Origin of the sequence: Microbacterium sp. NPDC088619 (assembly GCF_044752825.1) — a bacterium.
Taxonomy (GTDB): Bacteria; Actinomycetota; Actinomycetes; order Actinomycetales; family Microbacteriaceae; genus Microbacterium.
In genome coordinates this window covers 1915262-2025985 of the sequence record NZ_JBIVLZ010000001.1, presented here as the reverse complement: position 1 = coordinate 2025985, position 110724 = coordinate 1915262, and the positions used below count along the sequence as shown (strand labels likewise).

The following is a 110724-nucleotide window of genomic DNA, read 5'->3' as shown; positions in this document are numbered from 1 at the left end:
AGCACCGCTCGCCGCGAAGTGACCTTCGGCGTCACCTTCGCGCACTGAGTTCCCGTGACCGCTGTCACCCTTCCCATGCCGGGCACCGCAGACCTGCGGCGCCCGGCATGGGCGCGCTCGCTCTGGCTGCTCGTCGGTCTCGGAGTGCTGCTCGTGCTCTGCATCCTGTCGATCTGCTTCGGTGTGCGCTCCGTGAGCATCGACGACATCTTCGCCGCCCTCGCAGGGCAGGATGACACCCTCGCCCAGGCCGCGATCATCAAGCGCCTTCCGCGCACGGTGCTCGCGATCCTCGTGGGCGCTGCCCTCGCGCTCTCCGGTGCGACGATGCAGGCGGTCACCCGCAACCCGATCGCCGACCCCGGCATCCTCGGCGTCTCGAACGGCGCATCGCTGGCCGTGGTCTTCGGCCTCGCCTTCCTCGGCCTCACCAATGCCTACAGCCAGATGGCCCTCGCGATCATCGGGGCAGCCCTCGCCGCGGCGTTCGTCTACACCGTCGGCTCGCTCGGCCGCGGTGGCGCCACTCCTCTCAAGCTCGCCCTCGCGGGGGCCGCGACCTCGGCGGCATTCGCCTCGCTGATCAGCGCCGTCATGCTGCCCCGCGTCGACCTGCTGCAGGCCTTCCAGTCCTGGCAGATCGGCGGAGTGGGCGGCGCCGAGTGGCCGCGCATCGCGATCACCGCTCCCGTGCTCGCGCTCGGCGCCCTGATCTGCTTCGCCAGTGCGCGCGGCATGAACTCCCTCGCCCTCGGCGACGACATGGCGAAGGGGCTCGGCGAGCACGTGTTCCGCACGCGGCTCATGTCGGCGCTCGGTGCCGTGATCCTCGCCGGTGCCGCCACCGCGATCGCGGGCCCGATCGGCTTCGTCGGACTCGTCATCCCGCACGTCTGTCGGATGCTGATCGGCACCGACCACCGCTGGTTGCTGCCGTTCTCCGCCATGGCCGGTGCCGCGCTGCTGCTCGCCAGCGACATCGTCGGCCGCGTCATCGCCCCGACCTCGGAGGAGATCCAGGTCGGCATCATCACCGCCATCATCGGCGCCCCGTTCTTCATCTGGATCGTCCGTCGTCAGAAGGTGCGTGAACTGTGAGCACCATCGACCGGGCCGCCGCCCAGACTCCCGCCGCATCCGACCGCGCTCGCGACGAGGTCGCCGCCCTCATCGCCGGACGCCGTTCGCGCCACCGCCGTCACGCCGTGGCCACGATCGTGCTCGGCGCGATGCTGCTGGTGCTGTTCGCCGTGGCGCTGATGATCGGCAACACCTTCTATCCGCTTGACGAGGTGATCCGCGTCATCCTCGGCGAGACCGTGCCGGGCGCGTCGTTCACGGTCGGAGAGCTGCGACTGCCCCGAGCGGTGCTGGCGATCCTCGCCGGGTTCGCGTTCGGCATCGCCGGCGTCTCATTCCAGACGCTGTTGCGCAATCCGCTCGCGTCGCCCGACATCATCGGCATCTCGAACGGCGCCGGCGCCGCCGCGGTGTTCGGCATCATCGTGCTGTCGCTCAACGGACCGATCGTCTCGCTGCTCGCTCTGGGCGGGGCGATCGTCACAGCGGGGATCATCTACCTGCTGTCGATCAAGAACGGCTTCGCCGGCACCCGACTGATCCTGATCGGCATCGGCGTCGCGGCGATGCTGCAGAGCATCATCTCCTACATGCTGTCGCGGGCGGCGAACTGGGACATCCAGACCGCGATGCAGTGGCTCACCGGCAGCCTGAACAACGCCTCATGGGAGCGTGTGATGCCGCTCGCGATCGCTGCGGTGATCATCGTGCCGCTCCTGCTTCTGCAGGGCAGGGCGCTGGGTGCGATGCAGCTCGGCGACGACTCGGCATCCGGCCTCGGAGTGCGGGTCAACACCACGCGCCTGCTCTTCATCCTCGGTGCCGTCGCCCTGCTCGCGTTCGCCACCGCCGCCACCGGCCCCATCGCGTTCGTGGCATTCATGGCGGGCCCGATCGCGGCCCGCATCACCGGGCCCGGTGCGAATCTGCTCGTGCCCAGCGCTTTCATCGGAGCCGTGCTCGTGCTCGGTGGCGACCTCCTCGGTCAGTTCGCGTTCGGTGAGCGCTACCCGGTCGGCGTGATCACCGGCGTGCTCGGCGCTCCGTATCTCATCTATCTGCTCATCCGCACCAACCGCTCGGGAGGCTCTCTGTGACCGAGGCGCACACTCTGACGGCGGAGTCCGTCACCCTCGCCTACGGCGACCGCACGATCATCGATGGCCTCGACCTGGCGATCGCCCCCGGCAAGATCACGACGATCGTCGGCGCGAACGGATGCGGAAAGTCGACGCTGCTGCGTTCGCTCGCGCGCCTGCTCTCGCCGACGGCCGGTCAGGTCGTGCTCGACGGCAAGTCGGTGCACGCGCGTCCGACCAAGGAGGTCGCCCGCATCCTCGGCCTCCTGCCGCAGTCGCCTGTCGCGCCCGAGGGCATCGCCGTCGCCGACCTGGTCGGTCGTGGCCGGCATCCGCACCAGAAGATGCTGGCGCGCTGGAGCACCCACGACTACGAGGTCGTGGCGGATGCTCTCGCCGCGACCGGCACCACCGACCTCGCCGACCGCAGCGTCGACGAGCTGTCGGGCGGTCAGCGCCAGCGCGTGTGGATCGCGATGGCGCTCGCGCAGGAGACCGACATCCTGCTGCTCGACGAGCCGACCACGTTCCTCGACGTCGCGCACCAGGTCGAGGTCCTCGATCTGCTCACCGACCTGAGCGTCTCGCGCGGCACCACGATCGTCATGGTGCTGCACGACCTCAACCTCGCCGCGAGGTATTCCGACGAGCTCGTCGCGATGAAGGAGGGCAGGGTGCATGCCACCGGCGCTCCCCAGGATGTCGTGACCGCCCAGCTCGTCGAAGAGGTCTTCGACCTCGCGAACCAGATCACCATCGACCCGGTCTCCGGCAAGCCGATGGTCACCCCGATCGGAAGGCATCATGTCCGCTGAGACCACCACCGAACGCCCCACCTACGTGCTCGCTCGCGCCGAGGTGCGCGCGGTCGAACGGGTGTCGCCGAACTTCGTGCGGGTCACCTTCGGCGGCGACGATCTGTTCGAGTTCGGCACGCCGGGTGACGTCTTCGACTCCCGGATCAAGCTCGTGTTCCCGCCGGCATCCGGCATCCTCCCCGATCTCGATCGGCAGACCGACGACTGGTGGGGATCCTTCCTCGCCGTTCCCGAGGAGGAGCGTGGATCGATGCGCACCTACTCGGTGCGTGAGCTGCGGGTGTCGGATGCCGGCACCGAGCTCGATGTCGATTTCGTGCTGCACCTCGCGCCGGGACTCACCGGCCCGGCATCGAGGTGGGCCGACGCGGCTGCCGTCGGCAAGGAACTGTTCATCGTCGGGCCGCGACGGGGTGTCCCCGCATCCGCTCATGGTGGTGCCGAGTACGAGCCGGGCACGGCGACGTCGGTGGTGCTCGCCGGCGACGAGACCGCGGCCCCGGCGATCGCACGCATCCTCGAGGACGCTCCCAGCGACCTGCGGGGCTGCGCGTTCATCGAGGTTCCGTCTCCCGCCGACATCCTGCGCATCGACGCCCCTGTCGGCGTCGAGGTGCACTGGCTTCCTCGCGACGCGGGCGAGCCTCACGGCGTGCGGCTCATTCCTGCCGTGCTCGCCTACCTGGGCGATGCGGATGCCGCCGATGAGATCGACGTGAAGGACATCGACACCGAAGACCTGCTCTGGGAGACCCCCGACTACTCGGGTCTCGGAGAGGAGATCGCGGCGGCGGATGCTCCGGCTGAGCGCTACTTCTGGATCGCCGGGGAGAGCGGCGTCGTCACGACGCTGCGGCGCCACCTGGTGAAGGATCTCGGCATCGACCGCTCGCAGGTCGCCTTCATGGGCTACTGGCGTCGCGGCGTCGCCATGCGCGGCTGAGTCGCCGAGAGGCAGAAGAGTGCTAGACACGGGGACATGAACGACTACCCGGTCACCCATGAACTCGGTCGCATCGACGTCGTCACGCTCGTCGACACCTCTGCGCTCAGCCGCGACGTCTCTCTCGATGTCGATACCGTGCAGGCGGCGTGGCCGGCGTTCGAGGGGGCATTCGACTCGCTGCAAGGGCGCAGGATGCTGGGGCTCGTCTACGGAGGCACTTCGGTGTACCGCCTCTCGTGCGTGCGCCTCGAGCGAGACCGTGAGAACGCGCTGGGCCTGGACGAGACGACGATCCCCGGCGGAGACTACCTGCGGCTGCGACTGCGCGGGGAGGCGCCCGACGTCTACGGGCAGATCTCGGATGCGTTCGACGTGCTGTTCGCGCTCGCGAACCACGACGCCGATAGACCGCACATCGAGTCCTACCGCCGCGAGGGTGAAGTCGACTGCCTCGTGCCGATCAGAAGCGCTCGGTCTGCCTTTCACGTTTGACTGATCAGGACGTCGCGCTTTGAGTCCTGGAGATCCGTCGCGACAGAGGTCAGACTGGGCGGATGGAGTACGCCGGAGTAGTGCCGATGGACGCCCCTGATCCGAGTGCCGGGTTCGAAGCTCGCGTGCGCGGGCTCTCCTACCCGGTGTTCCAGCTGCGACCGCAGCCGTCGCTCACGCGCATCCCGGGTGCATCCTTCATGGAGATGGGGGCGTCGGCGGCAGCGGGCGCGCCGATGGGACTGGCGGAGTCGTCGGTGTCGCTCAACTACACGCTGTGGAGGAATCCCGACGATCATTCCGACCCGCGCAACGAGGTCGAGTTGGACCCCGGCATCCGACGCTCGATCGAGGAGGAACCGCCGTGGGGCCGCCCAGCGTGGCTGATCGAGCGGGCTCAGCTGCTCAAGTACCCGATGCTCTGGGAGGCGGTGCGGTCCAGCTGGCAGGCGTCACCCGACCGCGAACGGCATTCGCTCGCTCAGCAGCTGGTCGACCACACCAATCACATACTGCGCAACAGATTCCGTGAGGAGCTCGGACTCCCCGACCTGCCGAGCGAGGGCGACGGCGGCTGGGAGGCGAGGACATCGGCGGCGAGGGATGCCGTCGTCGCGGTCGACGGTCAGGATCGCCCCGCCGTGCAGATCGACACCGACCCGTTCGTCTACGCGGTCGGGTTCCGCGTCGATGAGAACGTGGTCTGCACCACCGTCGTTCCCCGAGACAGCCTGCCGATGATCGACCTCGCCATCACGACCTTCAAGTGAGTCGACCGATCTTCGGCCGCTGTCATAGCGCGCCGACGCTTCTCAGAATCCGCTCCACGTGAGCGGTCACCCATTCCGCATCGAACGGTCGGCTGCGAAGCAGCCAGCGGTGAAAGATCGGCCCGACGAAGAGTTCTGCGACATCGTCCGCGAAAGACACGTCCGCCTGACGCAGCCGCTCGGAGATCGCGCTCATCTGCGGCCCGAGCAAGAGTTCGCGGAAATGAGTGGCGAGCTCTTCGTCGGACTGCAGCTCGGCGGTGACTGCTCTCAGCAGCTGCTCCTGGGTCGGGTCGGTCAGTTCGTCGATCATGCCGGTCGCCAGCTCCGTGAGGTCGACAGAGAGATCACCCGAGTTCGGCACGGTGACTCTGCCGTTCTCATCGGTGCTGCGGGCGAGGAGTGCGTCGAAGAGGATCTCACCCGTCGATGACCACGACCGATAGAGAGTCTGTTTGCTGACCTGCGCGCGGGCGGCGATCCCCTCCATCGTGATCGCCCCCACCTGGCGCTCGCTGGCCAGAGAAAGCGCAGCCGCGTGCACCTTGGTGCGGGTTCGCTCACGGGCCATGTCGACAACGATACCCGAGCAAACGAGACGGTGCGTCCAGTTCGCGATACGATCTCGGCATGACTTCACCGCAGACATGGATGATCACCGGCAGCAGTCGAGGCCTGGGTCGAGCGCTCACCCACGCCGCCCTCGACGCGGGGCACGCTGTCGTGGCGACGGTCAGAGGCGATCACACGCTGCCTGACCACGAGCGGCTGACCGTGATGCAGCTCGACGTCCGTGACCGCGCGGCGGCGCATGAGACCGTCCAGCGAACCGCCGATCTCCTCGGCGGAATCGATGTGCTCGTCAACAACGCCGGCTACGGCGTGATCGGGGCCGTCGAAGAGGCGTCAGAAGACGATGCCCGTGCCATCGTGGATACGAATCTGCTCGGCCCTCTGTGGCTGAGTCAGGCTGTCATCCCGATCATGCGCCGCCAGGGTGGCGGACACATCGTGCAGATCTCGACAGTCGGAGCCGTCGGGACGATGCCGATGCTCGGTCTCTACAACTCGACCAAATGGGGCCTCGAAGCATTCAGTGAGGCGATGGCGGCGGAGGTCGAACGATTCGGCATCCGCGTCTCCCTGATCGAGCCGGGCTCGCTAGACACGGACTGGGCCGGCGCGAGCATGCATTTCAGTGCGCCCCTGCGTGATTACGACGAGCAGCGAGTCGAGATGTTCGGCACCGCGGAGGTGCCGTGGCCCGCGGGCGAGTCGGGCGGCGGGGTGACACCCGAGGATGCCGCAACGGCGATCCTCGCCCGAGTCGCGGACGCCCGTGACCCCCGCCTCCGGGTGCTCGTCGGCGACGACGCCCCCGCGCAGGTCGCAGCGGCGCTCGAGCTGCGGCGTCAGGACTACGCTCTCGATCCGAGGTTCCTGACCGCCTGACGCGCTGCTTCTCGTCCGTCGCGAGCGCTCGCTCGCTCGCTCGCGAAGCGGTGGCGCCCGGGGGTGCCGCGTCGTAGCATCCCAGTGGAATCGTTCGACGATGAGGAGGCCGTCCATGACGCAGCACACGCTCGAGCTACCGGAGGTTGACCTCGTCTATGACGTGCACGGGCCGCTTCCGACGGCAGATGGTCGTCCTCCGCTGATGATGATCGGCCAGCCGATGGACGCGAGCGGATTCCAGGCCCAGGTGAAGCTCTTCGACGATCGCACCGTCGTGACCTACGACCCGCGAGGGTTGGGCCGGAGCGCGCGCAAGGACGGCGGCGTGACCAACGAGCCGGAGACCCAGGCCGAGGATGTCCACGCGATCATCGAGGCGCTCGGCGTCGGCCCGGTCGACATGCTCGCGAGCAGCGGCGGAGCCGTGAGTGCACTCGCTCTGGTCACCGCGCACCCGCAGGATGTCGCGACTCTGGTCGCCCACGAGCCCCCGATCGACAGCGTGCTGCCGGATGCCGACGCTGTGCATCGTGCGCGGGTGGCCTATACGCGGGCGTATCAGGACAAGGGCTGGGGAGCCGGAATGGCGGCGTTCATCGCGATGACCTCGTGGGAGGGCGAAGTCACCGATGATTACCTCGCTCAGCCCGCACCTGATCCCGCGGCATTCGGGATGCCGACCGATGACGATGGCAAGCGAGACGACCCGTTGCTGTCCGAACTCTCCTGGGCGGTTCCTCTCTACGTTCCGGATATCGAGGCTCTGAAGGCGGCACCGACCCGGATCGTGGTCGCTGTCGGGGAGGAGTCGCTGAAGGTCTACACCGGCCGCACCGCGATCGCCCTGGCCGAGCAGCTCGGCCAGCAGGCGACGGTCTTCCCCAGTCACCACGGCGGCTTCATGGGTGGCGAGTTCGGCTACGCCGGCCAGCCCGAGGCCTTCGCCGCCAAGCTCCGCGAGGTGCTCGACCGAGGATAGGTGCTCCTACGCGCTGTCGCGCACCACGAGCTCGGTGTCGAGGATGACCGAACGTGGGGATGCCCCGGCGATGACCTCGAGCAGCACGGCGACCATCTTCGCGCTGATCTGATCCCAGGGCTGGCGCATGGTCGTGATCGGCGGCTCGTGGGTGGCGGCGAGGCCCGAGTCGTCGAACCCCGCGATCGCGATGTCCTCGGGCACGCGGCGTCCGGCACGGCGGGCGGCGGCGATCGCTCCGGCCGCCATCCGGTCGGATGCCGCGAACACGGCGTCGACATCGTGCTCGAGCATCCTGGTCATGGCCGCCTGCCCGGATTCGTACGAGTAGTCCCCCACCTCGACCAGGCTCTCGTCGTACAGTTCGCCGAGCTCTTCGCGGAATCCGACCAGGCGGTAGCGCCCACCGGGGGTGTCGTCGGGGCCGGTGATCATGCCGATGCGACGGTGTCCCTGCGCCACGAGGTGCGCGGCCATGGTGCGGGCTGAGGCGACCTCGTCGACGGAGATCGTCGAGAGCTCGCGTTCGTGCCCGAGGGGCAGGCCGCAGCAGACGGTGGGGATGCCGACCTCGATCAGCTGGTCGAGCAGCGGGTCGGACTCGTGCGACGAGATGAGCATGACGCCGTCAACGTGTCCGGCGCTAAGAAACTGTGCGACGCTCTCGCGCTCGGCGGGTGTTCCGGCGACGAGGAGCACCAGGGTCATGGCCCGTTGGGCGAGAGCCTCGGCTGCTCCGCGCAGCAGCAGTGCGAACGTCGGATCGTCGAACAGCAGCTGCTGCGGCTCGGTGAGGAGGAAGGCCAGGGAGCCCGCTCGACCGGTCGCGAGGCTGCGAGCGTGATGGTTGGCGGTGTAGCCGGTCGCGAGGATCGCCTCTTCGACGGCCTGCCTGGCATCGGGGGACACCCAGTGCCCGCCGTTGATCACGCGCGAGACCGTGCTGCGGGAGACCCCCGCCTGCGCCGCGATCTGGCGGATCGTCGGCTTGCGCTTCGCGCTGACATCACTCATCGCCTGTGACTCTACCCACAGCATCCCGTCCAGCGGTAGTCCAACCTGGGACCGGTCTCAGTTCGATAACGGCGGTTGTGGTCGCTGATGAACCTGGGGTAGAACTGAGACCGGTCCCAGTCACGTTCTCGTGGCAACCTGAGACCGGTCCCAGTCGAAAGAGCGACAGCACGCCGGGACACGCACCACGACCGCACCGACCCGATGGAGTGCCGATGACCTCCCCCCACGCCTGGCCCGCTCTGAGCGGAATCGCCTATGGCGGCGACTACAACCCCGAGCAGTGGTCGCCCGAGACGTGGCGCGAAGACGTCATCCTGATGCGCGAGGCAGGCGTGAACCTGGTCAGCGTCGGAATCTTCTCGTGGGCGCTCATCGAGGTCGCCGAGGGCGAGTTCGACTTCGCCTGGCTCGACGAGCTGCTCGACCTGCTGCACGCGAACGACATCAAGGTCGACCTCGGCACGCCCACGGCATCCCCGCCGGCCTGGTTCTTCGCGAACCACCCCGACGCCCACGTGATCGACCGGGAGGGCCGCACCATGGGCTTCGGCTCGCGCGGCATGGCCTCGCACTCGTCGCCCGCCTACCGCGAGGCGATCGTGCGGATCGCGGATGCTCTCGCGGCGCGCTATGCGCAGCATCCGGCCGTCGTGCTGTGGCACGTGCACAACGAGTACGGCGTTCCCGTCGGCGAGGACTACTCGCCGAACGCGGTCGCCGCCTTCAGGCTCTGGCTCCAGGAGAAGTACGGCTCGCTCGACGCGTTGAACAGCGCGTGGGGCACCGCCTTCTGGAGTCAGCACTACTCGGCGTGGGAGCACGTCGGCGCCCCCGCGATCGCCCCGAGCGTCGTGAATCCGGCGCAGCGACTCGACTTCGCGCGCTTCACCGACTACCAGCTGCGCGCGTGCTTCATCGCCGAGCGCGATGCGATCCGCGTGCACGCCGACCAGCCGGTCACGACGAACTTCATGGCCAACCAGAGCTGGACCACCGATCTGTGGGCCTGGGGCCGCGAGGTCGACATCGTCTCGGACGATCACTATCTGTGGGCCGCCGACGAGGACGCGCACATCGGCCTGGCCATCGCGGCCGACCTCAGCCGCTCGGTCGGCGGGGGCAAGCCGTGGATCCTCATGGAGCACTCCACCTCGGCCGTCAACTGGCAGCCCCGCAACATCGCCAAGCGTCGCGGCGAGATGAAGCGCAACTCCTTCACTCACCTCGGTCGCGGGGCCGACGGCATCCTGTTCTTCCAGTGGCGCGCGGGCCGCTCGGGTGCCGAGAAGTTCCACTCCGCGATGCTGCCGCATGCCGGCACCGACTCGCGTGTGTTCCGTGAGGTCGTCGACCTCGGCGCAGCACTCGGCCGCCTCGACGAGGTGCAGGGCTCCACGGTCAAGGCCGACGTCGCGATCCTCTGGGACTTCGAGTCGTTCTGGGCGCAGGACCTCGAGTGGCGCCCCTCCGAAGACGTCACGCACGCGGCCCAGGTGCGCCGCTTCTACGAGCAGCTCTGGCGCGACGGCGTCACGGTCGACTTCGCTCTGCCCGGTCAGGACCTCTCGGGCTACCGCCTCGTGGTCGCTCCGGCGCAGTATCTGCTCAGCACCGCGGATGCCGCGAACCTCACGTCCTACGTGAACGACGGCGGAACGCTGCTCGTGTCGTTCTTCTCGGCGATCGTCGACGAGAACGACGCCGTGCACGCGGGAGGCTTCGTCGCCCCGCTGCGGGACGCGCTCGGCCTCACGGTCGAGGAGTTCCTGCCGCTGCGCGAGGGCGAGAGCCACGGGCTCGACTGGGTCGATCACGAGGGCATCGTCGCCGACGTCTGGCAGGAGGACATCGCGCTCGAAGGAGCCGAGGTCGTCGCGAACTTCTCGGGCGGACCAGGAGAGGGCGAGCCGGCCATCACGCGTCACCGCCACGGGGCGGGCACCGGCTGGTACGTCGGAACCCGGCTGGATGCGGCGGGGATGCGCGCACTCCTGCACGAGGTCTACGCGGATGCCGACGTCACGCCGTCGGGCGTCGCCGAAGGCCTCGAGGTCATCACCCGTCACAGCGCCGACGCGGTCTACCGCATCGCGGTGAACCACCGTGACGACGACGTCGAGCTCGAGGCCACAGGCGTCGAGCTCCTCAGCGGTGCCGAGATCTCGGGCGCCCTGACGATCGCGGCGGGCGGCGTCGCCGTCATCCGCACCTCCCACTGACAGCACGACCCGCACGACCTGCACCACCTCGAACCACATAGCAACACCCACCCCGGTCGCGATGACGCGCAGCGCATCGTCGGCCACGACAGATAGGAAAACGCATGCGCAAGCACATCGGAGTCGGCGCACTCGCTCTGGCCGCGGCCGTGGTCCTCGCGGGCTGCTCCGCCGGCGCACCCGAGGGCGGCGACGACGCCGCATCCGGCGACGGCGCTGAACTCGTCATCTGGACGGATGCCGAGCGCGAAGCCGCGATCACCGCAGCCGCCGAGGCGTTCGAGGAGGAGACCGGAGCCAAGGTCACCCTCGTGCAGAAGAACTTCGAAGACCTCCGCAATGACTTCATCGCGCAGGTCCCGACCGGCGAGGGCCCCGACATCACGGTCGGCGCGCACGACTGGCTGGGCGCACTGGTCGCCGCAGGCGTCGTGGACACGATCGACCTCGGCGACAAGGCGTCGGAGTTCGAGCAGGTCGCCCTCGACGCCATGACCTACGACGGTCAGCTGTACGCGATGCCGTACTCGCTCGAGACCATCGCCCTCGTGCAGAACGTCGACCTCGTCGGCGCCGAGGCCCCGGCCACCTGGGACGACATGATCGCGAAGGGTGTCTCGGCAGGCACCGAGCGTCCGTTCGTCATCAACACCGGTGGCGAGACCGGCGACGGCTACACGATGTACGGCCTGCAGACCTCGTTCGGCGCGCCCGTCTTCGTGCAGGACGGCACCGGTTCGTACACGAGCGAGGTCGGCATGGGCGGAGCGCCCGGCGAGGCATTCGCCAGCTGGCTCGGCGCCAACGGCTCGAGCGGCACCGGCTACATCTCGACCACCGTCGACTACGACATCAACAACGAGCTGTTCGCATCGGGCAAGGCCCCCTACACGATCCAGGGTCCGTGGGCGATCAGCGCGTTCGAGGGAGTCAACGTCGCCGTCAACCCGATCCCGTCTGCGGGTGGCGAGCCCGCCGCGCCCTTCGTCGGCGTGCAGGGCTTCTACCTCTCCAGCAAGAGCAAGAACGCTCTGCTCGCCCAGGAGTTCCTCGTGAACTACCTCGGCACCGAAGACGCGCAGCGCGCGCTCTACGAGGCCGACCCGCGCATCCCCGCCTGGTCGACTCTCGCCGAAGAGGTCTCGTCCGACCCGATCACGGCCGGCTTCGTGGCCTCCGCGCAGTCCGGTGTCCCGATGCCGTCGATCCCCGAGATGGGTTCGGTCTGGGACCTGTGGAACGCCGCGCAGGCGCAGATCATCAACGGCGCCGACCCCGTGTCGACGTGGAACACCATGGTCGCCGACCTCGAGACGACTCTCGCCGGCTGACCCCGCCGGATGGGGAGGGGCCCGAACCCCTCCCCGTCCTGCGGTCCTCAGACAGGACGCACACATGACGATCCAGGCACCTCCGGCCGAGGCCCCCACCCCCGTGGTGAAGCCCTCGCGCGAGTCCCACGCCCGCCGCTTCCGCGGCCTGGGCTGGGGCTTCCTCATCAAGCTCGCCCTGATGGCGTTGGTCAACGCCTTCGGCATCATGACCGCGATCTCGGCGTGGAGCGCCGAGTCGTGGATCGTTCTCGGCGTGGTCGTGCTGCTGGTGATCATCGCCGACTGGGTGTACTTCACCCGCAAGGCGCTGCCGCTGAAGTACCTGCTGCCCGGGCTGATCTTCCTGCTCGTCTTCCAGGTCTTCATCTTCGGCTACACGGCCTACATCGCCTTCACGAACTACGGCACCGGCCACGTCGGCACGCAGGGGCAGGCGGTCGAGGCCGCGCTGATCCAGGGCGAGCGTCGCATCGAGGGCTCCTCCGACTACCCGCTCTCGATCGTGCAGCGCGGCGAGGAGCTCGGCTTCGCGATCGTCGACGACGACGGTGACGTGCAGGTCGGATCCGCGACCGAGCCGCTGACCACCGCATCCGACGCCGAGATCGGCACCACGGGCGCACCGAGCGAGGTGCCTGGATGGACGGTCGTCCCTCGGGCGACGGTGCTGACCGACCCGACACTCGGCGCGACGATCAAGGACCTCAGGGTTCCGGTCTCGGACGACCCGAACGACGGCTCGATCCGCACCCGCGAGGGATCGACCGGCTCGGTCTACGAGCCGACGCTGGTGTGGGATGCCGAAGCGCAGACCATCACCGACACGCAGTCCGGCACGGTCTACACGGCTACGGATCTCGGCGCGTTCGTGGCCGAAGACGGCACGGCCCTGCCGACGGGCTGGTCGGTGAACGTCGGATTCGCCAACTTCCTGAAGCTCTTCACCGACGCGAACCTCGCCGGCACCCTGCTGAGCGTCACCGTGTGGACCTTCGCGTTCGCGATCCTCTCGGTCGTGCTGAGCTTCGCCGTCGGACTCGGCCTCGCGATCGTCTACAACGACCCGCGCGTCAAGGGCCGCCGGTTCCTGCGGGCGCTGTTCATCCTGCCCTACGCGTTCCCCGCGTTCATGGCCGCGCTGCTGTTCCGTGGCATGTTCAACGCCGAGTTCGGCGTGATCAACGACCTGTTCTTCTTCGGCTCGCAGATCAACTGGCTCGGCGACCCGTGGCTGACCCGGGCCGCGGTGATCTTCGTGAACGTGTGGCTGAGCTACCCCTACTGGTTCCTCGTGTGCACGGGCGCGCTGCAGTCGCTGCCCGGCGAGACCCTCGAAGCGGCCGAGATCGACGGTGCCAACAAGCTGCAGCGCTTCCGCGCGATCGTGCTGCCGCTGCTGCTCGTGTCGACCGCCCCTCTGCTGATCGCCTCGTTCGCCGTCGCGTTCAACAACTTCACCGTGATCTACACCTTCAACAACGGCGGGCCGGCCATCGCCGGAGCCCCGTATGCACTGGGCTCGACCGACATCCTCGTCTCGGCCATCTACGACGTCTCCGGCGTCTCGGGTGGTGCGGCCGACTACGGCCTCGCGAGTGCGCTGTCGATCATCGCCTTCATCGTGGTCGGTCTCATCTCAGCGCTGAGCTTCCGACAGACCCGCAAGCTCGAGGAGTACCAGTGATGAGTGAGACCAGAGTCATCGTGACCGGTTCATCGAAGGGTGCGGATGCTGCACGCGCAGGCGCACGACGGCGTCGCTGGTGGGGCGAGGTCGGCTGGAAGTACATCCTCGCCGCAGGCGTGCTGTTCTTCGCCGCGTTCCCGCTCGTCTACGTGCTGTCGGCGTCGCTCAACCCGAACGGCAGCCTCGCGGCATCCAGCGCCCTGTTCAGTGCGTTCGACCCCGCGAACTACATCGCCCTCGGCGAATCCCGCTACTGGGTGTGGTTCGGCAACACCCTGCTGATCGGCGGCGTGACCGCGGTCGGCTCGGTGCTCATGGGCGCCTGCGGCGCCTACGCGTTCTCGCGCTTCCGCTTCAGCGGGCGGCGCGCGAGCCTCACCACCCTGCTCGTGCTGCAGATGTTCCCGCAGGCGCTCGCGTTCATCGCGATCTTCCTGATGCTGCAGACGCTCGGCGACGTGGTGCCGGCCCTCGGCATCAACTCCAAGATCGCCCTGATCTGCGTCTACCTCGGCGGCGCACTCGGCGCGAACACCTTCCTGATGTACGGCTTCTTCAACACGATCCCCGTCGAGATCGACGAGTCGGCGAAGATCGACGGCGCCAGCCATGCGCAGATCTTCTGGCGGCTCATCATGCCGCTGGTGGTGCCGATCCTCGCGGTCGTCGCGCTGCTCGCGTTCCTCGCGGCCTTCGGCGACTTCATCCTGTCGAAGATCATCCTCACGTCCGAGGACAACTGGACCCTCGCCGTCGGCATGTACCAGTGGGTCTCGAACCAGCTGACCTCGCGCTGGGGGCTCTTCGCCGCCGGTGTCGTGGTCGCCGCCGTGCCCGTGCTCGCGCTGTTCTTCTCGCTGCAGAAGTACATCGTCGGCGGGCTCACCCAGGGATCCGTCAAGGGCTGATCCCCTCTTCCGCACTGCTCGAAAGGCCGTCATGCACCGTCGCACGCGTTCCCTTCTCTCCACCGCCCTGGCAACGGTCACCGCCGTCGCCCTGATCGGCGTCGCGCTGCCGGCATCCGCCGCGTCATCCGCGCCCGTCTTCTCCGCTTCGGTCTCGGCCGCTGCGGTCGACCCCGTGGATGCCACCATCACCGTCCCCCGGGTCGAGAACCTGCCCGCTGACTTCATCGGCGGCGTCGACGTGTCGTCGGTGCTGTCACTCGAGGCGTCAGGCGTGGTCTTCCGCGACTCCGCGGGCACGCCGGGTGACCTGTTCGAGATCCTCGCCGACGCCGGGGTCACCGACGTGCGGGTGCGCGTGTGGAACGACCCGTTCGACGCGAACGGCAACGGCTACGGCGGCGGTGACGTCGACGTCGAGCGGGCGATCGAGATCTCGCAGCGCGCGACGGATGCCGGACTCGGCGTGCTCGTCGACTTCCACTACTCGGACTTCTGGGCTGACCCCGCCAAGCAGCAGGTGCCCAAGGCCTGGGAGGGGATGACGGCCGACCAGGTCGCGGCGGAGGTGGGCGTCTTCACGCGCGATGCCGTGCGGCGGCTCGTCGCGGCCGGGGTCGACCTGCGCATGGTGCAGGTCGGCAATGAGACGAATGGCGGAGTCGCCGGGGTGCGCGGCTGGGACGACATGGCCAAGGTGTTCTCCGCAGGCTCAGCCGCGGTGCGCGCCGAGGCGCCGGACACTCTCGTCGCGGTGCACTTCACGAACCCCGAGCGCGCCGGCTTCTATGCCGACGTCGCCGCCCAGCTCGACCGCCGAGACGTCGACTACGACGTGTTCGCGTCGTCGTACTATCCGTTCTGGCACGGGACCCCCGAGAACCTCACGGCCGTGCTCTCGCACGTCGCCGAGACCTACGGCAAGAAGGTCATGGTCGCCGAGACCTCGTGGGCGTTCACCCTCGACGACGGAGACGGCCACGGCAACGTCGTCGACCTGCCGTCCGAGGCTACGCAGTACCCGGTGAGCGTGCAGGGGCAGGCCGATGCGGTGCGCGCGGTCGTGCAGGCCGTCGCCGACGTGGGGGAGGCAGGAATCGGGGTCTACTACTGGGAGCCGGCCTGGCTGCCGGTCGGGCCTCCGGCGCAGCTCGAGCAGAACAAGACGCTGTGGGAGCGCGACGGATCGGGATGGGCGTCGAGCTTCGCGGGCGAGTACGAGCCCGAGGATGCGGGGCACTGGTTCGGTGGATCCGCGTGGGACAACCAGGCGCTCTTCGGCTTCGACGGCACCGCATCCGACGCGCTGAACATCTTCTCGTACGTGCGCACCGGGGCTCAGGCTCCGCGCGCGGTCGAGTCGGTGCAGCCGGTGGCGCTGCAGCTGACCGAGGGCGATGCTGTCGAGCTGCCGGGCGAGGTCACCGTGCTCTACAACGACGGCTCGTCGGAGCAGGAGGCGGTCACCTGGTCGTCGGCCGCGGAATTCATCGAGGGCATCGGCGAATACACGATCGCGGGAGTGACGGATGCCGGCCTCGCGGCCTCAGCCACCGTCACCGTCTCGGCACGCAACTTCTTGCGCAACCCCGGGTTCGAGGATGCGGACACGAGCATGTGGAGTGCGACCGGATCGGGGCTGACTCTGCGTGCGTGGGACGACCCGCGGAGCGGCACGCATTCGGCGCACTTCTACGCGGCATCCGCGTATTCGTTCGAGCTGTCGCAGACCGTGACCGGGCTGCCCGCCGGGTCGTATGTCGCACGGGCGTCGTTGCAGGGTGATGGCGAAGGCTCGGACGGCAAGGTCGCGCTGTCTCTGTCTACTGCTGCGGTGGCGGGCGCGCCTGCGGCCTTCGGACTCGACGGTTGGAGGGTGTGGTCGACGCCGACCACCGAGGCGCTGCAGGTCGGAGCCGAGGGCGTGGCGACCGTGCGCGTGTCTGCGGCGCTTCCGGCGGGGGCCTGGGGCACGCTCGACGACCTGGAACTCGTGCGCGAGCCGGTTGCCGGTGCCGACACGATTGCGCTGCGGGAGCGACGGGATGCTGCTGCAGCACTCGACCTCGCTGCGTACGTCGAGTCGTCGACGGCTGCTGTGCCCGGCGCGATCGCGCGGGCTGACATCGTGCTGGCGGCGACGAGCCCGAGCGCATCTGCTGTCGCGGGTGCGCTGGACGCGCTGGATGCCGCGGTCGACGCCCTCGTGGTGAAAGACTCGGCGACGGCCGCGCCGGCGCGGGGAGTGCTCTCGCACGACAACGGCCACGACACCGGGCTGCTCGACGGCGACTTCACCCTCACCATGAACCTGTGGTGGGGGCAGAACGCCACGAAGCTGCGGGTGTTCGAGAACGGCGTGCTGATCAAGACGGTGCCGCTGACGTTCGGAGGCACCGGTGCGCAGACGGCACAGGTCGCCGTGACCGGCAAGGCGAATGGCAGCTACGTCTACACCGGCGAACTGGTCAACTCACGTGGCGTGACGTCGGTGAAGCCCGTGACGGTGAAGGTGAAGGATGCGGCTCCCGGCACGCCCGTGCTGTCGGCCGACAACTGGGACGGCGACGGGTCGTACACGCTCACCGCCGACATGTGGTGGGGCACGAACGCGACCTCGTACCGCCTGTACGAAGACGGTGTGCTGATCTCCGAGGGCGACATGGTCGCGAGCAGCCCCGCCGCGCAGAGTGCGACGGTGCCGGTGTCGGGGCGGTCGGTGGGAAAGCACACCTACCGTGTGGAGTTCGTGAACGCCGCGGGCAGTACTGAGAGCAAGACGCTCACGGTGACGGTCAAGCGCTGACGGCATCCGGCTGCCTGCCAACGGCATCCTTCTGCTGACACTGCGCACAACAGGACGACCGCCCCGGATCAGGAGAATCTGCGCGATTCTGTCCTGACCTGGAGCGGTCGTCCTGATTTCGTTCGGCGCCGAGTGCTGCAAGAGGAGCACCGCGGCATCCGGTTCGGCAAGGGATGCCGCGGTTCGCGGATTACTTGCTGAGGAAGTCCTTCAGTGCGGCGTTGACCTCGTCGGCGTGGGTCCAGAGCAGGCCGTGCGGGGCGCCCTCGACCTCGACGTAGGTCGCGGCGGGCACTGCCTGGTGGAACCGGCGGGCCGTGGCGTCGATCGGCAGGATGTTGTCCTTCGTGCCGTGCAGGATCAGGGTGGGCTTGCCGGCGTCGCGCACGGCGTCGACGTCACCGCGGAAGTCCTCGATCCACGACGAGACGACGGCGTAGGCGGCGACGGGTGCGCTGCCGATCGCGACGTTCCAGCTGCCGGTGACGGCCTCCTGGCTGATGCGCGATCCGAGGTTCTCGTCGAGGTTGTAGAAGTTCTTGTAGAAGTCGGTGAACCAGGCGAAGCGGTCGCCCTTGGCTGCGGCCTCGATGCCGTCGAAGACGTCCTGCGGCACACCCTCGGGGTTGTCGTCGCGCTGCACGAGGAAGGGCTCGAGCGAGGCGAGGAAGGCGAGCTTGGCGACGCGCTCGTGGCCGTACTTGGCGACGTAGCGGGCGAGCTCGCCGGTGCCCATCGAGAATCCGACGAGCACGACGTCGCGCAGGTCGAGGGTCTCGAGCACCGTGTTGAGGTCGGCGGCGAACGTGTCGTAGTCATAGCCGGTGTTGACCTTCGACGACTGACCGAATCCGCGGCGGTCGTAGGTGATGACGCGGTAGCCCTGAGCGAGCAGCTCGCGGGTCTGGCGCTCCCAGCTGTGGCCGTCGAGCGGGTAGCCGTGGATCAGGACGACGGGCTGGCCCGATCCCTGGTCTTCGTAGTAGAGCTCGATCGAGGTGCTGTTCTCGTTTCCGACGGTGATGTAGCCCATGATCCTGATCCTTTTCGGTCCGGTGAGAACGGTCGTTCTCGCTGATGTTCCCCACTGTAGAGAACGTTCGTTCTCATGTCAAGTACACTGGGAGCATGACGGAGGAAACGGTGCGTGAACAGATCCTTGCGGCGGCGGACGAGCTCTACTACCGCAAGGGATACGCGGCTGTCGGCATGGACGAGCTGAGGGCCGCGGCCGGCGTGTCGCTGCGCCGCCTCTATGCGCTGTTCCCGTCGAAGACCGACATCGTCACGGCGGTTCTCGCGCGCAAGCACGCGGAGTGGGAATCGGGGCTGACCGGGGCTGTCGCCGATGCCGGAGCCGACCCGCGCGACCGGCTGCTCGCCGTCTACGGATACCTCGAGGACTGGTTCTGCGCCGACGACTTCCGCGGCTGCGCCTTCATCAACGCGTTCGGCGAACTCGGCGGCACGAACCCGGAGGTCGCGAAGATCGTCCGCGACCACAAGGCCTCGTTCCAGGCCTACATGTCGGGTCTCGTGATGGACGCCGGCGCACCGGCGTCGCTCGCCGCCCAGCTGTCGATCCTCGCGGAGGGTGCGCAGAGCACCGCGGCGATCGCCGCCGACCCTCAGGTCGCCGTGCAGGCCCGCAATGCGGCGCAGGTGCTGATCGACGACGCCGTCGCCGCCTGACTTCGTGTCTGCTTCAGGGATTTAGCTAGCCTGGCTAGCCTTTCGGGTGGTCGGTGTCAAGGCTGGTGCGCTCCGCCGCAGACCCGCGTAGGTTTCCAGCATGGAATCCCGGACGCAGGACATCGCTCGCCAGTCGATCATCATCGCCTCGGCCACGTTCATGCTGATAGCCGCGGCCGTGGGCTCCGGCGCCTTCGGCGGCACTTCGGTCAGTGAGCTGCAGGATGGAGCCCTGTCGGCGCAAGGGTCGTACTTGGCCCCGGCCGGTCCCGCCTTCTCGATCTGGTCGCTGATCTACCTCGGCCTCATCGCCTATACGGTGTGGCAGGCGCTTCCGCCGCAGCGGGCGGATGAACGTCAGCGCGCGGTCGGCGGATGGATCGCCGCGTCCATGATCCTCAATGGGCTCTGGCTCGTGACGGCGCAGTTCCTGTCGCTTCCGCTGACGGTGCTCGTGATCGCGCTGCTGCTCGCCACCCTCGCCCGGGTCATCGTGATCCTCGGGCGCAGCCGCGCTCGCACCTGGCCGGAGCGCATCGTGGTCGACGGCGCGAACGGCCTGCACTTCGGCTGGGTCACCATCGCGACCGTGGCGAACACGACGGCCTGGTTCACGCAGATCGCACCCTCAGCATGGGCCGACCAGGCCGAGATCTGGGCGGTCGCCGTGCTCGCGGTCGTGCTCGTGATCGGTGTCGCCACCGCCCTCGTGACCAGGCGTGCCGCCCCGGCACTCGCAACCGCGTGGGGCCTCGGCTGGCTCGCCGTCGGCCGTCTGACCGGAGAACCCGAGAGCACCATCACCGCCATCGCCGCGATCATCGTCGCGGTCGCCCTCGTCGCTGCCGGTGCATGGGGCGTGCTGCGTCGCCCGCGGGCCGACATCGCCCTCTGATTCTCGGGACCGGCAGAGGGCTCAGAGGACGAGCCGATACCCCATGCCGGATTCGGTGAGCAGGTGTGCCGGCGTGCTGGGCTCGGCCTCGAGCTTCTTGCGCAGCTGAGACATGTACAGCCGCAGGTATCCGGAGTCGGAGACCTGCTCGCTGCCCCAGATCTCCTTCAGCAGGTCCTGCCGGGTGACGAGAGCTCCGGGATGCCGGGCGAGATGCTCGAGCATGCGCCACTCGGTGGGCGTGAGATGAACCCGCGTGCCCGCCCTGGTGACGGTCTTCGTCGCGAGGTCGACGACGACGTCGCCGAATCCGACGGTCGATTCGCCGCCAGCGGGCACCGACCGACGTGACAGCGCGCGCAGCCGCGCGAGGAGCTCGTCGACCTGGAACGGCTTGGTGACGAAGTCGTCTGCTCCGGCATCCAGCGCTTCGACCTTGTCGGCTGAGCCGGTGCGACCCGAGACGACGATGATCGGCACGGTCGTCCACCCACGCAGCGCCTGGATCACCTCGATGCCGTCGAGCCGCGGCATCCCGAGGTCGAGCATGATCAGGTCGGGGTGGGTCTGGGCGGCGGCCGCCACCGCAGCGGCGCCGTCCGGTGCGACGACCACCTCGTATCCGTGGGCGGCGAGCGTGATTCGCAGCGCGCGCACCATCTGCGGGTCGTCGTCGGCGATGAGGAGCTTCACTCCGTCTCCTCCTGCGTGAGTTCGGGCTCTGCGGCCAGCGGCAGCGAGATGACCATGGTGAGTCCACCGCCGGGGGTGTCCTCGGGTGTCAGGGTACCGCCCATGCCCTCGGCGAATCCGCGCGACAGGGCGAGTCCGAGGCCGAGGCCGGCGGTGTTGTCGGTGTCGCCGAGGCGCTGGAACGGCTGGAAGATCTGGTCGCGCTTCTCCGCCGGCACGCCTTTGCCCCGGTCGATGACGCGGATCTCGGCGCGCTCGCCGAGGGTGCTCGTCGACACGATCACCCGGCTCTCTGCGGGCGAGTGGCGGTGCGCGTTGGCGATCACGTTCACGAGCACGCGCTGCAGCAGCACCGGATCGGCCGACACAGCGGGAAGCCCGGCATCCATCGCCAGGTCGACGTCAGACGGGCCCAGGCCCAGCTCGTCGACGGCCGCGAGCACGGGGCCCGCCACGTCGAGACGCATGGTCGAGACGGCGAGCACTCCTGCCTGCACGCGACTGACGTCGAGCAGGTCGGTCACGAGCGACGACAGGGTCGCGAGGCTCTCGTCCGCCGTGGCCAGCAGCTCTTCCCGGTCGGATGCCGACAGGACGTGCGCCCCGCGGAGTCCGCCGATCGCGGCGACGGCCGAGGCGAGCGGCCGACGCAGATCGTGGCTCACGGCCGACAGAAGGGCACTGCGCACCTGGTCCGTCTCGGCCAGCGCCGCGACTTCCCGCGCCGTGGCACGCAGATCGGTGTGCTCGATGGCCGCCGCCAGCTGGGCGACGATGGCGTCGAGCAGGCGTCGAGCCGGGGTGTCGAGCGGTTCGCCGTGCAGTTCGAGCACGGCGGGTGCCGAGCCGCCGGCACCGACCGGAACGGTCGTGGCGCGTCCGTCGGGAACGGGTTCGCCGTCGGTGGCCAGCACCTCGCCGTCGGCGGTGAGCAGCCGCACGCCGGTGAGCCCGAACGCCTCGCGCGTGCGGCTGACGAGGGCGAGTACGGCGTTGTCGCCTCGGAGCACGTTGCCTGCGACTGCCGCGAGCAGTTCGGCCTCGGCGGCTGCGCGCTGCGCGGTGCGCGCTCGGCGAGCGGCCTGATCGACGATGATGCTGACGAGGATGGCGATGGTCACGTACAGCGCGAGGGCGAGCACGTGCAGCGGATGCGCGATCGTGATGGTGAAGAGCGGAGCGACGAACAGGAAGTCGAGCGTGATGCCTGACAGCACCGCCGCGAAGACGGCGGGGCGCACCCCGCCGACCAGGGCCACGATCACGACGAGCAGCTGGAAGGCCAGCACCTCGACCGTGATCGACTCGGGGCTGCGGAACGCGAACATCGCCCACGACAGCAGAGGCCCGAAGACGAGTGCCACCGCGAACCCGAGCACCTGACGACGCCACCCCAGCGCACCGCCGGTGATGCGGGGGAGAGCGACGCGACCGCCCGCGGCGGCATGCGTCACGATGTGCACGTCGATGTCTCCGGAGCGGCGGATGACCTCCGACCCGATGCCGGGTCCGGTCAATGCCGCCGCGAGGCGCCCGCGGCGACTGACGCCGATCACGAGCTGTGTGGCGTCGGCCCCGTGCGCGAACTCGACGAGCGTGCCGGGGATGTCGTCGCCGATGATCTGGTGGAAGCTGCCGCCGAGCGACTCTACGAGCGAGCGCTGCGCAGCAAGGGCACCGGGGGTCTCATCGCGGAGGCCGTCCTGCGCGGCGATGTGCACCGCAAGCAGCTCGCCACCGGCCGAGCGGGCGGCGATTCTGGCTCCTCGACGCAGCAGGGTCTCGCCCTCGGGGCCACCGGTGAGGGCGACGACCACGCGCTCGCGCGCCTGCCAGGTGCCCTCGATGCCATGGTCGGCGCGATAGCTGCGCAGCGCGCTGTCCACCTCGTCGGCCAGCCACAGCAGCGCGAGTTCGCGCAGCGCCGTGAGGTTGCCGAGCCGGAAGTAGTTCGAGAGTGCGGCGTCGATCCGCTCAGCGGGATAGACGAGTCCGGCGGTCAGCCGGTCGCGCAGCGTCTGCGGCGCCAGGTCGACGACCTCGATCTCATCGGCCGCGCGCACCACGGCATCCGGAATCGTCTCCTGCTGTGCGATGCCGGTGATCTTCTCGACGACGGCGTTCAGCGAGTCGATGTGCTGCACGTTCACCGTCGTGACGACGTCGATGCCCGCATCGAGCAGAGCGCTGACGTCCTCCCACCGCTTCGCATTCTGCGAGCCGGGGGTGTTGGTGTGGGCGAGCTCATCGACGAGGGCGATCTCGGGATGCCGGGCGAGAACCGCCTCCAGGTCCATCTCGCTCAGCGGCACGCCCCGGTGCAGGTCCGTGCGGCGGGGCACCTCGGGGATGCCGATGGTCTGCGCTGCCGTCGCTGCGCGCTCATGCGTCTCGACGATCGCGATCACGACGTCCCGGCCCTCGTCGAGCAGCCGGCGACCTTCGACGAGCATCTCGAAGGTCTTGCCGACACCCGGGGCTGCGCCGAGCAGCACGCGGAGTCGGCCGCGCCGCGGCATCCGCTCTGCCGTCATCAGCCCTCCTGCTCATCGAGCGCGAGATTGAGTTCGGCGACGTTGATGCGTTCCTCGCCGAGGAATCCCAGATCCCGCCCTTGAATCCTAGACTCCACCAGGTCGCGCACCTGCTGCTCGGGCAGGCCGCGCTCCTCGGCCACGCGGGGCACCTGCAAGAGGGCGTAGGCGACGCTGATGTGCGGGTCGAGGCCCGAGCCGGATGCCGTCACGGCGTCGGCCGGCACAGCAGCCGGGCTCACGCCCTCGCGCTCGGCGATGGCTGCCTGGCGCTCGCCGATCGACGCGACGAGGTCGGCGTTCTCCGGGCCCAGGTTGCTGCCGCTGGACGCGGCTCCGTCGTAGCCGTCACCGGCGGCCGACGGACGCGACTGGAAGTACTCGGGCAGCGCCTCGCCGTCGGCATCCGTGAAGGACTGACCGATCAGCGAGCTGCCCTTGTCGTCGCCCAGCGGCGAGCCGTTCGCCTGGAAGGGCAGCAGCAGCTGGCCGATGCCGGTGACGACGAGCGTGTAGCCGACGCCGAGCACGAGGGTGAGCACGAGCATCGCGCGGATCGCGACGCCGGTTGTGCGGGCCACGGTGCGGGAGGAGGACATGAGAGGCCTTTCGAAGCGAGAGGAGGAGCGAGACGGATGCGGTCAGAAACCGGGGATGAGGGTGATGACGAGGTCGATCAGCTTGATGCCGATGAACGGCGCGATCACGCCGCCCAGACCGTAGACGAGCAGGTTGCGCTGCAGGATCTGCGAGGCGCTCGCCGGCCGGTACTTGACCCCTCGGAGCGCGAGCGGGATGAGGAAGACGATCACGATCGCGTTGAAGATGATCGCGCTGGTCACGGCGGATGCCGGCGAGTGCAGCTGCATGATGTTGAGTGCCGCGAGCCCGGGGAAGACGCCCATGAACATCGCCGGGATGATGGCGAAGTACTTGGCGATGTCGTTCGCGAGCGAGAACGTCGTGAGGGCTCCTCGCGTGATGAGCAGCTGCTTGCCGATGCGCACGATGTCGATGAGCTTCGTCGGATCCGAGTCGAGGTCGACCATGTTGCCGGCCTCCTTGGCCGCCGACGTGCCGGTGTTCATCGCGACGCCGACGTCGGCCTGGGCGAGGGCGGGGGCGTCGTTCGTGCCGTCACCCGTCATGGCGACGAGTCGGCCGCCCTCCTGCTCGCGCTTGATGAGCTCGAGCTTCTGCTCGGGAGTGGCCTCGGCGAGGAAGTCGTCGACGCCCGCCTCCTTCGCGATCGCGGCGGCGGTCAGCGGGTTGTCACCGGTGATCATGACGGTGCGGATGCCCATGCTGCGCAGCTCCTCGAACCGCTCGCGCAGGCCGTCCTTGACGATGTCCTTGAGGTGCACCACGCCGAGCACGCGGTCGCCGCCTTCCGCATGCTTCACGGCGACGACCAGGGGCGTGCCGCCACTCGAGGCGACGCCGTCGGTGAGCGCGGTCAGCTCGGCATCGGATGCGAGCCCGAGCCAGGCGCTGATGGCGGAGCCGGCGCCCTTGCGGATCTGGGTGCCGCAGGGGAGGTCGAGCCCCGACATGCGGGTCTGCGCGGTGAAGGGGACGATCACGGCGCCGGCGGGTTCGTCGACCTGGATGCCGCGCGACCGGGCCAGTGCGACGATCGACGCGCCCTCGGGCGTGGGGTCGGCGAGGGATGCGAGGGCGGCGAGATACAGCAGCTCCTCGGGGTCGACGCCCGCGAGCGGCAGCACCTCGTGGGCCTGGCGGTTGCCATAGGTGATGGTGCCGGTCTTGTCGAGCAGCAGGGTGGTGACGTCTCCTGCGGCCTCGACGGCGCGGCCCGACATGGCGAGCACGTTGCGCTGCACGAGACGGTCCATGCCGGCGATCCCGATGGCCGAGAGCAGGGCGCCGATCGTGGTCGGGATCAGGCACACGAGCAGAGCGATCAGCACCGGGATGCTGACGGGCGAGGCCGCATACGAGGCGATCGGGTTGAGCGCGAGCACCACCACGACGAACACGATCGACAGACTCGCGAGCAGGATGTTCAGCGCGATCTCGTTGGGTGTGCGCTGACGGCTGGCGCCCTCGACGAGCGCGATCATGCGGTCGACGAACGTCTCGCCGGGCTTCGAGGTGATGCGCACGACGATGCGGTCAGACAGCACGCGCGTGCCACCGGTGACGGCACTGCGGTCGCCACCGGACTCGCGGATGACCGGTGCGCTCTCGCCCGTGATCGCCGACTCGTCGACGGTCGCGATTCCCGCGACGATGTCGCCGTCACCGGGGATGAGCTCGCCCGCCGTGACGATCACGACGTCGTCGCGCTGCAGCTCGGCCGACGAGACGTCGATGGTCTCGGTGCGCTCGGCCGTGGCATCCGCACCGGCGTCATACTCGACGACCTTGCGGGCCATCGTGCTGGTGCGCGTCTTGCGCAGGCTCGCGGCCTGGGCCTTGCCGCGGCCCTCGGCCACGGACTCGGCGACGTTGGCGAACAGCACGGTCAGCCACAGCCAGATCGCGATGCCCCAGGTGAACGGTGCGGGCACCGGGGTTCCGCCCGAGTCGGCCGGGCCGCCGAGGAACGGCTCCGCGATCGCGAGCACGGTCGTGAACGCGGCGCCGACCCAGACGAGCAGCATCACGGGGTTGCGCACCAGAGATGCGGGGTTGAGCTTGCGCAGTGCGCCCGGCAGGGCCTGGGTCAGCTGTGCCCAGCCGAATGAGCGGGGCGGTGCGGTCGGGGCGGATGCCGGAGCATCCTGCTGTTCCGACGGTGTCTCCGAGGGTGTGGTGATGAGGGTCATGTCAGACGAGTCCTTCAGCGAGGGGTCCCAGTGCGAGCACGGGGAAGTAGGTGAGTGCCGTGATGATGACCGCGACGGCGGCGAGGAGCCCGACGAACTGCGGCCGGTGCGTGGGCAGTGTTCCGGTGTTCTCGGGCACGCGCTGCTGTGCGGCGAAGGATCCGGCGAGAGCCAGCACGAGCACGATCGGGATGAACCGGCCGAGCAGCATCGCGATGCCCAGTGCGGTGTTGAACCACGGGGTGTTCGCGGTGAGGCCGGCGAAGGCCGAGCCGTTGTTGTTCGACGCCGATGTGAAGGCGTAGAGCACCTCGCTCATGCCGTGCACGCCCGGGTTCAGGATGCTGGTCGCTTCGACATCCGCTCGGATGCCGGGAATCGCGAAGCTCAGCGCGGTGCCTGCCAGCACGAGAGTCGGCGTCACGAGGATGTAGAGGCTCGCGAGCTTGATCTCCTTCGGGCCGATGCGCTTGCCGAGGTATTCCGGGGTACGGCCCACCAGCAGTCCGCCGACGAACACCGCGATGATCGCGAGCACGAGCATGCCGTAGAGACCCGATCCGACGCCGCCGGGGGCGACCTCGCCGAGCATCATGTTGAGCATCGGCATCATGCCGCCCAGGGCCGTGTACGAGTCGTGCATCGAGTTGACGGCCCCGGTCGAGGTCAGGGTGCTGGCGCTGCCGAACAGCGTCGAGCCGAGGATGCCGAAGCGCACCTCCTTGCCCTCCATGGCTGCCCCCGCGAGTTCGGGGGCGCTGCCGCGGCCGGCCAGTTCGAGCGCCGAGAGGGCGAAGGTCGAGATCAGGAAGATCGCGCCCATCACGGCGGCGATCGCATAGCCCTGGCGGTTGTCGCCGATCATGCGGCCGAACGTGCGGGGGAGTGCGAACGGGATCACGAGGATCAGCAGGATCTGCAGCAGGTTGGTCCAGCCGGTCGGGTTCTCGAACGGATGCGCCGAGTTGGCGTTGAAGAAGCCTCCGCCGTTCGTGCCGAGCAGCTTGATGGCCTCCTGAGAGGCGACCGGTCCGCCCGGGATGGTCTGCGTGCCGCCCGAGACCGTGGTCACATCGGTGAAGCCGGCGAAGTTCTGCACCACGCCGCCCGCGATCAGGGCGATCGCGCCGAGCAGGGCGATCGGAAGCAGGATGCGTCCGAGTCCGCGGATCAGGTCCACCCAGAAGTTGCCGATCGTCGTCGAGCCGCGGCGGGCGAAGCCGCGGATCAGAGCGACCGCGACGGCCAGGCCGACGGCGGCTGAGACGAAGTTCTGCACCGTGAGGCCCGCGAGCTGCACTGTGTATCCCATGGTCTGCTCGGGCGAATACGACTGCCAGTTGGTGTTCGCGACGAACGACGCGGCGGTGTTGAACGCGAGCCCCTCCGGCACGGCCGGGAGCCCGAGCGACTCGGGCAGGAAGCCCTGCAGACGCTGCAGCCCGTAGACGAGCAGCAGGCCGACGACCGAGAACGCGAGGACGCTGCGGGCGTACGCCCGCCACGTCTGCTCGGATGCCGGGTCGACGCCGATCAGGCGGTAGAGCCCGCGCTCGGCATTCAGGTCACGCGGGGTGCTGAAGACGTGCGCCATGTAGTCGCCCACCGGGCGATACAGCAGCACGATGGCGACGATGAGGACCGCGGCCTGCAGGATGCCGAACCAGAGGTCGGCGCCGGCGCCCATCAGAACTTCTCCGGGGCGACGAGAGCCACCACGAGGTAGACGACGGCGGCCACGGCGAGGGCGGCGGCGATGATCTCGAAGACGATCACAGTCGTTCCACCCCCTTCGCAACCAGGGAGACGAGGGCGAACAGCGCGAGAGTCAGCGCGATGTAGATGATGTCGAGCACGAGACCCGATACAACTCCTGTGCGGACCGGGATATGGCGATCCTCACGCTTTGCCTACGGTGGCGTGCGGGATGCATGCGAGTTGCTCACATCTCGGGGTCGATCCGACTTTCTTTCGGCCGTTGTCGCATCCGTCGATCTCCGTTCGTGGTTCGGGTAGGTGGTCACCGATCGGTGGCCTCAGACGCGAGAGACGCGAGAGGTGCGGTGGTGACTGTGTACAACGACCCGATGGTGGCGAACCTCGTCTACCGGCTCGAGGCTGAGCAGGCCGAGGAGCAGATCGTGCGACGTCGGGCGGCGCTCGAGCATCCTGGTCTGATCCGGCGTCGTTCTCTCCGTGAGCGCGCTCGCCGGCTCTGGACGCGCATCTCTTCCGGCGGAAGCGGGGAACCGGGATGATCGTCCTGACGGCAGGATCGGAGCGGAACCTGCTCGATCGAGCGGACGGAGAGACCACAGGTGACGCGGCGACGAGGTCGGATCAGGGGTTCTCGGTGAACGCCGACGTCGCAGAGCACGTCGCGCAGGTCTATCGCGACGAGTGGGCGCGCATCGTGGGAGGTCTCACCCGACGATGTGGTGATCTCGACCTCGCCGAGGAGATGGCTGCTGAGGCGTTCGCGTCGGCCGCTGAGCGGTGGCCGAACGAGGGCGTGCCGCCCAATCCCGCCGGCTGGATCACCACCACGGCCTACCGAAAGGCCATCGATCGACTGCGTCGTGAGTCGTTCCGCGATGCCAAGCATCGGGAGGCTCTCATGCTGCACGATCCCGAACCGCCGGAGCCGACGGGCATCATCGACGACGATCGCCTCCGCTTGCTCTTCACCTGCTGCCACCCGGCGCTGTCGCTCGAAGCGCGCGTCGCCCTGACCCTGCGGATCGTAGGCGGGCTCACCGTCGAGGAGATCGCCCGGGCCTTCCTCATCCACGAATCTGCGGTGCGGCAGCGCATCACCCGAGCCAAGGCGAAGATCAAGACCGACCGGATCCCCTATCGGATGCCGGCTGCCGACGACCTCCGCCTCCGGATCGACGGCGTGCTCGCAGTGCTCTATCTGATCTTCAACGAAGGGTATTTCGCGTCCGGGGCCGGAGTGCCCGCACTACGTCGCGAGCTGACGGGCGAGGCGATCCGGCTCGCCGGACTGCTCCGCGAGCTGCTCCCCGCCGACGAGGAGGTCGCGGGTCTGCTGGCGTTGATGCTGCTCAGCGAGGCGCGCGCCGCGGCACGCGTAACCGACGGCGGCGAGCTGGTGCGCCTGGACGAACAGGACCGTGGCGCGTGGGACCACGAGCTCATCGGTCGAGGCCTCGCACTGCTCGACGAGCCACCCACCGCGGCCCCCGGTCGTCACCGACTGCTGGCCGAGATCAACGCGGTGCATGTGCGGGCGACGGATGCCGAGCACACCGATTGGGCGCGCATCGTCGGACTCTACGAGCAGCTCGAGCGGATCGATGCCAGCCCGGTCGTGACCCTCAGCAAGGCAGTCGCCGTCGCAGAACGGGACTCGCCCGAACGAGCGCTGCTGATCGTGGAGACGCTGCGCGATGCGCTGGATCAGTTCCATGCCTTCCACGTGACGCTCGCAGAGCTGCTGCGCGCTGCGGACCGGCCGGACGATGCTCGGGCTGCCTATGAGCGCGCGATCGCCCTCGCCGACAACAGTGCGGAGATCATCCACCTGACCCGGCGCCGCGACGAGATCGCGGCGCCCTTCGCACCCGGGGAGCCCGGGCGCACGCCGAATGGAGAGAGCAGATGAGCAACAAGTACCTCGTGATCCATATGACCGACCCGACCGGCGGCACCATGCCGCAGGGAGAAGATCAGCGCCTGCTCGAAGACTGGGCGGATGAGGGCCGGGCGGCCGGCAGCCTGGGCGAGGGCGCACCCGTCGCCGGCCCTGAAGAGGCGAAGTCGGTGGCGGTGCGAGACGGCAAGGTGCTCGTCACCGACGGCCCGTTCCCCGAGTTCAAGGAGTGGTTCGCCGGCTACGACATCGTCACCGCCGAGTCGATCGACGAGGCGGCGAGCTTCATGGCGAAGCATCCGACCGCCGTGATGGGGCGGGTCTACATCCTGCCGGTGGTGAAGCTCCCCTGGGACGAGGACTGAAGCCGGGCTCGAACGCACCTGTGTAGCTGAAATGCTGCTATACAGCTTTCCGGTGGAGCCGCATTACTGTACCCTGGGGTGATGTCCACCGCAGAGTTCCACGGGTATGTCGGCGTCCAGAGTCGAGGCCTCATCGCCTTGCCTGCCAGCGTCCGCGAGCGTCTGCATCTGAACGAGCCGGGGACGCAGCTTGAGGTGACCGAGCGTCCGGATGGAGTCGTGGAGCTTCGTGCGGCAGTTCCTGTCCCCGCCGACCAGGCGTGGTTCTGGACCGAGCGTTGGCAACAGCGCGAACGCGAAGTGGATGAACATGTGAGGGCCGGCCGGGTGACCTCCTTCTCCAACGGGGACGCCTTCCTCGAGAGCCTTGATGCCGTCGAGTCGGAGCAGTGAAGTTCGAGACCACCCCGAGCTTCGATGGCGATGTCCGCAGGCTGAAGCCGGTTCATCTGGCCGAATTCAGAAAGGTTCTGCGAGAGAAGTTCATTCCCGCCTGCGACGCATACGCCGAAGCCCCATCGACTCCGTGGCCGGCATCACTGAGAGTGAAGTCCGTGCGATCAGCCCCAGGGATTCTCGAGATGACGTGGTCGTTCTCTTCTCCTGATGGTCGCGCCACGTTCGAGATCGTCACGGTCCAGGGCGAGCTGCGGATCCGTTGGCGTCGGGTCGGCGACCACGACGTCTTCAGGAACCCGTAGGCGACAGTTCGGGCCGAGCAACGCGGAGACGTCGACGCCCGCATGTCGGAGATACACCGAACCACACCCCCACCGGATCTACACTCAGCGAGTGAGTGCGACGCGACGGCGGCTGGGGGCGGGGACGATCATCGTCCTGGTTCTCATCGCCGTGGCACTCGTCTGCATCGTCACGGGCATCCTTCCACCCGTGGATGCCGGGGCGCTCGGCGCCCGCATCGCCCCGGTGCTCGGGTTCGTCATCGCGATCACGGTCGTCGCCGAGCTGGCCCGGGATGCTGCGGTGTTCGACGTCGTCGCACAGCGTCTGGCTCGGTGGGGGCAGGGGCGCGTCATCCTGCTCTGGTTGTCCGTCGTGGTGCTCGCCGTCATCAGCACGGTGTTCCTGTCGCTCGACACCACGGCGGTGATCGTGACGCCGGTCGTGGTCGTGCTCGCGCAGAGCGTCGGCATCCCCCCGCTGCCGTTCGCCCTCGTCACCGTGTGGCTGGCGAACACGGCGTCCCTCGCCCTGCCCGTGTCGAACCTCACCAACCTGCTCGCGGCACGGTCGATCGGTGACGACCCGCTCGCGTTCCTCGCGCTGAGCTGGGCGCCGACCCTCGTCGGGGTGCTCGTGCCCGTCGTGGTCCTCACGCTGCGACACCGACGCACGCTCTTCGGCGAATATCGCGCTCCGACAGGCGGCGACCCGTCTGACCGTGTGCTCTTCTGGGCGGCGTCCGGCATCCTGCTGCTCCTGATGCCGCTGCTCGCACTGACTCATGACGTGTGGATCCCCGCGACGGTCGCCGCGCTCGTGCTTATCGTCGTGTTCGGCATCCGGCGTCGTCATGTGCTGCGACTCTCGCTCGTGCCATGGCAGGCGATCGGCCTGGCGGCGGCCCTGTTCGTCGTGGTCGAGACCGCGCACGCGAACGGCATCCTCGACTTCCTGTCGGTTCTCGCGACCAGTGGCCACGCGCCCGCAGAACTGCTGCGTCTCTCTGCGGCGGGCGCGCTCGCCGCGAACGGGGTCAACAACCTGCCCGCCTACCTGATCCTCGAACCCACAGCCGGCGATCCGGTCGCGCTCATGGCGCTGCTGATCGGCGTGAACCTCGGCCCGCTGATCACACCGTGGGCGTCGCTCGCCACGCTGCTCTGGCACCACAGAGTGGTGTCGCTGGGCGTCGAGATCCGCTGGGGCAGCCTGATGCTCTGGGGAGCGATCGTCGCCGTGCCGACGGTGGTGGTAGCCACGCTCGTGCTCGCGTTCGTCGCAGGCTGAGACCGTTCATCCCGGCGCCCGCCCCGGGGTAGGGAAAAGGGCAGCGACTCAGGTCACGGGATCTGGGGGAGGTCCGCAGCACGACATGGGGAGTGTGTGCCGGGTGAGGGTCGCTGCCCTACCCCTCAACGCTACGCACATGTCGCCGGATCCGGTGAAACTTCAGTGCCTGATGTATGGTGCGTCGGCATGACACCGGCATAAAGTGTGCCCGTGGGCGACATCAGCGCATCTCTGCCGATCCGGCCGCGGCAGCTGATCCGCGACCAGGTCTTCGCCACGCTCGCCGAAGAGATCATCTCTGGGCGCATGCAACCCCTCGAAGAGATTCGCGACCAGGACTTGCAGGCCGAATACGGCGTCTCCCGCACGCCCATCCGCGAGGCTCTCAACCGCCTCGCCGACCTCGGACTCATCGAGGTCAGCACCAACCGGTTCACACGCGTCGCGCCGGTCGACCTCGAGGCACAGGCAGAACGTGTCGAAACTGCGGTCGCGATGATCGGGTACTGCGCGATCACCGCAGTTCCCCGCTACAGCGACGAACAGGTCGCCTCCCTGCAGGCACGCGTCGACGGGCTGCTCACCACCGATCTCGCGGCAACCTCCAGCCGTGAAGGGCTCAGCCTCTGGTACGCGCTGTGGGGTGAGATCGTGCTCAACGCCCACAACCAGACGATGATCGACATCCTCGACGGACAGCTGGTGCTGCACCTCACCAGAACCGTGCCCGCGCAACCGGTCGCCGCAGAACTCGCCGCTTTCATGCGCACATCTCTCGAGCACCTGCGTGTGCTGCTCGACCGGCGCGACGGTGTGGGGGTGCGTGAACTCATCGAACCGCTGTTCCTGAGATCCACGATCGAGCCGCTGCGCGCGGCGGCCGCGCTCGCTGCCGCATCCGTCTCGGACTCCGGCGGCTCGACACCCGCGGGCCCGTTACCCGGGGATTGACATGCCCGACCGGCGGATCGACAGGCTGAACTCCACGCGATTGCTGGGAGGGGTCGAGCAGCCACCGCCCCTCATCACCTCGAGAGCGGATGCCGTCGTCGACTCGCTCGCGCACTCGATCGAGTCGGGCGAGCTGGCTCCCGGCGATCCCCTGTCGGTCACCGCACTCGTGCAGCGTCTCAACGTCGCCGCCGGCACGGTGCGGTCGGCCCTCGGCGCCCTCGAGGCGATGCACCTGATCGAGCACCGACTGAACAGGGCGTCGGTCGTGGTGACACCGACCCCCGCGTGGTTCGTCGCCGTCGCCGCCGAATGCTCGGGTCTGTCGATCGCAGCGGCCGACCTCGGCATCGCACAGGCGACCGAGGCGCAGGTCGCCGAGTTCGCTGTCCGGGCAGCGGCGGTACGCGAACTCTGGGCGACCGAAGAGAGCGACCAGGTCGTCGGGGCAGAGGGGCTGTGGGAACTGCTCGACCTGCTCGCGGTGTTCTCACGCAACCGCTACCTGAGCGCCCTGCACGCGTCGAAACGCACGGCGCTGGTCCTCGGCATCCGCTCTCTCAGCCGACCTCGCAACCCCGCGATGCTGCGATCAGTGGTCGACGCGCTCGTCGCTGCCGCCCGAGATCGTGACCGTCTCGAGGCGACCGACCTGGTGAGAGATCTCTATACGTTCGTGGTCGACGGGGTCACAGAACTCTGACCGGTCGGCGTCCACTCCTCGGCGAGGATGCCGTAGTTGAGGCCGTCGAGCCACTCGCCCGACCGGTGCAGAGCGGTCTTGCGGCTGAACTCCTCCCGGCGCATGCCGAGCCGCTCCATCAGACGCCATGACGGCTCGTTGTCGGCGAAGCATCCGGCGTGCACCCGACGCAGCCCCAGCGGGCCGAAGCAGACGTCGATCACCGCGCGGATCGCCTCGGTCGCGTAGCCGCGGCCGGTGTGCGTGGGGTCGAGCACCCAGCCGAGCTCGGCCTCGACGCCCCTCGCCTGATCAGCGACCTCGAGCTGCGCCCAGCCGTCACCGATCCTGATCATGATGTCGCCGATCGGCGTGGGCCCGTCGTTCTCCGTGATCAGCTCGACGAGGTACATCGACGTGAGCCGGCCGGGGTCGAGATACCGCTCGCGGAACTCCTCGAGTGTGGCCGGCGCGAGTCCGAGCCACCGGTTCACCTCCGGCCGTCGACGCCACTCCCACATGACGTCGACGTCGGGTGCCGTCATCGGCCGGATCTGCAGCCGCTCGGTACGGACAGGCCAGACGTCGGTGTGCGGCGAATCGGTCATCGCCCCAGCCTATTGAGGGGCGCGGCCGGACACTCGACGCATCTCGGCTGCGAGCGGCGCGTTCGTCTCATCGAACCGCCCGGTGATGTTGTCTCGCACCTCGGGAGACTTGTTCTGGCTCAGCTTGGCGCGCGCATCGAAGCGGTCGACACGCATTCTCAGGCCCACGGTGCCCTTCGCCGCCCGACGCGTGCCGGCCTCGTCCTCCGACAGGCTGCGCCCGTGCGGTGTGCTTTTCTCGAAGTGGTCGGTGAGCTGCGCGAGCATGGCGTAGTTCTCCTCCTCGCTGAGGATCTCGGGAGTGCCGTACAGGTGGGCGGTGACGTGGTTCCACGTCGGCACGAGGTCGCCCGGCGCATAGAGGCTCGGCGACACGTAGTCGTGGGGGCCCTGGATGATCACGAGCACCTCGTGCGCGCCCAGTTCATGCAGCTGCTCGTCCGGCCGACCGAAGTGGCTCGCGATCACGATCTCGTGTTCGTCTTCGATCAGCAGAGCGGGGTAATGGGAAGCGATCAGCCCTGTGCTCGCGGGGGACACGAACGTGGCCCACGGATTGCCGCGGATCAGGCGCTTCACCTCGAGCGGATCGGTCATCAGATAACGGGGTGTGTGGCGCATCAGAACTCCTCGTTCAGGGGGTGGGTGGTGGATCGGTGATGGATCAGTCGGGTGCGCACCGCGAGCGCGGCGCACACGATGACGGCCAGGCCGCCGAGCGCGGTGGGCCATCCGATCTGCTCATGAAGAAGCAGCGCGGCCCACGCGATGCTCATCACGGGTTGGACGAGCTGGATCTGGCTCACCTGGGCCATGGGCCCGATCGCGAGCCCGCGATACCAGGCGAAGAATCCGAGGAACATGCTCACCACGGCGAGGTAGGCGAAGGCGAGCCACTGCACGGGCGATGCCGTCGGCGGATCGGTGAGCGCCGATGCCAGAGTCAGCGCGAGCATCAGCGGAGCGGAGAGCACGACCGCCCACGACACGGTCTGCCAGGCCCCGAGTTCCCGAGCGAGCAGGCCGCCCTCTGCATAGCCGATCGCCGCTGCGAGCACCGCCCCGAAAAGCAGCAGATCGGCCCAGTGGAGTTCTCCGAAGCCGCCGTTCTGCAGCGACGCGAAGACCACCGCCGCGGTGGCACCGAAGGCGGCGAACCACCAGAATGCCCGTCCGGGGCGTTCATGCGTGCGGAGCACGACCATGGCGGCCGTCGCTGCGGGGAGCAGTCCGATCACCACGGCACCGTGGCTCGCGGGCGCAGCAGTCATGGCGAACGACGTCAGCAGGGGGAACCCGACGACGACGCCACCGGCCACGATCGCGAGTCGCCACCATTGCACCCTGGTCGGCGGATGCTGACGGGTGGCCGCCAGGGCGATGGCGGCGAGTGCTGCAGCGACGACCGCGCGGCCTGATCCGATGAACAGCGGCGAGAGGCCGCCGACCGCGATGCGGGTGAAAGGGAGGGTGAATGAGAAGGCAGCGACGCCCAGGAGACCCCACCAGAGTCCCGTGCGCGAGGATAGCGGCGCACGTGGCGGGACGATAACGCTACTCTGTTCTTTCATGGGCCAGGATAGCAGTGACCGGATCGTGGAGGAACTGCGTCGGTGGATCGCCGCCGCCCCACCGGGCGCCCGCGTGCCGTCGAATCGAGCGCTCGTCGCCGAGCACGGTGCGAGTCCCGTGACCGTGCAGAAGGCGATGGGGCGACTGTCGCGGCTGGGACTGGTGGAGTCCCGACCGGGCGCCGGGACTTTCGTACGGGCGCAGCGGCCTCCGCGCGCGGCCGACTACGGCTGGCAGACGTCCGCTCTCGGGGCGCCTCCCGCCCGACTCGCCGGCCTCACCTCGACGCAGCGCACCGTCGCTCCCGATGCGATCGGCATGCACTCGGGGTACCCGGCGGTCGACCTGCTTCCCGAGCGGTTGGTCCGTCAGGCGATCACCCGTGCGGCGCGCACACCGGCGGCGCTCACGCGATCCCCCGCCGCCGGAATGCCGGAACTGCAGGCCTGGTTCGCCACCGAGCTCGCGGCATCCGCACCGGCAGACGTCACACCGGCATCCGCCAGGGATGCGCTCGTGATCGCCGGCAGTCAGAGCGGGCTGAGCTCGATCTTCCGCGCCGTGGTCGGCGCCGGCCAGCCGTTGCTGATCGAGTCGCCCACGTACTGGGGCGCACTGCTCGCGGCTGAGCAGGCAGGCGTCGTCCTGGTGCCGGTGCCGTCTGGTCCGCACGGCCCCGATCCGGATGCCGTCGAGCGCGCCTTCGCCGAGACCGGGGCTCGCGCGTTCTACGCGCAACCCACATTCGCCAACCCGACCGGCGCCAGGTGGCCGACGTCGACGGGCCTCGCCGTTCTCGAGAGCGTGCGGCGACACGGTGCCTTCCTCATCGAAGACGACTGGGCGCACGATCTGGCCATCGACGGCGATCCGCGTCCGATCGCGGCGATGGACGATGACGGCCATGTCGTCTATCTCCGCTCGCTGACCAAGAGCGTCTCACCGTCGCTGCGGATCGCAGCGCTGATCGCCCGGGGCCCGGCGCGCGAACGCATCCTCGCCGACCGCGCCGCCGAGTCGATGTACGTGAGCGGGCTGCTGCAGGCGGCAGCTCTCGACGTCGTGACCCAACCCGCGTGGCGGAGTCATCTGCGCGGCTTCCGGGAACAGCTGCGGGCGCGACGAGATCTGCTGCTCTCGAGCCTCGCCGAGCACGCTCCGACGGCGATCGTCGAGACGGTTCCGGGTGGCGGCCTCAACCTGTGGGCGCGGCTTCCGGAGGGCACCGATGTCGTCGCCGTGGTCCGTGGATGCGAGGCCCGCGGGCTCATCATCTCTCCCGGGTCCGAGTGGTTCCCCGCTGAGCCCTCCGGCGCGTATGTGCGTCTCAACTACGCCAACGCCGACCCGTCGCGCTTCACCGAGGCGGCTGAGATCCTCGGCGGTGTCCTCGCCGCATCCTGAACGGAGTCAGCTCTCGGGCGGACCCTCGGGTCGGTGCGCGCGGCGACCGTACACGACGACCGGACGGCCCGCACGCTCCTGCCCTGGCAGCGGGCGCGAGCGCCGACCGTAGATCAGCTCGGAGGAGTCGAGCAGCCACGGCACGAGTGTGATCGACACCCCGTGCACGAGCATCAGCTGGTTGGCCAGTCGACGCGAGCGCCGGTTGTGCAGGAACGTCTCCCACCAGTGCCCCACGATGTACTGCGGCAGGTAGACCGTGACCACGGACGAGCCGTGCTTCTCTCGGTACTGCTTGATGAACTGCGTCACCGGCTGCGCGAAGGATCGGAAGGGCGACTCGACGATCACCAGCGGGATCGGCACGAGGTGATCGGCCCATTCCTTCTGCAGCTGAGCGGCATCGTCGGATGCGACAGCGACGTGCACCGCGAGAGTCTTGCCGTGCTTGGCGGCGATCGCATAGTCGATCGCTTTGATGACGGGCTTCTGCAGGCGGTTGACGAGCACGATCGCGAGGTCGCCCGTCGCGCCGAACTTGGTGGTGTCGTCGATCGCGATCTCATGCTCGACATCGCGGTAGTACCGCTTCACGCCCATCATCAGGAACGCCAGCACCGGGATCGCGAAGAACACCAGATATGCGCCGTGCGTGAACTTCGTGATCGTCACGATGAGCAGCACGGCGACGGTCATCGCAGCGCCCACCGAGTTGATGACCAGTCCGATCTTGGCCGAGCGACGATCGGATGCCGAGGCGCTGTCGACCCCTGATCCCGGGGTCTTCTCGGCCGGGCCGCGCAGCACGCGCCTCCAGTGCCGCACCATGCCGATCTGCCCGAGCGAGAACGAGACGAAGACGCCGATGATGTAGAGCTGGATGAGCGTGGTGAGCTTCGCCTGGAACACCACGAGCACGACCATCGCCGCGATGCCGAGCACGATCATGCCGTTCGAGAACACCAGGCGATCGCCGCGGGTGTTCAGCGCCTTGGGCGCATAGCCGTCGCGGGCGAGCACCGAGCCGAGCAACGGGAATCCGTTGAACGCGGTGTTGGCCGCGAGCAGCAGCACGCAGGCGGTCGCGGCCTGGATGATGAAGAACAGGATGCTGCCGCCGCCGAACGTCGCCGAGGCGATCTGCGCCATCAGGCTCGGCTGCGGGTTCGAGCAGTCGAAGCCGATCAGGTCGCACGGGTTCTCGGCATAGTGCACACCGGTGATCAGCGCGAGTGCGGTGAGTCCAGCGAACAGGCACGCCGCGATCGAGCCCATCAGCACGAGCGTGGTCTGCGCGTTGCGGACCTTCGGGGTGCGGAAAGCGGGCACGCCGTTCGACACCGCTTCGACGCCGGTGAGCGCCGAGCATCCGCTCGAGAACGCGCGCAGGATGAGGAGGATGACCGCGGCCTGGCCGAGGTCTTCGGAGTGCACGGCGAACTCGGCGCTCGAGGCGACCGGGGCATCGCCGAGGAACGTCCGGAAGAGTCCCGTCACGATCATGAAGCCGACCGAGGCGATGAACACATAGGTGGGGATGGCGAAGACGAGCGAGGCTTCGCGCACTCCGCGCAGGTTCACGAGGATGATGAGGATCACGAATCCGACCGCGAGCTCCACCCGCAGCGGGTCGAGCCCCGGCACGGCCGAGATGATGTTGTCGACACCGGATGCCACCGACACGGCGACCGTCAGCACGTAGTCGACCAGCAGTGCTGCCGCGACGATGACGCCGGGGATCTCGCCCAGATTCTTCGACGCGACCTCGTAGTCGCCACCGCCCGAGGGGTAGGCCTTGATGAGCTGGCGGTAGCTGAGCACCACGACGATCAGGAGCACGACGACCGCGACGGCGACGAGCGGCGTGAACGACAGGAAGGTCAGTCCGCCGATGAGCAGGATCATCACCAGCTCCTGCGGCGCATAGGCCACCGAGCTCAGTGCATCCGACGCGAAGATCGGCAGCGCCATCTTCTTCGGGAGCAGCTGATCGTCGACCTGAGCGCTCGTGAGAGGGTCGCCGATGAGGATGCGCTTCACGCGAGGCGGAGCGTCGAGGTTGTCCCGGGTTTCATCTGACACGTCGGGCGACATTACGCCCGCTGACGCTTCCCTCACGGGTTCCTCACGGAATCCCTACGGGTGCTCACGCGTCCCTAACGGAATCCTCACGTCCTAGCGCCCGTACCCTCGCGCGCTCAGTCCTCATGGGGGCGAGGCATGTACCACTCCGTGAACTCGGTGGCCCGGCCCTCGGCATCCAGACGGACGATCCAGAGGTTGAGGTAGTCCCGCTCGGCCGGGTACTTCGTGCGGCCCTCGATCACCACGAGATCGGCGTCCTCGCGGACGATCCACCACTCGAAGGTCCAGGTTCCCGGATCGTCGAGATCTTCGAGCCAGCCGGAGACGATGTCGGCGCGGCCGACGCGGGGCTCGGAATCGGGGCTCGTCAGATACTTCGCGTCTTCGCTGAAGAGCGCGGCGATCTGCTGCGGGTCATTCGATCGCCACGCCTCTACGTACGCTTCCGTCCACTTCTCGCCTGCGCTGGTCATGTCCTCCGTTGTAGACCTGGCCTCCGACATCGTCAAGGCGATCGGGGCCGATTTTTCTCATCGCGGATGCACAGCCTGTTCCGATCACGAACGCGTAACGTCGGATGCATGACGTCCCTTCAGGTCACCGATGACGCCATCCAGCAGACTCGGGAGCTCCGCGACGAGTTCCAGCGCTTCCTGCGCGAATACGAGTTCGGGATGCGGGAGGTCGAGACGAAGATCTCGATCCTTCGTGACGAGTTCACCCACCACCACGCCTACAACCCGATCGAGCACGTCAAGAGCCGGCTGAAGACTCCCGACAGCATCGTCGAGAAGATCGCCCGCAAGAGCATCGCCGAGCCCGACTTCGGGCGCATCCGCGCGGAGATCACCGACATCGCCGGCGTGCGCGTGACCTGCAGCTTCGTCGCCGACGTGTACCGCCTGTTCGATCTGCTCACCGCGCAGGACGACGTGACCGTCGTCACGGTCAAGGACTACATCGCCACCCCGAAGGACAACGGCTACAAGAGCCTGCACGCGATCATCGAAGTGCCCGTGTTCCTGTCGACCGGAGCCCTGTCGGTGCCGGTCGAGGTGCAGTTCCGCACGATCGCGATGGACTTCTGGGCCAGCCTCGAGCACAAGATCTATTACAAGTTCTCGAACCAGGTTCCCTCGCATCTCGTCGAGAGTCTGACGGATGCCGCCGAGGCCGCCGCCGAACTCGACAGCCGCATGGAGCGCCTGCACCGCGAGGCGCATGGGGTGCCGCAACGCCAGCTGGCGCCGCCGCCCCCGCCGCACGTCGTGCAGGTGTGACAGGGATTCTGCCGCCGACGGCGGCGCACGCGGGCGAGCGGTGTTGCGCGCGGCAGCGCCGCCCTGGGAACATCGACAGGTGGTGAAGACGCAGCAGCCCCCGGTCGCCGACCTCGAGCGGACTCTCGTCGAGGTGCCCGGTCTCGACCGCGGACGCCAGCTCTGCGAATGCGACCACGGTGACGATGAGGCCTATGCCGCCTGTGGACGCAAGGCCAAGTGGCGGGTCTCCGTCGACTGCGTGTGCGGCGAGAACCACCCTCGTCGCGTCGAGATCCTCTGCTCGCGGTGCCTGCGCACGCTGCGCGACTCCCAGGACCGCGACACGATCACCGCACGCCGCCTCTGACCGTGCACCGCCTCCGAGCGCGCGCCGCCTCTGAGAGCGCGCCGCCTCTGACCGCGCGCCGCCTCCGGCGACACGCAGACCTGCGACCATCCGTTCGGGTGCCCGCTCCGAACAACCGCTGACCACACCCGTCGGCGGTGCGAAGGAGCAGACCATGGCACAGCGCAGCAAGGGCAGACGATTCATCTTCTGGGCAGCACTCTCGGGTGTGATCAGCGGAGCCGTCTTCCTCGCCACCGCTGAGCTGTTCGCCCTGATCTTCGCGCGCTCCGCGAGTCCGATCCTCGCGGTCGGCGGGTTCGTGATCGACATCGTGCCGCAGCCGTTCAAGGAGTTCGCGATCGCGACCTTCGGCGAGTACGACAAGATCGCGCTTCTGGCCGGACTCGGTCTCGCGGTGGTGATCGCGTCGGCGATCGCCGGAATCCTTCAGCTGCTCCGTCCCCCGCTCGGCGTGATCGCCCTGGTGGTCGCGGGCGCGCTCTCCACCGCGGCGATCGTGACCAGGGCGGGTGTCACGCCCCTCGCCTTCCTTCCTCCCGTGCTCGGAACCATCGCGGGGTCGATCCTCATCGTCCTCCTCGTGCGCCGCCTGAAGACGTGGAAGGCATCCGCTGTTCCTGTCGCGATGGTCGATCGCAAGGGAGAGAGCGTCGGTACGGGCCTCCTCGAGAACTCGGACGCGGATGCCACGACGGTGGCGAAGCCGATCGGTCGCCGTCAGTTCTTCCTCCTCACCGGCATCGCGGGAGCATCCGCCGTGATCGTGGGCATCGCGTCGCGGGCAGTGAGCATGACCGTCGCCTCTGTGGCCACGATCCGCGACGCGCTCAAGCTGCCGTCGCCGAAGTCGACCGTGACCGTGCCGAAGGGCGCGGAGCTGGACATCCCGGGACTCAGCACGCTGTTCACCCCCAACAAGGACTTCTACCGCGTCGACACGGCGCTGACCGTGCCCACGATCGACCCCAGCACCTGGCGCCTCGTGATCGACGGCATGGTCGACCAGCGGGTCGAGATGAGCTTCCAGGACCTCCTCGACATGGGGCTCGACGAATACGCGATCACCCTGACCTGCGTCTCCAACGAGGTCGGCGGCGACCTCGTCGGCAACGCGAAATGGCTCGGTGTGCCGCTGCGGGATGTGCTCAAGAAGGCCGGCGTGAAGTCGGGCGCTGACATGGTGCTGTCGAAGAGCGTCGACGGATACACCGCCAGCACGCCCTTGTCGGCACTGACCGATGACAACCTCGATGCGATCCTGGCGGTGGGGATGAACGGCGAGCCGCTGCCGCTCGAGCACGGGTTCCCGGTGCGCATGGTCGTTCCTGGCCTCTACGGCTACGTGTCGGCGACGAAATGGCTCACCGAACTGAAGGTGACGACGTTCGACAAGGACGAGGCCTACTGGACTCCGCGCGGATACAGTGCCGAGGCGCCGATCAAGTTCGCCTCACGCGTCGACACGCCCAAGGTGGGCGAGGCCGTCAAGGCGGGCCGCATCCCGATCGCGGGCGTCGCGTGGGCGCAGACGGTCGGTATCGAGCGCGTCGAGGTGCGCATCGACGAGGGCGACTGGGTGCCCGCGACGCTTTCTGCGCCGATCAACGAGGACACCTGGGTGCAGTGGTTCATGGAGTGGGATGCCACTCCCGGCACGCATTACGTCGCCGTGCGGGCGGTCAACAAGAACGGCGACCTGCAGATCGAGGAGCGCGCGCCGATCGCGCCGAACGGGTCGGCGGGCTGGCAGCGGTCGTTGATCCGCGTCGCCTGATGCCGGTGCGGCCTGTCGGATCTCGCCCTAGGGTGGAGCCATGACGTCGCTCCCCGCCTGCGTGATCACCGTCTCCGACCGCTCTTTCGCGGGTGAACGAGAAGACCGGGGCGGGCCGATCGCCGTCGGTCTGCTGCGGGATGCCGGGTGGCACTGCCCGGATGCCGAGGTCATCGCAGATGGTGCCACCTCCGTCGCCGACGCGCTGCGTCGGGCGGTCGCCCGCGGGGTGCGGCTGATCGTGACGACGGGAGGCACCGGCGTGAGTCCACGCGATCAGACCCCCGAAGGCACCCGTCGGGTGATCACTCGGGAGGTGCCGGGGATCGCCGAAGAGCTCCGCCGCAGCGGCCTCGCCGACACTCCGCTGTCGGTGCTCTCTCGTGGTGTGGCAGGCATCGTCGACCCGGGCGGATCGCTCGTGGTGAATCTTCCTGGGTCGCCCCGGGCCGTGGCATCCGGTGTTCCCGTCGTGCTGACCGTCGCGAGACACGTGGTCGACCAGGTCGAGGGCGGGGACCACTCGTGAACGAGGTGCGGATAGCGGCGATCTCCGACGAGAAGCTCGACGTCGACGCGCATCTCGCCGCGGTCGACGACCCTGCTCTGGGCGGGGTCACGACCTTCATCGGCCGCGTGCGCGACAACGACCCCGACGCGACGACTGCGGTGGTCGGGCTGGAATACAGCTCGCACCCCGACGCCGAGTCGACGCTGCGACGGATCGCCGAAGAGGCGGCAGCGGATGCCGTCGGCGACGCCAGAGTGGTGGTGGCCGTGAGTCACCGCATCGGGCGCCTCGACGTCGGCGATGCGGCCGTGGTGATCGCGGTCGCCGCAGAGCACCGTGCGGAGGCCTTCGAGGTGTGCCGTGCGGTCATCGAGGACATCAAGAAGGCACTGCCCGTGTGGAAGCGTCAGGTCGAGTCCGACGGCTCCACGTCGTGGAAGGGCATCGGCGGCTGAACCGAGCTGCGGCTGCTTCACGCGGCCATTCGCGCTTCTGAAGGCCGTTTTCGGTATCAGCGTCCTTCTGAAGCGCAGATCGCCGCACGAAGCGAACGTCCCGCGGGCGTCGCTTCGCCTGCGGCCTATCCCCCGGCGAACGGGGGGAGCACGTCGATCAGCTGGGCGTCGTCGAGCGGACGGTCGTCATCGCTGCGCACACCGTCGACCATGACCGCGCACCGCGGAAGGATGTCGGCGAGCGCCGGGTGGTCGGCGACGACGGCGGCGCGCAGCTGCTCGAGCGAGTGCTCGCCGCGGTCCTCGGCGTCGGTGCCCGCGGCCTCGGCGGCCGCAGCGAAATAGCGGACGCGGGTGGTCACAGCGTCTCTCCTTCCCGCACCCAGTCGCCCGAGCGTCCGCCCGACTTCGCGACGATGCGCACGTCTTCGATGACCACCGACCGGTCGAGGCCCTTGATCATGTCGACGATCGCGAGCGCGCTCACCGATACGGCCGTGAGCGCCTCCATCTCGACGCCGGTGCGGTCGGCGGTGCCGACGGTCGCCTCGACGTGCACGCCGTCGTCGACGATGTCGAGCTCGACGTTGGCCCGGTGCACGCCGATCACGTGTGCGAGCGGCAGCAGGGCAGGAGTCGACTTCGCGGCCTGGATGCCCGCGATGCGGGCGACCGCGAGCACGTCGCCCTTGGGGGCGGTGCCGTCGCGCAGAGCCGCGATGACCTCGGGGCTGCAGCGCACGAAGCCGCGGGCGGTGGCGGTGCGGACGGTCGGCTGCTTGGCGGTCACGTCGACCATGTGCGCGTGACCGGCCGAGTCGAGATGCGTGAAGCTCATTCGACCAGCATGACATCGATCGCATCGCCCACGGCGACGGCCTCGACCTCTGCGGGCACGATCGCGAACGCGCGCGCTCTGGCGAGCCCGCCGGCGAGGTGCGAGCCCGAGCCGCCGGAGGTCGCCGGGCGCACCGTCCGGTTCGCGAGGTCGACGACGGCGGGGAGGTACTGACGTCGGCCGGGAGGGGGCGTCCAGGCCGCATCCGCGGTGAAGGACGCCCGAGGGCGGTGCATCTCGGTGCGACCCTGCAGTGCGAGCAGCGCGGGCCGCACGAAGACCTCGAACGACACCGCGACGCTCACAGGGTTGCCCGGCAGTCCGAAGACGAGTGTGCCGGTGTCGAGCACGCCGAACGCCTGCGGTTTGCCCGGCTGCATCGCGACGCTCGCGAACTCGACCTGGCCGCGCCCGTCGAACGCGCCGCGCACCGGCTCGTAGGCGCCGGCGCTCACCCCACCGGTGAACACGATCACGTCGGCACCGCGGTCGACCGCCGTCGCCGTGACGGTTCGCACGGCATCTGCGTCATCGGCGACGCGCGCGACGAGCACGAGCTCGGCGTCGGCATCGGCCACGAGGAGCTCGAGCAGAGGGCCGTTCGAGTCGGGGATGCGGCCGCGGGTGGCGGGCTCCCCGGGAGCGAGCAGCTCGCTGCCGGTCGAGATCACGGCCACACGCGGCGCTCGGGTCACCGACACGCTCTCGACCCCAGCCGCCACGGCGGCTGACAGCTGGAAGGCCCCGAGTCGTTCGCCCGCGAGCACCACGGCATCCCCGGCCTGCAGGTCCGCTCCTCGGCGGCGGATGAAGGCTCCGAGGGTGGCCGGTGCGCGCAGCACCCGCACGTCGCCCAGCGAGTCGGCGAGCCCGCCCGCAGTGTCTTCGAACGGCACGATCGCATCCGCCGCCGTCGGCGCAGGGGAGCCGGTCATGATGCGCGCGGCCTCTCCCGCCGCCAGCGAGGGGTCATCCGACACCCCGGCCGGCAGATCGGCGACGACGCGCAGCACGACGGGGTTCTCTTCGGATGCCGCGGCGACGTCGGCCGCCCGCACCGCGAAGCCGTCCATCGCGGAGTTGTCGAAGAGCGGGATGTCGTGGGCCGCCTTCGCAGCCGCCGCGAGCGTGCGCTGGGCGGCATCGCGGATCGGCCGTGTCTCGGCGGGCAGTGTGCGCACGGCATCCAGCACCCGCGCGAACTGCTCCTCGACCGTGCGGCGGCTGCCGTTCGCGGCGCTCATGCCGACACCGCCGATCGGATGGCGATCTCGTGCTGTCTCGCCGTGAGGGCGTCGATGATGGCGAGGCGCCCGAGCAGCGGCTCGCCCGCGCCGGTGATGAGCTTCACGACCTCGCCTGCCAGCATCCCCCCGACCTGCACGCACAGCGCGCCGAGCACGCCGACCTGCGCGCAGCTGGGCGGCTCGCCCTCGGTGCCGAGCGGGAAGAGGTCGGTCAGCACGATCGGATCGTGCTCGGGCGGGTTCGACCAGAACACGGTGGCCTGCGCGTGCCACTCCTGCACGGCTCCCCAGACGAGAGGGATGCCGAGGGCCTCGGTCGCGGCGGCGACATCGCGCCGGGTCGCGAACGAGTCGCTCGTGTCGACGACGATGTCGGCCCCGGCGAACAGGCGGTCGGCGTTCTCGGAGTCGAGTCGCTCGGTCGCCGTCACGACCTCTGCTCCGGGCGACAGCGCCGTGATCGCGCGCGCCGCCGAGGTGGTCTTGGGCCTGCCGATGTCTTCGACGCGGTGCGCGAGCTGGCGCTGCAGATTCGTCAGTTCGACGATGTCGTCATCGATCACCGTGATGCTGCCGACTCCTGCCGCGGCCAGTGCGAGCAGCACGGGGGAGCCGATGCCACCCGCTCCGACGACCGCGACGTGGGCGGCCGCGAGCCGGCGCTGTCCCTCTTCTCCGATGCCCGCGAGCACAGCGTGCCGTGCGGTGCGGACGAGTTCGGCCGGGTCGAGGGAGGGCGCGGGTGCGACGAGCGGCTGCATGGCACCAGGCTATGCCCGGGGTGCGCGATTGCGGCGGGAGCAGAGCGATTCGCCCTGTGTTCGGAGCAGAGTAATAACGTGCAGGCGAGAGATATCCGCTGATGCGGAATTTTCCTGTCTCAACATCCGCTCCTGCGGTAACGTTCACCTATGCAGACCTTTCGGATCTCCCGCGCCGCCCAGTTGCTCGGGGTGAGCGACGACACCGTGCGGCGCTGGATCGATCAGGGCCTGCTGCCGACGACCGACGCCGTCCCGGCCGAGATCCCCGGAGATGCTCTCGCCGCACGCGCCGTCGAGCTCGCCGAGGAGGCGCAGGAGTCGAACCATGCGCTCTCGAGTGCCCGCAACCGCTTCGTCGGCATCGTGACCCGTGTGCAGATCGACGGAGTCATGGCGCAGGTCGACCTGCAGTCCGGACCCCACCGCGTCGTCTCGCTCATGTCGGCCGAGGCCGCCCGCGAGCTGAACCTCGAGGTGGGCTCGCTCGCCACCGCTTCCGTGAAGGCCACCAACGTCGTCGTCGAAGTGCCGAAGGGCTGACCCATGAGCCGCACTCTCCGCCGCGCCGTGTCCGTCGTCCTGACTGCCGCAGCGCTCGCCCTCACGGGGTGCGCCGCCGGTACCGAGGCGCCGACGCCGACCGCGACGGACGCCACTGGGGGCACCGTGAGCGGTGAACTCACGGTCTACGCGGCCGCCTCGCTCTCCGGCGCCTTCGAAGAGATCGGCGCGGCGTTCACCGACGCGAACCCGGACGTCGACTTCAGCGGGGTGTACGACGGGTCCTCGACGCTGGTCACGCAGCTCCTCGAAGGCGCCCCGGCCGACGTCTTCGCCTCCGCCGACGAGGCGAACATGGACAAGCTCGAGGATGCCGCGGTCGACCCGACGCTGTTCGCGTCGAACACTCTGGTGATCGCGGTGCCGACCGGCAATCCGGGCGGCGTCGAGACCGTCGCCGACCTGGCCGACGTCACCACGGTGCTGTGCGCCCCCGAGGTGCCGTGCGGTGCCGCATCCGCCACGCTGCTCTCGAACGCGGGCGTCACGGTCGAGGCCGCCAGCCTCGAGCAGAACGTGACCGCGGTGCTCACCAAGGTCGCAGCCGGCGAGGCCGACGCCGGACTCCTGTATGCGACCGACGTCGTCGGTCGCGACGACGTCGAGGCGATCGTGCCCGACGGTGCCGAGAAGGTCGTCAACCACTATCCGATCGCGACGCTGTCCGAGGCCCCGAACTCGGCGGCCGCCGACGCGTTCGTCGCCTTCGTGCTCTCGGATGAGGGGCAGCGCATCCTGGCCGACTTCGGGTTCGGAGCGCCGTGAGTGCGGCCGGAGCGCGCGGATACGCGCCGCGTGCCCTGGCCATCCCTGCCCTGATCGGTCTCGCGTTCCTCATCCTCCCGCTCGCGGCTCTCGTCGCGCGCGTGGAGTGGTCGACCTTCATCGCCGACGTGACGTCGGAGGCCGCGCGCTCGGCGCTGCTGCTGTCGCTGGGCACCGGTCTCATCGCCACACTGCTGTGCATCGTGATCGGCGTTCCGCTGGCGTTGACCATCGCTCGTTCGGGGCCGCGCCTCGCCGCGGTGCTGCGTGCGGCGGTCACGGTGCCGCTCGTGCTGCCGCCCATGGTCGGCGGTGTCGCCCTGCTCTACCTGTTCGGCCGGGCGGGGTGGTTCGGAGGGCTCGGACTCTCGTTCAGCACGCCGGCGGTCATCCTCGCGCAGACGTTCGTGGCGCTGCCGTTCCTGGTGCTGGCCGTCGAGGGTGCCGTGCGCACCTCGGGGGTCGAGTACGAGCGCACCGCCGCCGCGCTCGGCGCCGGCCGCTGGACGATCCTGCGCCGCATCACCCTGCCGCTGGCGGCTCCCGGAATCGTGGCCGGCGTGGTGCTGTGCTTCGCGCGGGCGATCGGGGAGTTCGGTGCCACGGCGCTCTTCGCGGGCAACCGACCCGGCGTCACGCAGACCATGCCGCTCGCGATCTACACCGCCTTCAACGGCGCCGGGGTGACCCAGGGGGCCGCGGTCGCTCTCGCGCTGTTGCTGCTCGCCACCGCGATCCTCGTGCTGCTGCTCGTGCGCGGTTGGCGTCCGGGGGCTGCCCGATGAGCGCCGTCGGTGGCCTGCACGCTCATGTGGTCGTGCCGCGGGAGCACTTCACGGTCGACGTCTCACTGCAGGTGGAACCGGGCGAGACGGTCGCCGTGATGGGGCCGAGCGGTGCGGGCAAATCGACCCTGCTGCAAGCGCTCGCCGGACTCGAGCCGCTGGGTGGGGGCGAGATCGTCGTGGAGGGTCGGGTCGTCGACCGGGTCGCGAAGCCCAGGGTGCAGACCGAGCCGATGCGCCGCGGGGTCGTGCTGCTGGGGCAGAAGCCCCGGCTGTTCCCCCATCTGTCGGCGCGCGAGAACGTGGCATTCGGGCCGCGTGCGGCGGGAATCGATGCTCGTGCTGCACGAGCAGGTGCCGACGACTGGCTCGCGCGGGTCGGGCTCCCCGGCGCCGGAGAGCGGATGCCGCACGAGCTGTCCGGAGGAGAGCAGCAGCGCGTCGCGGTCGCGCGTGCGCTCGCCGCATCCCCTCGCGTCGTGCTGCTCGACGAGCCGCTCGTCGCCCTCGACCCCGAGACGGCCGGTGACATCAGGCGGATGCTGCGCGACCAGCTCGTCTCGACCACCACCGTCGCGGTCACACATGATGCGGCGGACGCGGTCGCGCTCGCCGACCGTCTGATCGTCGTCGAGGCCGGTCGCGTGACGCAGGAGGGGCCGGTGCGAGAGGTGCTCGCCGCACCCGCATCCGGTTTCGTCGCGTCTATCGCCGGGCTGAACCGCCTCGTCGGGGTCGCGAGTGGGGGAGGGTGGCGCAGCGGCGAGGTGCTGCTGACCAGTGACGATCCGGCGTCGCGTGCTCTCGCAGCGACGGATGGCGCTGCGCTCGCCGCAGTGTTCCGGCCGGGCGATGTGCGGGTCGCCGAGGCGGACGCAGTGTCGTGGCCCGCTGTGGTGACGCGGATCGAGCCCACGCTGGGGGGCGTGCGCGTGCACACCGATGCTGGGGCGGTCGACCTGTCGCTGGATGCTGCCGGAGGGGTCGCGGTCGGCGATCGGATTCGGCTGCGGGTCGACCCGGCACTGGTGCGGTTCGTCTCGGTGCTCTGAGCTCGCCCGACGGCTGAAGAAATCCCGGATGGCTGGACGGATGCTGTCGCCCACTCAGCCCGTCGCGGAATCTCCGGCCAGGTGGCCTAGGCGAGCGGCGCGCGCTGGGGAGACCTGGCAATATGCCGGTCGTCCTGCCTGCACGGGCCTGTGCGCCGGGCACGCGGGTAGTCTCGGAACATGTCGGGGAGAGGGATCGAGCGATGACGGCTGTGCCGGTCGTGATTGGGATGCGGGCGCCGAGCGCCGCGGTGCTCGATGCCGCCGCGCCGGCATCGCAGGGACTCGTCGACACGCATGGTCGCGTGCACCGCGACCTGCGCATCTCGCTGACCGACCGCTGCTCGCTGCGCTGCACCTACTGCATGCCCGAGCAGGGCAACGAATGGCTCGCGCGCACCAGCATCCTGTCGACCGACGAGATCGTCGAGGTCGCCCAGGTCGCCGCCTCGCTCGGCATCCGCACCTTCCGCCTCACCGGCGGCGAGCCGCTGCTGCGCGCCGACATCATCGACGTGGTGCGCCGTGTCTCGGCGATCGAGGGAGATGACGGGCCGGTCGAGGTCGCGATGACGACGAACGGCATCACGCTCGCGAAACACCTGCCTGCGCTGATCGACGCCGGCCTCACGCGTCTGAACATCAGCATCGACACGGTCGATCGTCAGCGCTTCGCCGACCTCACGCGTCGTGATCGCATCGACGACGTGTTCGAGGGCATCGCGGCAGCCGCGGCATCCGAACTGCGCCCGCTCAAGCTCAACACGGTCGCCATGCGCGGCGTGAACGACGACGAGCTGCCCGATCTGGTCGCGTTCGCGATGGAGGTCGGTGCGCAGCTGCGCTTCATCGAGCAGATGCCGCTCGACGCCGGGCACACCTGGGACCGCGCGTCGATGGTCACGCGCGAGGAGATCCTCGAGAAGCTCAGTGCGCGGTGGAGCCTCGAGCCCGTTCCCGGTCGCGGCGGCGCGCCGGCCGAGAAATGGCGCATCGACGGCGGACCGCACGAGGTCGGTGTCATCGCCTCGGTCACCGCCCCCTTCTGCGGCGCGTGCGACCGACTGCGCCTGACCGCCGACGGGCAGCTGCGCAACTGCCTCTTCTCGAACGCCGAGTACGACCTGATCGACTCGCTCCGCGGACCCGCGGCGTCCGATCCCGCCCAGCGGGCAGCGGCGATCGGCGCCATGCTGCGCTCGTGCGTGCACGGCAAGCTGCCGGGGCACGCGATCAACGACCCCTCATTCCTGCAGCCCGCCCGCGGCATGAACGCCATCGGCGGCTGAGGCAGAGTTCGGATGCGGTGAACCCGCACTTATGTTTTCAAAAAATGTTTGTTTTAGTACAAAATGTGAAAGCAACTGTGCCGGTGATCTCGCCTCTGCTGCGATCTGATCTTCAAGGACACCTTCTCGCGCTCCTTCTGCTCGCGCCCGATCGAGAGCGCACCGTGACGGAGATCGCGGCCGACGTCGGGGGATCGATGCCCACTGTGCATCGCGAGATCGAACGGCTCGTTACGGCGGAGTTCCTGACCCAGCGCAGGTCGGGTCGGAATCGCTACATCCGAGCGAACCGCGAGCATCCGCTCTATCGCCCCGTTCGAGAGATCATCGAGTATGCCTATGGCCCCCGCGTGGTGCTTCCGGAGGTCCTCGCCGATGTCGGTGGGGTCGAGGATGCTTACGTCTATGGTTCTTGGGCTGCGCGCATGAGTGGAGAGGCCGGCGCCGACCCCCAAGACATCGACGTTCTGGTCGTGGGCAGTCCCGATCGGGTCGAGATCCAAGAAGCAGCATCGGCAGCAGAGGCGCAGCTCGGTCGAGAGGTCAACATGCGGGTGGTCAGCGCCGAGCGTTGGCAGAACGCAGACGAGCCCTTCCTCCGCACGGTCAAGGATCGACCGCTCGTGAGGCTGCGGGTCGAGAGTGAGTCGGAGGCTCCGTGAATCGATTACTCAGGTGGGAGACGGGTCGACTCGCCATCGACGCTCTTCTGGAGAAGAAGCACCTCGAGCAGGTCGCGGCGAATGTCGAGCACGCCGAACTGCTCATCGAGCGTGCCCGGAGGCATGTCGCGTCAGCGGTGACGCTTCGAGACGATGATCCCGACCAGGCTCTGGCTGCGCGGCTCGCGGATACGCTCCCGCCGTACCGACGCTGACCGACCGCTTCGCGCGGACGCGCCTCAGTCGAGGAACTCGCGCGCGGCGGCCGACAGCGCGGTGACGCCGACCTCGATCGTCGGGTGGATCTCCGGTGCGAAGAACGGCGAGTGGTTGGTCGGGATGTCCTTGTCCAGGGTCCCGGCCGCCGCCGAGGCAGCGAACTTCGCGGCATCGATCCCGCCCCAGAACCAGAACACCAGAGGAGCCCCCGTGTCGCGGGCGAACCACGAGACGTCTTCACTGCCGGTGAACATGCCGGGGTCGATGACCGAGGCCTCGCCCAGCGCGCGCTGCAGCGCCGACGTCACGCGTGCCGTGGCATCCGCGTCGTTGATCGTCGGGGGCAGCGTGTGGTCGGTGCGGATCTCGGGTTCGCGCTCCGCGCCCGATGCCGCGGCCTCGGCACGCACGATGCGCTCGACGCTCGCGAGCACCTTGTCGCGCATCTCGTCGTTCGGGTAGCGCAGGCTGAGTTCGAGCTTCGCCTCGGCAGGGATGATGTTGTTCTTGAGCCCCGCGTGGATCGACCCGACCGTCACGACGGCGACGTCTCGGGGGTCGACCTCGCGCGAGGTGATGGTCTGCAGGCGCATGACGGTCGCTGCAGCCATCACGACGGGGTCGATGGTCGAGTGCGGCCGCGAGCCGTGCCCGCCGCGGCCGTGAAGGGTGACGGTCAGGCCGTCGGATGCGGCCATCTGCGTGCCGGGGCGCACGCCGATCGTGCCGGCGGGCAGGGGAGTGACGTGCTGACCGAGCACGACATCGGGGTGCGGCACGAGATCGCGCAGGCCGGCGTCGAGCATCGCGCGGGATCCCGCGCCGTACTCCTCGGCCGGCTGGATCAGCACGACCACGGTTCCCGACCAGTCCGCTTTCTCGGCGACCAGCTTCTCGACGGCCCCGATCATCGCGGTGACGTGCATGTCGTGACCGCAGGCGTGCATGACGGGCACGGTGTTGCCTGCGGGGTCGATGCCGGTCGCGGTGCTGGCATAGGCGAGGCCGGTCTCTTCACCGACGGGCAGCCCGTCCATGTCGGCGCGTGCCCAGACGACCGGTCCGTCGCCGTTGCGCAGAATGCCGACGACGCCGGTGACGCCGATGCCCTCGTGCACCTCGAGGCCGAGATCCCGCAGGTGACCGGCGGCGATGCCGGCGGTGCGCGTCTCCTGGAACGACAGTTCAGGGTGCTGGTGCAGGTCTGTGTAGAGCGCTTCGAGGTCGATCGTCATGGCCCCGAGCCTAGTCGTGGCGGTACGACTCCAGTGCCGGTCCGGGGTGCAGCACGCCGTTGACGATCGAGCGGATCGCGAACTCGCTCGCCTCGCCCAGGTCGAAGACGTCGCGGTGCAGCAGCCACTGCAGCTGCAGTCCGTCCATCACGGCGAGGATGCTGGCCGCGGCGGTGGCCACGGTGTCCGGTTCCGTCACACCCTCCTGTGCGCACAGCAGATGGAAGGCGTCGGTGACCTCGCGTCGGAGGGTCGTGTAGCGGTCCTCGAAGTAGTCGCGACCCGGGTGGTTGTCGGTCACGGACTCCGACGACAGGACGGTGTACGCCTGCACGATGCCGGGGCGCCGTTCGTTCGCGACCGCGGTGCGCACGAGGTGCAGGAAGAGCTCCGGCCCCCCGGGGATGTGCTTCTCGGCGAGCTCCGCGACATCGGCCTGGTCGCGGTACGCGAGCACCTCGAGCAACAGCTTCTGCTTCGAGCCGAAGTGGTGCAGCACGCCGGCATGGGTGATGCCCACCTGCTCGGCGACATCGGCGAGAGTGCCGTTGGTCGAGCCCTTGTTGCCGAAGATCTCGACGGCGGCTTTGAGGATCTGCTCCCGCTTCTCGCGGGTGGCAGGCCGGACGGACGTGTGGGCGACAGCATCCTTCGACATGGTCCATCCTCTTCTGCACGGAATCCTGCACTGGATCGTACTTGCCAACTCTACTTACCAACGAGTAACCTCGCACCAGCTTACTTTCTCGCCAGTAAGCAAAGTTCGCCGGATGCCCGAGCATCCGGCAGCCACACAGCACAACGACCCGTGCCCAAGGAGAAGCAATGAAGCTCAGAAAGTCCCTGATCGCTGTCGCGGCGATCTCCGCCCTCAGCGTTTCGGCCCTCGCCGGCTGCGCCGCCGGCGGATCGAACGACGCAGACAGCGGAGCCGGCGGTGCGGCCCTGACGATCGCCAAGCCCGACGGTGCGATCACCACCGAGTCGAACAACCCCTATGTCGGCGACTCGTCGGCCTCGAAGTACGGCTACGGCAAGGTCATCTTCGAGACCCTCGGCCTCGTGAACCAGACCGGTGACCGCGAGGTCACCCCCTGGCTCGCCGAGAGCATCGAGTGGAACGACGACTACACGGCCGTCACCGTCGTGCCCCGCAAGGACGTCACCTGGAGCGACGGCGAGCCCTTCACCGCCGACGACATCGTCTTCACCTACGAGCTCGTCTCCACCCCCGCGCTCGACACCGCCGGTCTCAAGTTCGAGGGCGCGACCGTCGACGGCGACGCGGTCACCCTGACCTTCGGCGAGTCGAAGTACGTGAACCAGGCCCGCGTGCTCCACGTGCCGATCGTTCCGAAGCACATCTGGGAGCACCTCGACGAGCCGGCCACCGACCCCGTCAAGGGCGACGACCTGGTCGGCACCGGCCCCTACGCGCTCTCGAACTGGTCGACCGAGTCGGTCACCCTCGAGGCCCGCGACGACTACTGGGGCGGCGACCTCGCGGTGCCCGAGCTGCACTACGTCTCGTACGGCGACAACACCGCTCTGACCACCGCGCTCGCTCAGGGCGAGGCCGACTGGGCGCAGGCGTTCATCCCGCAGATCAAGGAGCAGTTCCTCGACGCCGACCCCGAGCACAACAAGTTCTTCGTGGCGCCGACCACCGGCTCCGCGACGCTGTTCATGAACCTGCAGCAGAAGCCGTTCGACGATGTGGCGTTCCGCCAGGCGCTCGCCTGGGTCATCGATCGCGACGCGTACGTCGACATCGCACGCGAAGGGGCGAGCGAGCCGGTCTGGTCGGTCACCGGACTCTCGTCGATCCTCGAAGACGAGATCCAGCCCGAGTTCCAGGGCGAGGAGTACTCGGTCGACGCGGAGAAGGCCCGCGACCTGCTCGAAGGAGCCGGGTACACCTGGAAGGACGACGCGCTGATCGACCCCGACGGCACGCCCGTCTCGTTCACGCTCTCGGTGCCCTCGGGCTGGAGCGACTGGAACACCGCGCAGGAGCTCATCGCCGAAGACGTCACCGAGGCCATCGGCGCCGAGGTCAAGATCGACATGCCCGACTGGGGCGGTTGGGCAGGACCCCGCGACGACGGCTCGTTCTCGGCGATCATCCACTGGCTCGAAGACAGCGGCACGGCCTACGGCCTCTACACGTCGACCATGGACCCGCGCTGGATCTCGCCAGAGGGCGTCGCCGGATTCAACTTCGGACGCTTCGAAGACCCCGTGGCGACCGAGGCGCTGAACACCTACGCCAACGCGTCGTCCGATGACGAGCGCACCGCGGCGATCACGACGCTCGAGCAGATCTTCGTCGAGCAGGTCCCGGCGATCCCGCTGGGCGCGCACCCGCTGCTCGGCGAGTACAACACCCGCAACTACGTCGGGTGGCCTTCGGAGGAGGACCCGTATGCCTCGGGAGACCCGACTCAGCAGAACATCGTGCAGATCCTCACGAAGCTGAAGCCGGCCGAGTAAGCAGTCCCGGGGGTGGGCGGATGCCACGGCATCCGCCCACCCCACCGACCGACGAAGGACCCCTCATGTCAGAACCCCTGCTCAGCGTGCGCGACTTCTCCGTCGTGTACGACGTCGATCCGCCCGTCGAGGCGGTGAAGAACGTGACGCTCGAACTGCAGCGCGGAGAGATCCTCGGTCTCGCAGGAGAGAGCGGATGCGGCAAGACCACCCTCGCCTACGGGGTGCAGCGTCTGCTGCGTGCCCCCGCCGTGATCGCGGGCGGCAGTGTGACGTTCCACGATGCATCCGGCGTGGACGTCGACATCAACGCACTCGACGTCGATGCGATGCAGAAGTTCCGCTGGGACAAGGTCTCGATGGTGTTCCAGGGTGCGATGAACGCCCTCAACCCCGTGGCAACGATCGGCTCGCAGCTCGAGGACGTCTTCGAGATCCACCGCCCTGACATGACCCGCAGGCAGCGCAGGGCCGAGGCCGAGGAACTGCTCGAGATCGTCAAGGTCGGCCGTCAGCGCACGCGTTCGTTCCCGCACGAGCTGTCCGGCGGCATGCGCCAGCGCGTCATGATCGCGATGGCGCTGGCTCTGCGCCCGCAGCTGATGGTCATGGACGAGCCGACCACGGCCCTCGACGTGTTGGTGCAGCGCGAGATCCTCAAGCAGATCTCGCAGCTGCGTCACGAGTTCGGCTTCTCGGTCATCTTCATCACCCACGATCTGCCGCTGCTGCTCGAGATCAGCGACCGCATCGCGATCATGCGCGAGGGCGAGATCGTCGAGCTCGCCTCCGCCGAGCAGATCTGGACGAACCCGCAGAACGACTACACGAAGACGCTGCTGTCGTCTTTCCCCCGTCTCACCGGCGCGAGAGGAGTGCTAACCCGATGACCACTCTCGAGTTCGCCGATGTCACCAAGGTCTACAACGTCAGAGGAGCCGGTCAGCTCAAGGCGCTCGACAGCGTCAGCTTCACCCTGAACTCCGGCCAGACCATCGGTCTCGTCGGACAGTCGGGCAGCGGCAAGTCGACCATCGCGAAGATCCTCACCCAGCTCGAGACGCCGACGACCGGAGAGGTGCGCCTCGACGGCAAGCCCATCCCTCGGCGCGGCAAGGGGCTGCGGAAGTACCGTCAGCAGCTGCGGATGGTGTTCCAGGATCCGTTCGCCTCGCTCAATCCGTACCACTCGATCAGGTACCACCTGGAGCGGCCGATCCGGCTCGACGACGTGGTGCCCAAGAACGAGACCGAGGCTGAGGTGCGACGACTGCTCGAGCGCGTGCGCCTCGACGCCGATGCCGTGATCGACCGTCGTCCGCACGAGCTCTCCGGCGGGCAGCGGCAGCGCGTCGCCATCGCCCGCGCTCTCGCATCGCGCCCTTCGCTGCTCGTCGCCGACGAGCCCGTGTCGATGCTCGACGTATCCATCCGCCTCGGGGTGCTGAACCTGCTGGCCGATCTGCAGCGCGAAGAGGGCCTCGGAGTGCTCTACATCACCCACGACCTCGCGACCGCGCGGCACTTCAGCGACAAGATCATGGTGCTCAACCAGGGTCGGGTCGTCGAGTACGGCGACGCCGACGACGTCATCCTCAACCCGCAGGACCCCTACACGCGCGAGCTGCGCGCAGCGTCTCCCGACCCCGACAAGCACTTCGCGTCGGCAGCCTCGCACGGAGGTGCACAGTGACCACCGCATCCCCTCAGCTCCCGCTCGTCGATGACGAGCAGCGCGACGCGCTCGAGGTCGGCACCACGGCGACGGCGACGCAGAAGGGCCGAGCTCTCGTGCCCTGGCGCTTCTTCGCCGGGCGGGCAGGCTTCTACCTGTTCACCCTGTGGGCGGCCATCACGATCAACTTCTTCCTGCCGCGGTTCATGAAGGGCGATGCGGTCAGCTCGTACCTCGCGCGCAACCGCAACATCAGCCCGGAGGCGGCGGACTCGCTGCGCGTGCTGCTCGGCATCGACACCGACAAGTCGATGTGGCAGCAGTACATCGACTACTGGGCGATGCTCTTCCGCGGCGATCTCGGCATCTCGACCCTGCACGGTCTGCGGCCGGTGGGCGAGGTGCTGGCATCCGCTCTGCCGTGGACGCTCGGTCTTGTCGGACTCGCGACGATCATCTCGTTCGCGCTCGGCACCGTCGGCGGCGCGATCGTCGGTTGGCGTCGTGGCAGCAGACTCGACGCACTCATCCCGATCACGACGTTCTTCAACACGATCCCCTACTTCTGGCTGGGTCTCATCGCGATCGCGATCTTCTCGTCGACCCTCAAGTGGTTCCCGTCGTCGCACGCGTACGACAAGGGACAGTCGCCGGAGTGGAGCCTCGACTTCATCGGTCAGGTGATCATGCACGGCACGCTGCCGGCGGTCACGATCATCATCGCGTCGCTCGGCGGATGGATGCTGGGCATGCGCAACATGATGCTCACGGTGCTCGACGAGGACTACATCACGGTCGCCCAGGCCAAGGGCATGCCGAACAAGAGGGTGCTGTGGGCGTACGCGGCGCGCAACGCGGTGCTGCCGCAGATCCAGAGCTTCGCGCTCTCGATCGGGTTCATCGTCGGCGGCACCATCGTCATGGAGATGGTCTTCAGCTACCCGGGTGTCGGCAAGCTGCTGCTCGATGCCACCAATGCGAAGGACTTCGCCCTGATGCAGGGTGTGTTCCTGGTGATCACGCTGTCGGTGCTGGTCGCGAACATCCTCGCCGACATCGTCTACGCATACCTCGACCCGCGCACGCGCCAGACGGAGGCCTGACATGAGCGTTCCCACCTCGACCGACACCACGGCACCCGACGGCAGCGCGATCCCCACGGGGATGCCGGAGACCGCGACGTTCCGCACCACCGAGGACGTCTCGCCGCCGCGCAAGACGTTCTGGTCGCAGCTCGCGCACTCGTTCGCGATGTTCCGCAACCCCAAGTCGATCGCCGGCCTGATCATCCTCGGGGTGTTCGTGCTGATCGCGATCTTCGCCCCGCTGCTCGCGCCCTACGGGGCCACGCAGAAGGACCGCACGGCTCTCCGCCAGCCGCCCTCGTTCGACCACTGGCTCGGCACCACCCACATGGGCGAGGACGTGCTCAGCCAGCTCATCTTCGGCACGCGCGGCGTCGTCGTGGTCGGGTTCCTCTCGGCCATCATCGCGACGATCATCGCCATCACGATCGGCGTGATCGCCGGCTACGTGCGCGGCTGGAAGAGCGAGTCGCTGTCGGCGCTGACGAACGTCTTCCTGGTGATCCCCGGCATCCCGCTGATCATCATCGTGGCCTCGCAGTTCGAGAACCCGCCGCTCATCGTGATCGCCGCCGTGCTGGGCCTCACGGGATGGGCCTGGGGTGCGCGTGTGCTGCGCGCGCAGACCATGTCGCTGCGCAACCGCGACTTCATCCAGGCCGCGCGTGCCAACGGCGAACCTCTGCACCGCATCATCACCGTCGAGATGCTGCCGAACCTCATGGCGCTGATCGCGTCGAGCTTCGTCGGCACCGTCACCGCGGCCATCCTCGGACTCACGACCCTCGCCTTCATCGGCGTGATCCCGGTGAGCAACCTCAACTGGGGCACGATCCTGTTCTGGGCGCAGCAGAACGGCGCGTTCCCTCGGCTGTGGTGGTGGTACGTGCCCGCAGGACTCTGCATCGCGATCATCGGCGTCGCCCTGTCGCTCATCAACTTCGGCATCGACGAGTACGTCAACCCGAGGTTGCGGTCGGCGGGTGAGCGCGCCCGCGCGATGAAGAAGAAGGGCCTCGACGTGAACGACCCGGTGACGGCGGTGCGCAGCGTGCCGACAACCGACTCGGGTACCGTGCAGAGCGCGGCGACAGCGACGACGACCCATACGAAGACCGATACGAAGACACAGAACGCCGAGTGATGACCTCTCAGACCCTGACCGAATCCCTGCCCTATCTCGACCCCGAGCTGCCGATCGCGGCGCGCGTCGCCGACCTCCTCGACCGCATGACGGTCGAGGAGAAGGTCGGGCAGATGCTGCAGCTCGACGCCCGCGACGACCTCGACGACCATGTCCTGGGAAAGCACGTCGGCTCGATCCTGCACACCTCGCCCGAGCGGATCATCCGCGCGAACGAGCTGACCTCCCAGACCCGATTGCGCATCCCACTGCTCGTCGCCGAGGACTGCATCCACGGTCACTCGTTCTGGCCCGGTGCGACCATCTACCCGACCCAGCTCGGCATGGCGGCGACCTGGGACGCCGAGCTCGTCGAGAAGGTCGCGCGGGCGACTGCGATCGAGGTCGCGGCGACCGGCATCCACTGGACGTTCTCACCCGTGCTGTGCATCGCGCGCGACCTGCGCTGGGGCCGCATCGACGAGACGTTCGGCGAAGACCCGTTCCTGATCGGCGAGCTCGCCTCGGCCATGGTGCGCGGCTACCAGGGCGACGGCCTCGACGACCCGACCGCGATCCTCGCCACGGCCAAGCACTTCGCGGGGTACTCCGAGACGCAGGGCGGGCGTGACGCGAGCGAGGCCGACATCTCGCGCCGCAAGCTGCGGTCGTGGTTCCTGCCGCCCTTCGAGCGCGTCGCCCGCGAGGGGTGCCGCACATTCATGCTCGGCTACCAGACCACCGACGGGGTGCCGATCACGGTCAACGACTGGCTGCTCAGCGACGTGCTTCGTGGGGAGTGGGGCTACACCGGCACGCTCATCACCGACTGGGACAACGTCGGCCGCATGGTGTGGGAACAGCACGTGCAGCCCGACTACGCGCACGCGTCCGCCGCCGCGGTGAGCGCCGGCAACGACATGGTCATGAACACACCGGGCTTCTTCGAGGGCGCGCTCGAGGCGGTGTCGAACGGGCTGCTCGCGGAGGACGCCTTCGACGACGCCGTGGCACGCATCCTGACCCTGAAGTTCGAGCTGGGGCTGTTCGAAGACCCGCGGCTGCCGCAGGACGAGCTGGATGCCGTGGTCGGCAGCGCCGCGCACGCGGAGCTCAACCTCGAGACCGCGCGCCGCTCGATCGTGCTTCTCGAGAACGACGGTGTGCTGCCGCTCGACGCGTCCGCAGCGCTGAAGGTCGCGGTGGTCGGTCCCCTCGCCGACGACGCCCAGACGCAGCTCGGCGACTGGGCCGGCGGCTCCGGTCAGGCCGGATGGCTCGACGGGCAGCCGCGCGAGATGATCACGACCGTGCTCGACGGCCTGTCGGGTGTCGCCGGGTGGTCGGTGACGCACGCTCGCGGCGCCGAGATACTCACGCTCGAAGACGACCCTCGCGGCGCGAAGTTCCCCGACGGACAGCCCCGGCCCTCGGTCGTCGTGCCGAGCGCCCCCGACGAGACGATGATCGCCGAGGCCGTGGCCGTGGCTGCGGCATCCGATGTCGTCGTCGCCGTGGTCGGAGACCGCATCGAGCTCGTCGGCGAAGGGCGATCGACCGCGACCCTCGAGCTGATCGGCGGGCAGAACGCGCTGCTCGACGCGCTGATCGCGACGGGCAAGCCGGTCGTCGTCGTGCTGCTCGCCTCGAAGCCGCTCGTGCTGCCGGCATCGGCCTCGCAGGCCGCCGCCGTCATCTGGGCCGCGAACCCGGGCATGCAGGGCGGCCGCGCGCTCGCCGAGATCATCTCGGGTTCCGTCGAGCCGTCAGGGCGACTGCCGATCTCGTTCGCCCGCCACGTCGGGCAGCAGCCGACGTACTACAACCAGATCCGCGGACAGCACGGCGATCGCTACGCCGACCTCACGCAGTCCCCGGCCTGGGCGTTCGGCGAGGGGCTGTCGTACTCGACGGTCTCGTATGGCGAGCTGTCGCTCGACACCGACCGGCTCGGTCTCGACGACACGATCGTCGCCGAGGTGACGGTCACGAACACCGGTGCGCGTCCGGTGCGCGAGACCGTGCAGGTCTACGTGCGCGACTCCGTGACGAGCGTGAGCTGGGCCGACAAGGAGCTCAAGACCTATCGCCAGGTCGACCTGGCGCCGGGGGAGTCAGCGCGCGTGCGCCTCGACCTGCCGGTCGCAGAGTGCTCGATCGTGGATGCCGCCGGCATCCGTCGCGTGGAATCCGGCGCGTTCGAGCTGCTCGTGGGTCCGAGCTCCCGTGACGAGGTGCTGCTGAGCGCCGCGTTCACCGTCGCCTGATCATCTGAGACGAGGGCGCTCAAGCGTCCTCGTCGCGGAGGCGCTGCGGGCCCGCGCCCTGGCTGCTGAGCGCGTCACCGGGGTTGAGCAGGCCGCACGCCTTCATCGACAGGCAGCCGCAGCCGATGCATCCGGTCAGCTCGCGCTCGAGCCGTTCGATGCCCTCGCGGCGCTTCTCGAGCTCGCGCTTCCAGCGCCTCGACGCACGCTGCCAGTCCTCGTGGCTCGGCGTCTGCGTCAACGGAACGTCGGCGAACGCGTCGTGCACGTCCGACAGGGGGATGCCGAGGCGCTTCGCCACCGTGATGAGCGAGACCCGCCGCAGCATGTGCCTGGCATAGCGGCGCTGATTGCCCGCGGTGCGCGTCGAGGCGATGAGCCCGAGGCTCTCGTAGAAGTGCAGGGCCGACGGGGCGACCCCGGTGCGCCTGCTCATCTCTCCGATCGTCAGCGGCTCGTAAGGTCCGTGAACGACCTGCTCCGCATCGGTGTCGCTCATGCGCAGTCCTCCTCGATTTGACCTCAAGTGTACTTGAGGTCATACGGTTGCAACCGTGACCCGAACGGAGACCGCCACCCCATGACCTATGTGATCGCCCTGCCCTGCGTCGATGTCAAGGACCGTGCGTGCATCGACGAATGCCCTGTTGACTGCATCTATGAGGGCGAACGCTCGCTGTACATCCACCCGGACGAATGCGTCGACTGCGGCGCGTGCGAACCGGTGTGCCCCGTCGAGGCGATCTACTACGAAGACGACCTGCCGGAAGAATGGCAGGACTACTACAAGGCCAACGTCGAGTTCTTCGACGAGCTCGGCTCGCCCGGCGGCGCGGCGAAACTCGGCGTCATCGAACACGACCACCCGATCATCGCCGCACTTCCGCCCCAGGAGGCACCCGAATGAGCACCCAGCAGCATCCCGCAGCGCCGGTCCCCTCCGAGGTCGGTGAAGGGCTCAAGGCCGCGTTCCGCGCGCATCCGGCGGGCGTCGCGATCATCACCGCGATGACTCCCGCCGGCCCGGTCGGGCTCACGGCATCCAGCGTCGCGTCCGTCGCGGTCGACCCCGCCGCGATCGTGTTCTCGGTCACCAGGGCGACCGGCAGCGCGGGCTCGATCCTCAACGCCGAGTCGTTCGTCGTGCACCTGATCGACGACGAGCACTCGGCTCTGGCGCAGAGCTTCGCGGTGAGCGGCGCCGACCGCTTCACCCCCGAACAGGGGTGGAGCACCCTCCCGACCGGTGAGCCGTACCTCGCCGAGGCGCGCGCCGCGATGCGCGGTCACACGATGTCGACGGTCGCGGTCGGCTCATCGACCGTCGTGGTCGCCGAGATCGACGAGGTGCTGCTCGGGCGGCCGGGCCGACCGCTCGTCTACCTCGACCGCCGATTCCACTCACTCCCTACCGACCAGAACGACTGAAAGGAACACGCATGACCACTCCGTACACCCTCCCCGAGCTGCCGTACGACTACTCGGCGCTCGCCCCGCACATCTCGGGCAAGATCATGGAGCTGCATCACTCCAAGCACCACCAGGCGTACGTCACCGGCGCCAACACCGCGCTCGAGCAGCTGGCCGGTGCACGCGAGTCCGGTGACTTCGCTGCCGTGAACAAGCTCGAGAAGGACCTCGCGTTCAACCTCGGCGGACACATCAACCACTCGGTGTTCTGGGAGAACCTGTCGCCCGACGGCGGCGGAACCCCCGAGGGAGAGCTCGAGGCGGCGCTGACCGATGCGTTCGGTTCGATCGACGCCTTCCGCGCCCACTTCACCGCGACCGCGCTCGGCGTGCAGGGCTCGGGCTGGGCCGTTCTCGCCTGGGACAGCGTCGGAGCGCGACCGGTCATCTTCCAGCTGTTCGACCAGCAGGGCAACGCTCCGCTCGGCGTGACGCCGCTGCTGCAGCTCGACGTCTGGGAGCACGCCTACTACCTCGACTACCTCAACGTGCGCGCCGACTACGTCAAGGCGTTCTGGGAGCTCGTCAACTGGTCCGACGTGCAGCGCCGGTTCCAGGCTGTGCAGGAGAAGACCGCCGGGCTCATCGTCGCCCGCTGACCCTTTTCTGAGTGGAGTCCGTCCGACGCGGCGCTGTCGACAGTGCGCCGCGTGGGGCGGACTTCTCCCTGTCCGGCGGAGGATGCCGCAGCATCCGTCCGCCCGTCGCGGCGTGCTCCGCCCGACAGGGAGCTGGATACCGCGTCAGGCCAGCAGTTCGCCCGCGAGCGCCTCGATGCGGCGTCGGATGTCGTCGCGGATCGGTCGCACGGCGTCGATGCCCTGCCCGGCCGGGTCGTCGAGCTTCCAGTCCTCGTAGCGCTTGCCGGGGAAGAACGGGCAGGCGTCGCCGCATCCCATCGTGATCACGACGTCGGATGCCTGCACCGCCTCGGTCGTGAGCACCTTGGGCTGCTCGGCGGTGATGTCGATGCCGAGCTCGCTCATCGCCTCGACCGCGACCGGGTTGATCTGGTCGGCCGGCATGGAGCCGGCCGAGCGCACCTCGATGCGGCCGCCCGAGACCTCGCGCAGGAAGCCTGCGGCCATCTGCGAGCGCCCGGCGTTGTGCACGCAGACGAACAGGACGGAGGGCTTGGCGGTGGTGGTCATGATGTCTCCAGGGTAAGCGAACGCGTGGGGTCGAGGACGGTCAGCGGCGATCTGCCGATCTGCAGCACGGTCGGTGCGGCACAGCAGCGTGCGGCATCCGCCTCACCGAAGTCACCCGATCCGCCGCACACGCCGGTGTCCGGGAGGGTGAGGTCCTTTCGTGCCGCGGCCTCGTGATCTCCGGCCAGGTGCGCGGCGACGCTGCGCACCTGCTCGTACCCCGTCAGTGCGAGGAACGTCGGCGCGCGGCCGTACGACTTCGCGCCGACGATGAAGAGCCCGAGCTCCGGTTGGGCGAGCTCGCGTGCGCCGGTCGCCGACACCGATCCGCACGAGTGGATGTTCGGGTCGATCTCTGCGGCGATGCCGGCGACCGCCTCGAGAGCGGGGTCGAGATCGATGCGCAGCTCCCGCAGGATGCCGGTGTCCGGCCGGAATCCGGTGAGCGCGAACACCCGCCCGACATCCGCCACCTCGCGTCCGTCCTCTGCCACGATCGTCATGCCGTCGCCCCCGCGGCGGAACTCAGCCACGCGGAATCCTGTCACGAGCTCCACCACACCCTCGTCGATGACCTTGCGGGCGCGAGAACCCAAGGCGGCGCGCTCCGGCAGCTCGTCTCCGCTGCCGCCGCCGAAGACGTTCACGGCGCTCCCTCGGCGCAGCAGCCAGGTCACGCGGGTCCCCGTCGATCGGCGAGCCAGCTCACTCAGGCGCAGCACCGCGTGCGTGGCGGAGTGCCCCGCTCCCACGACGACGACGTGCTCACCGGCGAGCTCTGACACATCGTCCGGGATGCGGTATGAGATGAGGTCGGATGCCGCCGACTCGCCGACCGCGGGGAAGCCATCGGCGCCTGCGGGATTCGGCATGCTCCACGTGCCGCTCGCATCGACGACGGCCCGGGCGAGGATCCGTGACTCGATTCCGTCGGCGTCGACGGTGTGCACGACGAACGGCTGGCTCTTGCGCCCTGCGTCGACGACCTTGTCGCGCCCCTGGCGTGCGACGCCCGTGACGGTCGTCGAGTACTTCACGCGGTGTCCCAGGGCATTCGCGAGCGGTGCCAGGTAGCCGCTCACCCATTCCGCCCCAGTGGGGTATCCCGAAGCAGGAGCGTTCCATCCCGTCGGCTCGAGCAGGCGACGTGCGGCGGCGTCGGTTAACTCCGACCATGCCGAGAACAGACGCACATGACCCCACTCCGAGACGGCGCTCGCAGCCCCGCGCCCCCGTTCGACCACCACGACGTCTTCGCCGCGTTCGACCAGGTGCGCCGCTGCGGCGAGACCCTGCGGGCCTGCTCCGATGACGACGACGGGAAGGTCTGGCATCATGTCTCCTCGAATCGATGAACGTCAATATGAAGCATCCGGCACGTATCGAAGAATGTCAATACGTGAGAGGATGGCGGCATGATGCTTCCGGCCACCATCGCAGACACCGCCTGCTGCACGCCGCGATCGGCATCCGCTCTGCCCGTCGCGGAGGCCGAGCGCATCGCCCGGCTGTTCAAAGCGCTCGGCGACCCGACCCGCATCCGCCTGCTGTCGCTCATCTCGTCGGCCGAGGGCGGCGAGGCCTGCATCTGCGATCTCACCGATCCGGTCGGCCTGTCGCAGGGCACCGTCTCGCACCACATGAAGCTGCTGGCCGACGCCGGCCTCGTCACTCGCGAGCAGCGCGGCAAGTGGGCCTATTTCTCCCTCGCCGACGGCGCGCTCGACGCGGCGGGAGAGGCGCTGCGGGGCGTCTGAGTCACTCAGGCACGCCCCGATAGGCTGGTTCCATGGCCCTTCTCTCGATCGCCGGCTCGACGCGCGCTCCGCATGAGCTGCGCTCGGCGACCCCGATGAGGAAGTCGATGCGCGTCGTCATGCATCCGGGGACCAACGGGTGGACCAGCGTCTGGGGCACCCTCTCGCACGGTGAGATCGCGGGCTGCCCGCCGCCACGCGACTAGACCGCGCCTCGATGGGGTGCGGTCTTCCGCGCCGTTCACCCCTTCTCTCGCGTGAGGTCTCTTCGTGTCCACTTCTCCCGTCCGCACCCGTCCCCGTCTCCGCCTGGCTCCGCACGAGCTGTGGCGCGGCATCCGCAACAACGCCCGCAGCGATGTGCTCGGGGGCTCCCTCCTGCTCGCCGCCACCGTCGCCGCGCTGATCCTCGCCAACACCCCCGCGGTGTCGTGGTACGAATCGGTGCGCGACTTCACGTTCGGCATCCCCGAGCTGCATCTCGATCTGAGCATCGGCGCCTGGGCGGCCGACGGTCTGCTGGCGATCTTCTTCTTCGTCGTCGGCCTCGAGCTGAAGGAGGAGTTCGTCACCGGCCGCCTGCGCGATCCGCGCCAGGCCGCGCTGCCGATCGCCGCGGCTGTCGGCGGTGTGATCGTGCCGGCTGTCATCTTCGCCCTGATCAACGCCGGGGACGGCGACGCCCTGCGCGGCTGGGCCATCCCCACAGCGACGGACATCGCGTTCGCGGTCGCGGTGATCGCCGTGGTCGGAAAGTTCCTCCCACCCGCGCTGCGTGTCTTCCTCCTCACACTCGCGATCATCGACGACCTGATCGCCATCACGATCATCGCGACCTTCTACACCGACACGATCAGCCTCCCGTGGCTGACGCTCGCCCTGCTGCCCCTGGCCGGGTTCGCCCTGCTCGTGCAGAAGGGCGTGCGGGCATGGTGGATCCTGCTGCCTCTCGCGATCGCCGTGTGGGTCTGCATCCACGCCGCAGGCATCCATGCGACCGTCGCGGGTGTGCTGCTCGGCTTCGTCGTGCCGGTCGTCCCGACCGAGCGCGCCCGCGTGCGTCGAGGGACCGATGCCGACGGCGAGCCGGTCTACGACGGCCTCGCACCGCACTTCGCCGACCGGTGGGGTGTCGTGGCGACGCTGTTCGCCGTGCCGGTCTTCGCCTTCTTCGCTGCCGGGGTCACGATCGGCGGACTCGAGGGGCTCGCGTCCGCGCTGACCGACCCGATCGCGATCGGCATCATCGTCGGACTCGTGCTGGGCAAGCCGATCGGGATCCTCGCGACCACGTTCCTGCTCAGCCGTGTGCCCGCTCTGCGCCTCGATGAGACGCTGCGCTGGCCCGACCTCACCGGCATGGCGTTCCTCGCGGGAATCGGCTTCACCGTCTCGCTGCTCGTCGGCGAGCTCGCCTACGGGTCGAGTTCGGTCGCCGACGAGCACGTCAAGATCGGCGTGCTCCTCGGCTCGCTCATCGCCGCGGTGATCGGCGGGCTGATGCTCGCGAGGCGCAACGCGCTCGCCCGCCGATCGCTGCTCGACGCCTGAGGATGCCGGTCAGGAGCTGCCGACCGTCGACTGCAGCTTCGCCATGACCTGGGTGATGGTGAACGACGCCGACTCCTGCCGAGCGGGGAACTCGACGAGGCTGTGCAGCATGGTCGCGACGTAGGCCTGCGCCGGGATGAACAGGAAGATGTGGTCGAGCACCCAGTCCCAGTACGTGTTCGACGTGATGTCGGCGCGCTCGAAGGGGTCGGTGCGCAGGTTGAAGAGCTTCGGGAACCGCAACTCGATATAGGGCTCCTGCCAGACCTGCAGGGTTCCGACGGCACGCTGCTCGAGGAAGACGAACTTCCAGTTCTCGAAGCGCAGCGCCGTGAGGTCGCCGTCGTCCGAGACGTAGAAGAAGTGACGCCTCGGGCTGTGTTCGACAGCGCCGGTGATGTAGTCGAGCTGGTTGTTGCCGTCGAGATGGACCGTGAAGTCGGTGCCGTGCAGCTCCGTGCCCGACTTCAGGCGATCGGCGATGTCGGTGTCTCCGGCCGCGGCCAGCAAGGTCACGAACCAGTCGTTGTGACTGACGATGCCGTTCAGCGTCGTGCCTGCCGGAACGTGTCCCGGCCAGCGCACCATCGCGGGCACCCGATAGGCGCCCTCCCAGTTCGAGTTCTTCTCGTTGCGGAACGGCGTCATGCCGGCATCCGGCCAGCTGTTCATGTGCGGGCCGTTGTCGGTCGAGTACATGACGATCGTGTTCTCTGCGAGGCCGAGCTCGTCGAGCAGATCGAGCAGGCTGCCCACCACGTCGTCGTGATCGAGCATCGTGTCGTGATACTCCGACTGCCAGCGGCCGGCGCGCCCCTTGCTCTCCTCTTTCGTGTGAGTGCGGAAATGCATGTGCGTCGAGTTGAACCAGACGAAGAACGGGGTGTCGTCGTCGGCCTGCTGACGGATGAAGTCTGCCGCCGCGTCGCGGAATTCCTCGTCGACCGTCTCCATGCGCTTCTTCGTCAGGGGGCCGGTGTCTTCGATGCGCTGCGTGCCGTCGTCGTTCGCCCACGAGTGGATCACACCGCGAGGGCGGAACCGCTCGCTGAACCCCGGGTACTCCTCGTCGGTCGGGTAGTCCGGGTGCTCCGGCTCCTCCTCGGCGTTGAGGTGATAGAGGTTGCCGAAGAACTCGTCGAAGCCGTGCGCGGTCGGCAGGTGCTCGTCGCGGTCGCCGAGGTGGTTCTTGCCGAACTGCCCGGTGGCATAGCCGTGATGCTTGAGCGCGTCGGCGATCGTCGGATCCTCGGGCTGGAGACCCAGCTTCGCCCCCGGCATCCCCACCTTCGTGAGACCGGTGCGGTACGGGTTCTGGCCCGTGATGAAGGCTGCGCGCCCGGCCGTGCAGCTCTGCTCGCCGTAGTAATCGGTGAACTTCGCGCCCTCAGCGGCGATCCGGTCGATGTTCGGAGTCCGATAGCCCATCAGGCCGTCGGTGTAGGTGCTCAGATTGGCGATGCCGATGTCATCGCCCCAGATGATGAGGATGTTGGGCTTGTCGGACATGATCGCTCCTCGGTCGGCGGTGAGGCCGGGCAGGCGCCCGTGCCGCTCAGCCAACCAGGGGCCCGGGCCGATGCCCAGGGGGGCCTCACACAGAGCGGGTGAGGCGGAATCCGATGTGCGACATGCCGGTGTCCTCGGCCTGAGGCGAGCGTGCGGCCGGGCGGAAGCGCAGGCAGTAGTCGGGGGAGCACAGGTGCGATCCGCCTTTCAGCACACGGCGCGGGATGCTGGGGAACCCCTCCTGTGCGCTCGCAGCGGCCAGCAGGTTCGCGCGCTTGCCAGGATCCACCGGCTTATCCGACAGCTTCAGATGCCGCGGCGTGTAGAAGTCGCTCGTCCACTCCCAGACGTTCGCGATCATGTCATACAGGCCGTAGCCGTTGGGGGCGTACGACCCGACCGGGGCCGTGCCGCCGACGCCCTGGTTGTCATACGGGAAGCGACCCAGCCACGAGTTGGCCTGCGCCTCGCCACCGGGATAAGGCTCGTCGCCCCAGGCGAACGGCGCACCGTCGACCCCGCCCCGGGCGGCGTACTCGTGCTCGGCCTCGGTGGGCAGCCGCATCCCGACCCAGTCGGCGTAGGCGACGGCATCTTCGAAGGCGATGTGCACGACCGGATGCTGCAGTCGATCGTCGATCGACGAGTCGGGGCCGAACGGATGCCGCCATGAGGCGCCCGCCTGCCAGCGCCACCAGTTGCGCCAGTCGCGCAGGTCCGTCGGGCCGGTGGTCGGTGTGAAGACCATGGAGCCCGGCAGGAGATCCTTCGGATCCGCGTCGGGGAACGCAGTCGGGTCGAGCGGCCGTTCGGCCACGGTGACATAGCCGGTCGCATCGACGAACTCGGCGTACTGAGCGTTGGTCACCTCGTAGCGGTCGATCTCGAACGACGCGACCGCGCGCTCGTGCACCGGACGCTCATCGGGATAGAAATCCTCGGACCCCATCCGAAACGTTCCGGCGGGAATCAGCACCATGTCGCGAATGTTCGTCACCCGCGTCAGCGTAGCGTCCGGGTCGTCGCGCGGGGCAGGATGCTCGCCCGCGTGGGGCTAGCCGACCAGGCGCGCGGTCGTGCCGCGGACGTTCAGCTCGTAGGGGAGCTCCGCTGGAATGCCGGCGGCGTCGCCGTCGGCGAGCTTGGCGAGCACGGCGTCCGCCGCACGCTCGCCCTGGCCCAGCGGGAATTGGTCGACGGTGCTGAGCCGGAAGAACTCGCCGAGCTCGTGACCGTCGATGCCCACGATCGAGAGATCGTCCGGCACGGCGAAGCCGAGGTCGCGGGCGGCGAGGATCGCACCGATCGCCATCTCGTCGGATGCGGCGAACACGGCGGTGGGCCTCGGGCCCGGACGGCCGAGCAGCTGCTTCGCCGCCCGGTAGCCGCCCTCGACCGTGAAGTCGGCGGGTTCGAGGAAGGCGGGGTTCAACGGGATGCCTGCCTTCGCGAGCGCCTTCTCGAAGCCCAGACGACGGTTCGTCGGGATGTGGAAGTCGATGTCGAACTCGGGATTCGCGCCGATGTGCGCGATGTCGTGGTGACCGAGCCCGATCAGGTGCTCTGTCGCGAGCTGGGCGACGGCCACGTCATCGACGGTGAGGGTGTCGAGCTTCGGGTTGGGGCCGCCGATCGCGATCACCGGCAGGCCGAGGTCGAGCAGATACTGCGTCTCGTCGTCGTCGAGCTCGATCGACACCGCGATCACGGCATCCACCCGCTGCCGCCGTAGGAACGTGTCGAACACGTGGCGGCGCACGTCCTTGTCGGCCGTGATGTTGTAGAGCGTGATGTCGTAGCCCTCGCGCATCAGGGCGGAGGACACCCCTGACAGCACCGTGCTGAAGAACCAGCGGTCGAGAAAGGGCACGACCACGCCGATGTTGCGGGTGCGGCCGGATGCCAGGCTCGAGGCCCGCGACGACACGACGTAGCCGAGCGCCGATGCCGCCTCCTGCACGCGCAGGCGTGCGGACTCCGACACATGACCTCGACCGCTCAAGGCGCGGGAGACGGTCGCGGTCGAGACGCCGGCGAGCCGGGCGACCTCATCGATGCTCGCCATGGGATTCCTCTCTGAGCCGATGGGGCCGCGGCATCCTCACAGATGCCGCGGCCCCACCGTGTTCGGCTTACGCCGTGGTGTACCAGACGGCCGTGTCCACCGGCACGGCGCCACCGTCGAACGGCTGGCTCTGCAGGATCACGAACGCGTCGGCCGGCAGCGGCACAGGTTCGGTGCCCAGGTTCGCGAGCACGTGCACGTCGCCGCGGCGGAACGCGACGGCATCCGCTCCCGCGTCCTCCCAGACCAGCGATCCGCTGCCGAAGCCGTACTCACGACGTCCGGCGAGCAGGCGCTTGTAGAGCGCGAGCGTCGAGCCCGGGTCCACCTCTTCCACGTCGCGCGAGTAGGAGGACCAGTCGGCCGGCTGCGGCAGCCACGATGCGCCGGTCTCGTTGAAGCCGAATGCCGGAGCATCCGCCTCCCAGGGCAGCGGCACGCGGCCTCCGTCACGGCCGTACCGCTCGCCGTTCGTGCGGAACCACGTCGGGTCCTGACGGAACGCGTCAGGGATCTCCATGGCCTCGGGAAGGCCGAGCTCCTCGCCCTGGTACAGGTATGCCGACCCGGGGAGAGCGAGCATCACGGTCGTCGCCGCGCGAGCACGGGCGAGCCCGATGGCGGTGTCGGGCTTGTGCGGGGTGTTCGGGCCGATGCCCTCGCCCTGCGGGTTGTCGTCGGTGAGGGCGAGGCGCGATGCGTGGCGCACCACGTCGTGGTTCGACAGCACCCAGGTGCTGGGGGCGCCGACGGCGCCGAACGCGTCGAGCGACTCGCGGATGACGTCGCCGAGGGCCTTCGCGTCCCACTCGGTCATCAGGTAAGGGAAGTTGAACGTCTGGTGCATCTCGTCGGGGCGCACCCACAGAGCGGTCTGCTTCAGCGTCGGCATCCAGGCCTCACCGCACAGCGCGCGGTCGCCGTCGTACTCGGCGAGCACCTTGTGCCAGTCGCGGTAGATGTCGTGCACGCCGTCCTGGCCCCAGTACGGCACGTTCGCCTCGCCGCCGCCCATCGAGTCGGCGTCGGCCGGCGGCGTGTAGTCGGGCAGGCCTTCGGCCTTGATCATGCCGTGGGCGACGTCGACGCGGAAGCCGTCGACACCGCGGTCGAGCCAGAAGCGCAGGATCGAGCGGAACTCCTCCCGCACCTCTTCGTTGTTCCAGTCGAAGTCCGGCTGCGTGGGGTCGAAGATGTGCAGGTACCACTGGCCCGGCGTGCCGTCGGCCTCGGTGATGCGCTCCCACATCCCGCCGCCGAAGACGGACTCCCAGTTGTTCGGGGGCAGCTCGCCGTTCTTGCCCTTGCCGTCACGGAAGATGTAGCGCGCACGCTCAGGGCTGCCAGGAGCCGCTTTCAGCGCCTCCTGGAACCAGGCGTGCTGCGCGGAGGAGTGGTTGGGGACCAGGTCGACGACCACGCGGATGCCGCGGGCGTGCGCCTCGTTCAGCATCGTGTCGAAGTCGTCGAGCGTGCCGAACAGCGGATCGACGTCGCGGTAGTCGGCCACGTCGTACCCCGCGTCGCGCTGCGGGCTCGTCATGAACGGGCTCAGCCAGATCGCATCGACGCCGAGCTCCTCCAGCGAGTCGAGCCGGCTGGTGATGCCGGGCAGGTCGCCGATGCCGTCGCCAGAGGCGTCGGCGAACGAACGGGGGTAGATCTGGTAGATGACCGCGCTGCGCCACCACTCGGAACCGGGGGCTGCGATCTGCTCAAGCTGTGCCATGGCAACAGATTAGTGCAAACGCTTGCAGGTCTGCCACCATTGCGATCGAATCGTTTCGGGGAAGCAATATCTCACGTCGCTCCACAGCGACTTGCAGGCCGAGAGTAGGCTTCGGGCATCCGACGACTGGAGGCTGTCATGGTTCCCGAGATCAACTACTGGGCCGTTCTGCTCGCGACCGCCTCGAGCATGGTCGTAGGCACGATCTGGTACTCCCCGAAGGTGTTCGGCACGCGCTGGTCGAAGCTCGCGAACGTCGACATGGACCGCCCCGGTTCGAGCGCGACGATGGCGATCATCACCACGGTTCTGGTGAGCTTCGCGACGGCCTGGGTGCTGGCCGGAGCCTCCGCCATCGCCTGGCACTTCTACGACGGGTCGTTCTTCTGGGCGGCGGTCGTCACCGGCGTGCTGCTCTGGGCCGGTTTCACCGCCGCGCGGTTCATCACCCACGATGCGTTCGAGGGGCGCCCGACCGCACTGACCACCATGAACATCGCCCACGAACTCGTCACGATCGCGGTCATGGCATTGATCATCGGGGTCTGGCCACCCGCTCTCGGCTAGCCCGCCGCGGCATCCTTCGTGAGGTCCTGCGCGAACATCACGAGGATCCCGCTCGGGCCTCGCAGGTAGGTGAGCTTGTATACGTCCTGGTAGTTCGCGACTCCTCGGAGCGGGTGATACCCGTGCCGCGCGGCGATGGCCAGGGACTCGTCTATGTCGTCGACCGAGAACGCGACCCGGTGCATCCCGATCTCGTTCGGCAGGGTGGGCTCGGTCTCGATCGCCTCGGGGTGGATGTACTCGAACAGCTCGAGCTGGCCGTGGCCGTCCGGAGTCTGCAGCACGGCGATCTTCGCATGATTGCCGTCGAGGCCGACCGCGGTGTCGGCCCACTCTCCGCTGACCTCGTCGCGGCCGAGGACGGTGAGGCCGAGATCGGTGAAGAAGGCGATGGTCGCGTCGAGGTCGCGCACGGCGATGCCGACGTTCTCCAGAGTGATGGGCATGGGTCGCATGCTACTCGCGGGGCCGACACGCCGGATGCGGCGAAAGACTAGACCTTCGCCCCTTCCGCCGAGACTTCCTGGTATGCCAGCATTTTGCACGTGACCTTCTGGTCGCCTGCGGTTCGTGCACGCGAACCACGGTTCAGACCGAAGGGGTATCGATGTCGGGTTCGCCGCGCCGATCGGCTCCGTGGGTGATCGCCGCCGCGCTGGTCGCCGCGACCCTCGTCGCGGGTGCCGCGACCGCCGCGTCCGGCGATGGCCCAGCCGACGCCCCGACCGCCGACGTCGCCTCCGACCCCACCCTGTCCGTCGCCCTGGCGTACGAGTTCCTGGACGCTCGTGTCGACGAGTTCTGCGACGGTGCGGGGCACTGCCTTCCGCGCAGTTACGAGGGTGGGTTCTTCACCGACCTGCCGACGTGGGACTTCACTCCGTCCTTCGTCTACGACGACGCACTCGTGGTGATCGCCTACACCGCCAGGGGTCTGCCGGAGGACATCCGTCGGGCGCAGACGGTCGCAGACACCCTGCTCTTCGTGCAGGAGAACGATCCGATCGGCGACGGACGAGTCCGCACGTCGTACGAACCCCACGGCATCCGACAGGGACGCGTCGAGATCACGGGTCCCGGCACGTTCACGGGCAACCAGGCGTGGGCGGGCATGGCGCTCGCACGTCTCTTCCACGCGACCGGTGAGTCGAAGTACCTCGACGGAGCCGTGCGGATCGCCGAGTGGATCCAGGCCAACACCGCCGACATGGTGCGTGCTCCCTTCGGCTACACCGGCGGTCAGCTCGAGAACGGCTCCTCGCTGGAATGGAAGTCCACCGAGCACAACAGCGACATCGCCGGCTTCTTCACGCAGCTCGCGCAGCTCACCGGGGATTCGGTGTGGGCCGACCGCGCCGCCGTCGCCACGACCTTCGTGGCGGCGATGCAGAGCGCTGACGGTCATGTCGACACCGGCACGCTGCTGGACGGCTCGACGGTCAACACTCGGCCCATCCCGCTCGACGCGCAGACGTGGAGCGCGCTCGCCACCGGTGACCCCCGGTACGACGTCGCTCTCGACTGGACGCTCGGCAACCTGATCGCGACCGACGGTCCGTATCAGGGGGCGTCGATCAGCGACGTGGACGTGTCGAAGGTGTGGTTCGAGGGATCGGGCCACCTGGCGCTCGCGCTCACGCTGCGCGACGCCGTGGGCGACGCCGACCGCGTGGAGACGCTGCTGAGCAGCATCCGACTCGGGCAGCGCGATGCGGCGAACGGCGATGGCAAGGGGATCGTGGCGACGTCGACCGACGGCCTCGACTCGGGCTTCGGCGACCTCTACTACGCCAGCCTGCACACCGGCGCGACGGCCTGGTACCTGCTGGCGGCAGCCGGCGACAACCCCTTCAGCCTTCCCACCGACTGACCCACCGATCCCGGCGCGGGGTCGGTTGCGCGCGGTTGCGCGCGGTGCGCGCGGTGCGGGGTCATTTGTGCATCCCGCGCGCGGTGCGGGGTCAGTTGTGCATCGGAAACGCCTGTTTTGGATGCGCTTTTGGCCCCGCATGATGCGGAGGCGATGTGATGCCGTTTCGACCCCGGTGCGGGTGCTGCGCTCGGCGCGGGGTCAGTTGTGCACGCTGCGCGCGGTGCGGGGTCAGTTGTGCATCCTGCGCGCGGTGCGGGGTCAGTTGTGCACCCTGCGCGCGGTGCGGGGTCAGTTGTGCATCGGAAACGCCGGTTTCGGATGCGCTTTTGGCCCCGCATGATGCGGAGGCGATGTGATGCCGTTTCGACCCCGGTGCGGGTGCAGCGCGCGGTGCGGGGTCAGTTGTGCACCCTGCGCGCGGTGCGGGGTCAGTTGTGTACCGGAAACGCCTGTTTTGGATGCTTTTTTGGCCCCGCTGGATGCGTGGATGAGCGCGTGGATGCGGACAGGGATGCGGACAGGGTGGACGACCTCGCTCGGCGCGGATGCGGGCGTGGGCGCGTTCGGGGTCCGACCTGCGAGCCGCCGGCTACTACGAGCTGCCGGGCACGCGCTGTCGGCTACGGGCTGCCGGGCACGCGCTGCTGGCTGCGAGCCAGGCGCGGCGGAGGAGGCGCGGGGGCTACGCGGCGACGCGGGCGACCGCGGCGACCGCGCTCGTAAAGAAGTCGAGCCCGTCGAGTCCCGAGCGCATGGCGGCGGAGGTGTCGGGGCCGAAGCCGGCCTCGGTGGCGTGCTCGGGGTGCGGCATGAGCCCCACGACGTTGCCCGCCTCGTTGGTAAGCCCCGCGATGTCGCGCAGCGAGCCGTTCGGGTTCACGCCGGCATAGCGGAACGCGACGAGGCCCTCTCCCTCGAGACGGTCGAGTGTCTCTTCGTCGGCGATGTAACCGCCGTCGGCGTTCTTGAGCGGGATCGTGATCTCCTGGCCGGTGCGGAACCGGTTGGTCCACGCCGTGTCGGAGTTCTCGACGATGAGCTTCTGATCACGACGCACGAAGTGCTGGTGGTCGTTGCGGATCAGACCGCCGGGCAGCAGGTGCGCCTCGACGAGCATCTGGAACCCGTTGCAGATTCCGAGGATCGGCATGCCTTTCGCGGCAGCATCCTTGACCTCGCTCATGATCGGCGAGAGGGCGGCGATCGCACCTGCGCGCAGGTAGTCGCCGTAGCTGAAGCCGCCAGGCAGCACGAGAGCGTCGACGCCTTCGAGGTCGTGCGAACCGTGCCAGAGGGCGACGGGCTCGGCTCCGGCGATGCGCACAGCGCGCTGCGCGTCGCGATCGTCGAGCGAGCCCGGGAAGGTGATGACGCCGATGCGCGTGGTCACTCGGCGACCTCGATGCCCACGACGTCTTCGATCACGGAGTTGGAGAGCACCTCATCGGCGATGCGACGGGCCTCGGCGAGGACCTCGTCGGTGACCTCGCCCTCGACGGTGAGCTCGAAGCGCTTGCCGATGCGGACATCGGAGAAGCCCTCGACGCCCAGTCGCGAGAATGCGCCGGACACGGCCTTCCCCTGCGGGTCGAGCAGTTCGGGCTTGGGCATGACGTCGACGACGATGGTGGGCATGAACGGCTCCGGAAGTCGCGGGCGGACGGGCGCGTTCAGTCTACCGGCTCGAGAGTCGCTCGATTCCCGGCGCGACGAGGCTCAGGCGTGGAAGACGGTGTGCAGGTCGCCGATGGCCTCGCGCCCGCCGAGCCCGTCGATCTCGAACAGCACCGAGATGCCGACGACGTGGCTGCCGAGGCGCTCGACCAGCTCCCGTCCGGCAGCGAGCGTGCCACCGGTGGCGAGCACGTCGTCGATCAGCAGCACACGGGATCCCGCGGGCAGGTCGTCGTGCATCTCGATAGTGGCGGTGCCGTACTCGAGGGCGTAGTCGACGGATGCCGCGGGGCGGGGCAGCTTGCCGGCCTTGCGGATCGGGATCAGGCCGACACCCGCTGCGATCGCCGCGGCTCCGGCGAGGATGAACCCTCGCGCTTCGATGCCGGCGACCACGTCGAACTGGCCGGCGAACGGCGCGATGATCGCGTCGGTCGTGGCCTGAAGGGCCTCGGCGTCGGCGAGCAGCGGCGTGATGTCGCGGAAGATGATTCCCGCCTCCGGGTAGTCCGGGATGCTGCGGATCAGAGATGCGGCACGGACGAGGGCGGGGGAGAGTTCGGTGTCGGGCACCGGACAAGGGTACGCCGCGTTCATAACTCCGGAGAAACGGGCCGCATCCAGCAGATTCCGGCCGTCCCGCCCCGAATCGCCCCGTTCTTCCGGAGTTATGGAGGCCAAGAGCCCGGGCTTGACACCGTGGGAGCGCTCCCATAGAGTCACTGGACAGTGCGTGGGAGCGCTCCCACGAGAATCGCCACCGGAACGCAACGGAATCCCGCGCACGCCCCGAGCACCACCCGCACCACCACTGCACGACCCACCACAAAGGAGTGAACTGTGAACACACGTGCCCGCAAGCGGATCCTGACGGCAGCAGCCGTCGCATCCGTCTCCGCCCTGGCCCTCGCCGGCTGCGCCTCTGCCGACTCGGGAGACAGCGCCACCGGTGACGAGAAGGTCACGCTGACCGTCACGACCTTCGGCACCTTCGGATACGACGACCTCTACGACGAATACGAGAAGGCGAACCCGAACGTCACGATCGAGGCGACCAACATCGACACCGGCGGCAACGCCCGCACCGATGCATTCACCAAGATCGCCGCGGGCTCGGGCCTCAGCGACGTCGTCGCGATCGAAGAGGGCTGGCTCGGCGCCATCATGGACGTCTCCGACACCTTCGTCGACCTGCGCGACTACGGCATCGAAGACCGCAAGGCCGACTGGGTCGACTGGAAGTACGGACAGGCGACGGATGCCGAGGGCCGCGTGATCGGCTACGGCACCGACATCGGTCCGAGCGGCATCTGCTACAACGGCGCCGCCTTCGAAGCCGCAGGGCTGCCCAGCGACCGCGAGTCGGTCGCCGAGCTGCTGAACGGCGACTGGGAGAACTACTTCGCCGTCGGCGCCGAGTACACGGCGAAGACCGGCAAGGCCTGGTACGACCACTCCGGCTTCGTCTGGAACGCCATGGTCAACCAGCTCGACGAGGGCTACTACACGACCGACGGCGAGCTGAACGTCGAGGACAACGCCGAGCTCAAGGAGCGCTTCGAACTGCTCGGAGCCGCGACCGAGGGCGGCCAGTCCGCTGCTCAGACCGCGTGGGACTGGAACGGCGGCAAGTCGTTCGTCGACGGCACCTTCGCCACCTTCGTCTGCCCCGGCTGGATGCTCGGAGTCGTGCAGGGTCAGGTCGAGGCCGGAGGCGGCGACGCATCCACCGGCTGGGACTTCGCCGACGTGTTCCCCGGCGGTGCAGCCAACTGGGGCGGCGCCTTCCTGTCGATCCCGGAGAGCTCGCAGCACAAGGAAGCCGCGGCCGACCTGGCCGACTGGCTGACGCAGCCCGAGCAGCAGGTCAAGCAGTCCGAGGCCGCGGGCAACTTCCCCTCCACGGTGAAGGCACAGGAGACGCTCGCCTCTGATGCGACGCCGAACCCGTTCTTCAACGACGCGCCCACCGGCGCGATCCTCGCCGAGCGTGCCAAGGGCGTCGTCGCGCAGTTCAAGGGCGCCGATGACTCGGTGATCCAGGAGAACGTCTTCGGTCCGGCCCTCAGCGGCCTCGACCGCGGCGAGACCGACACCCAGGGCGCCTGGGATGCCGCGGTCAAGCTGCTGAACGAGCTGGTCGACTGACCCAGCCGCATCCATTCCGGTCGCAGTTCGTGCCGCACCGCCTCTGTCGGGGCGGCACGGACTGCGACCGGAGCACCACGGCCGCACGGACCAGGACCAGGACCAGAACCAGGACCAAGGAAGAGTCATGACACTCACCCATGAGCGCTCGGAGACGACGTCCGCGTCGACGAAGAACGCGAAGAGCCCGAAGACGGATGCCGCCGGCCGGCGTCCTTGGCGGCACCGCCTCTCGCGGTTCGACCAGAACGCCTCCCCGTACTTCTACATCTCGCCGTTCTTCCTGCTGTTCGGGCTGGTCGGACTCTTCCCGCTGATCTACACCGTGTGGGTGGCCGTGCACGAGTGGGACCTGCTCAAGGGGCAGGGCGAGTTCATCGGCGCCGCGAACTTCGTCGAGATCCTCGGCGACGCGATGTTCTGGAACTCGATCTTCAACACGCTGAGCATCTTCCTTCTCTCGGCGATCCCGCAGCTCGCGGTCGCCCTGGTGATCGCCTACCTGCTCGACCGCGGCCTTCGTGCCCCCACCTTCTGGCGCATGAGCATCCTCATCCCGTTCGTGGTCACGCCGGTCGCCGTCGCCATCATCTTCTCGAGCATCTTCAACGAGGCCGACGGCCTCGCCAACAACCTGCTCAACCTGATCGGCATCGCCGACCAGCAGTGGAAGCACGACACCGCGCTGTCGCACCTGGCGATCGCGGTGATGGTGAACTTCCGTTGGACCGGCTACAACGCCCTCATCCTGCTCGCCGCGATGCAGGCGGTGCCGCGCGACCTCTACGAGTCCGCCGCGCTCGACGGTGCAGGAGCCGCCCGTCGCTTCTTCTCGATCACGATCCCCACGATCCGTCCGACGTTGATCTTCGTGATCATCACCGCGACGATCGGCGGTCTGCAGATCTTCGCCGAGCCGCGTCTGTTCGACGTCTCGACTGCGGGCGGCATCGGCGGCAGCGACCGGCAGTTCCAGACCACCGTGCTGTTCCTTTGGGAGCTCGCCTTCTTCCGCCGCGACCTCGGCGAAGCATCCGCTGTCGCGATCCTGCTGTTCCTGCTCATCGTCGGCATCGGAGTGATCAACTTCCTCATCTCGAGACGGATCTCGACCGGGGATGCTCCCCGGAATCGCGCCGCCCGTCGGCGTGCACGCACTGCCGCTGCTGCTGCCGCGGGCACGACGATCGCCACCACGACCGAGGAGAACGCACGATGACCGCCACACAGGCGCTGAGCGTCCCCGAGAAGATCCGCAGGCGGCGTGGAGCCGTCGGCGGCAACGCCGGCATCGGCAGTCGCCCCGGCTTCCTCACCTACGGCCTGCTCGCCGCGTTCATCATCGGCAGCGTCTACCCGCTGTGGTGGTCCGTGGTCGTGGCGAGCGGCACCAACTCCACGCGCGGCGAGACCCTGCCGCTGATCCCCGGCGGCAACTTCTTCACGAACGCCGCCAAGGTCTTCGATGCGATCCCGTTCTGGCTGGCGCTCGGCAACTCGTTCCTCATCTCGGGCATCATCACGGTGTCGGTCGTGACGTTCTCGACCCTCGCGGGCTACGCGTTCGCGAAGCTGCGCTTCAAAGGCCGCGACGGACTGATGATCTTCGTGATCGCGACCATGGCGATCCCGACGCAGCTCGGCATCATCCCGCTGTTCATGCTGATGCGCGAACTCGGCTGGACGGGATCGATCGGCGCGGTCATCGTGCCGACTCTGGTCACCGCGTTCGGCGTCTTCTTCATGCGGCAGTACCTGGTCGACGTGATCCCCGACGAGCTGATCGAGGCCGCACGCATGGACGGGGCGAATCAGTTCCGCACGTTCCTCACCGTCGGCATCCCGGCCGCTCGCCCCGCCATGGCGATCCTCGGGCTCTTCACCTTCATGACGGCCTGGACCGACTACCTGTGGCCGCTGATCGTGCTCTCCCCGCAGAACCCGACACTGCAGACGGCACTCAGTCAGCTGCAGTCCGGCTACTACATCGACTACTCGATCGTGCTCGCCGGCGCGGTGCTCGCGACCCTCCCGCTGCTCGTCCTGTTCGTCGTCGCAGGACGCCAGCTGGTCAGTGGCATCATGGCGGGCGCGGTGAAAGGATGACCCCTATGACCCGAGCCTTTCCCGAGAACTTCCTGTTCGGCGCCGCGACCGCGGCGTACCAGATCGAAGGGGCGGCTTTCGAAGACGGGCGCACCGCGTCGATCTGGGATGCCTTCAGCAAAGTGCCCGGTGCGGTGATCGGCGGCGACAACGGCGACGTGGCGTGCGACCACTACCACCGCTATCCGCAGGACGTGGCGCTCATGAAGGAGCTCGGACTGCAGACCTACCGCTTCTCGACGTCGTGGTCGCGCGTGCGGCCCGACGGCGGTGCGGTCAATGCGAAAGGTGTCGATTTCTACGAGCGCCTGGTCGACGAGCTGCTCGCGAACGACATCCTGCCGTGGCTGACCCTGTACCACTGGGACATGCCGCAGGCGCTGCAGGAGAACGGCGGCTGGACCAACCGCGACACCGTCGGGCGCTTCCTCGAATACGCGGGCACGATGCACGACGCGCTGGGCGACCGCGTGAACGTGTGGACGACGCTGAACGAACCGTGGTGCTCGTCGTTCCTGTCGTACACCGGCGGCGAGCACGCACCCGGGCACACGAGCGTCGCCGAAGGGCTGCTCTCGGCCCATCACCTGCTGCTCGCCCACGGTGAGACGGTGCGCGAGCTGCGGGGTCGGGACGCGAGCCTCAACCTCGGCATCACGCTCAACCACACGGTCGCGGATCCCGCAGACCCGACGAACCCGGCGGACGTCGACGCCGCGCGCCGCGTCGACGGGCAGTTCAACCGCTGGTTCCTCGACCCGATCTACCGCGGGGTATACCCGGACGACATCATCAGGGACATCAGGGCGGTGGATGCCGACGCCGTGTCGCGCTTCACGGATGCCGTGCACGACGGCGACCTCGATGCGATCTCGCAGCGCATCGACACGCAGGGTGTCAACTACTACCACGGCGACTTCGTGTCGGGCACAGCTCCGGCGGAGATGCCGGTCAGCGGTGGGCCCGCGACGGATCGCCCCGCACGCAGCCCGTACCCGTCGAGCGATGGCATCTACGCGGTCGAACGCGGACTGCCGCGCACCGCGCAGAACTGGGAGGTGCAGCCCGAGGGGCTGACCCGTCTGCTGCAGCGCGTGTGGACCGAGTACGCCGAGCCCGCGGGAACCGTGCTCTACATGACCGAGAACGGCGCAGCCTACGACGATGTCGCCGTGGTCGAAGACGGCGAGACGCGCGTGCACGATGAGGATCGCGCGGAGTTCCTGCGGCTGCACCTCGCCGCGGTGCTCGATGCGGCCGAGTCCGGCGTCGACGTGCGCGGCTACTTCTACTGGTCGATGTTCGACAACTTCGAGTGGGCCTGGGGGTATGACAAGCGCTTCGGCATCGTGCGCGTCGACTACGACACCCAGGAGCGGACTCTGAAGGACTCCGGTCGGGAGTACGCTCGCATCATCGCCGCTCGCGCTCTCTGACGCCGGGCGGCGACACCAGGGAGCATCCGGTCTCGCCGCCGGACGGAGGGAGAGTCGTGTCGTCACGAGCGACCATCGAAGAGGTGGCATCGGCCGCCGGGGTCTCACGATCGACGGTGTCGCGCGTCGTCAACGGGTCGACGGCGGTGAGTCCTGAGGCGCTCGAGTCCGTGAAGCGCGCCATCGAGGAGCTCAGCTACGTGCCCAACCGCGCGGCTCGCTCGCTCGCGTCGAGGCAGACGCACGCGATCGCGCTGATCGTGCCGGAGGACACCACGCGCTTCTTCGGCGACCCGTTCTTCGCGGCGATCGTGGCGGGCATCACCGGCGCGCTCCGAGGCTCGGACTACCTGCTCAACCTGCTCATCGCGAGCGACGACCCCGGCGACAAGATGACGAGCTTCGTGCGCAACGGCGGCGTCGACGGCGCGCTCATCGTGTCTCACCACACCAGCGACGCCTTCATCGATCGAGTCGCCGATGCCGTGCCCGTGGTCTGGGGCGGTCGACCGGTGCGGATCCGCGAGGGCGACTACGTGGTCGATGTCGACAACGTCGCCGGTGCCCGCACGGCCACCCAGCATCTGATCGAGACCGGCCGCACACGCATCGCGACGATCTCAGGGCCCATCACGATGGTCTCCTCGGTCGACCGCGTGCAGGGCTTCCGCGGCGCCCTGGCCGACGCCGGACTCTCGCCCTTCGCCGAAGAGGCGGGCGACTACAGCGAGGCCAGCGGAGCGGATGCCGCACGCCGCATCCTCGCGGCGGGTCGCCCCGATGCGATCTTCGTCGCCAGCGACCTCATGGCCCGCGGCGCTCTCACGGCGCTCCGCTCCGCCGGCATCCGTGTTCCCGAAGACGTCGCGCTCGTCGGATTCGACGACTCGTCCGTCGCGCTGAGCACCGATCCGCCGCTGACCACGATGCGGCAGCCCATGTACGCGCAGGGGGAGGCGATGGCCGGAGTGCTGCTCTCGCGCCTGGCCGGTCGCGACCCCGCGCATACGACGATCCTGCCGACCGAGCTGGTGGTGCGCGCCTCGTCCTAGCCCGCCGAGCCGGAGGCGGGCTGCGGGTGAGAGGTGACACGGATGCGAACCAGACGCCCCTCCAGGTTGGTTCGCATCCGTGGGTCTGTGCGGTCAGCCGATCCGGTGCGGTGAAGGGATCTCGACAGCCGCCGGCCATGGCAGCGTCGCCCAGGGGCCGCCTCGCTTCGCCGAGGCCGCGGCTTTGAAGTCGCTCCAGCCGTCGCCGAACTTCGCGAACGATTCGTCGTCGACCGCGCCGTCGCTCCAGTGCATGACGCGTCCGGCGAGATAGCTGAGTCCGAAGTCCGCCCAGGAGACGAACGACGGCCGCGCATCGACGTTGATCCGGTGGATGATGCGACGAGCCTCTGCGATGTCCGCGTGGCCGAGTGCCACGCCCCAGGTCACCATCGCGACGGCTTGGCCCAGGGCGTAGCCGTCCAGCGTGCGCACGAAGAGCTCCGGGGTGACGATCTCGCTGCCGACGTGGGTGCGGATCTCGCGTTCGATCTGCTCGATGCCTGTGACGAACGGGCGGGCGTTACGTTCATCGCCGCCCTCCGCCGCGATGGCGGCGAGCCATTCCGCCGACCGCGGAACGCGACCCAGCGTGATGGCCCGCTGATTGCGCGCGGCGAGATGTGCCATCCAGGCGTGGCGACGGCGGCGCACCGTGGTGAGGTGCTCGATCATCCCGAGCCAGTCGGCTCGCGAATGCACGCCCCATTGTTCGGCGACCATCTGCTTCTCGGCATCGGTCAGGGAGGAGGCGGTCGGATCGTTCCAGGGGCCGGAGGGAAGTGCGCTGATCTGCAGGAAGCCGAGGGCGATCTCGTTCGCCTCGAGGTCTGCCACGGAGAAGCGCGCCGCAGGCTTCACCTTCGGGGAAGGCAGGATCCAGACTGTGCGACGCATTGCACTCCTTGGGGCCGAGGTCTGAGGCCACTCGTAGCTTGAATAGGCGTTCAATCAGTAATATATAGGCTTCGGGGGGAATTCCGAAGCAGTCCAATCCTGGGGAGGTGGACACAGCATGGCACGTTCCGACGAGCAGAACAGCCTGGCGCGGGAGCGCTCCCGCACCGTGATCCTGGAGGCCGCGATCGAGCTCTTCGCCGAGCGGGGCGTGGCAGGCGCGAGCATCGCCGAGATCACGCAGCGAGCCGGGGTCGCACAGGGTCTCGTCAGCTATCACTTCGGCGGCAAGCAGCAGCTCGTCGCCGCGGTGATCGATCGCTGGTACGAGAACCTGTTCGCGATCCCGCAGGTCGACGGACCCGCCGACGACAGGCTCGCCGGCATCATCGACGGGGCACTCACAGCCACGGGGTACGCCCTGCCCGTGCAGCGCGCGGTGTTCGCGATGCAGCAGCAGCCCAGCACCCACCGCATGTTCGCCGAAGCCGAGGATCGCTTCGCCGAGCAGGCCGTGGCATCCGAGGACGCCGTCCGCGAGATCTTCCGAGAGAGGGGAGCCGTCGATCCTCCGCTCGAGGAGATCATGCTGCGCACCACTCTCGAGGGGGTCTTCATGAAGTACGCCGTCTATGGCGACACGTACCCCCTCGAAGACGCACGACGCTGGGTGCGCCGACTCTACGGACTGCCCGAGCCGGAGACGCCGCTTCCGCTGCAGCTCGCGCCGCGGAACCCGGACGCGCGCACTCGTGCGTCCGGCGCCGTGCGTTCGGAGCACTGACAGCCCTGCGATCGAGCGCCGAACGCGGAGCGGGTCACCCCAGCTGCATCCGGGCGAACGCCCCGAGCACGACGCGCTCCGACTGCACGAGGTAGCGCTCGAGCTCGGCGGCTCCTTCCTGCGCACCCCGGGTGAGGAAGGTGTCGAGCACGGCGCGGTTCTTGCGGACGAACGGTTCGTGCAGCGATCGAGGATCGTCGATCTTCAGAAACGCGAGTCGTAGCTCCGCCGCCAGGTCGCGGTAGGTGCGGGCGAGGCGCGGGCTGTCGGCGAGCGACACCAGAGCCACGTGGAATGCCATGTTGGCGCTGCCCACCGCGCGCCACGTCTCGGCGTCGTCGAGGACGGCATCCTGGGCGGCGGCCTCCGCGGCGAGCACCGCCTCCTGCATCTGCTGGACTGCTGGATGCTCGGGCTCGGAGTGCAGGAGCGCGGTGCATTCGATGACGCGGCGCGCTCGATAGATGTCGATGACGTCGGCGATCGACGGCGAGGCGACGGAGACGCCGCGGTGCGGGACGTGTTCGAGGAGACCCTGCTCGGAGAGCGCGCGGAACGCCTCGCGCAGGGTGTTGCGTGCGACGCCGAAGTGCTCGGCGATGGCCGACTCCGACAGTCGTGAACCGGGCGCGAAGGCTCCGTCGATGATCTGCTGTCGGAGCGCATCGGCGAGCATGCCCTGCTGGTTCATGCCTTCATCGTAGGCGGGGCGCGCGACGGATCGTTCGACCGCCGGCCTCCGGCATTACGCGACTGGAACTCCGCCGTAGCACAGCCGAAACAAAGTTGTTGAACAATATTGCTCGATCCGTTCTACACTGGGTGTCACTCGACACCCACCAACGACGATGGGAAATCCCCCGCAATGTCTGAGAACACCACAGCCCCGCTGTCTGCAGAAGACGAGGTCCGCCTCGCCGCCGCGAAGAGACGTGCAGGCCGCAGCGCCGTGATCGGCGCGATCTTCCTGATGGCCACCAGTGCCATCGGCCCCGGATTCATCACACAGACGGCCACCTTCACCGCGACGATGGGGGCTGCCTTCGCATTCGCGATCCTCGTCTCCATCCTCATCGACATCGCGGTGCAGTTGAACGTGTGGCGCATGATCACCTCCTCGGGCATGCGCGCCGGAGAGCTCGCCAACCGTGCCATCCCCTTCTCGGGCCACGTCATCGCCGTGCTCGTCGTGATCGGTGGCCTGGCCTTCAATATCGGCAACATCGCCGGTGGTGGTCTCGGGCTGAACGCGCTGCTCGGCATCGACCCGAAGCTCGGCGGCATGCTCACTGCGGCTCTCGCCATCATCATCTTCCTGATCAAGAAGGCCGGGCCGGTGATGGACATCGTGTTGGTCGTGCTCGGCATCGGCATGATCGTGATGACCGTTGTCGTCGCCGTCATCGCCCAGCCGCCGATCGGCGAGGCGCTGCGGCAGACGTTCGTGCCGGATGAGCTCAACTTCGCCACCATCACCACGATCGTCGGCGGAACAGTCGGCGGATACATCACCTACTCGGGCGCCCACCGGTACCTCGACTCGGGTCACACGGGTCCCGAGCAGGCGGGCCCCGTGATGCGCGCCGCGGCGAACGGCATCCTCGTCACCGGCGTCATGCGCTACGTGCTGTTCCTCGCGATCCTCGGTGTGGTCGCCTCCGGCGTCTCGCTCGATCTGTCGAGCCAGGCGGCGAACCCCGCAGGACAGGCCTTCGGTGCCGTGCTCGGCGACGCGGGACTGCGCATCTTCGGCGCGATCTTCTGGGCCGCGGCCATCAGCTCGGTCATCGGTGCGGCATACACCTCGGCGACCTTCCTCTCGACCTTCACCAAGAAGCTCAAGGGCGGCTGGCCGCTGCAGCTGGCGACCGTCGCCTTCATCGTCGTGTCGCTGATCGTCTACCTCTCGATCGGCACCGCGCCTGCCGCGATCCTCGTCTTCGTGGGCGGATTCAACGGACTGATCCTTCCCATCGGCCTCACGGTCTTCATGTACATCGGCTGGTTCCGCCGTGACCTGCTCGGTTCGAAGAAGTACCCGATGTGGCTGCTCGTCGCCGGTACGCTCGTGACGCTGCTCACCTGGTACATGGGCATCGTCTCGGTGGGCCCCATCTTCGCCTTCCTCGGACTCGGAGCGTGACCCCATGACATCGATCGACCTGAACTCCGACCTCGGAGAGAACGTCCTCGATCGGGTGGTCAGCGACGACGAGAGCATGCTGCGCCTCGTGACGAGCGCCAATGTGGCGTGCGGCTTCCACGCGGGCAGCCCGGAGGGCATCCGCGAGACCCTCGCGAGCGCCGTGGCCGGTGGCGTCGTGATCGGCGCGCACCCCGGATACCGCGATTACGAGAACTTCGGCCGCACGAAGGTCGAGATCGATTCGGCGACGCTGCAGGCGCATGTCGAGTATCAGCTCGGAGCCCTGATCGGTCTCGCCGCAGCCGTCGGAGGCACGGTCTCCTACGTCAAGCCGCACGGTGCGCTCTACAACACGATCGCCCGTGATGAGCGGCAGTCGAAGGATGTGGTGGCGGCCATCCGCGCGATCGATCCGAGCCTCGTGCTGCTGGGCCTTGCCGGAGGCGTCGTGCTCGACGTGGCCGAGCGCGCGGGCCTGCAGATCGCTGCCGAGGCCTTCGCCGATCGGGCATATCAGCCCGACGGTCAGCTCGTCTCGCGCACCGAACCGGGCTCTGTGCTTCACGATCCCGCGGCCGTCGCCGAGCGCATGGTGCGCCTCGCCGGCGAGGGAGTGATTCGCGCGATCGACGGCACCGACGTCCCCGTCAGCGCACAGTCGATCTGCGTGCACGGCGACAGCCCGGGCTCCGTGGCCATGGCCGCGGAGACCAAGCGGATGCTGCAGGATGCCGGCATCACGATCGCACCGTTCGCGGGGGTCTGACATGACCGTTCTCGCCACCACCGACCAGCTCGCCGCCGCACGTGCAGCGCGCGCGGCCATCCGTGCGGGGCATGCAGAGCCGACCAGCGGAGTCGCGGTGGGGCTGACGCAGGCGAACCTCATCTCGGTGCCGGCCGACTGGGCCTTCGAGACCCTGCTCTTCGCGCAGCGGAACCCGAAGCCGTGCCCCGTGCTCGAGGTCATCGAACAGGGCGAGGTGGAGTCGCGGCTCGCACCGGGCAGCGACATCCGCACGGACATCGGCCGGTATCGCATCTGGCGAGACGGTGAACTGGCCGACGAGGTGGCCGACGCGACGGCGGCGTGGGCGGAGCATCCGGACCTCGTCTCGTTCCTCATCGGGTGCAGCTTCACGTTCGAGTCCGGTCTCGTGCAGGCGGGGATCCCGATCCGCCACCAGGAGCTGGGTCGAAACGTGCCGATGTACCGCACGGCGGTGCCCTGCACCCCGGCGGGCCGCCTGAGTGGCGAGATGGTCGTGTCGATGCGACCGATTCCCGCGGATCGCGTGGCGGACGCTGTGCAGATCTCCGGCCGGACCCCCGCCGTACACGGTGCTCCGGTGCACATCGGCGATCCTGCCTCCCTCGGCATCGCCGACCTGGCTCGTCCCGATTTCGGCGATGCTCCCGAGGTGCGTGAGGGCGAGGTGCCGGTGTTCTGGGCGTGCGGCGTCACCCCGCAGGCAGCGATCATGGCCTCGAAGCCTCCCTTCGCCATCACCCACGCGCCCGGCTACATGTTCATCACCGACGTTCCCGATGCGGAGTACCTGGTCTGATGCGCATCCTCACGGCATCCGACAGCGCTCTTCTCGTGGAGGCGGCAGACCTCGACGAGGCGATGCGCCTGAACCTGGCCTGGGACGGAGTGCTCGGCGTGGTCGAGCGTGTTCCCGGCGCTCGCACCGTGCTCGTGCGCTTCGATCCGCTTCTCGTCTCGGCTGCCGATCTCGCGGCTGTGCTCGCGGCGACGGAGATCGACGCAGCGCATCTGCCCGTGACGGGTGAGGTCATCGTGCCGGTGCGCTACGACGGCGAGGACCTCGACGAGGCCGCATCCCTGCTCGGCGTATCGGCCGCAGAACTCGTGCACCGTCACCTCGCTGCCGACTGGAAGGTCGCCTTCTCGGGCTTCGCCCCGGGCTTCGGCTACGTGGTGAGCAGTGACCCGCTGTTCGATGTGCCCCGCCGATCGTCGCCCCGCACGCGTGTGCCCGCGGGGTCGGTGGCGCTCGCCGGACAGTTCACCGGGGTGTACCCGCGCGAGAGTCCGGGCGGCTGGCAGCTCATCGGACACACCGACGCCCTGATGTGGGACATCGACCGCGACCCGCCTGCCCTGTTGTCGCCGGGCACGACGGTGCGGTTCCAACAGGTGCGCGAGCAGGCCATGATGTCGGAAAAGCCAGACGATCTCGCCGACGCGCGGCGCGTCACCGAGCGACACGCCGCCGAAGCGCATGATCCGGGTTCTCCGACCGTCGCGGTCGAGATCGTGCGCCCGTCGCTGCAACTGCTGGTGCAGGATGCCGGACGTCCGGGATTCGCGGCACTCGGCGTCTCGTCGTCCGGCGCCGCCGACCGTCGTGCGATGCGCGAGGCGAACCGCGCTGTGGGCAACGCGAGCGGCGCCGCGGTGCTCGAGAGCGTCGGAGGTGCGGTGCTGCGCTTCCGCGGTGCCGGAGTCGCCGCCGTCGCGGGGGCCGTCGGCTCTCTCGACCTGATCGACGCCGACGGCGTGATGCGTCGTATCGCTCACGGGACGCCCTTCGCCACGGTCGACGGCGACGAGCTCACTCTGGGACACCCGACCAGCGGGCTGCGCTATGTCATCGCGGTGCGTGGCGGCGTGGCTGTGGAGTCGGCCCTCGAGAGTCGTGCGAGCGACACCCTCGCCGGTCTCGGACCCGCCGCATTGACCGCCGGAGACGTGGTCCGTGTGGGCGATCGCGCACCGCATCCTGTCGAGCCGATCGCCACCCCGCGCACGCTCCCCGCGTCCGGTGACCTCGTCGAGCTCGAGATCACCCTCGGCCCGCGAGACGACTGGTTCACCCCCGCAGCGCTCGCGACTCTCACCGGCCAGGAATGGTCCGTGACCCCGCGGTCGGACCGGGTCGGGATCCGGCTCGACGGCACCGTGCCCCTGGAGCGATCCGTCAGCGGCGAGCTGCCCAGCGAAGGGGCGGTGACCGGCGCCATCCAGGTTCCGCCGGACGGTCAGCCCGTGCTGTTCCTCCCCGACCACCCGCTCACCGGCGGATACCCGATCATCGGTGCACTCACCGATCCCAGTCTCGATCTCGCCGGGCAGCTGCCGCCCGGCGTGCGCGTCCGTTTCATCGTCAAGGAGACCTCATGACCAAGGTGCTGATCGCGAATCGCGGAGAAATCGCCGTGCGCGTCATCCGCGCCTGCGCCGAGGCCGGCTATACGTCGATCGCGGTCTACGCCGACCAGGATGCTGACGCGCTGCACGTGCGACTCGCCGATGAGGCCCTGGGCCTCGGCGGAGACACCGCGGCGACCACGTATCTCTCGATCGATGCGCTGGTGGACGCGGCTCGCAGGAGCGGCGCGGATGCCGTGCACCCCGGCTACGGATTCCTCTCGGAGAGCGCGGAGTTCGCGCGGGCGGTGGAAGGAGCTGGCCTCGTCTGGATCGGCCCCTCACCCGAGAGCATCGACGCGCTCGGCGACAAGATGACCGCGCGTCGGATCGCGCAGCGTGTCGGAGCGCCGTTGGCGGCCGGCACCGACCAGCCTCTGGCCGGGCCTGCGGAGGCCGTGTCCTTCGCCGAGCAGCATGGGCTTCCGATCGCCATCAAGGCCGCGTTCGGCGGTGGCGGGCGGGGCCTCAAGGTGGTGCGAGAGATGTCGGAGGTCGCAGACGCCTTCGATGCCGCGACCCGTGAGGCCATCGCCGCCTTCGGCCGCGGCGAGTGCTTCGTCGAGCGGTTCCTCGAGAGCCCGCGTCACATCGAGGTGCAGGTGCTCGGTGACGGACTCGGCGGCGTCGTGGTCGTCGGCGATCGCGACTGCTCGATGCAACGCCGCAACCAGAAGCTCATCGAGGAGGCTCCGGCGCCGGGGCTGTCGAACGATCAGCGCGCTCGGTTCCACGATGCTGCCCGCGCGATCTGCGGCGAGGTGCAGTACCGGGGTGCGGGCACCGTGGAGTTCCTCCTCGCGGCCGACGGTACGATCTCCTTCCTCGAGGTGAACACCCGGCTCCAGGTGGAACACCCGGTCACCGAAGAGGTCACCGGCACCGATCTCGTGCGCGAGCAGCTCCGCATCGCGTTCGGAGAGGGCATCTCGTTCACCGAGACTCCGGTGCCGGCAGGGCACGCCTTCGAGTTCCGCATCAACGCCGAAGACCCGGGTCGCGGCTTCCTTCCCAGCCCCGGTCGTGTCGAGTCGCTGCGGATCCCCGGCGGGCCCGGCGTGCGCTGGGACAGCGGCATCGACGCGGGCGATGTCGTTCAGCCGGCTTTCGACTCGATGATCGCGAAGCTCATCGTGCACGCCGACACTCGCGATGCGGCACTCGTGCGCGCACGTCGGGCGCTGCGCGAGCTCGTCGTCGAGGGGCCGGCGACCGTCATCCCGTTCGATCTGCTCGCGCTCGACGACGAGGCTTTCGCCACCGAGACCTTCGCAGTGCACACGCAGTGGATCGAGAGCACCCTGCTGCCTCGCCTCGAACCGCAGCTGCGACCGGCTCCCGCACCGGATGCCGCACTCCAGCGCTTCCCCGTCGAGATCGACGGCCGCCGTGTCGTGCTCGGGCTCCCGCTCGCCCTGCTCGCAGGGCTCGGCGGGCTGACGGACGCCGTGGCCGCGCCCTCCGCATCCGACCCGACCGAGCTGCGCTCGCCGGCACCGGGCACGCTCGTGCGCTGGCTCGCCGATGACGGGGCGAGCGTCGCAGAGGGCGATCCGGTCGCGGTGCTCGACGCGATGAAGATGGAGACCACGGTCACCGCCCACCGGGCCGGCACGCTCTCGCACCGGGCGGAGCTCTCTGCGGCGATCGCGCCGGATGCAGTGCTCGCCGTCATCGCTTGAGCGCGACCGCGTCCTGACGCGACGATCCCGGATGCCGCAGCTGCAGCATCCGGGATCGTCGTGGTCGTGCGTGGTGCGCGATTACGCGGGGTCTCCGCCCAACGGGCCCACGGCCTCGAGGGGCCTCGGGTCGTCGGCTCCGGTCTTGCGCGCGCGGGCGATCGCGTTGCCCACGTGGTAGATCAGGAGAGCTGCGACCGTGCCGAGCACGATGCCGCCGAAGGCGAAGTCGCCGAGCTGCATCGAGAAGCCGGCGATGCCGATCACGAGCGAGACGGCCGCCGTGTACTGGTTGACCGGGCGCGAGAAGTCGACCCTGCTGTCGACCCAGATCTTGATGCCGATGATGCCGATCAGGCCGTAGAGCGCCGTGGTCGCACCGCCGAGCACGCCCGCGGGGATCGAGTTGAAGACCTCGCCGACCTTCGGCGAGAACGCGAGCAGGATCGCGAAGAGACCGGCGACCCAGTAGACCGCGGTCGAGTAGACGCGGGTCGCGGCCATGACGCCGATGTTCTCGCCGTAGGTCGTCGTGCCGGACCCGCCGAAGCCTCCGGCGATGGTCGTCGCGACACCGTCGGCGATGAGCGCGCGGCCCGTGTGCTTGTTGATCGCGGGGTCCTCGGTCATCGTCGCGACGCCGCGCACGTGGCCGACGTTCTCGGCGACGAGCACCAGGACGACGGGCAGGAACATCGCGATGGTCGACCAGGTGCCCGGGGCGACGAAGTCGGGGAGCTGGAACTCGGGCAGGCCGATCCAGGGGGCGTCGGCGATGAGCTCTGCCGGTGTCTTGTCTCCGCGCAGCGCGTTGGGCACCTGGAACGACCCGGTGAACGCGGCGTAGATGAAGCCGACGGCGACGCCCAGAAAGATCGAGATGCGACCGAGGAAGCCGCGGAACAGCACCGCGAACAGGATGATCGCGACGAGCGTGATGGTCGCGGTCACGGGGTCGATCTTGAAGTTGTTCCACGCGGTGGGGGCGAGGTTGAAGCCGATCAGGGCGACGATCGCGCCGGCGACCACCGGGGGCATGAGCGCGTCGACCCAGCGGAGGCCCGCGAACTGCACGACCAGGCCGACGACGGTGAGCAGGATGCCGACCGCGACCACTCCGGCCAGGGCGGATCCGGTGCCACCCGCAGCCACGGCGGCGGTGATCGGCGCGATGAACGCGAACGACGAGCCGAGATAGCTGGGCAGCTGGTTCTTGGTGATCAGCAGGAAGATCAGAGTGCCGAGGCCGCTGAACAGCAGCGTGGTCGAGACCGGGAAGCCGGTCAGCGTCGGCACGAGGAACGTGGCGCCGAACATCGCGACGACGTGCTGGGCGCCGATCGCGATCGTGGCGGGCCAGTTCAGGCGCTCATCGGGCTTGACGACGGCGCCGGGTTCGACCGTGCGGCCGTTTCCGTGGGTCTTCCACAGGGGCATGCGGGCTCCTCAGGATCGGGGGGAGTGGGAGTGCTGGAGCAACACTACCGATTCCTGAGTGTTGGCTGGGTGCGCGGGTCTCCGCCGCCTTGGGCGGACTTCGCCGCCTGGGGCGGAGAAAACCCGAGGTTCATTCCGCCCGACAGGGAGTTCTCCTCCTGTGAGGGCGACGAATCGCGCGGGTCAGGCCCCGAGGCGCTCGATCAGCTCGCGGTAGCGGGCGGCGGTGCGCTCGACGATGTCCTCGGGAAGCACGGGCGGCTCGCCCTGCTTGTCCCAGTTCGCGGCCAGCCAGTCGCGCACGATCTGCTTGTCGAAGCTCGCCATGCGCTCGGTCGGCGTCGCGCCTGTGCGCCAGGCCTCGGCATCCCAATAGCGCGAGGAGTCGCTCGTGAGCACTTCGTCGGCCAGGTGCAGCACGCCGTCGGCATCCGTTCCGAACTCGAACTTCGTGTCGGCGAGGATCAGGCCCTTCTCCTCGGCGATCGCGGCAGCGCGGGAGTAGAGCGAGAGCGAGACGTCGCGCAGTTCGGCCGCACGCTCGGCGCCGACGAGTTCGACGGTCTGGTCGAAGGTGATGTTCTCGTCGTGCTCTCCCATCGGCGCCTTGTAGGCAGGGGTGAAGAGCGGCTCGGGCAGGCGGTCGCCGTTCTGCAGGCCGGCGGGCAGCGGGATGCCGCACACGGTGCCGTTCTCGGTGTACTCGGCCCAGCCGGAACCGGTGATGTAGCCGCGCACGACGCACTCGACCGGCAGCATCTCGAGCGACTGCGCGAGCATCGCACGGTCGGCGACACTCGCCGGGATCTCGCCCTCGGCGAGGTGGTTGGGAACGTCATCGAGCTGGCTGAACCACCAGCGGCTGAGACGGGTGAGCAGCGCCCCCTTCTCGGGGATGCCGGGCGACAGCACGAAATCGAAGGCGCTCACGCGGTCGGAGGCGACCACGAGGATGCGGGTGTCGGCGGCGTCGTCCGAGGCGTACAGGTCGCGGACCTTGCCCGAATAGATGTGGCGCCAGCCGGGGATGGTCTGTGCGTTGTTCTCGGAAGGTGTGCTCACCCGCCCATTATCCCGGTTCCGCTCCCGAGCCCCACCTCCGGGACGAATGCGGGCGCAGCGCACTTCCTCGGCGCGTGTCAAGGCCCGATGCGGAGGGCAACGCATCGGCGACCCTCGATGGGAGCGCGAGGAGGAGTCATGACCAAGGATCTGTCCAGGGGTGACCGGGTGAGCTGGAACACCCCGCAGGGGCGAACGCAGGGCACCGTCGAGGAGAAGCGGACGAAGGACTTCCGGTTCGCCGGGCAGAGCTTCACCGCATCCGACGACGAGCCCGCGTACATCGTGAAGTCGGAGAAGAGCGGTGACACGGCGGCCCACAAGGGATCGGCTCTGCGCAAGCTCAGCAGCTGAGGCTCGGGGCGACGCACGGCCCGAGTGTCGGCGGGGCTGTCTAGCGTGGAGATGTGACTGACGACCTCCTCACCGATCGACTGCGGCTGTCGCGGGCTGTTCCCTCGGATCTCGACGCGGTGTTCGCGATCCAGAGCGATCCGCGAGTGTGGACGCACTATCCGAGCCTCCGGCACACCGACCCCGAGACGACGGTCCGGATGATGGAGCGGTGGGAGCGCAGCTGGAGCACCATCGGGCTCGGATCATGGGTCGCTCGGCTGCGAGACACCGGAGAGGTGATCGGCAACGGCGGATGCACGCTGCTCGGAGACGAGGTCTGGAACGTCGGCTACCGGATCGCCGCCGACCACCACGGGCGCGGTTTCGCGACCGAGCTCGCCCGCGCCGGTGTCGAGCGTGCCCAGGAGATCGACCCCGACCGGCCGGTGATCGCGTACCTCGTCGAACACAACACCGGGTCGGCACGCGTGGCCGAGAAGCTCGGACTCGAACTCGTGCATCGGGCACCGGACCTCGGCAATCCCGACCCTTCGGCGGTGCGGCTCGTGTATGCAGACCGAGCACTCTCGCCGGCCCAGCTCCAGGCCACGCTGCAGTAACCGAATGGACACACCCCGGTGTTGTCGCAGGGCACATGACCGGCGTATAGTCCACATGGACTATTTGGAGGGATGCGCGTGCCGAACGACACCACCGACCGCCTGACCTCGATGGCCGTCATGATCCTCGCGCTGCTGCGCGAGGGCGACATGCACCCCTACGAGATGGTGCGGCTCATGCGCTCTCGGCGTGACGAACGCCTGCTCACGATCACCAACGGCACGCTCTATCACACGGTCGGACGCCTCCGACGGGCAGGCCTCCTCGACGAGGTCGGCAGCGATCGAGAGGGCAACCGTCCCGAGCGCACGACGTACTCTCTGACGGATGCCGGGCGAGACGCTCTCATCACCTGGCTGCGTCGCGAGCTGTCGATCATCGACCGGCCGGCCGAGTTCCGTGTCGCGCTCGCCGAGGCCCACAACCTCGAGAGCGCTGACGTGATCGAGGCGCTGCGTCTGCGGCGTGAGGCTCTCGATGAGGGGCACGGGTCGCATCGCGACGGGCTGGTCGAGGCGAGGCGCACCGGGGTGCCCGAGCAGGTGCTCGTCGAATTCGAACGTCAGGAGGTGCTGCTCGACGCCGAGCTGCGCTGGATCGATTCCCTCATCGACCGACTCGAGGCCGAGGAGTTCCCCTGGGGACCCAGCGCCTTCGAGTACTCAGACCGCTACCGCGCACAGCGAAAGGCCGCACAGCAATGACCGAACCCTCCTCGACAGGACGCCCGACCGGGGCATCCGCGTCATCCGGTCCGTCGACCGGCACCTTCGCCGCAGGGCATCGCCCCGCCAGCCCGTGGCCCGCCTTGTGGGCGCTCGTCATCGGCTTCTTCATGATCCTCGTCGACACGACGATCGTCTCGGTCGCGAACCCGGCGATCAAGGCGGCCCTCGACCCGACCACCAACAACCTCGACAACGTCGTGTGGGTCACGAGCGCCTACCTGCTCGCATACGCGGTGCCGCTGCTGATCACCGGGCGTCTCGGCGACCGGTTCGGGCCGAAGAACATCTACCTCATCGGCCTCGCGATCTTCACGCTCGCGTCACTCTGGTGCGGGCTCTCGGGCTCGCTCGAGATGCTGATCGCGGCGCGCGCCGTGCAGGGCCTGGGCGCGGCGTTCATGACCCCTCAGACGATGGCGGTCATCACCCGCACGTTCCCGCCCGAGCGCCGGGGCGCAGCCATGGGGCTGTGGGGCGCGACCGCCGGCGTCGCCACGCTCGTCGGTCCCCTCGTCGGCGGCCTGCTCGTGGACGGCTTCGGCTGGGAGTGGATCTTCTTCGTGAACATCCCCGTCGGCATCGTCGCCTTCGTGCTCGCCTGGCGTCTCGTGCCCAAGCTGCAGACGAGTCCGCACCGCTTCGACATCCTCGGGGTGATCTTGAGCGCGGTCGCGCTGTTCCTCATCGTGTTCGGTCTGCAAGAGGGCGAGAAGTTCGACTGGGGCGTGATCTGGGGCCCGATCTCGGTGTGGAGCCTCATCATCGCGGGGCTCGTGATCCTCGCGCTGTTCATCGTGCAGCAGGCTCGCACGCGCAGCGAGGCGCTGGTGCCCCTCGCGCTCTTCCGCGACCGCAACTTCTCGGGGGCCAACGTGGCGATCGCCGCCGTCGGCTTCACCGTGACGAGCATGTCGCTGCCCATGATGTTCTTCCTGCAGACGGCCCGAGGACTCACGCCGACCGAGGCCGCGCTGCTGCTGATCCCGATGGCCGTGCTGTCGGGTGTGCTCGCCCCCTTCGCCGGCAAGCTGCTCGACCGCGTCGACCCGCGCATCATCCTCATCCCGGGTCTGCTGTGCGTCGTCGTCGCCCTGATCTGGTACTCGGCCCTGATCAACATGGACACCCCGATCTGGATGTTCCTGCTGCCGTCGGCGCTGATGGGTATCGGCAACGCGGGCATGTGGGGGCCGCTCGCGACCACCGCGACCCGCAAGCTCCCCCCGCGCCAGGCCGGTGCCGGGGCGGGCATCTACAACACGACCCGCACCATCGGATCGGTCATCGGCTCGGCATCCATCGCGACTTTCATGCAATCGCGTCTCGAGGCGAACCTGCCAGGGCTCGCCGACGCGCCGTCTGGGATCAGCGGCGGCTCGCTGCCGCCCGAGGTCGCCGAGGGGTTCGCAGCCGGGATGTCGCAGGCGATCCTGCTGCCTGCATGCGTGATGGTCGTCGCGCTCGTCGCCTCCCTCTTCCTCGGTCGCTACGACAAGGCGGATGCCGCGGCATCCGCCCCCGCGGAGGCGCCCGCTCCCGCGGCCTGACCCAGGCCCGACGACGAGCCGGGTCTTCTGCACACTGGTGCGGAAGACCCGGCTCTCTCTGACCGGTTTTGCGAGAGACGGCCCCGGTGTGATCTCATCGTGCGATGACGATCGAGCTGACGAGGCCCACCACCGACCTGTTCGACTCCTGGGCGGCGGCCGTCGCCGAGTTCGGTGACGGGCACGTCGACGGATCCGGTCTCCAGGCGCCCGTCACCCCCGATCGGGCGACGCTCGACGCCCTGATCGAGAAGTCGACCCTCCTCTCCGACACCACGGCCGAGCTGCCTGAGGATGCCGTGCACAACGACCTCTACTGGGTCGTCGACGACGGCGAGGTCGTGGGCTTCCTCTCCTTCCGGCACGAGCTGAATGAGTGGCTCCGCGAGGCGGGCGGCCACATCGGGTACTCGGTGCGGGAGTCGCGGCGCCGTCGAGGCTACGCGTCGGCCGCCCTGCGGCTCGGACTCGCGCGCGCCCGCGAGCTCGGACTCGAGCGCGTGCTGGTCACGTGCGACGACGACAACGTCGGGTCCTACCGCACGATCGAAGGCGCCGGAGGCGTGCTGCAGGACGTCAGCGACCAGTCCGCACTCGGCCACGCGATGCTCCGGCGATACTGGATCACCCTCTGATCCGACCGCCCAGGGGGCGAGCGAACACGGCGACACGCCGTCGCCGGTTAGGGTTGATGGTCGACGACCATCACGGTGACAGCATCCTGTCGCCCATCCGATCCGAGGAGCATCCGTCGTGATCCGAAATCCCTCTCCTGCGTCTGCGCGCCTGCGCGCGTTCGGACGCACCGTCGGGGCGATGGCGCTCACGGCGTTCATCGCGGCCGGTGCCCTGCTCGGCGGAGCATCCGCGGCGACTGCCGCAGACGATTCCGAGACCTACGTCATCGGCACCGACACGACGTTCGCGCCGTTCGAGTTCACCTCTCCCGATGGCGAACTCGTCGGCATCGACATGGACCTGCTTCGCGCCATCGCCGAAGACCAGGGTTTCAAGGTCGAGATCCGTCAGCTCGGTTTCGACGCCGCGGTGCAGGCGCTGCAGGCCAACCAGGTCGACGCCGTCATGGCAGGCATGTCGATCACCGAGGAGCGCGAGAAGACGTTCGACTTCAGCGAGCCGTACTTCACCAGCGGCATCCAGCTCGGCGTGCTGGAGTCCAGCGACATCCAGTCCCTCGACGACCTCGACGGCGAGGCGGTCGCGGTCAAGACCGGCACGCAGGGGCAGACGTTCGCCGAGGAGAACCAGGACGAGTTCGGCTTCCGCATCACGCCGTACCAGGACACCACCGACATGGTGGATGCCGTCAAGGCGGGCCAGGCCGTCGGCTACTTCGAGGACTTCCCGGTGCTGGCCTACGGCATCCAGCAGGGATCCGGCTTCCGCCTGATCGGTGAGCCGGAGCTCGGTGGCGAGTACGGCTTCGCGGTCAACAAGGGCCAGAACCCCGAGCTGGTCGAGATGTTCAACGCGGGGCTCGAGAACCTCCAGGCATCCGGCGAGTACGACGAGATCGTCGACAGCTACCTCGCCGGCGGCGAGGAGACCACGCAGGCGACCGACATCTTCTCCGTCGCGGTGAAGTACTGGCCCGCTCTCATGGAGGGCCTCTGGCTCACGATCCTCGCGACCCTCGTCGCGATCGTGGCCGCGTTCATCCTCGGCCTCATCTTCGGCTTCGGTCGTGTCTCGGCCTTCGCGCCGTTCCGCTGGGTGGCGACGGCATACGTCTACGTGTTCCGCGGCACGCCGATCCTGGTGCAGGCGTTCTTCGTGTTCTTCGCCATCCCGCAGCTGTTCCCCGGGCTCACGTTCAACCCGTTCGTCGCCGGGGCGATCACGCTCTCGCTGAACACGGGTGCGTACATGACCGAGATCATCCGCGGCGGCATCCAGGCCGTCGACCCCGGTCAGGCAGAGGCATCGCGTTCGCTCGGCCTCGGGCACTGGAAGACCATGCAGAAGGTCGTGCTGCCGCAGGCGTTCCGCATCATGATCCCGTCGTTCGTCAACCAGGGCATCATCACCCTCAAGGACACGTCGCTGATCAGCGTCATCGGCCTGGCCGAGCTGACGTTCGTGTCGCGTCAGATCATCGCCTCGACGTACTTGTCCGCTCAGGTGCTGACGATCGTCGCCATCATCTACTTCGTCGTGATCACGCTGCTGACGCTGCTCGCGAACCGCCTGGAGAGGAAGTTCAACGCATGAGCAAGATCGAAGTCAGAGACCTGCACAAGTCGTTCGGCGACAACCATGTGCTCAAGGGCATCGACCTGACCGTCGAGGACGGCGAGGTGGTGGCGGTCATCGGTCCGTCGGGTTCGGGCAAGTCCACTCTGCTGCGGTGCCTCAACAAGCTCGAGGAGCCGACGTCTGGTCACGTCGTCGTCGACGGCGTCGATCTGACCGACAAGAGCGTCAAGCTCGATGAGGTGCGTCAGCGCATCGGCATGGTGTTCCAGCACTTCAACCTGTTCCCGCACATGACCGTGCTCGAGAACATCACGTTGGCACCGGTCGAGCTCGGCAAGCTGTCGAAGGCCCAGGCGAAGGAGCGCGCTCTGGCGCTGCTCGATCGCGTCGGGCTGGCCGAGAAGGCCGACGCCAAGCCGGCATCCCTGTCGGGTGGTCAGAAGCAGCGCGTCGCGATCGCTCGCGCGCTGGCGATGGACCCCGAGATCATGCTCTTCGACGAGGCCACGAGCGCCCTCGACCCCGAGATGGTCGGCGAGGTGCTGCAGGTCATCCGCGACCTCGCGTCCGGCGGCATGACGATGGTGCTCGTGACGCACGAGATGGGCTTCGCGCGCGAGGTCTCGGGTCGCACCGTCTTCATGGATGCCGGCGTCGTCGTCGAGGAGGCGCCGCCCGCCGAGCTGTTCGGTGCCCCGAAGAACGAGCGCCTGAAGGACTTCCTCTCGAAGGTGCTCTGACCGGTTCGCCTGTGTCGAAGGCCCCCTCCCCGTTCGGGAGGGGGCCTTCGTCCGTGTGCGGCGGGGGCGGCGAGGGGCGGGAGTCAGTCGGACGCGACCTGGGCCGGATGCCGGCGGATCGTGGCGCTCACCAGCGCGGCGACGGCGCACAGGCCGGCGGCCGCGAACCAGGCGACGGTGTACTGACCGGTGTGGTCGCGCACCATGCCCGCGAGGAACGACGCGATGCCGGCGCCGATCTGGTGCGAGGCGAACACCCAGCCGAACACGAGAGGGCCCCGATCGCCGAAGACCTCGCGGCACAGCGCGATGGTCGGCGGCACGGTCGCGACCCAGTCGAGGCCGTAGATCACGATGAACACGATGATGCTCGGCTGCACCTCGGCTGACAGCAGGCTCGGCAGGAAGAGCAGGCTCACGCCGCGCAGCGCGTAGTACGCGGCCAACAGGATGCGGGGGTTCACCCGATCGGTCAGCCAGCCCGAGAACACCGTGCCGACGATGTCGAAGATCCCCACGACCGCGAGCAGGCCCGCGGCGGTGGTCGTCGCCATCCCGTGGTCGTGGGCACTGGGGATGAAGTGCGTGCCGATCAGGCCGTTGGTCGTCGCCCCGCAGATCGCGAAGCCGATCGCCAGAGCCCAGAACGTCTTCGTGCGTGCGGCGTCGCGCAGCGTGGTGATCGCGAGGCGCGCGGCGCCCCACGCACTGCCCTTCGGCCGCGCGGCCACGGTGACGGGGCCGGTGTCGCCGTAACGGTTGACGCCGAGATCGCTCGGACGGTTGCGCACGAAGATCCAGACCAGGGGAACGACCGCGAGCGCACCCCCGGCGATGATCAGCGATGCTCCGCGCCAGCCGACGTCTTCGGCCGCCGCGGCGATCACCGGAAGGAAGATGAGCTGCCCGGTCGCACTGCCGGCGGTGAGCACACCCGACACCAGACCGCGCCTGGTGGCGAACCAGGTGTCGGTGATCGTGGCCGCGAACACCAGCGCCATCGACCCGGTGCCGAGTCCGATGAGCACGCCCCAGGTCAGGACCAGCTGCGCCGGCGTGGCGACGAAGACGCTCAGGGCCGCACCCGCGCCGATCACGAACAGAGCGGTGACGGTGACGGCGCGGATGCCGAAACGCTGCATGAGGGCTGCGGCGAACGGCGCGGTGAGGCCGAACAGCAGCAGGTTGACCGTGACCGCGAGCGAGAGCTCGGCGGTGGTCCAGCCGAACTCGTCCTGAAGGGGCAGCATCAGCACCCCGGGTGCCGCACGGAACCCGGCGGCTCCGATCAGGGCGATCAGTGCGACGAGTGCGACGATCCACGCGGGATGGATTCGGCGCTGCGGCATCGCAGGCTGAGGGGGTGTCGGAAGGCCGCTCGGCTCCTCGACCGATTCGGCGGTCATGCTGCGCTGCCCGAAGCGAGGGCGAACGGCTCGCCGCCCATGCTGCGCCGCGCCCAGCGAGTGCTGTCGGCATCCAGCGGAGCGGCGCATTCCGCGCACCAGTCGGCGGATGCTGCGATCGCGCCGCAGCGCGCGCAGCTGATCGTCAGCCCCCAGGGGCCGTCCGGATCGAGCGCGCGCGTGAATCGCGCGTAGGCGTGGAGGATCGGGAGGCTCTCGCGTCCCGCATCCGTGAGCCGATAGCCGGGGTCGTCGTGCGCGACCAGACCCGCCTCGGTCATCGAGGCGAGGCGCCGGGCGAGCACGGAGTCGGCGGCTCCGGTGGCTTCGCGCAGCTCATCGAAGCGCGTGCGAGTTGAGAACAGCTCGCGCAGGATCAACAGCACCCAGGGGTCGGCGAGCACATCGGCGGAGCGGGCGATCGGACACGTGGCTGTCGACCAGTCGGAGCGGAGCGGCATCCGCTCACTTTCTTGAAGAAAGCTCCCGGTGTCAAGCGTCCGTGTCCGGAATGGCGGAGTACCTGCGCGAATCGGCAGGAAAGCGACGACGGGGCGAGTTATTCCGCGACGCGAGCGGCGATGTCCGTGCGGAAGTGCGAACCCTCGAGAGTGATGCGGCCGATCGCCTCGTAGGCCCGGTCGCGGGCGGTGCGGAAGTCGGATGCCACGGCGACGACGTTCAGCACACGACCGCCGGTCGCGATCAGCGAGCCGCCGGGTGCATCAGGGCTGGCGGTCGCTGCGTGCACGAGTCGCACGCCCTCGACGGCCGCGGCATCGGCCAGGCCTTCGATCGGGCGCCCGGTCTGCGGGGCCTCGGGGTAGCCCTCGCTGGCCAGGACGACCGTGATGGCGACGTCGTCGCTGAAGACCGGCTCTGGCTGGTCTTCCAGGGTGCCGGATGCTGCGGCGAGCAGCAGCTCGGACAACGGGGTCACGAGGCGCGGGAGCACGATCTGCGTCTCGGGGTCGCCGAAGCGGGCGTTGAACTCGATCACGCGCACACCGGCGGGAGTCAAGATGAGGCCGGCGTAGAGCAAGCCGATGAACGGGGTGCCCTCCTCGTCGAGCTGACGGATCACGGGCAGTGCGACATCTCGAGTGACCTCGTCGACGAAGGCCTGCTCGCTGCCGAACTGCTCGGCGAGCCACGGCAGGGGCGAGTACGCACCCATTCCACCCGTGTTGGGGCCCTCGTCGCCGTCGAGCGCACGCTTGAAATCCTGGGCCGGGCTGAGCGCGCGCACGGTGTCGCCGTCGCTCAGGAAGAACAGCGAGACCTCGGGGCCGGAGAGGAACTCCTCGATGAGCACGGGGCCGGACGGCAGATAGTGCTCGGCATGGGCGAGCGCGTCTGCGCGGTCGGCGGTGACGATGACGCCCTTGCCTGCTGCCAGCCCGTCGGCCTTGACCACGTACGGGGCGCCGAGCTCGTCGAACGCGGCCTCGACCTCGGCGGTCGTGGTGGCGCGCACCGCACGACCGGTGGGCACGCCCGCGGCATCCATGATCCGCTTGGCGAACGACTTGGAGCCCTCGAGCTGCGCGGCAGCTTTGCCGGGGCCGAACACGGGGATGCCGTGCGAGCGCAGCACATCTGCGACGCCGGCGACGAGCGGGGCCTCTGGCCCGACGACCACGAGGTCGACGGCGTTCTCGTTGGCGAACGAGGTCACGGCCGCCCCGTCGAGCATGTCGAGGGTGACCGGCGTCGCATCCTGCGCGATTCCGGCGTTGCCGGGGGCGACGAAGATCTCGTGCTCCGCGGTCTCTGCTCGCAGAGCGAGGATGATCGCGTGCTCACGGGCACCGGAACCGAGGACGAGAATCTTCACCCGTCCAGACTACCGAGACGGGCGGGCGCGTTTCGGCGGGTTGCGGCGCGAGACCGGGTCAGAGCTCGACCGGGCGCTCGACCGACGGGTCCCACGGCACGGTCCAGCCGGCCGCGTCGAACAGCGCATCGAGCACCATGGCCGTGAAGCCCCACACGATCGTGCCGTCTACATCGAACGCCGGCCCCTTCCAGGTGCGACCCATGCGGTGGATCGTCGATGTGAACCGGGTCGTCGGGTCGAGCAGCTGCGCCACGGGCACACGGAACACGTCGACCGTCTCCGCGTGATCCACGGCCGCGACGCGCGACGGTGAACGCCACCAGCCGAGCACCGGGGTGACCATGTGGTTGCTCGCGGCGAGCGGGATCTCCGAGAGAGTGGCGAGGATCTCGACGCCAGCCGGGTCGAGCCCCGTCTCCTCTTCGGCTTCGCGCAGGGCGGTGGCGACGGCATCCGCATCGGCGTCCTCGGCCCGGCCGCCGGGGAACGACACCTGCCCGGGGTGCGACGACAGCGTGGCGGCTCGGCGCTGCAGCAGCACATCGAGGTCTGCGGCCATGGTCGCGGTGTCTGTTTGAGCCGGGATGCTGTCGAGCCTTCCGAACAGCACGAGCACGGATGCCGGGTGGGCCGTGCCGTCGACAGGAGGGAGGGGTCTCGTCCAGCCCGCACTGCGCTGCGCCGCGGCGAGCAGCTCGGCTCTCGCGCCGTGCAGGGTGTCGGGATTCTGGCTCATCGCCTCGAGCCTATTCCTGTGCGCCGGGATGGAGGCGGGCGGCGTGTGCGCCAGCGAAGGAGATTCGCGCTTCGGAAGGCCGAATTCGGGAAATCTCTCCTTCGGAAGCGCGCATCTCCTTTCGAAGCGCGCGCATCCAGGGCGAATGGCCCCGGCGTAGCCTGGTCACCATGCCCTCCAGGAAGATCGACATCATCGCGGGGCGCGCCGCACTCGATGCGGTGCGCCGAGCGGATGCCGCCGGCGACAAGCCGCAGCGCACCGACCTCGCGACGTCCGTGCGGTACCTGCTGCAGCTGCTCGATGAGAAGGCTCCGGGCAACAGCGTCGAGGTGCGGGTGCCGCCGTTCGGCGCCGTGCAGGTGATCCAGGGCCCTCGGCATACGCGTGGCACCCCGCCGAACGTCGTCGAGATGGACCCCGCGACGTGGATCGCCGTCGCCACGGGCACGGAGCACTGGGCGGATGCCGCGGGCTCGGGCCGGGTCAGCGCCTCCGGCACCCGCGCCGACCTCTCGGACGTCTTGCCCCTTCGCCCCTGAAGCGACCCGGTCAGCGACTGCGGCGCGCGACCACCAGCGGCACACCCGTCGCCGGATGCGGGAACACGTCGACCGGCTGTCCGTAGACGGCCTCGATCCGCTCGGCCGTGAGAACGTCGGCAGCGGCACCCGTTGCGGCGACCCGGCCCTCCGACAGCAGCGTCACGCGATCCGCGTGCGCGAGTGCGGCGTTGAGGTCGTGCAGCACGATCGCGACAGCGAGACCGGCATCCGCCTGCCCTCGAATGAGCCGCATGACGTCTTCGTGATGCTTCAGATCGAGTGCCGCCGTCGGCTCGTCGAGCAGAAGGATTCCGGTGCTCTGCGCGATCACTCGGGCCAGCGCAACGCGGGCGCGCTCGCCGCCCGAGAGCGAGGTGACTCCGCGAGGGGCGAGAGGCAGCACTTCGGTCGATGCCATCGCGGCAGCGACGATCTCGTCGTCATCGTGAGCAGCGCCGGTGCGTGCCCACGGGGCTCGTCCCATGCGCACGACCTGCTCGGCGCTGAATGAGAACGACACCGCGTTCTCCTGCAGCAGCACGGCCCTGGCTCGCGCCATGTCCTGAGCGCGGATGCCGTCGATCGGCACCCCGTCGAGCAGCACGTCTCCCGTGCTCGGCATGACATCTCCGGACAGGACCCCGAAGAGAGTCGTCTTGCCCGCGCCGTTGGGCCCGACCAGCGCATGGATCTCGCCGGCCCTGATCTCGATCGACGCGTCGTCGAGGATCGCGCGCCCGCCGCCGACGAGCACGGTGACGCCGGTCGCCTCCAGGCGGGTCGTGGCATTAACAGCGTTCATGCCCATCCTCCCGACCGGCGGCGCGTGCGCACGAGCAGCCACAGGAAGAACGGTCCGCCGACGAGTGAGGTGATCATGCCGATCGGCAGGTCGGCCAGCGGCACGGCGGTGCGTGCGACGAGGTCGGCGACCGCGATCAGCAGCGCGCCGCCGAGCGCCGAGGTGATCATCAGCGGCAGATGCGCGGGCCCGATGATCATGCGCATCAGGTGTGGCACGACGAGGCCCGCGAACCCGATGATGCCGGCGAAGGCCACCGCGGCGCACACGAGGATCGCGACCGTGACGATCACGACCATCCGCAGCAGCTCGACGTTGACGCCGAGGTGCCGGGCGGTGCGCTCGCCGAGGGCGAAGAGGTCGAGCTGCGGTGACACGATCAGTGCGACGACGACACCGATGGCGACGAGCGGCGCGACCAGGGCGACGTTCGACCAGAGTGCGCCGTTGAGCGATCCGAGCTGCCAGAACACGATCTGCTCACGCGTCGACGTCGTGCCGAGAAAGGTGAGGAAGGCCATGCCGGCGCCCGCGATCGCATTGATCGCGATGCCCGTCAGCAGCAGCGTCACGACCTCGGTGCGGCCGCCGGACCGGCTGATGAAGTAGACGGCGAGCACGGCCGCGAGCCCGCCGAGGAAGGCGAACGCGGGGGTGGTCCACATGCCGAACGACGCGAGCCCCAGCGTGATGCTCGCCGCCGCGCCGAGGGCAGCACCGGACGAGACGCCGACGACCCCGGCATCCGCCAGCGGATTTCCGAAGATCGCCTGCATGAGCACGCCTGACACCGCGAGGGCGGCACCGACGAGCAGGCCGAGCACCAGGCGAGGGAGACGCAGGTTGTAGATCACGCCGTAGTCGGCCGCCTGGGTGGGTGCCCAGGCGGTGTCGATGCCGATGCCGCGCAGCAGCACCCCGATGAGGTCGGTGGGGGAGAGCGAGTACTGGCCGCTCGTGATCGACGCGATGCAGGTCACGAGGAGGGCGGCGACGAGGCCGATGATGACGAGCGTGAAGCGCAGCCCGAGATGACGCGACGGCGTGCGGGTGACGACCTCGCCGGTCACTTCGCGGACTCGGCGGTCGCGGACTCGGGTGCGTAGAGTGCTCGAGCGAGTGCGCCGATCACGTCGGCCGATCGAGGGCCGAAGCTGAGGATCTCACTGTCGGCCATGTCGATCACGCGCCGGTTCGCTCCTGCGGGAGTCTCGGCGATCGCCGGGATGCGCTCGATCAGGCCGTCGATGCCGTCGACCGATTCGAGTCCGTCGGTCATCATCACGAGCACGTCGGGCTTCGCGGCGACGAGCGCTTCGGCGGTCATCGGCTTCATGCCGGTCCATCCGATCTCGGCCGCGACATCGACCCCGCCGACGGCGTCGATCAGAGAATCGGCACCAGAGTCCTCGCCGAAGATGTAGTAGATGTTCGCATTGCCGCGCACGTAGAGGAACAGCATCCGCGCCCGGTCGTCGACGTCGGACGGCGCGACCTCGGCGATCTCGGCCAGCGCATCGTCGAGGTCGGCGTCGAGGCGCTCGATCAGCGCGGCCCCGCGCGAAGGCACGCCGAGCGCCGCGGCGATCTCGGTGACCAGCTCGTCGGTCGTGTCGAGTCGCCGGTCGCTCGAGATCACCACGACCGCGATGCCGGCGTCGCGCAGCTGCTGGCGGATCTCCTTCGGGCCGATCGTGGTGTCGGTGAGGATGATCGTCGGAGCGAGTTCGAGGATCGCCTCGGCATTGAGCGTGTGGCCGGTCTTGGTGACCACGGGGAGTTCTTCGGTGCCGGCGAACATCGTCGACGAGTCGCGGCCGACGACCTGATCGCCGAGGCCCAGGGCGAAGACGGTCGAGGCGATCGTGCCCGAGATGTCGATCGGCAGGATGCGGTCGACGTCCGTGATCTCGACCTCGCGATCCTCGGTGTCGGTGACGGTCACGGGGAGTTCCGGGGCGGTGTCGTCGGCGACCGGCTCGATCGCATGGTTCGAGAGACAGGCCGTGGATCCACCGGTCGCGCCGCGCACGTCGTCGACGAGATCCAGCTCGGCGAGGGGAACGGATGCCTGGGGGCACGCGTGCGCGGTCTCGCTCTGCTGCGGTGCGGCGGAGGCTCCCGGGTCTGCGCATGCGGCCAGACCGACGGCTAGAGCGGCAGCGAAAAGAAGGGCTGAGACGCGTCGCATTAGGCAAGGCTATCCTAAAACTTGACTCGGCCTCACGGCCGCCTCTATTCTCAGGAATGGAGCTTACTTAGCTAAGCCTAACCAACAATCACCCTCTCGCCCGACCGCACAGCGGCACCGCCGGCGCGCACCGATTTCGCGCGCCTCGGAGCCTGGAGAATCGTGAACGCCACAGCCACAGCATCCACGGGGAGCAGCCGCATACGCGTGCTGGTCGCCGCCTTCGTCTCCCTCCTTCTGATAGCGGCCGGTGCGGTGATCGTTCCCCCCGCGCACGCAGCGAGCGGGACTGTCGCGACGTCCGTGACCTCTGCCGACACGGCTGGCATCACGGTGCAGGTCGACGCCTCGGGCTTGCCCGACGTCACGCGCATCTATGCAGCGCTCATCGTGAAGGGCACCGAAGCCGGGCTCTCAGGCCCCGGCGGCGGGTACGCGGCCTTCGCGCAGCCGTTCCCCACGGTGACCGCCGGCGCGAGTGCCTTCACTCTGACCGCCGCCGCAGCTGGGCTCGACCGCACTCAGGTGTACGAGGTGCTCATCTGGCAGCAGCACTCGGTGCCGAACGCCCAGAGCATCTATGCCCGGGGCGACGTCGCCGTCTCGGGCGCGCAGTGGGATGCGGTCTTCGGTGTGGAGACGACCGACCCGGGTACCGATCCAGGTACCGATCCGGGTACCGATCCGGGTACGGACCCGGGTACTGATCCGGGTACTGATCCGGGTACTGATCCGGGTACGGACCCCGGAACCGATCCGGGTACGGACCCCGGAACCGATCCGGGTACTGATCCAGGAACCGACCCGGGCACCGACCCCGGAACCGACCCCGGAACCGATCCGGGCACGGATCCGGGTACCGACCCCGGAACGAACCCCGGAACCGACCCCGCTGCACCAGTGATCGAAGTGTTCCTGGCTGACGGCACGACGCCGGCCGGCACGACCGCACTGAAGGCGGGCGACAAGGTCGTCGTGAAGGGTTCGGGTTACGACCCGACCGCGAACGTCGGGGGCCGCGGCGTTCCGATTCCGGCGAACCTCCCGCAGGGCACGTATGTCGTGTTCGGCAACTTCGCGTCGACCTGGCAGCCCTCCGCGGGCGCCGCGGGAGCAACGCGCTCGGTCGGGGCTCAGGCGTGGGCGCTGTCCGAGACGGTTCTGAACCAGGTTCCGACGCAGTTCCAGGGCGCGATCCGCGCCCAGTGGGTGAACATCGCAGCCGACGGCACGTTCGAGGCGACAGTGACGCTGAAGGACGCCGCGGCCGCCCCCGGCGCCTACGGCATCTACACCTACGGCGCCGGTGGAGTCATCAACGCCGCTCAGGAGAAGAGCGTCGCCCTCAACTACTCGGGCGCACCCAAGATCACTGTCGCTTCGGCGGTCGCGACGGGTGACCCCGGCATCACCACGACCGTGACCGGCTCCTCGTTCGGCTCGGCGTCGGGCGTCTATGCGGCGGTCATCGAGAAGGGCACCGAGGCGAACGTGACTGCAGGGGGCGGGTTCGCCGCCATGCAATACGTTCGCGGCATCACGGGTGGTGCGTTCTCGGTCGATCTCACGGCGAAGGCGGCAGATCTCGATCGCACCAAGAGCTACGAGGTGATCGTCTGGACGCAGCACACGCTGCCGAGCGCCCAGACGATCCTCGCTCGCGCGGCGGTCACGGTCAGCGACGCGGACTGGGATGCCATCGAGCCGACGACTCCGGCCGAGCCTGCGATCCAGGTGTTCCTCGCTGACGGCACGACTCCGGCCGGGGCCAACGCGCTGAAGCCGGGTGACAAGGTCGTCGTGAAGGGCTCGGGGTATGACCCGACTGCGAACGTCGGTGGCCGCGGCATGCCGAT

The 110724-nt window shown here is 68.7% G+C and carries 112 protein-coding genes (2 of these 112 only partly in view); 70 read left to right on the top strand and 42 right to left on the bottom strand.

Annotated elements, in window-relative coordinates; all coding sequences use genetic code 11:
• The 7 genes from ACIP5T_RS09850 to ACIP5T_RS09820 form a co-directional block, all read left to right on the top strand.
• Positions 1-22, top strand: the final stretch of a protein-coding gene (locus ACIP5T_RS09850) for an iron-siderophore ABC transporter substrate-binding protein (RefSeq protein WP_400862710.1). It extends 1013 nt beyond the left edge of the window; only the last 22 of its 1035 coding nucleotides appear in the window; the start codon falls outside the window, past its left edge; it ends in the stop codon at positions 20-22.
• Positions 23-75: 53 nt separating this feature from the next.
• Positions 76-1098: a FecCD family ABC transporter permease gene (locus ACIP5T_RS09845; RefSeq protein ID WP_400864697.1), complete on the top strand. Its 1023-nt coding sequence runs from the start codon at positions 76-78 to the stop codon at positions 1096-1098.
• Positions 1099-1103: 5 nt separating this feature from the next.
• Positions 1104-2177 carry a FecCD family ABC transporter permease gene (locus ACIP5T_RS09840; protein ID WP_400864694.1) on the top strand — a complete coding sequence of 358 codons (1074 nt, stop codon included), beginning with the start codon at positions 1104-1106 and terminating at the stop codon, positions 2175-2177.
• Positions 2174-2974 carry an ABC transporter ATP-binding protein gene (locus tag ACIP5T_RS09835; RefSeq protein ID WP_400862708.1) on the top strand — a complete coding sequence of 267 codons (801 nt, stop codon included), beginning with the start codon at positions 2174-2176 and terminating at the stop codon, positions 2972-2974. The genes ACIP5T_RS09840 and ACIP5T_RS09835 overlap by 4 nt, the downstream gene beginning before the upstream one ends.
• Positions 2964-3920 carry a siderophore-interacting protein gene (locus ACIP5T_RS09830; RefSeq protein ID WP_400862707.1) on the top strand — a complete coding sequence of 319 codons (957 nt, stop codon included), beginning with the start codon at positions 2964-2966 and terminating at the stop codon, positions 3918-3920. The genes ACIP5T_RS09835 and ACIP5T_RS09830 overlap by 11 nt, the downstream gene beginning before the upstream one ends.
• A gap of 36 nt (positions 3921-3956) precedes the next feature.
• Positions 3957-4415 carry an AraC family transcriptional regulator gene (locus ACIP5T_RS09825; protein WP_400862705.1) on the top strand — a complete coding sequence of 153 codons (459 nt, stop codon included), beginning with the start codon at positions 3957-3959 and terminating at the stop codon, positions 4413-4415.
• 62 nt (positions 4416-4477) lie between these two features.
• The gene (locus tag ACIP5T_RS09820; protein WP_400862704.1) at positions 4478-5185 is read left to right on the top strand and encodes a hypothetical protein; all 708 of its coding nucleotides are present in this window, start codon (positions 4478-4480) and stop codon (positions 5183-5185) included.
• Positions 5186-5207: 22 nt separating this feature from the next.
• Here ACIP5T_RS09820 and ACIP5T_RS09815 read toward each other — a convergent pair whose 3' ends face one another.
• A complete protein-coding gene (locus tag ACIP5T_RS09815) occupies positions 5208-5756 on the bottom strand; it encodes a TetR/AcrR family transcriptional regulator (RefSeq protein ID WP_400862703.1) in 549 nt (182 codons plus the stop codon).
• 59 nt (positions 5757-5815) lie between these two features.
• Here ACIP5T_RS09815 and ACIP5T_RS09810 point away from each other — a divergent pair, with 59 nt between their 5' ends.
• Together ACIP5T_RS09810 and ACIP5T_RS09805 are read left to right on the top strand one after the other, a co-directional pair.
• A complete protein-coding gene (locus ACIP5T_RS09810; RefSeq protein ID WP_400862701.1) occupies positions 5816-6637 on the top strand; it encodes an SDR family NAD(P)-dependent oxidoreductase in 822 nt (273 codons plus the stop codon).
• A gap of 115 nt (positions 6638-6752) precedes the next feature.
• A complete protein-coding gene (locus ACIP5T_RS09805; protein WP_400862699.1) occupies positions 6753-7619 on the top strand; it encodes an alpha/beta fold hydrolase in 867 nt (288 codons plus the stop codon).
• 6 nt (positions 7620-7625) lie between these two features.
• Here ACIP5T_RS09805 and ACIP5T_RS09800 read toward each other — a convergent pair whose 3' ends face one another.
• Positions 7626-8633 (bottom strand): LacI family DNA-binding transcriptional regulator, encoded by a 1008-nt coding sequence (locus ACIP5T_RS09800; protein WP_400862697.1) that lies wholly within the window; start codon positions 8631-8633, stop codon positions 7626-7628.
• A gap of 215 nt (positions 8634-8848) precedes the next feature.
• Here ACIP5T_RS09800 and ACIP5T_RS09795 point away from each other — a divergent pair, with 215 nt between their 5' ends.
• The 5 genes from ACIP5T_RS09795 to ACIP5T_RS09775 all read left to right on the top strand — a co-directional run bounded on the left by ACIP5T_RS09795 (position 8849) and on the right by ACIP5T_RS09775 (position 17590).
• Entirely contained in the window at positions 8849-10855 is a 2007-nt protein-coding gene (locus ACIP5T_RS09795) for a beta-galactosidase (protein WP_400862696.1), read from the top strand.
• 104 nt (positions 10856-10959) lie between these two features.
• On the top strand, positions 10960-12186 hold the full coding sequence (locus ACIP5T_RS09790; RefSeq protein ID WP_400862695.1) for an extracellular solute-binding protein: 1227 nt from the start codon (positions 10960-10962) through the stop codon (positions 12184-12186).
• A gap of 64 nt (positions 12187-12250) precedes the next feature.
• Entirely contained in the window at positions 12251-13873 is a 1623-nt protein-coding gene (locus ACIP5T_RS09785) for an ABC transporter permease subunit (protein WP_400862693.1), read from the top strand.
• On the top strand, positions 13873-14784 hold the full coding sequence (locus ACIP5T_RS09780; protein WP_400862691.1) for a sugar ABC transporter permease: 912 nt from the start codon (positions 13873-13875) through the stop codon (positions 14782-14784). The genes ACIP5T_RS09785 and ACIP5T_RS09780 overlap by 1 nt, the downstream gene beginning before the upstream one ends.
• Positions 14785-14815: 31 nt before the next feature.
• Positions 14816-17590, top strand: coding sequence for a glycosyl hydrolase 53 family protein (locus tag ACIP5T_RS09775; protein WP_400862689.1), 2775 nt, complete (start codon positions 14816-14818; stop codon positions 17588-17590).
• 190 nt (positions 17591-17780) lie between these two features.
• On the opposite strand, the gene ACIP5T_RS09770 is transcribed toward ACIP5T_RS09775, so the two are convergent.
• The gene (locus ACIP5T_RS09770; RefSeq protein WP_400862687.1) at positions 17781-18623 is read right to left on the bottom strand and encodes an alpha/beta fold hydrolase; all 843 of its coding nucleotides are present in this window, start codon (positions 18621-18623) and stop codon (positions 17781-17783) included.
• 95 nt (positions 18624-18718) lie between these two features.
• On the opposite strand from ACIP5T_RS09770, the gene ACIP5T_RS09765 reads away from it, so the two are divergent.
• Both ACIP5T_RS09765 and ACIP5T_RS09760 read left to right on the top strand, forming a co-directional pair.
• A complete protein-coding gene (locus ACIP5T_RS09765) occupies positions 18719-19282 on the top strand; it encodes a TetR/AcrR family transcriptional regulator (protein ID WP_400862685.1) in 564 nt (187 codons plus the stop codon).
• Positions 19283-19382: 100 nt separating this feature from the next.
• Positions 19383-20177 (top strand): tryptophan-rich sensory protein, encoded by a 795-nt coding sequence (locus ACIP5T_RS09760; protein ID WP_400862683.1) that lies wholly within the window; start codon positions 19383-19385, stop codon positions 20175-20177.
• A gap of 21 nt (positions 20178-20198) precedes the next feature.
• On the opposite strand, the gene ACIP5T_RS09755 is transcribed toward ACIP5T_RS09760, so the two are convergent.
• From ACIP5T_RS09755 to ACIP5T_RS09730, 6 genes are read right to left on the bottom strand one after another with little or no spacing between them, the layout of a single operon-like run.
• Positions 20199-20870: a response regulator gene (locus ACIP5T_RS09755; RefSeq protein WP_400862682.1), complete on the bottom strand. Its 672-nt coding sequence runs from the start codon at positions 20868-20870 to the stop codon at positions 20199-20201.
• A complete protein-coding gene (locus ACIP5T_RS09750) occupies positions 20867-23389 on the bottom strand; it encodes an ATP-binding protein (protein WP_400864691.1) in 2523 nt (840 codons plus the stop codon). Before ACIP5T_RS09750 ends, ACIP5T_RS09755 begins: the two co-directional genes overlap by 4 nt.
• A 14-nt stretch (positions 23390-23403) precedes the next feature.
• Positions 23404-24003: a potassium-transporting ATPase subunit KdpC gene (gene kdpC / locus ACIP5T_RS09745; RefSeq protein WP_400862680.1), complete on the bottom strand. Its 600-nt coding sequence runs from the start codon at positions 24001-24003 to the stop codon at positions 23404-23406.
• 42 nt (positions 24004-24045) lie between these two features.
• Positions 24046-26196: a potassium-transporting ATPase subunit KdpB gene (kdpB, locus tag ACIP5T_RS09740; RefSeq protein WP_400862678.1), complete on the bottom strand. Its 2151-nt coding sequence runs from the start codon at positions 26194-26196 to the stop codon at positions 24046-24048.
• A gap of 1 nt (position 26197) precedes the next feature.
• The gene (gene kdpA / locus ACIP5T_RS09735) at positions 26198-27883 is read right to left on the bottom strand and encodes a potassium-transporting ATPase subunit KdpA (RefSeq protein ID WP_400862676.1); all 1686 of its coding nucleotides are present in this window, start codon (positions 27881-27883) and stop codon (positions 26198-26200) included.
• Complete coding sequence (locus ACIP5T_RS09730; protein ID WP_056276367.1) at positions 27883-27972, bottom strand: potassium-transporting ATPase subunit F; 90 nt, start codon at positions 27970-27972, stop codon at positions 27883-27885. The genes kdpA and ACIP5T_RS09730 overlap by 1 nt, the downstream gene beginning before the upstream one ends.
• A gap of 290 nt (positions 27973-28262) precedes the next feature.
• Between ACIP5T_RS09730 and ACIP5T_RS09725 the strand changes: the two genes are divergently transcribed.
• From ACIP5T_RS09725 to ACIP5T_RS09695, 7 genes are all read left to right on the top strand, one after another.
• Complete coding sequence (locus ACIP5T_RS09725; protein WP_400862674.1) at positions 28263-28454, top strand: hypothetical protein; 192 nt, start codon at positions 28263-28265, stop codon at positions 28452-28454.
• Complete coding sequence (locus ACIP5T_RS09720; protein WP_400862673.1) at positions 28451-29824, top strand: RNA polymerase sigma factor; 1374 nt, start codon at positions 28451-28453, stop codon at positions 29822-29824. Before ACIP5T_RS09725 ends, ACIP5T_RS09720 begins: the two co-directional genes overlap by 4 nt.
• Positions 29821-30177, top strand: a complete 357-nt coding sequence (locus tag ACIP5T_RS09715; protein ID WP_400862671.1) for a YciI family protein — start codon at positions 29821-29823, stop codon at positions 30175-30177. Before ACIP5T_RS09720 ends, ACIP5T_RS09715 begins: the two co-directional genes overlap by 4 nt.
• Positions 30178-30258: 81 nt before the next feature.
• The gene (locus ACIP5T_RS09710) at positions 30259-30570 is read left to right on the top strand and encodes an AbrB/MazE/SpoVT family DNA-binding domain-containing protein (RefSeq protein ID WP_400862670.1); all 312 of its coding nucleotides are present in this window, start codon (positions 30259-30261) and stop codon (positions 30568-30570) included.
• Between the two features lie 399 nt (positions 30571-30969).
• Complete coding sequence (locus ACIP5T_RS09705) at positions 30970-32148, top strand: SLC13 family permease (protein WP_400862668.1); 1179 nt, start codon at positions 30970-30972, stop codon at positions 32146-32148.
• A 213-nt stretch (positions 32149-32361) separates the two neighbouring features.
• Complete coding sequence (locus ACIP5T_RS09700) at positions 32362-33102, top strand: GntR family transcriptional regulator (RefSeq protein ID WP_400862666.1); 741 nt, start codon at positions 32362-32364, stop codon at positions 33100-33102.
• A gap of 1 nt (position 33103) precedes the next feature.
• Positions 33104-33805 carry a GntR family transcriptional regulator gene (locus tag ACIP5T_RS09695; RefSeq protein ID WP_400862664.1) on the top strand — a complete coding sequence of 234 codons (702 nt, stop codon included), beginning with the start codon at positions 33104-33106 and terminating at the stop codon, positions 33803-33805.
• Here the strand turns inward: ACIP5T_RS09695 and ACIP5T_RS09690 are convergent.
• From ACIP5T_RS09690 to ACIP5T_RS09680, 3 genes are read right to left on the bottom strand one after another with little or no spacing between them, the layout of a single operon-like run.
• Positions 33769-34392, bottom strand: a complete 624-nt coding sequence (locus tag ACIP5T_RS09690) for a GNAT family N-acetyltransferase (RefSeq protein WP_400862662.1) — start codon at positions 34390-34392, stop codon at positions 33769-33771. The genes ACIP5T_RS09695 and ACIP5T_RS09690 overlap by 37 nt on opposite strands.
• 9 nt (positions 34393-34401) lie before the next feature.
• Complete coding sequence (locus ACIP5T_RS09685) at positions 34402-35013, bottom strand: FMN-binding negative transcriptional regulator (RefSeq protein ID WP_400862660.1); 612 nt, start codon at positions 35011-35013, stop codon at positions 34402-34404.
• Positions 35013-35963, bottom strand: a complete 951-nt coding sequence (locus ACIP5T_RS09680) for a DMT family transporter (RefSeq protein ID WP_400862659.1) — start codon at positions 35961-35963, stop codon at positions 35013-35015. The genes ACIP5T_RS09685 and ACIP5T_RS09680 overlap by 1 nt, the downstream gene beginning before the upstream one ends.
• Here ACIP5T_RS09680 and ACIP5T_RS09675 point away from each other — a divergent pair.
• Entirely contained in the window at positions 35962-37368 is a 1407-nt protein-coding gene (locus ACIP5T_RS09675) for a PLP-dependent aminotransferase family protein (protein WP_400862657.1), read from the top strand. The two genes, ACIP5T_RS09680 and ACIP5T_RS09675, sit on opposite strands and share 2 nt — an antisense overlap.
• 6 nt (positions 37369-37374) lie before the next feature.
• Here ACIP5T_RS09675 and ACIP5T_RS09670 read toward each other — a convergent pair whose 3' ends face one another.
• Together ACIP5T_RS09670 and ACIP5T_RS09665 are read right to left on the bottom strand one after the other, a co-directional pair.
• Complete coding sequence (locus ACIP5T_RS09670; protein ID WP_400862656.1) at positions 37375-39462, bottom strand: APC family permease; 2088 nt, start codon at positions 39460-39462, stop codon at positions 37375-37377.
• 104 nt (positions 39463-39566) lie between these two features.
• Positions 39567-39926, bottom strand: coding sequence for a nuclear transport factor 2 family protein (locus tag ACIP5T_RS09665; RefSeq protein WP_400862654.1), 360 nt, complete (start codon positions 39924-39926; stop codon positions 39567-39569).
• A 108-nt stretch (positions 39927-40034) separates the two neighbouring features.
• Between ACIP5T_RS09665 and ACIP5T_RS09660 the strand changes: the two genes are divergently transcribed.
• The 5 genes from ACIP5T_RS09660 to ACIP5T_RS09640 all read left to right on the top strand — a co-directional run bounded on the left by ACIP5T_RS09660 (position 40035) and on the right by ACIP5T_RS09640 (position 43825).
• Positions 40035-40733, top strand: a complete 699-nt coding sequence (locus tag ACIP5T_RS09660) for a GTP pyrophosphokinase family protein (protein WP_400862653.1) — start codon at positions 40035-40037, stop codon at positions 40731-40733.
• A gap of 79 nt (positions 40734-40812) precedes the next feature.
• Complete coding sequence (locus ACIP5T_RS09655) at positions 40813-41082, top strand: hypothetical protein (protein ID WP_400862651.1); 270 nt, start codon at positions 40813-40815, stop codon at positions 41080-41082.
• A 154-nt stretch (positions 41083-41236) separates the two neighbouring features.
• A complete protein-coding gene (locus tag ACIP5T_RS09650) occupies positions 41237-42859 on the top strand; it encodes a molybdopterin-dependent oxidoreductase (protein ID WP_400862649.1) in 1623 nt (540 codons plus the stop codon).
• A gap of 40 nt (positions 42860-42899) precedes the next feature.
• The gene (locus ACIP5T_RS09645; RefSeq protein WP_400862648.1) at positions 42900-43388 is read left to right on the top strand and encodes a molybdenum cofactor biosynthesis protein B; all 489 of its coding nucleotides are present in this window, start codon (positions 42900-42902) and stop codon (positions 43386-43388) included.
• Complete coding sequence (locus ACIP5T_RS09640; protein WP_400862646.1) at positions 43385-43825, top strand: molybdenum cofactor biosynthesis protein MoaE; 441 nt, start codon at positions 43385-43387, stop codon at positions 43823-43825. The genes ACIP5T_RS09645 and ACIP5T_RS09640 overlap by 4 nt, the downstream gene beginning before the upstream one ends.
• Positions 43826-43950: 125 nt before the next feature.
• Here ACIP5T_RS09640 and ACIP5T_RS09635 read toward each other — a convergent pair whose 3' ends face one another.
• From ACIP5T_RS09635 to ACIP5T_RS09620, 4 genes are read right to left on the bottom strand one after another with little or no spacing between them, the layout of a single operon-like run.
• On the bottom strand, positions 43951-44187 hold the full coding sequence (locus tag ACIP5T_RS09635) for a MoaD/ThiS family protein (protein WP_056276399.1): 237 nt from the start codon (positions 44185-44187) through the stop codon (positions 43951-43953).
• Positions 44184-44663, bottom strand: a complete 480-nt coding sequence (gene moaC / locus ACIP5T_RS09630; protein ID WP_400862644.1) for a cyclic pyranopterin monophosphate synthase MoaC — start codon at positions 44661-44663, stop codon at positions 44184-44186. The genes ACIP5T_RS09635 and moaC overlap by 4 nt, the downstream gene beginning before the upstream one ends.
• Positions 44660-45907: a gephyrin-like molybdotransferase Glp gene (glp, locus tag ACIP5T_RS09625; protein WP_400862643.1), complete on the bottom strand. Its 1248-nt coding sequence runs from the start codon at positions 45905-45907 to the stop codon at positions 44660-44662. Before glp ends, moaC begins: the two co-directional genes overlap by 4 nt.
• Positions 45904-46671, bottom strand: a complete 768-nt coding sequence (locus tag ACIP5T_RS09620) for a HesA/MoeB/ThiF family protein (protein ID WP_400862642.1) — start codon at positions 46669-46671, stop codon at positions 45904-45906. The genes glp and ACIP5T_RS09620 overlap by 4 nt, the downstream gene beginning before the upstream one ends.
• A gap of 150 nt (positions 46672-46821) precedes the next feature.
• Between ACIP5T_RS09620 and ACIP5T_RS09615 the strand changes: the two genes are divergently transcribed.
• The 7 genes from ACIP5T_RS09615 (at position 46822) to ACIP5T_RS09585 (ending at position 52003) form a co-directional block, all read left to right on the top strand.
• On the top strand, positions 46822-47214 hold the full coding sequence (locus ACIP5T_RS09615; RefSeq protein WP_400862640.1) for a molybdopterin-binding protein: 393 nt from the start codon (positions 46822-46824) through the stop codon (positions 47212-47214).
• 3 nt (positions 47215-47217) lie between these two features.
• Positions 47218-48000 (top strand): molybdate ABC transporter substrate-binding protein, encoded by a 783-nt coding sequence (gene modA, locus ACIP5T_RS09610; protein ID WP_400862639.1) that lies wholly within the window; start codon positions 47218-47220, stop codon positions 47998-48000.
• Positions 47997-48785 (top strand): molybdate ABC transporter permease subunit, encoded by a 789-nt coding sequence (modB, locus tag ACIP5T_RS09605; protein WP_210096786.1) that lies wholly within the window; start codon positions 47997-47999, stop codon positions 48783-48785. The genes modA and modB overlap by 4 nt, the downstream gene beginning before the upstream one ends.
• The gene (locus tag ACIP5T_RS09600) at positions 48782-49837 is read left to right on the top strand and encodes a sulfate/molybdate ABC transporter ATP-binding protein (protein ID WP_400862637.1); all 1056 of its coding nucleotides are present in this window, start codon (positions 48782-48784) and stop codon (positions 49835-49837) included. Before modB ends, ACIP5T_RS09600 begins: the two co-directional genes overlap by 4 nt.
• A gap of 203 nt (positions 49838-50040) precedes the next feature.
• Complete coding sequence (gene moaA / locus ACIP5T_RS09595) at positions 50041-51126, top strand: GTP 3',8-cyclase MoaA (protein ID WP_400862636.1); 1086 nt, start codon at positions 50041-50043, stop codon at positions 51124-51126.
• A gap of 83 nt (positions 51127-51209) precedes the next feature.
• Positions 51210-51788: an ArsR family transcriptional regulator gene (locus ACIP5T_RS09590; RefSeq protein WP_400862634.1), complete on the top strand. Its 579-nt coding sequence runs from the start codon at positions 51210-51212 to the stop codon at positions 51786-51788.
• A complete protein-coding gene (locus ACIP5T_RS09585; protein ID WP_400862632.1) occupies positions 51785-52003 on the top strand; it encodes a hypothetical protein in 219 nt (72 codons plus the stop codon). The genes ACIP5T_RS09590 and ACIP5T_RS09585 overlap by 4 nt, the downstream gene beginning before the upstream one ends.
• Before the next feature lie 24 nt (positions 52004-52027).
• Here the strand turns inward: ACIP5T_RS09585 and ACIP5T_RS09580 are convergent, their stop codons facing one another.
• Entirely contained in the window at positions 52028-53242 is a 1215-nt protein-coding gene (locus tag ACIP5T_RS09580) for an amidohydrolase (protein WP_400862630.1), read from the bottom strand.
• A 10-nt stretch (positions 53243-53252) separates the two neighbouring features.
• On the bottom strand, positions 53253-53900 hold the full coding sequence (locus ACIP5T_RS09575; RefSeq protein WP_311259895.1) for a TetR/AcrR family transcriptional regulator: 648 nt from the start codon (positions 53898-53900) through the stop codon (positions 53253-53255).
• A gap of 167 nt (positions 53901-54067) precedes the next feature.
• Between ACIP5T_RS09575 and ACIP5T_RS09570 the strand changes: the two genes are divergently transcribed.
• From ACIP5T_RS09570 to ACIP5T_RS09545, 6 genes are all read left to right on the top strand, one after another.
• Complete coding sequence (locus ACIP5T_RS09570; protein WP_400862629.1) at positions 54068-55735, top strand: ABC transporter substrate-binding protein; 1668 nt, start codon at positions 54068-54070, stop codon at positions 55733-55735.
• A 65-nt stretch (positions 55736-55800) separates the two neighbouring features.
• Positions 55801-56625, top strand: a complete 825-nt coding sequence (locus ACIP5T_RS09565) for an ABC transporter ATP-binding protein (protein ID WP_056310222.1) — start codon at positions 55801-55803, stop codon at positions 56623-56625.
• Entirely contained in the window at positions 56622-57428 is an 807-nt protein-coding gene (locus tag ACIP5T_RS09560; protein WP_400862627.1) for an ABC transporter ATP-binding protein, read from the top strand. Before ACIP5T_RS09565 ends, ACIP5T_RS09560 begins: the two co-directional genes overlap by 4 nt.
• Positions 57425-58513, top strand: coding sequence for an ABC transporter permease (locus tag ACIP5T_RS09555; protein ID WP_400862625.1), 1089 nt, complete (start codon positions 57425-57427; stop codon positions 58511-58513). Before ACIP5T_RS09560 ends, ACIP5T_RS09555 begins: the two co-directional genes overlap by 4 nt.
• Position 58514: 1 nt before the next feature.
• Positions 58515-59639: an ABC transporter permease gene (locus tag ACIP5T_RS09550; RefSeq protein ID WP_400862623.1), complete on the top strand. Its 1125-nt coding sequence runs from the start codon at positions 58515-58517 to the stop codon at positions 59637-59639.
• Positions 59639-61885 (top strand): glycoside hydrolase family 3 N-terminal domain-containing protein, encoded by a 2247-nt coding sequence (locus ACIP5T_RS09545; RefSeq protein WP_400862621.1) that lies wholly within the window; start codon positions 59639-59641, stop codon positions 61883-61885. Before ACIP5T_RS09550 ends, ACIP5T_RS09545 begins: the two co-directional genes overlap by 1 nt.
• A 19-nt stretch (positions 61886-61904) precedes the next feature.
• Here the strand turns inward: ACIP5T_RS09545 and soxR are convergent, their stop codons facing one another.
• Positions 61905-62384, bottom strand: coding sequence for a redox-sensitive transcriptional activator SoxR (gene soxR, locus ACIP5T_RS09540; RefSeq protein WP_400862619.1), 480 nt, complete (start codon positions 62382-62384; stop codon positions 61905-61907).
• Between the two features lie 81 nt (positions 62385-62465).
• Between soxR and fdxA the strand changes: the two genes are divergently transcribed.
• Genes fdxA through ACIP5T_RS09525 form a run of 3 tightly spaced genes read left to right on the top strand, consistent with a single transcriptional unit; the run spans position 62466 to position 63954 of the window.
• Positions 62466-62792 (top strand): ferredoxin, encoded by a 327-nt coding sequence (gene fdxA, locus ACIP5T_RS09535; RefSeq protein ID WP_400862617.1) that lies wholly within the window; start codon positions 62466-62468, stop codon positions 62790-62792.
• The gene (locus ACIP5T_RS09530) at positions 62789-63313 is read left to right on the top strand and encodes a flavin reductase family protein (protein ID WP_400862616.1); all 525 of its coding nucleotides are present in this window, start codon (positions 62789-62791) and stop codon (positions 63311-63313) included. Before fdxA ends, ACIP5T_RS09530 begins: the two co-directional genes overlap by 4 nt.
• An 11-nt stretch (positions 63314-63324) precedes the next feature.
• Entirely contained in the window at positions 63325-63954 is a 630-nt protein-coding gene (locus tag ACIP5T_RS09525) for a superoxide dismutase (RefSeq protein ID WP_400862614.1), read from the top strand.
• A 144-nt stretch (positions 63955-64098) separates the two neighbouring features.
• Here the strand turns inward: ACIP5T_RS09525 and ACIP5T_RS09520 are convergent, their stop codons facing one another.
• The gene (locus ACIP5T_RS09520; RefSeq protein WP_400862612.1) at positions 64099-64506 is read right to left on the bottom strand and encodes an arsenate reductase ArsC; all 408 of its coding nucleotides are present in this window, start codon (positions 64504-64506) and stop codon (positions 64099-64101) included.
• The gene (locus ACIP5T_RS09515; RefSeq protein WP_400862610.1) at positions 64503-65840 is read right to left on the bottom strand and encodes an FAD-dependent oxidoreductase; all 1338 of its coding nucleotides are present in this window, start codon (positions 65838-65840) and stop codon (positions 64503-64505) included. Before ACIP5T_RS09515 ends, ACIP5T_RS09520 begins: the two co-directional genes overlap by 4 nt.
• Positions 65841-65921: 81 nt before the next feature.
• Between ACIP5T_RS09515 and ACIP5T_RS09510 the strand changes: the two genes are divergently transcribed.
• From ACIP5T_RS09510 to nhaA, 3 genes are all read left to right on the top strand, one after another.
• Positions 65922-66263: an ArsR/SmtB family transcription factor gene (locus ACIP5T_RS09510; RefSeq protein WP_400862609.1), complete on the top strand. Its 342-nt coding sequence runs from the start codon at positions 65922-65924 to the stop codon at positions 66261-66263.
• Between the two features lie 32 nt (positions 66264-66295).
• Positions 66296-66469, top strand: coding sequence for a hypothetical protein (locus ACIP5T_RS09505; protein WP_164481681.1), 174 nt, complete (start codon positions 66296-66298; stop codon positions 66467-66469).
• 64 nt (positions 66470-66533) lie between these two features.
• A complete protein-coding gene (gene nhaA / locus ACIP5T_RS09500; protein ID WP_400862607.1) occupies positions 66534-67814 on the top strand; it encodes a Na+/H+ antiporter NhaA in 1281 nt (426 codons plus the stop codon).
• 9 nt (positions 67815-67823) lie between these two features.
• Here the strand turns inward: nhaA and ACIP5T_RS09495 are convergent, their stop codons facing one another.
• The 4 genes from ACIP5T_RS09495 to ACIP5T_RS09480 all read right to left on the bottom strand — a co-directional run bounded on the left by ACIP5T_RS09495 (position 67824) and on the right by ACIP5T_RS09480 (position 73117).
• On the bottom strand, positions 67824-69323 hold the full coding sequence (locus ACIP5T_RS09495; protein WP_400862605.1) for an arylsulfatase: 1500 nt from the start codon (positions 69321-69323) through the stop codon (positions 67824-67826).
• Positions 69324-69408: 85 nt separating this feature from the next.
• The gene (locus ACIP5T_RS09490) at positions 69409-70302 is read right to left on the bottom strand and encodes a formylglycine-generating enzyme family protein (RefSeq protein WP_400864688.1); all 894 of its coding nucleotides are present in this window, start codon (positions 70300-70302) and stop codon (positions 69409-69411) included.
• 75 nt (positions 70303-70377) lie between these two features.
• A complete protein-coding gene (locus ACIP5T_RS09485) occupies positions 70378-71388 on the bottom strand; it encodes a LacI family DNA-binding transcriptional regulator (protein WP_400862603.1) in 1011 nt (336 codons plus the stop codon).
• 67 nt (positions 71389-71455) lie between these two features.
• Complete coding sequence (locus tag ACIP5T_RS09480; RefSeq protein WP_400862602.1) at positions 71456-73117, bottom strand: glycoside hydrolase family 13 protein; 1662 nt, start codon at positions 73115-73117, stop codon at positions 71456-71458.
• Positions 73118-73255: 138 nt separating this feature from the next.
• Between ACIP5T_RS09480 and ACIP5T_RS09475 the strand changes: the two genes are divergently transcribed.
• Positions 73256-73684 (top strand): DUF1761 domain-containing protein, encoded by a 429-nt coding sequence (locus ACIP5T_RS09475; protein WP_400862600.1) that lies wholly within the window; start codon positions 73256-73258, stop codon positions 73682-73684.
• On the opposite strand, the gene ACIP5T_RS09470 is transcribed toward ACIP5T_RS09475, so the two are convergent.
• Positions 73681-74130, bottom strand: a complete 450-nt coding sequence (locus ACIP5T_RS09470; protein ID WP_400862598.1) for a VOC family protein — start codon at positions 74128-74130, stop codon at positions 73681-73683. The genes ACIP5T_RS09475 and ACIP5T_RS09470 overlap by 4 nt on opposite strands.
• Before the next feature lie 161 nt (positions 74131-74291).
• Here ACIP5T_RS09470 and ACIP5T_RS09465 point away from each other — a divergent pair, with 161 nt between their 5' ends.
• On the top strand, positions 74292-75554 hold the full coding sequence (locus ACIP5T_RS09465; protein WP_400862596.1) for a hypothetical protein: 1263 nt from the start codon (positions 74292-74294) through the stop codon (positions 75552-75554).
• Between the two features lie 685 nt (positions 75555-76239).
• On the opposite strand, the gene purQ is transcribed toward ACIP5T_RS09465, so the two are convergent.
• From purQ to ACIP5T_RS09450, 3 genes are all read right to left on the bottom strand, one after another.
• Positions 76240-76947, bottom strand: coding sequence for a phosphoribosylformylglycinamidine synthase subunit PurQ (gene purQ / locus ACIP5T_RS09460; protein ID WP_056375443.1), 708 nt, complete (start codon positions 76945-76947; stop codon positions 76240-76242).
• A complete protein-coding gene (gene purS, locus ACIP5T_RS09455) occupies positions 76944-77192 on the bottom strand; it encodes a phosphoribosylformylglycinamidine synthase subunit PurS (RefSeq protein ID WP_201468628.1) in 249 nt (82 codons plus the stop codon). The genes purQ and purS overlap by 4 nt, the downstream gene beginning before the upstream one ends.
• Positions 77193-77273: 81 nt before the next feature.
• Positions 77274-77804 carry an adenine phosphoribosyltransferase gene (locus tag ACIP5T_RS09450; protein ID WP_400862593.1) on the bottom strand — a complete coding sequence of 177 codons (531 nt, stop codon included), beginning with the start codon at positions 77802-77804 and terminating at the stop codon, positions 77274-77276.
• 267 nt (positions 77805-78071) lie between these two features.
• On the opposite strand from ACIP5T_RS09450, the gene ACIP5T_RS09445 reads away from it, so the two are divergent.
• The 5 genes from ACIP5T_RS09445 (at position 78072) to ACIP5T_RS09425 (ending at position 83973) form a co-directional block, all read left to right on the top strand.
• Positions 78072-79379, top strand: a complete 1308-nt coding sequence (locus ACIP5T_RS09445) for an ABC transporter substrate-binding protein (protein ID WP_400862591.1) — start codon at positions 78072-78074, stop codon at positions 79377-79379.
• A gap of 127 nt (positions 79380-79506) precedes the next feature.
• Positions 79507-80598: a carbohydrate ABC transporter permease gene (locus ACIP5T_RS09440; protein WP_400862590.1), complete on the top strand. Its 1092-nt coding sequence runs from the start codon at positions 79507-79509 to the stop codon at positions 80596-80598.
• Entirely contained in the window at positions 80595-81485 is an 891-nt protein-coding gene (locus tag ACIP5T_RS09435; RefSeq protein ID WP_400862589.1) for a carbohydrate ABC transporter permease, read from the top strand. Before ACIP5T_RS09440 ends, ACIP5T_RS09435 begins: the two co-directional genes overlap by 4 nt.
• Before the next feature lie 5 nt (positions 81486-81490).
• On the top strand, positions 81491-82921 hold the full coding sequence (locus tag ACIP5T_RS09430; RefSeq protein WP_400862588.1) for a GH1 family beta-glucosidase: 1431 nt from the start codon (positions 81491-81493) through the stop codon (positions 82919-82921).
• Positions 82922-82977: 56 nt separating this feature from the next.
• Complete coding sequence (locus tag ACIP5T_RS09425) at positions 82978-83973, top strand: LacI family DNA-binding transcriptional regulator (RefSeq protein ID WP_056276469.1); 996 nt, start codon at positions 82978-82980, stop codon at positions 83971-83973.
• Between the two features lie 93 nt (positions 83974-84066).
• On the opposite strand, the gene ACIP5T_RS09420 is transcribed toward ACIP5T_RS09425, so the two are convergent.
• A complete protein-coding gene (locus ACIP5T_RS09420) occupies positions 84067-84870 on the bottom strand; it encodes a DUF1266 domain-containing protein (RefSeq protein WP_400862587.1) in 804 nt (267 codons plus the stop codon).
• 118 nt (positions 84871-84988) lie between these two features.
• On the opposite strand from ACIP5T_RS09420, the gene ACIP5T_RS09415 reads away from it, so the two are divergent.
• Positions 84989-85654: a TetR/AcrR family transcriptional regulator gene (locus ACIP5T_RS09415; RefSeq protein WP_400862586.1), complete on the top strand. Its 666-nt coding sequence runs from the start codon at positions 84989-84991 to the stop codon at positions 85652-85654.
• A 34-nt stretch (positions 85655-85688) separates the two neighbouring features.
• Here ACIP5T_RS09415 and ACIP5T_RS09410 read toward each other — a convergent pair whose 3' ends face one another.
• Positions 85689-86345, bottom strand: a complete 657-nt coding sequence (locus tag ACIP5T_RS09410) for a GntR family transcriptional regulator (RefSeq protein ID WP_400862584.1) — start codon at positions 86343-86345, stop codon at positions 85689-85691.
• 174 nt (positions 86346-86519) lie between these two features.
• On the opposite strand from ACIP5T_RS09410, the gene ACIP5T_RS09405 reads away from it, so the two are divergent.
• From ACIP5T_RS09405 to ACIP5T_RS09385, 5 genes are read left to right on the top strand one after another with little or no spacing between them, the layout of a single operon-like run.
• The gene (locus ACIP5T_RS09405) at positions 86520-87797 is read left to right on the top strand and encodes an NRAMP family divalent metal transporter (RefSeq protein ID WP_400862582.1); all 1278 of its coding nucleotides are present in this window, start codon (positions 86520-86522) and stop codon (positions 87795-87797) included.
• A gap of 4 nt (positions 87798-87801) precedes the next feature.
• Positions 87802-88566, top strand: a complete 765-nt coding sequence (locus tag ACIP5T_RS09400; protein ID WP_400862580.1) for a LamB/YcsF family protein — start codon at positions 87802-87804, stop codon at positions 88564-88566.
• Position 88567: 1 nt separating this feature from the next.
• Positions 88568-89368: a putative hydro-lyase gene (locus tag ACIP5T_RS09395; RefSeq protein ID WP_400862578.1), complete on the top strand. Its 801-nt coding sequence runs from the start codon at positions 88568-88570 to the stop codon at positions 89366-89368.
• Entirely contained in the window at positions 89368-90951 is a 1584-nt protein-coding gene (locus ACIP5T_RS09390; RefSeq protein WP_400862576.1) for a carboxyltransferase domain-containing protein, read from the top strand. Before ACIP5T_RS09395 ends, ACIP5T_RS09390 begins: the two co-directional genes overlap by 1 nt.
• Positions 90948-92660 carry an acetyl/propionyl/methylcrotonyl-CoA carboxylase subunit alpha gene (locus ACIP5T_RS09385; RefSeq protein ID WP_400862574.1) on the top strand — a complete coding sequence of 571 codons (1713 nt, stop codon included), beginning with the start codon at positions 90948-90950 and terminating at the stop codon, positions 92658-92660. Before ACIP5T_RS09390 ends, ACIP5T_RS09385 begins: the two co-directional genes overlap by 4 nt.
• Positions 92661-92741: 81 nt before the next feature.
• Here ACIP5T_RS09385 and ACIP5T_RS09380 read toward each other — a convergent pair whose 3' ends face one another.
• On the bottom strand, positions 92742-94097 hold the full coding sequence (locus ACIP5T_RS09380; RefSeq protein ID WP_400862572.1) for a uracil-xanthine permease family protein: 1356 nt from the start codon (positions 94095-94097) through the stop codon (positions 92742-92744).
• Between the two features lie 183 nt (positions 94098-94280).
• Positions 94281-95159, bottom strand: a complete 879-nt coding sequence (locus tag ACIP5T_RS09375; protein ID WP_400862570.1) for a phosphoribosylaminoimidazolesuccinocarboxamide synthase — start codon at positions 95157-95159, stop codon at positions 94281-94283.
• A gap of 138 nt (positions 95160-95297) precedes the next feature.
• On the opposite strand from ACIP5T_RS09375, the gene ACIP5T_RS09370 reads away from it, so the two are divergent.
• The 7 genes from ACIP5T_RS09370 (at position 95298) to ACIP5T_RS09340 (ending at position 101348) form a co-directional block, all read left to right on the top strand.
• Entirely contained in the window at positions 95298-95513 is a 216-nt protein-coding gene (locus tag ACIP5T_RS09370; RefSeq protein WP_400862569.1) for a DUF2945 domain-containing protein, read from the top strand.
• A 53-nt stretch (positions 95514-95566) separates the two neighbouring features.
• Entirely contained in the window at positions 95567-96115 is a 549-nt protein-coding gene (locus ACIP5T_RS09365; RefSeq protein WP_400862567.1) for a GNAT family N-acetyltransferase, read from the top strand.
• A gap of 78 nt (positions 96116-96193) precedes the next feature.
• Complete coding sequence (locus tag ACIP5T_RS09360) at positions 96194-96820, top strand: PadR family transcriptional regulator (protein ID WP_400862565.1); 627 nt, start codon at positions 96194-96196, stop codon at positions 96818-96820.
• Complete coding sequence (locus tag ACIP5T_RS09355) at positions 96817-98391, top strand: DHA2 family efflux MFS transporter permease subunit (protein WP_400862564.1); 1575 nt, start codon at positions 96817-96819, stop codon at positions 98389-98391. Before ACIP5T_RS09360 ends, ACIP5T_RS09355 begins: the two co-directional genes overlap by 4 nt.
• Before the next feature lie 104 nt (positions 98392-98495).
• Positions 98496-99026: a GNAT family N-acetyltransferase gene (locus tag ACIP5T_RS09350; RefSeq protein WP_400862562.1), complete on the top strand. Its 531-nt coding sequence runs from the start codon at positions 98496-98498 to the stop codon at positions 99024-99026.
• A gap of 118 nt (positions 99027-99144) precedes the next feature.
• Positions 99145-100623: an amino acid ABC transporter substrate-binding protein/permease gene (locus ACIP5T_RS09345; protein ID WP_400862561.1), complete on the top strand. Its 1479-nt coding sequence runs from the start codon at positions 99145-99147 to the stop codon at positions 100621-100623.
• Entirely contained in the window at positions 100620-101348 is a 729-nt protein-coding gene (locus ACIP5T_RS09340) for an amino acid ABC transporter ATP-binding protein (protein ID WP_400862560.1), read from the top strand. The genes ACIP5T_RS09345 and ACIP5T_RS09340 overlap by 4 nt, the downstream gene beginning before the upstream one ends.
• An 83-nt stretch (positions 101349-101431) precedes the next feature.
• On the opposite strand, the gene ACIP5T_RS09335 is transcribed toward ACIP5T_RS09340, so the two are convergent.
• The 4 genes from ACIP5T_RS09335 to ACIP5T_RS09320 form a co-directional block, all read right to left on the bottom strand.
• Positions 101432-102754 carry an MFS transporter gene (locus ACIP5T_RS09335; protein ID WP_400862558.1) on the bottom strand — a complete coding sequence of 441 codons (1323 nt, stop codon included), beginning with the start codon at positions 102752-102754 and terminating at the stop codon, positions 101432-101434.
• The gene (locus ACIP5T_RS09330; protein ID WP_400862556.1) at positions 102751-103215 is read right to left on the bottom strand and encodes a winged helix-turn-helix transcriptional regulator; all 465 of its coding nucleotides are present in this window, start codon (positions 103213-103215) and stop codon (positions 102751-102753) included. Before ACIP5T_RS09330 ends, ACIP5T_RS09335 begins: the two co-directional genes overlap by 4 nt.
• Positions 103216-103313: 98 nt before the next feature.
• Positions 103314-104591 (bottom strand): phosphoribosylamine--glycine ligase, encoded by a 1278-nt coding sequence (gene purD / locus ACIP5T_RS09325; protein ID WP_400862554.1) that lies wholly within the window; start codon positions 104589-104591, stop codon positions 103314-103316.
• A 58-nt stretch (positions 104592-104649) separates the two neighbouring features.
• On the bottom strand, positions 104650-105330 hold the full coding sequence (locus tag ACIP5T_RS09320; protein WP_400862553.1) for an NUDIX hydrolase: 681 nt from the start codon (positions 105328-105330) through the stop codon (positions 104650-104652).
• Between the two features lie 170 nt (positions 105331-105500).
• On the opposite strand from ACIP5T_RS09320, the gene ACIP5T_RS09315 reads away from it, so the two are divergent.
• Entirely contained in the window at positions 105501-105872 is a 372-nt protein-coding gene (locus ACIP5T_RS09315; protein WP_400862552.1) for a sterol carrier family protein, read from the top strand.
• 10 nt (positions 105873-105882) lie between these two features.
• On the opposite strand, the gene ACIP5T_RS09310 is transcribed toward ACIP5T_RS09315, so the two are convergent.
• The 3 genes from ACIP5T_RS09310 to ACIP5T_RS09300 are packed head-to-tail and all read right to left on the bottom strand — an operon-like array spanning position 105883 to position 108868.
• The gene (locus tag ACIP5T_RS09310; protein ID WP_400862550.1) at positions 105883-106677 is read right to left on the bottom strand and encodes a heme ABC transporter ATP-binding protein; all 795 of its coding nucleotides are present in this window, start codon (positions 106675-106677) and stop codon (positions 105883-105885) included.
• Positions 106674-107747: a FecCD family ABC transporter permease gene (locus ACIP5T_RS09305; protein WP_400862549.1), complete on the bottom strand. Its 1074-nt coding sequence runs from the start codon at positions 107745-107747 to the stop codon at positions 106674-106676. The genes ACIP5T_RS09310 and ACIP5T_RS09305 overlap by 4 nt, the downstream gene beginning before the upstream one ends.
• A complete protein-coding gene (locus tag ACIP5T_RS09300; RefSeq protein ID WP_400862547.1) occupies positions 107744-108868 on the bottom strand; it encodes a hemin ABC transporter substrate-binding protein in 1125 nt (374 codons plus the stop codon). The genes ACIP5T_RS09305 and ACIP5T_RS09300 overlap by 4 nt, the downstream gene beginning before the upstream one ends.
• A gap of 162 nt (positions 108869-109030) precedes the next feature.
• Here ACIP5T_RS09300 and ACIP5T_RS09295 point away from each other — a divergent pair, with 162 nt between their 5' ends.
• Positions 109031-110724, top strand: the start of a protein-coding gene (locus ACIP5T_RS09295) for an HtaA domain-containing protein (RefSeq protein ID WP_400862545.1). 3739 nt of this gene lie beyond the right edge of the window; 1694 of the gene's 5433 nt are visible here — the first part of the coding sequence; the start codon lies at positions 109031-109033; its stop codon lies beyond the right edge, outside the window.

What these genes read in the sequence shown, in the direction of transcription:
- ACIP5T_RS09845 (WP_400864697.1), top strand. Translation starts at nt 76, where the DNA reads ATGCCGGGCACCGCAGACCTGCGGCGCCCGGCATGGGCGCGCTCGCTC.
- ACIP5T_RS09830 (WP_400862707.1), top strand. Translation starts at nt 2,964, where the DNA reads ATGTCCGCTGAGACCACCACCGAACGCCCCACCTACGTGCTCGCTCGC.
- ACIP5T_RS09825 (WP_400862705.1), top strand. Translation starts at nt 3,957, where the DNA reads ATGAACGACTACCCGGTCACCCATGAACTCGGTCGCATCGACGTCGTC.
- ACIP5T_RS09820 (WP_400862704.1), top strand. Translation starts at nt 4,478, where the DNA reads ATGGAGTACGCCGGAGTAGTGCCGATGGACGCCCCTGATCCGAGTGCC.
- ACIP5T_RS09815 (WP_400862703.1), bottom strand. Translation starts at nt 5,756, where the DNA reads ATGGCCCGTGAGCGAACCCGCACCAAGGTGCACGCGGCTGCGCTTTCT.
- ACIP5T_RS09810 (WP_400862701.1), top strand. Translation starts at nt 5,816, where the DNA reads ATGACTTCACCGCAGACATGGATGATCACCGGCAGCAGTCGAGGCCTG.
- ACIP5T_RS09805 (WP_400862699.1), top strand. Translation starts at nt 6,753, where the DNA reads ATGACGCAGCACACGCTCGAGCTACCGGAGGTTGACCTCGTCTATGAC.
- ACIP5T_RS09800 (WP_400862697.1), bottom strand. Translation starts at nt 8,633, where the DNA reads ATGAGTGATGTCAGCGCGAAGCGCAAGCCGACGATCCGCCAGATCGCG.
- ACIP5T_RS09795 (WP_400862696.1), top strand. Translation starts at nt 8,849, where the DNA reads ATGACCTCCCCCCACGCCTGGCCCGCTCTGAGCGGAATCGCCTATGGC.
- ACIP5T_RS09790 (WP_400862695.1), top strand. Translation starts at nt 10,960, where the DNA reads ATGCGCAAGCACATCGGAGTCGGCGCACTCGCTCTGGCCGCGGCCGTG.
- ACIP5T_RS09785 (WP_400862693.1), top strand. Translation starts at nt 12,251, where the DNA reads ATGACGATCCAGGCACCTCCGGCCGAGGCCCCCACCCCCGTGGTGAAG.
- ACIP5T_RS09780 (WP_400862691.1), top strand. Translation starts at nt 13,873, where the DNA reads ATGAGTGAGACCAGAGTCATCGTGACCGGTTCATCGAAGGGTGCGGAT.
- ACIP5T_RS09775 (WP_400862689.1), top strand. Translation starts at nt 14,816, where the DNA reads ATGCACCGTCGCACGCGTTCCCTTCTCTCCACCGCCCTGGCAACGGTC.
- ACIP5T_RS09770 (WP_400862687.1), bottom strand. Translation starts at nt 18,623, where the DNA reads ATGGGCTACATCACCGTCGGAAACGAGAACAGCACCTCGATCGAGCTC.
- ACIP5T_RS09765 (WP_400862685.1), top strand. Translation starts at nt 18,719, where the DNA reads ATGACGGAGGAAACGGTGCGTGAACAGATCCTTGCGGCGGCGGACGAG.
- ACIP5T_RS09760 (WP_400862683.1), top strand. Translation starts at nt 19,383, where the DNA reads ATGGAATCCCGGACGCAGGACATCGCTCGCCAGTCGATCATCATCGCC.
- ACIP5T_RS09750 (WP_400864691.1), bottom strand. Translation starts at nt 23,389, where the DNA reads ATGCCGCGGCGCGGCCGACTCCGCGTGCTGCTCGGCGCAGCCCCGGGT.
- kdpC (WP_400862680.1), bottom strand. Translation starts at nt 24,003, where the DNA reads ATGTCCTCCTCCCGCACCGTGGCCCGCACAACCGGCGTCGCGATCCGC.
- kdpB (WP_400862678.1), bottom strand. Translation starts at nt 26,196, where the DNA reads ATGACCCTCATCACCACACCCTCGGAGACACCGTCGGAACAGCAGGAT.
- kdpA (WP_400862676.1), bottom strand. Translation starts at nt 27,883, where the DNA reads ATGGGCGCCGGCGCCGACCTCTGGTTCGGCATCCTGCAGGCCGCGGTC.
- ACIP5T_RS09720 (WP_400862673.1), top strand. Translation starts at nt 28,451, where the DNA reads ATGATCGTCCTGACGGCAGGATCGGAGCGGAACCTGCTCGATCGAGCG.
- ACIP5T_RS09715 (WP_400862671.1), top strand. Translation starts at nt 29,821, where the DNA reads ATGAGCAACAAGTACCTCGTGATCCATATGACCGACCCGACCGGCGGC.
- ACIP5T_RS09710 (WP_400862670.1), top strand. Translation starts at nt 30,259, where the DNA reads ATGTCCACCGCAGAGTTCCACGGGTATGTCGGCGTCCAGAGTCGAGGC.
- ACIP5T_RS09695 (WP_400862664.1), top strand. Translation starts at nt 33,104, where the DNA reads ATGCCCGACCGGCGGATCGACAGGCTGAACTCCACGCGATTGCTGGGA.
- ACIP5T_RS09690 (WP_400862662.1), bottom strand. Translation starts at nt 34,392, where the DNA reads ATGACCGATTCGCCGCACACCGACGTCTGGCCTGTCCGTACCGAGCGG.
- ACIP5T_RS09685 (WP_400862660.1), bottom strand. Translation starts at nt 35,013, where the DNA reads ATGCGCCACACACCCCGTTATCTGATGACCGATCCGCTCGAGGTGAAG.
- ACIP5T_RS09675 (WP_400862657.1), top strand. Translation starts at nt 35,962, where the DNA reads ATGGGCCAGGATAGCAGTGACCGGATCGTGGAGGAACTGCGTCGGTGG.
- ACIP5T_RS09680 (WP_400862659.1), bottom strand. Translation starts at nt 35,963, where the DNA reads ATGAAAGAACAGAGTAGCGTTATCGTCCCGCCACGTGCGCCGCTATCC.
- ACIP5T_RS09670 (WP_400862656.1), bottom strand. Translation starts at nt 39,462, where the DNA reads ATGTCGCCCGACGTGTCAGATGAAACCCGGGACAACCTCGACGCTCCG.
- ACIP5T_RS09665 (WP_400862654.1), bottom strand. Translation starts at nt 39,926, where the DNA reads ATGACCAGCGCAGGCGAGAAGTGGACGGAAGCGTACGTAGAGGCGTGG.
- ACIP5T_RS09660 (WP_400862653.1), top strand. Translation starts at nt 40,035, where the DNA reads ATGACGTCCCTTCAGGTCACCGATGACGCCATCCAGCAGACTCGGGAG.
- ACIP5T_RS09650 (WP_400862649.1), top strand. Translation starts at nt 41,237, where the DNA reads ATGGCACAGCGCAGCAAGGGCAGACGATTCATCTTCTGGGCAGCACTC.
- ACIP5T_RS09645 (WP_400862648.1), top strand. Translation starts at nt 42,900, where the DNA reads ATGACGTCGCTCCCCGCCTGCGTGATCACCGTCTCCGACCGCTCTTTC.
- moaC (WP_400862644.1), bottom strand. Translation starts at nt 44,663, where the DNA reads ATGAGCTTCACGCATCTCGACTCGGCCGGTCACGCGCACATGGTCGAC.
- glp (WP_400862643.1), bottom strand. Translation starts at nt 45,907, where the DNA reads ATGAGCGCCGCGAACGGCAGCCGCCGCACGGTCGAGGAGCAGTTCGCG.
- ACIP5T_RS09620 (WP_400862642.1), bottom strand. Translation starts at nt 46,671, where the DNA reads ATGCAGCCGCTCGTCGCACCCGCGCCCTCCCTCGACCCGGCCGAACTC.
- ACIP5T_RS09615 (WP_400862640.1), top strand. Translation starts at nt 46,822, where the DNA reads ATGCAGACCTTTCGGATCTCCCGCGCCGCCCAGTTGCTCGGGGTGAGC.
- modA (WP_400862639.1), top strand. Translation starts at nt 47,218, where the DNA reads ATGAGCCGCACTCTCCGCCGCGCCGTGTCCGTCGTCCTGACTGCCGCA.
- ACIP5T_RS09600 (WP_400862637.1), top strand. Translation starts at nt 48,782, where the DNA reads ATGAGCGCCGTCGGTGGCCTGCACGCTCATGTGGTCGTGCCGCGGGAG.
- moaA (WP_400862636.1), top strand. Translation starts at nt 50,041, where the DNA reads ATGACGGCTGTGCCGGTCGTGATTGGGATGCGGGCGCCGAGCGCCGCG.
- ACIP5T_RS09580 (WP_400862630.1), bottom strand. Translation starts at nt 53,242, where the DNA reads ATGACGATCGACCTCGAAGCGCTCTACACAGACCTGCACCAGCACCCT.
- ACIP5T_RS09575 (WP_311259895.1), bottom strand. Translation starts at nt 53,900, where the DNA reads ATGTCGAAGGATGCTGTCGCCCACACGTCCGTCCGGCCTGCCACCCGC.
- ACIP5T_RS09570 (WP_400862629.1), top strand. Translation starts at nt 54,068, where the DNA reads ATGAAGCTCAGAAAGTCCCTGATCGCTGTCGCGGCGATCTCCGCCCTC.
- ACIP5T_RS09565 (WP_056310222.1), top strand. Translation starts at nt 55,801, where the DNA reads ATGTCAGAACCCCTGCTCAGCGTGCGCGACTTCTCCGTCGTGTACGAC.
- ACIP5T_RS09560 (WP_400862627.1), top strand. Translation starts at nt 56,622, where the DNA reads ATGACCACTCTCGAGTTCGCCGATGTCACCAAGGTCTACAACGTCAGA.
- ACIP5T_RS09550 (WP_400862623.1), top strand. Translation starts at nt 58,515, where the DNA reads ATGAGCGTTCCCACCTCGACCGACACCACGGCACCCGACGGCAGCGCG.
- ACIP5T_RS09545 (WP_400862621.1), top strand. Translation starts at nt 59,639, where the DNA reads ATGACCTCTCAGACCCTGACCGAATCCCTGCCCTATCTCGACCCCGAG.
- soxR (WP_400862619.1), bottom strand. Translation starts at nt 62,384, where the DNA reads ATGAGCGACACCGATGCGGAGCAGGTCGTTCACGGACCTTACGAGCCG.
- fdxA (WP_400862617.1), top strand. Translation starts at nt 62,466, where the DNA reads ATGACCTATGTGATCGCCCTGCCCTGCGTCGATGTCAAGGACCGTGCG.
- ACIP5T_RS09530 (WP_400862616.1), top strand. Translation starts at nt 62,789, where the DNA reads ATGAGCACCCAGCAGCATCCCGCAGCGCCGGTCCCCTCCGAGGTCGGT.
- ACIP5T_RS09525 (WP_400862614.1), top strand. Translation starts at nt 63,325, where the DNA reads ATGACCACTCCGTACACCCTCCCCGAGCTGCCGTACGACTACTCGGCG.
- ACIP5T_RS09520 (WP_400862612.1), bottom strand. Translation starts at nt 64,506, where the DNA reads ATGACCACCACCGCCAAGCCCTCCGTCCTGTTCGTCTGCGTGCACAAC.
- ACIP5T_RS09515 (WP_400862610.1), bottom strand. Translation starts at nt 65,840, where the DNA reads ATGCCAGACCTTCCCGTCGTCGTCATCGGAGCAGGCCCGCAGGGTCTC.
- ACIP5T_RS09510 (WP_400862609.1), top strand. Translation starts at nt 65,922, where the DNA reads ATGATGCTTCCGGCCACCATCGCAGACACCGCCTGCTGCACGCCGCGA.
- ACIP5T_RS09505 (WP_164481681.1), top strand. Translation starts at nt 66,296, where the DNA reads ATGGCCCTTCTCTCGATCGCCGGCTCGACGCGCGCTCCGCATGAGCTG.
- ACIP5T_RS09495 (WP_400862605.1), bottom strand. Translation starts at nt 69,323, where the DNA reads ATGTCCGACAAGCCCAACATCCTCATCATCTGGGGCGATGACATCGGC.
- ACIP5T_RS09490 (WP_400864688.1), bottom strand. Translation starts at nt 70,302, where the DNA reads ATGGTGCTGATTCCCGCCGGAACGTTTCGGATGGGGTCCGAGGATTTC.
- ACIP5T_RS09485 (WP_400862603.1), bottom strand. Translation starts at nt 71,388, where the DNA reads ATGGCGAGCATCGATGAGGTCGCCCGGCTCGCCGGCGTCTCGACCGCG.
- ACIP5T_RS09480 (WP_400862602.1), bottom strand. Translation starts at nt 73,117, where the DNA reads ATGGCACAGCTTGAGCAGATCGCAGCCCCCGGTTCCGAGTGGTGGCGC.
- ACIP5T_RS09475 (WP_400862600.1), top strand. Translation starts at nt 73,256, where the DNA reads ATGGTTCCCGAGATCAACTACTGGGCCGTTCTGCTCGCGACCGCCTCG.
- ACIP5T_RS09470 (WP_400862598.1), bottom strand. Translation starts at nt 74,130, where the DNA reads ATGCCCATCACTCTGGAGAACGTCGGCATCGCCGTGCGCGACCTCGAC.
- ACIP5T_RS09465 (WP_400862596.1), top strand. Translation starts at nt 74,292, where the DNA reads ATGTCGGGTTCGCCGCGCCGATCGGCTCCGTGGGTGATCGCCGCCGCG.
- purS (WP_201468628.1), bottom strand. Translation starts at nt 77,192, where the DNA reads ATGCCCACCATCGTCGTCGACGTCATGCCCAAGCCCGAACTGCTCGAC.
- ACIP5T_RS09440 (WP_400862590.1), top strand. Translation starts at nt 79,507, where the DNA reads ATGACACTCACCCATGAGCGCTCGGAGACGACGTCCGCGTCGACGAAG.
- ACIP5T_RS09435 (WP_400862589.1), top strand. Translation starts at nt 80,595, where the DNA reads ATGACCGCCACACAGGCGCTGAGCGTCCCCGAGAAGATCCGCAGGCGG.
- ACIP5T_RS09430 (WP_400862588.1), top strand. Translation starts at nt 81,491, where the DNA reads ATGACCCGAGCCTTTCCCGAGAACTTCCTGTTCGGCGCCGCGACCGCG.
- ACIP5T_RS09420 (WP_400862587.1), bottom strand. Translation starts at nt 84,870, where the DNA reads ATGCGTCGCACAGTCTGGATCCTGCCTTCCCCGAAGGTGAAGCCTGCG.
- ACIP5T_RS09415 (WP_400862586.1), top strand. Translation starts at nt 84,989, where the DNA reads ATGGCACGTTCCGACGAGCAGAACAGCCTGGCGCGGGAGCGCTCCCGC.
- ACIP5T_RS09410 (WP_400862584.1), bottom strand. Translation starts at nt 86,345, where the DNA reads ATGAACCAGCAGGGCATGCTCGCCGATGCGCTCCGACAGCAGATCATC.
- ACIP5T_RS09405 (WP_400862582.1), top strand. Translation starts at nt 86,520, where the DNA reads ATGTCTGAGAACACCACAGCCCCGCTGTCTGCAGAAGACGAGGTCCGC.
- ACIP5T_RS09400 (WP_400862580.1), top strand. Translation starts at nt 87,802, where the DNA reads ATGACATCGATCGACCTGAACTCCGACCTCGGAGAGAACGTCCTCGAT.
- ACIP5T_RS09395 (WP_400862578.1), top strand. Translation starts at nt 88,568, where the DNA reads ATGACCGTTCTCGCCACCACCGACCAGCTCGCCGCCGCACGTGCAGCG.
- ACIP5T_RS09390 (WP_400862576.1), top strand. Translation starts at nt 89,368, where the DNA reads ATGCGCATCCTCACGGCATCCGACAGCGCTCTTCTCGTGGAGGCGGCA.
- ACIP5T_RS09385 (WP_400862574.1), top strand. Translation starts at nt 90,948, where the DNA reads ATGACCAAGGTGCTGATCGCGAATCGCGGAGAAATCGCCGTGCGCGTC.
- ACIP5T_RS09380 (WP_400862572.1), bottom strand. Translation starts at nt 94,097, where the DNA reads ATGCCCCTGTGGAAGACCCACGGAAACGGCCGCACGGTCGAACCCGGC.
- ACIP5T_RS09370 (WP_400862569.1), top strand. Translation starts at nt 95,298, where the DNA reads ATGACCAAGGATCTGTCCAGGGGTGACCGGGTGAGCTGGAACACCCCG.
- ACIP5T_RS09355 (WP_400862564.1), top strand. Translation starts at nt 96,817, where the DNA reads ATGACCGAACCCTCCTCGACAGGACGCCCGACCGGGGCATCCGCGTCA.
- ACIP5T_RS09350 (WP_400862562.1), top strand. Translation starts at nt 98,496, where the DNA reads ATGACGATCGAGCTGACGAGGCCCACCACCGACCTGTTCGACTCCTGG.
- ACIP5T_RS09340 (WP_400862560.1), top strand. Translation starts at nt 100,620, where the DNA reads ATGAGCAAGATCGAAGTCAGAGACCTGCACAAGTCGTTCGGCGACAAC.
- ACIP5T_RS09335 (WP_400862558.1), bottom strand. Translation starts at nt 102,754, where the DNA reads ATGACCGCCGAATCGGTCGAGGAGCCGAGCGGCCTTCCGACACCCCCT.
- ACIP5T_RS09330 (WP_400862556.1), bottom strand. Translation starts at nt 103,215, where the DNA reads ATGCCGCTCCGCTCCGACTGGTCGACAGCCACGTGTCCGATCGCCCGC.
- ACIP5T_RS09320 (WP_400862553.1), bottom strand. Translation starts at nt 105,330, where the DNA reads ATGAGCCAGAATCCCGACACCCTGCACGGCGCGAGAGCCGAGCTGCTC.
- ACIP5T_RS09315 (WP_400862552.1), top strand. Translation starts at nt 105,501, where the DNA reads ATGCCCTCCAGGAAGATCGACATCATCGCGGGGCGCGCCGCACTCGAT.
- ACIP5T_RS09310 (WP_400862550.1), bottom strand. Translation starts at nt 106,677, where the DNA reads ATGAACGCTGTTAATGCCACGACCCGCCTGGAGGCGACCGGCGTCACC.
- ACIP5T_RS09300 (WP_400862547.1), bottom strand. Translation starts at nt 108,868, where the DNA reads ATGCGACGCGTCTCAGCCCTTCTTTTCGCTGCCGCTCTAGCCGTCGGT.